This window comes from Rhodoferax sp. SPJ21 (assembly GCF_058216335.1).
The window spans coordinates 115344-227492 of the sequence record NZ_JBYZMO010000001.1 but is presented as its reverse complement, the minus strand read 5'-3'; the positions used below and the strand labels follow the sequence as shown (position 1 = coordinate 227492).

General features: G+C 62.9%; 102 protein-coding genes, 1 tRNA gene, 1 pseudogene and 1 riboswitch (1 of these 105 cut by a window edge). Of the genes and pseudogenes, 48 read left to right on the top strand and 56 right to left on the bottom strand.

What is annotated here, in order from left to right:
• Nucleotides 1–92: 92 nt before the first annotated feature.
• The 15 genes from AC4BBN_RS00955 to AC4BBN_RS00885 form a co-directional block, all read right to left on the bottom strand.
• Complete coding sequence (locus AC4BBN_RS00955; protein WP_490590080.1) at nucleotides 93–1211, bottom strand: S-(hydroxymethyl)glutathione dehydrogenase/class III alcohol dehydrogenase; 1119 nt, start codon at nucleotides 1209–1211, stop codon at nucleotides 93–95.
• Nucleotides 1212–1413: 202 nt separating this feature from the next.
• Entirely contained in the window at nucleotides 1414–2550 is a 1137-nt protein-coding gene (dnaJ, locus tag AC4BBN_RS00950) for a molecular chaperone DnaJ (protein ID WP_490590079.1), read from the bottom strand.
• On the bottom strand, nucleotides 2547–3122 hold the full coding sequence (locus tag AC4BBN_RS00945) for a TMEM175 family protein (protein ID WP_490590078.1): 576 nt from the start codon (nucleotides 3120–3122) through the stop codon (nucleotides 2547–2549). Before AC4BBN_RS00945 ends, dnaJ begins: the two co-directional genes overlap by 4 nt.
• A 122-nt stretch (nucleotides 3123–3244) precedes the next feature.
• Nucleotides 3245–5197, bottom strand: coding sequence for a molecular chaperone DnaK (dnaK, locus tag AC4BBN_RS00940; RefSeq protein ID WP_490590077.1), 1953 nt, complete (start codon nucleotides 5195–5197; stop codon nucleotides 3245–3247).
• A gap of 110 nt (nucleotides 5198–5307) precedes the next feature.
• Entirely contained in the window at nucleotides 5308–5811 is a 504-nt protein-coding gene (gene grpE / locus AC4BBN_RS00935; RefSeq protein WP_490591363.1) for a nucleotide exchange factor GrpE, read from the bottom strand.
• A 135-nt stretch (nucleotides 5812–5946) separates the two neighbouring features.
• A complete protein-coding gene (locus AC4BBN_RS00930) occupies nucleotides 5947–6306 on the bottom strand; it encodes an FKBP-type peptidyl-prolyl cis-trans isomerase (protein ID WP_490590076.1) in 360 nt (119 codons plus the stop codon).
• 120 nt (nucleotides 6307–6426) lie between these two features.
• The gene (locus AC4BBN_RS00925) at nucleotides 6427–7602 is read right to left on the bottom strand and encodes a fumarylacetoacetate hydrolase family protein (RefSeq protein WP_490590075.1); all 1176 of its coding nucleotides are present in this window, start codon (nucleotides 7600–7602) and stop codon (nucleotides 6427–6429) included.
• Nucleotides 7603–7848: 246 nt separating this feature from the next.
• Complete coding sequence (locus AC4BBN_RS00920; protein ID WP_490590074.1) at nucleotides 7849–8160, bottom strand: winged helix-turn-helix transcriptional regulator; 312 nt, start codon at nucleotides 8158–8160, stop codon at nucleotides 7849–7851.
• Nucleotides 8161–8324: 164 nt separating this feature from the next.
• Nucleotides 8325–8792: a MarR family winged helix-turn-helix transcriptional regulator gene (locus AC4BBN_RS00915; RefSeq protein ID WP_490590073.1), complete on the bottom strand. Its 468-nt coding sequence runs from the start codon at nucleotides 8790–8792 to the stop codon at nucleotides 8325–8327.
• 49 nt (nucleotides 8793–8841) lie between these two features.
• Nucleotides 8842–10539, bottom strand: coding sequence for a tannase/feruloyl esterase family alpha/beta hydrolase (locus tag AC4BBN_RS00910; RefSeq protein ID WP_490590072.1), 1698 nt, complete (start codon nucleotides 10537–10539; stop codon nucleotides 8842–8844).
• 198 nt (nucleotides 10540–10737) lie between these two features.
• A complete protein-coding gene (locus AC4BBN_RS00905) occupies nucleotides 10738–11853 on the bottom strand; it encodes a porin (protein ID WP_490590071.1) in 1116 nt (371 codons plus the stop codon).
• 106 nt (nucleotides 11854–11959) lie between these two features.
• Entirely contained in the window at nucleotides 11960–12697 is a 738-nt protein-coding gene (locus AC4BBN_RS00900; protein ID WP_490590070.1) for an ABC transporter ATP-binding protein, read from the bottom strand.
• Nucleotides 12694–14511, bottom strand: coding sequence for a branched-chain amino acid ABC transporter ATP-binding protein/permease (locus tag AC4BBN_RS00895; protein WP_490590069.1), 1818 nt, complete (start codon nucleotides 14509–14511; stop codon nucleotides 12694–12696). The genes AC4BBN_RS00900 and AC4BBN_RS00895 overlap by 4 nt, the downstream gene beginning before the upstream one ends.
• Nucleotides 14512–14528: 17 nt before the next feature.
• The gene (locus AC4BBN_RS00890) at nucleotides 14529–15569 is read right to left on the bottom strand and encodes a branched-chain amino acid ABC transporter permease (RefSeq protein WP_490590068.1); all 1041 of its coding nucleotides are present in this window, start codon (nucleotides 15567–15569) and stop codon (nucleotides 14529–14531) included.
• Nucleotides 15570–15608: 39 nt separating this feature from the next.
• Nucleotides 15609–16700: an ABC transporter substrate-binding protein gene (locus tag AC4BBN_RS00885; protein WP_490591362.1), complete on the bottom strand. Its 1092-nt coding sequence runs from the start codon at nucleotides 16698–16700 to the stop codon at nucleotides 15609–15611.
• Nucleotides 16701–16953: 253 nt separating this feature from the next.
• Here AC4BBN_RS00885 and AC4BBN_RS00880 point away from each other — a divergent pair, with 253 nt between their 5' ends.
• Nucleotides 16954–17277 carry a nucleotide pyrophosphohydrolase gene (locus tag AC4BBN_RS00880; protein WP_490590067.1) on the top strand — a complete coding sequence of 108 codons (324 nt, stop codon included), beginning with the start codon at nucleotides 16954–16956 and terminating at the stop codon, nucleotides 17275–17277.
• 235 nt (nucleotides 17278–17512) lie between these two features.
• Here the strand turns inward: AC4BBN_RS00880 and AC4BBN_RS00875 are convergent.
• Nucleotides 17513–17673 (bottom strand): annotated as a pseudogene (locus AC4BBN_RS00875) (IS3 family transposase); the annotation flags it as partial.
• Nucleotides 17674–18352: 679 nt separating this feature from the next.
• On the opposite strand from AC4BBN_RS00875, the gene AC4BBN_RS00870 reads away from it, so the two are divergent.
• Together AC4BBN_RS00870 and AC4BBN_RS00865 are read left to right on the top strand one after the other, a co-directional pair.
• Nucleotides 18353–21001, top strand: coding sequence for an AbfB domain-containing protein (locus AC4BBN_RS00870; protein ID WP_490590066.1), 2649 nt, complete (start codon nucleotides 18353–18355; stop codon nucleotides 20999–21001).
• 200 nt (nucleotides 21002–21201) lie between these two features.
• Nucleotides 21202–21708 carry a PEP-CTERM sorting domain-containing protein gene (locus tag AC4BBN_RS00865; protein WP_490590065.1) on the top strand — a complete coding sequence of 169 codons (507 nt, stop codon included), beginning with the start codon at nucleotides 21202–21204 and terminating at the stop codon, nucleotides 21706–21708.
• 16 nt (nucleotides 21709–21724) lie between these two features.
• Here the strand turns inward: AC4BBN_RS00865 and AC4BBN_RS00860 are convergent, their stop codons facing one another.
• The 3 genes from AC4BBN_RS00860 to AC4BBN_RS00850 are packed head-to-tail and all read right to left on the bottom strand — an operon-like array spanning nucleotide 21725 to nucleotide 24949.
• On the bottom strand, nucleotides 21725–23047 hold the full coding sequence (locus tag AC4BBN_RS00860; RefSeq protein ID WP_490590064.1) for a TldD/PmbA family protein: 1323 nt from the start codon (nucleotides 23045–23047) through the stop codon (nucleotides 21725–21727).
• Entirely contained in the window at nucleotides 23047–24513 is a 1467-nt protein-coding gene (locus AC4BBN_RS00855) for a TldD/PmbA family protein (protein WP_490590063.1), read from the bottom strand. The genes AC4BBN_RS00860 and AC4BBN_RS00855 overlap by 1 nt, the downstream gene beginning before the upstream one ends.
• A 55-nt stretch (nucleotides 24514–24568) precedes the next feature.
• The gene (locus tag AC4BBN_RS00850; protein WP_490590062.1) at nucleotides 24569–24949 is read right to left on the bottom strand and encodes a hypothetical protein; all 381 of its coding nucleotides are present in this window, start codon (nucleotides 24947–24949) and stop codon (nucleotides 24569–24571) included.
• Nucleotides 24950–25741: 792 nt separating this feature from the next.
• Here AC4BBN_RS00850 and AC4BBN_RS00845 point away from each other — a divergent pair.
• The gene (locus AC4BBN_RS00845) at nucleotides 25742–27331 is read left to right on the top strand and encodes a methyl-accepting chemotaxis protein (protein WP_490590061.1); all 1590 of its coding nucleotides are present in this window, start codon (nucleotides 25742–25744) and stop codon (nucleotides 27329–27331) included.
• A 10-nt stretch (nucleotides 27332–27341) separates the two neighbouring features.
• Here the strand turns inward: AC4BBN_RS00845 and AC4BBN_RS00840 are convergent, their stop codons facing one another.
• Entirely contained in the window at nucleotides 27342–27728 is a 387-nt protein-coding gene (locus AC4BBN_RS00840) for a hypothetical protein (protein WP_490590060.1), read from the bottom strand.
• Between the two features lie 117 nt (nucleotides 27729–27845).
• Between AC4BBN_RS00840 and AC4BBN_RS00835 the strand changes: the two genes are divergently transcribed.
• Together AC4BBN_RS00835 and AC4BBN_RS00830 are read left to right on the top strand one after the other, a co-directional pair.
• A complete protein-coding gene (locus tag AC4BBN_RS00835) occupies nucleotides 27846–28274 on the top strand; it encodes a glycoside hydrolase family protein (protein WP_490590059.1) in 429 nt (142 codons plus the stop codon).
• 155 nt (nucleotides 28275–28429) lie between these two features.
• Nucleotides 28430–28714 carry a PEP-CTERM sorting domain-containing protein gene (locus AC4BBN_RS00830; protein WP_490590058.1) on the top strand — a complete coding sequence of 95 codons (285 nt, stop codon included), beginning with the start codon at nucleotides 28430–28432 and terminating at the stop codon, nucleotides 28712–28714.
• Between the two features lie 61 nt (nucleotides 28715–28775).
• On the opposite strand, the gene AC4BBN_RS00825 is transcribed toward AC4BBN_RS00830, so the two are convergent.
• Nucleotides 28776–30950, bottom strand: a complete 2175-nt coding sequence (locus tag AC4BBN_RS00825) for a methyl-accepting chemotaxis protein (RefSeq protein ID WP_490590057.1) — start codon at nucleotides 30948–30950, stop codon at nucleotides 28776–28778.
• Between the two features lie 174 nt (nucleotides 30951–31124).
• Here AC4BBN_RS00825 and AC4BBN_RS00820 point away from each other — a divergent pair, with 174 nt between their 5' ends.
• A complete protein-coding gene (locus AC4BBN_RS00820) occupies nucleotides 31125–31838 on the top strand; it encodes a hypothetical protein (protein WP_490590056.1) in 714 nt (237 codons plus the stop codon).
• Here AC4BBN_RS00820 and AC4BBN_RS00815 read toward each other — a convergent pair.
• Nucleotides 31827–32558, bottom strand: coding sequence for a tetratricopeptide repeat protein (locus AC4BBN_RS00815; RefSeq protein ID WP_490590055.1), 732 nt, complete (start codon nucleotides 32556–32558; stop codon nucleotides 31827–31829). The two genes, AC4BBN_RS00820 and AC4BBN_RS00815, sit on opposite strands and share 12 nt — an antisense overlap.
• A gap of 248 nt (nucleotides 32559–32806) precedes the next feature.
• Nucleotides 32807–34003, bottom strand: coding sequence for an amino acid aminotransferase (locus AC4BBN_RS00810; RefSeq protein ID WP_490590054.1), 1197 nt, complete (start codon nucleotides 34001–34003; stop codon nucleotides 32807–32809).
• Between the two features lie 230 nt (nucleotides 34004–34233).
• Here AC4BBN_RS00810 and AC4BBN_RS00805 point away from each other — a divergent pair, with 230 nt between their 5' ends.
• From AC4BBN_RS00805 to AC4BBN_RS00755, 11 genes are all read left to right on the top strand, one after another.
• On the top strand, nucleotides 34234–34899 hold the full coding sequence (locus AC4BBN_RS00805; protein WP_490590053.1) for an ion channel: 666 nt from the start codon (nucleotides 34234–34236) through the stop codon (nucleotides 34897–34899).
• A gap of 61 nt (nucleotides 34900–34960) precedes the next feature.
• The gene (gene uvrB, locus AC4BBN_RS00800; protein ID WP_490590052.1) at nucleotides 34961–37063 is read left to right on the top strand and encodes an excinuclease ABC subunit UvrB; all 2103 of its coding nucleotides are present in this window, start codon (nucleotides 34961–34963) and stop codon (nucleotides 37061–37063) included.
• Nucleotides 37064–37292: 229 nt separating this feature from the next.
• A complete protein-coding gene (gene iscR / locus AC4BBN_RS00795; RefSeq protein WP_490590051.1) occupies nucleotides 37293–37829 on the top strand; it encodes a Fe-S cluster assembly transcriptional regulator IscR in 537 nt (178 codons plus the stop codon).
• Nucleotides 37830–37877: 48 nt separating this feature from the next.
• Nucleotides 37878–39095: an IscS subfamily cysteine desulfurase gene (locus AC4BBN_RS00790; protein ID WP_490590050.1), complete on the top strand. Its 1218-nt coding sequence runs from the start codon at nucleotides 37878–37880 to the stop codon at nucleotides 39093–39095.
• A 23-nt stretch (nucleotides 39096–39118) separates the two neighbouring features.
• Nucleotides 39119–39517 carry a Fe-S cluster assembly scaffold IscU gene (gene iscU, locus AC4BBN_RS00785; protein ID WP_490590049.1) on the top strand — a complete coding sequence of 133 codons (399 nt, stop codon included), beginning with the start codon at nucleotides 39119–39121 and terminating at the stop codon, nucleotides 39515–39517.
• Nucleotide 39518: 1 nt separating this feature from the next.
• Nucleotides 39519–39842, top strand: a complete 324-nt coding sequence (gene iscA, locus AC4BBN_RS00780) for an iron-sulfur cluster assembly protein IscA (RefSeq protein WP_490590048.1) — start codon at nucleotides 39519–39521, stop codon at nucleotides 39840–39842.
• A 62-nt stretch (nucleotides 39843–39904) separates the two neighbouring features.
• Nucleotides 39905–40438 carry a Fe-S protein assembly co-chaperone HscB gene (hscB, locus tag AC4BBN_RS00775; protein WP_490590047.1) on the top strand — a complete coding sequence of 178 codons (534 nt, stop codon included), beginning with the start codon at nucleotides 39905–39907 and terminating at the stop codon, nucleotides 40436–40438.
• Nucleotides 40439–40475: 37 nt separating this feature from the next.
• Nucleotides 40476–42332 (top strand): Fe-S protein assembly chaperone HscA, encoded by a 1857-nt coding sequence (hscA, locus tag AC4BBN_RS00770; RefSeq protein WP_490590046.1) that lies wholly within the window; start codon nucleotides 40476–40478, stop codon nucleotides 42330–42332.
• 1 nt (nucleotide 42333) lies between these two features.
• Nucleotides 42334–42672 (top strand): ISC system 2Fe-2S type ferredoxin, encoded by a 339-nt coding sequence (gene fdx, locus AC4BBN_RS00765; RefSeq protein WP_490590045.1) that lies wholly within the window; start codon nucleotides 42334–42336, stop codon nucleotides 42670–42672.
• Between the two features lie 66 nt (nucleotides 42673–42738).
• Nucleotides 42739–43458, top strand: a complete 720-nt coding sequence (gene dnaQ, locus AC4BBN_RS00760) for a DNA polymerase III subunit epsilon (protein ID WP_490590044.1) — start codon at nucleotides 42739–42741, stop codon at nucleotides 43456–43458.
• A 49-nt stretch (nucleotides 43459–43507) separates the two neighbouring features.
• Nucleotides 43508–43582: transfer RNA gene (locus tag AC4BBN_RS00755), tRNA-Val, on the top strand.
• A 446-nt stretch (nucleotides 43583–44028) separates the two neighbouring features.
• Here the strand turns inward: AC4BBN_RS00755 and AC4BBN_RS00750 are convergent.
• A complete protein-coding gene (locus tag AC4BBN_RS00750) occupies nucleotides 44029–45159 on the bottom strand; it encodes an enoyl-CoA hydratase/isomerase family protein (protein WP_490590043.1) in 1131 nt (376 codons plus the stop codon).
• Nucleotides 45160–45326: 167 nt separating this feature from the next.
• Between AC4BBN_RS00750 and AC4BBN_RS00745 the strand changes: the two genes are divergently transcribed.
• Nucleotides 45327–46268: an ABC transporter permease gene (locus AC4BBN_RS00745; protein ID WP_490590042.1), complete on the top strand. Its 942-nt coding sequence runs from the start codon at nucleotides 45327–45329 to the stop codon at nucleotides 46266–46268.
• A gap of 1 nt (nucleotide 46269) precedes the next feature.
• Nucleotides 46270–47142: an ABC transporter permease subunit gene (locus tag AC4BBN_RS00740; protein ID WP_490590041.1), complete on the top strand. Its 873-nt coding sequence runs from the start codon at nucleotides 46270–46272 to the stop codon at nucleotides 47140–47142.
• Here AC4BBN_RS00740 and AC4BBN_RS00735 read toward each other — a convergent pair.
• Entirely contained in the window at nucleotides 47139–48047 is a 909-nt protein-coding gene (locus tag AC4BBN_RS00735; RefSeq protein ID WP_490590040.1) for a LysR family transcriptional regulator, read from the bottom strand. The genes AC4BBN_RS00740 and AC4BBN_RS00735 overlap by 4 nt on opposite strands.
• A 126-nt stretch (nucleotides 48048–48173) precedes the next feature.
• Between AC4BBN_RS00735 and AC4BBN_RS00730 the strand changes: the two genes are divergently transcribed.
• Nucleotides 48174–49682 (top strand): MFS transporter, encoded by a 1509-nt coding sequence (locus AC4BBN_RS00730; RefSeq protein ID WP_490590039.1) that lies wholly within the window; start codon nucleotides 48174–48176, stop codon nucleotides 49680–49682.
• 168 nt (nucleotides 49683–49850) lie between these two features.
• Nucleotides 49851–50252: an RNA-binding protein gene (locus AC4BBN_RS00725; RefSeq protein WP_490590038.1), complete on the top strand. Its 402-nt coding sequence runs from the start codon at nucleotides 49851–49853 to the stop codon at nucleotides 50250–50252.
• A 61-nt stretch (nucleotides 50253–50313) separates the two neighbouring features.
• On the opposite strand, the gene AC4BBN_RS00720 is transcribed toward AC4BBN_RS00725, so the two are convergent.
• The 4 genes from AC4BBN_RS00720 to AC4BBN_RS00705 are packed head-to-tail and all read right to left on the bottom strand — an operon-like array spanning nucleotide 50314 to nucleotide 55368.
• Nucleotides 50314–51381: a lipocalin-like domain-containing protein gene (locus AC4BBN_RS00720; protein WP_490590037.1), complete on the bottom strand. Its 1068-nt coding sequence runs from the start codon at nucleotides 51379–51381 to the stop codon at nucleotides 50314–50316.
• Nucleotides 51381–53951 carry an FtsX-like permease family protein gene (locus AC4BBN_RS00715; RefSeq protein ID WP_490590036.1) on the bottom strand — a complete coding sequence of 857 codons (2571 nt, stop codon included), beginning with the start codon at nucleotides 53949–53951 and terminating at the stop codon, nucleotides 51381–51383. Before AC4BBN_RS00715 ends, AC4BBN_RS00720 begins: the two co-directional genes overlap by 1 nt.
• A gap of 26 nt (nucleotides 53952–53977) precedes the next feature.
• Nucleotides 53978–54703: an Hpt domain-containing protein gene (locus AC4BBN_RS00710; RefSeq protein WP_490590035.1), complete on the bottom strand. Its 726-nt coding sequence runs from the start codon at nucleotides 54701–54703 to the stop codon at nucleotides 53978–53980.
• 8 nt (nucleotides 54704–54711) lie between these two features.
• Nucleotides 54712–55368 (bottom strand): response regulator, encoded by a 657-nt coding sequence (locus tag AC4BBN_RS00705; protein WP_490590034.1) that lies wholly within the window; start codon nucleotides 55366–55368, stop codon nucleotides 54712–54714.
• Between the two features lie 119 nt (nucleotides 55369–55487).
• Between AC4BBN_RS00705 and AC4BBN_RS00700 the strand changes: the two genes are divergently transcribed.
• From AC4BBN_RS00700 to AC4BBN_RS00685, 4 genes are read left to right on the top strand one after another with little or no spacing between them, the layout of a single operon-like run.
• Nucleotides 55488–55850: a response regulator transcription factor gene (locus AC4BBN_RS00700; protein ID WP_490590033.1), complete on the top strand. Its 363-nt coding sequence runs from the start codon at nucleotides 55488–55490 to the stop codon at nucleotides 55848–55850.
• A 29-nt stretch (nucleotides 55851–55879) separates the two neighbouring features.
• Entirely contained in the window at nucleotides 55880–56623 is a 744-nt protein-coding gene (locus AC4BBN_RS00695; RefSeq protein ID WP_490590032.1) for an HD-GYP domain-containing protein, read from the top strand.
• Between the two features lie 17 nt (nucleotides 56624–56640).
• Nucleotides 56641–57450: an ABC transporter substrate-binding protein gene (locus AC4BBN_RS00690; protein ID WP_490590031.1), complete on the top strand. Its 810-nt coding sequence runs from the start codon at nucleotides 56641–56643 to the stop codon at nucleotides 57448–57450.
• On the top strand, nucleotides 57450–59978 hold the full coding sequence (locus AC4BBN_RS00685; RefSeq protein ID WP_490590030.1) for an ATP-binding protein: 2529 nt from the start codon (nucleotides 57450–57452) through the stop codon (nucleotides 59976–59978). Before AC4BBN_RS00690 ends, AC4BBN_RS00685 begins: the two co-directional genes overlap by 1 nt.
• 192 nt (nucleotides 59979–60170) lie before the next feature.
• Here the strand turns inward: AC4BBN_RS00685 and AC4BBN_RS00680 are convergent, their stop codons facing one another.
• From AC4BBN_RS00680 to AC4BBN_RS00650, 7 genes are all read right to left on the bottom strand, one after another.
• The gene (locus AC4BBN_RS00680; protein WP_490590029.1) at nucleotides 60171–60818 is read right to left on the bottom strand and encodes an ABC transporter ATP-binding protein; all 648 of its coding nucleotides are present in this window, start codon (nucleotides 60816–60818) and stop codon (nucleotides 60171–60173) included.
• The gene (miaA, locus tag AC4BBN_RS00675; RefSeq protein ID WP_490590028.1) at nucleotides 60815–61756 is read right to left on the bottom strand and encodes a tRNA (adenosine(37)-N6)-dimethylallyltransferase MiaA; all 942 of its coding nucleotides are present in this window, start codon (nucleotides 61754–61756) and stop codon (nucleotides 60815–60817) included. Before miaA ends, AC4BBN_RS00680 begins: the two co-directional genes overlap by 4 nt.
• 99 nt (nucleotides 61757–61855) lie before the next feature.
• Nucleotides 61856–63025 (bottom strand): GNAT family N-acetyltransferase, encoded by a 1170-nt coding sequence (locus tag AC4BBN_RS00670; protein ID WP_490590027.1) that lies wholly within the window; start codon nucleotides 63023–63025, stop codon nucleotides 61856–61858.
• Between the two features lie 224 nt (nucleotides 63026–63249).
• A complete protein-coding gene (locus AC4BBN_RS00665) occupies nucleotides 63250–64212 on the bottom strand; it encodes a CapA family protein (protein ID WP_490590026.1) in 963 nt (320 codons plus the stop codon).
• On the bottom strand, nucleotides 64212–64586 hold the full coding sequence (locus AC4BBN_RS00660) for a hypothetical protein (protein ID WP_490590025.1): 375 nt from the start codon (nucleotides 64584–64586) through the stop codon (nucleotides 64212–64214). The genes AC4BBN_RS00665 and AC4BBN_RS00660 overlap by 1 nt, the downstream gene beginning before the upstream one ends.
• A gap of 10 nt (nucleotides 64587–64596) precedes the next feature.
• Complete coding sequence (gene mutL / locus AC4BBN_RS00655; RefSeq protein ID WP_490590024.1) at nucleotides 64597–66546, bottom strand: DNA mismatch repair endonuclease MutL; 1950 nt, start codon at nucleotides 66544–66546, stop codon at nucleotides 64597–64599.
• A gap of 56 nt (nucleotides 66547–66602) precedes the next feature.
• Nucleotides 66603–67421, bottom strand: a complete 819-nt coding sequence (locus AC4BBN_RS00650; protein ID WP_490590023.1) for a cysteine hydrolase family protein — start codon at nucleotides 67419–67421, stop codon at nucleotides 66603–66605.
• 45 nt (nucleotides 67422–67466) lie between these two features.
• On the opposite strand from AC4BBN_RS00650, the gene AC4BBN_RS00645 reads away from it, so the two are divergent.
• The 4 genes from AC4BBN_RS00645 to AC4BBN_RS00630 all read left to right on the top strand — a co-directional run bounded on the left by AC4BBN_RS00645 (nucleotide 67467) and on the right by AC4BBN_RS00630 (nucleotide 71906).
• The gene (locus tag AC4BBN_RS00645; protein WP_490590022.1) at nucleotides 67467–68111 is read left to right on the top strand and encodes a VTT domain-containing protein; all 645 of its coding nucleotides are present in this window, start codon (nucleotides 67467–67469) and stop codon (nucleotides 68109–68111) included.
• A gap of 379 nt (nucleotides 68112–68490) precedes the next feature.
• A riboswitch (TPP riboswitch) is annotated at nucleotides 68491–68588 on the top strand.
• 38 nt (nucleotides 68589–68626) lie between these two features.
• On the top strand, nucleotides 68627–69673 hold the full coding sequence (locus AC4BBN_RS00640) for a thiamine ABC transporter substrate-binding protein (RefSeq protein WP_490590021.1): 1047 nt from the start codon (nucleotides 68627–68629) through the stop codon (nucleotides 69671–69673).
• A 12-nt stretch (nucleotides 69674–69685) separates the two neighbouring features.
• Nucleotides 69686–71269, top strand: a complete 1584-nt coding sequence (locus AC4BBN_RS00635) for an ABC transporter permease (protein WP_490590020.1) — start codon at nucleotides 69686–69688, stop codon at nucleotides 71267–71269.
• On the top strand, nucleotides 71262–71906 hold the full coding sequence (locus tag AC4BBN_RS00630; RefSeq protein WP_490590019.1) for an ABC transporter ATP-binding protein: 645 nt from the start codon (nucleotides 71262–71264) through the stop codon (nucleotides 71904–71906). Before AC4BBN_RS00635 ends, AC4BBN_RS00630 begins: the two co-directional genes overlap by 8 nt.
• A 42-nt stretch (nucleotides 71907–71948) precedes the next feature.
• Here the strand turns inward: AC4BBN_RS00630 and AC4BBN_RS00625 are convergent, their stop codons facing one another.
• Nucleotides 71949–73109 (bottom strand): GGDEF domain-containing protein, encoded by a 1161-nt coding sequence (locus tag AC4BBN_RS00625; RefSeq protein ID WP_490590018.1) that lies wholly within the window; start codon nucleotides 73107–73109, stop codon nucleotides 71949–71951.
• Nucleotides 73110–73384: 275 nt separating this feature from the next.
• Between AC4BBN_RS00625 and AC4BBN_RS00620 the strand changes: the two genes are divergently transcribed.
• Nucleotides 73385–73549: a hypothetical protein gene (locus AC4BBN_RS00620; RefSeq protein WP_490590017.1), complete on the top strand. Its 165-nt coding sequence runs from the start codon at nucleotides 73385–73387 to the stop codon at nucleotides 73547–73549.
• 60 nt (nucleotides 73550–73609) lie between these two features.
• The gene (locus AC4BBN_RS00615) at nucleotides 73610–73816 is read left to right on the top strand and encodes a hypothetical protein (RefSeq protein WP_490590016.1); all 207 of its coding nucleotides are present in this window, start codon (nucleotides 73610–73612) and stop codon (nucleotides 73814–73816) included.
• Between the two features lie 100 nt (nucleotides 73817–73916).
• Here the strand turns inward: AC4BBN_RS00615 and AC4BBN_RS00610 are convergent, their stop codons facing one another.
• The 4 genes from AC4BBN_RS00610 to AC4BBN_RS00595 all read right to left on the bottom strand — a co-directional run bounded on the left by AC4BBN_RS00610 (nucleotide 73917) and on the right by AC4BBN_RS00595 (nucleotide 81512).
• Nucleotides 73917–75635 (bottom strand): cation:proton antiporter domain-containing protein, encoded by a 1719-nt coding sequence (locus AC4BBN_RS00610; RefSeq protein ID WP_490590015.1) that lies wholly within the window; start codon nucleotides 75633–75635, stop codon nucleotides 73917–73919.
• Nucleotides 75625–76953 carry a leucine-rich repeat-containing protein kinase family protein gene (locus AC4BBN_RS00605; RefSeq protein WP_490590014.1) on the bottom strand — a complete coding sequence of 443 codons (1329 nt, stop codon included), beginning with the start codon at nucleotides 76951–76953 and terminating at the stop codon, nucleotides 75625–75627. Before AC4BBN_RS00605 ends, AC4BBN_RS00610 begins: the two co-directional genes overlap by 11 nt.
• A 93-nt stretch (nucleotides 76954–77046) precedes the next feature.
• On the bottom strand, nucleotides 77047–79821 hold the full coding sequence (locus AC4BBN_RS00600) for an EAL domain-containing protein (protein ID WP_490590013.1): 2775 nt from the start codon (nucleotides 79819–79821) through the stop codon (nucleotides 77047–77049).
• Nucleotides 79822–79871: 50 nt separating this feature from the next.
• Nucleotides 79872–81512: a FecR family protein gene (locus AC4BBN_RS00595; RefSeq protein ID WP_490590012.1), complete on the bottom strand. Its 1641-nt coding sequence runs from the start codon at nucleotides 81510–81512 to the stop codon at nucleotides 79872–79874.
• Between the two features lie 296 nt (nucleotides 81513–81808).
• Here AC4BBN_RS00595 and AC4BBN_RS00590 point away from each other — a divergent pair, with 296 nt between their 5' ends.
• On the top strand, nucleotides 81809–82861 hold the full coding sequence (locus AC4BBN_RS00590; RefSeq protein WP_490590011.1) for a GGDEF domain-containing protein: 1053 nt from the start codon (nucleotides 81809–81811) through the stop codon (nucleotides 82859–82861).
• A gap of 128 nt (nucleotides 82862–82989) precedes the next feature.
• On the opposite strand, the gene AC4BBN_RS00585 is transcribed toward AC4BBN_RS00590, so the two are convergent.
• Entirely contained in the window at nucleotides 82990–84396 is a 1407-nt protein-coding gene (locus AC4BBN_RS00585) for an N-acetylmuramoyl-L-alanine amidase (protein ID WP_490590010.1), read from the bottom strand.
• Nucleotides 84393–84893, bottom strand: coding sequence for a tRNA (adenosine(37)-N6)-threonylcarbamoyltransferase complex ATPase subunit type 1 TsaE (gene tsaE, locus AC4BBN_RS00580; RefSeq protein ID WP_490591361.1), 501 nt, complete (start codon nucleotides 84891–84893; stop codon nucleotides 84393–84395). Before tsaE ends, AC4BBN_RS00585 begins: the two co-directional genes overlap by 4 nt.
• Between tsaE and queG the strand changes: the two genes are divergently transcribed.
• The 3 genes from queG to AC4BBN_RS00565 all read left to right on the top strand — a co-directional run bounded on the left by queG (nucleotide 84873) and on the right by AC4BBN_RS00565 (nucleotide 88424).
• Entirely contained in the window at nucleotides 84873–85955 is a 1083-nt protein-coding gene (gene queG / locus AC4BBN_RS00575; RefSeq protein WP_490590009.1) for a tRNA epoxyqueuosine(34) reductase QueG, read from the top strand. The two genes, tsaE and queG, sit on opposite strands and share 21 nt — an antisense overlap.
• 540 nt (nucleotides 85956–86495) lie before the next feature.
• Nucleotides 86496–86663, top strand: a complete 168-nt coding sequence (locus AC4BBN_RS00570; RefSeq protein WP_490590008.1) for a hypothetical protein — start codon at nucleotides 86496–86498, stop codon at nucleotides 86661–86663.
• Between the two features lie 156 nt (nucleotides 86664–86819).
• On the top strand, nucleotides 86820–88424 hold the full coding sequence (locus AC4BBN_RS00565) for a methyl-accepting chemotaxis protein (protein ID WP_490590007.1): 1605 nt from the start codon (nucleotides 86820–86822) through the stop codon (nucleotides 88422–88424).
• 58 nt (nucleotides 88425–88482) lie between these two features.
• On the opposite strand, the gene AC4BBN_RS00560 is transcribed toward AC4BBN_RS00565, so the two are convergent.
• Nucleotides 88483–89385 carry an AEC family transporter gene (locus tag AC4BBN_RS00560; RefSeq protein ID WP_490591360.1) on the bottom strand — a complete coding sequence of 301 codons (903 nt, stop codon included), beginning with the start codon at nucleotides 89383–89385 and terminating at the stop codon, nucleotides 88483–88485.
• Nucleotides 89386–89468: 83 nt separating this feature from the next.
• On the opposite strand from AC4BBN_RS00560, the gene xerD reads away from it, so the two are divergent.
• Entirely contained in the window at nucleotides 89469–90365 is an 897-nt protein-coding gene (gene xerD / locus AC4BBN_RS00555; protein WP_490590006.1) for a site-specific tyrosine recombinase XerD, read from the top strand.
• Between the two features lie 763 nt (nucleotides 90366–91128).
• Here the strand turns inward: xerD and AC4BBN_RS00550 are convergent.
• Genes AC4BBN_RS00550 through AC4BBN_RS00510 form a run of 9 tightly spaced genes read right to left on the bottom strand, consistent with a single transcriptional unit; the run spans nucleotide 91129 to nucleotide 98947 of the window.
• A complete protein-coding gene (locus AC4BBN_RS00550; RefSeq protein ID WP_490590005.1) occupies nucleotides 91129–92007 on the bottom strand; it encodes a Pnap_2097 family protein in 879 nt (292 codons plus the stop codon).
• Nucleotides 92004–93278, bottom strand: a complete 1275-nt coding sequence (locus AC4BBN_RS00545; protein ID WP_490590004.1) for an MSMEG_0569 family flavin-dependent oxidoreductase — start codon at nucleotides 93276–93278, stop codon at nucleotides 92004–92006. Before AC4BBN_RS00545 ends, AC4BBN_RS00550 begins: the two co-directional genes overlap by 4 nt.
• 23 nt (nucleotides 93279–93301) lie before the next feature.
• Nucleotides 93302–93589 (bottom strand): MSMEG_0570 family nitrogen starvation response protein, encoded by a 288-nt coding sequence (locus tag AC4BBN_RS00540; protein WP_490590003.1) that lies wholly within the window; start codon nucleotides 93587–93589, stop codon nucleotides 93302–93304.
• Between the two features lie 24 nt (nucleotides 93590–93613).
• Entirely contained in the window at nucleotides 93614–94816 is a 1203-nt protein-coding gene (locus tag AC4BBN_RS00535; protein WP_490590002.1) for an MSMEG_0565 family glycosyltransferase, read from the bottom strand.
• Nucleotides 94809–95783 carry a sll0787 family AIR synthase-like protein gene (locus AC4BBN_RS00530; protein ID WP_490590001.1) on the bottom strand — a complete coding sequence of 325 codons (975 nt, stop codon included), beginning with the start codon at nucleotides 95781–95783 and terminating at the stop codon, nucleotides 94809–94811. The genes AC4BBN_RS00535 and AC4BBN_RS00530 overlap by 8 nt, the downstream gene beginning before the upstream one ends.
• Nucleotides 95780–96337 carry an MSMEG_0567/Sll0786 family nitrogen starvation N-acetyltransferase gene (locus tag AC4BBN_RS00525; RefSeq protein WP_490590000.1) on the bottom strand — a complete coding sequence of 186 codons (558 nt, stop codon included), beginning with the start codon at nucleotides 96335–96337 and terminating at the stop codon, nucleotides 95780–95782. Before AC4BBN_RS00525 ends, AC4BBN_RS00530 begins: the two co-directional genes overlap by 4 nt.
• A gap of 11 nt (nucleotides 96338–96348) precedes the next feature.
• On the bottom strand, nucleotides 96349–97431 hold the full coding sequence (locus AC4BBN_RS00520; protein WP_490591359.1) for an MSMEG_0568 family radical SAM protein: 1083 nt from the start codon (nucleotides 97429–97431) through the stop codon (nucleotides 96349–96351).
• A complete protein-coding gene (locus AC4BBN_RS00515; RefSeq protein WP_490589999.1) occupies nucleotides 97394–98452 on the bottom strand; it encodes a Nit6803 family nitrilase in 1059 nt (352 codons plus the stop codon). Before AC4BBN_RS00515 ends, AC4BBN_RS00520 begins: the two co-directional genes overlap by 38 nt.
• A gap of 12 nt (nucleotides 98453–98464) precedes the next feature.
• Entirely contained in the window at nucleotides 98465–98947 is a 483-nt protein-coding gene (locus AC4BBN_RS00510) for an MSMEG_0572/Sll0783 family nitrogen starvation response protein (protein WP_490589998.1), read from the bottom strand.
• A gap of 344 nt (nucleotides 98948–99291) precedes the next feature.
• Here AC4BBN_RS00510 and AC4BBN_RS00505 point away from each other — a divergent pair, with 344 nt between their 5' ends.
• The 5 genes from AC4BBN_RS00505 (at nucleotide 99292) to AC4BBN_RS00485 (ending at nucleotide 103297) form a co-directional block, all read left to right on the top strand.
• Nucleotides 99292–100683: an aminotransferase-like domain-containing protein gene (locus AC4BBN_RS00505; protein ID WP_490589997.1), complete on the top strand. Its 1392-nt coding sequence runs from the start codon at nucleotides 99292–99294 to the stop codon at nucleotides 100681–100683.
• Between the two features lie 160 nt (nucleotides 100684–100843).
• The gene (locus AC4BBN_RS00500) at nucleotides 100844–101113 is read left to right on the top strand and encodes a MoaD/ThiS family protein (protein ID WP_490589996.1); all 270 of its coding nucleotides are present in this window, start codon (nucleotides 100844–100846) and stop codon (nucleotides 101111–101113) included.
• A gap of 24 nt (nucleotides 101114–101137) precedes the next feature.
• Nucleotides 101138–102232, top strand: coding sequence for a WD40/YVTN/BNR-like repeat-containing protein (locus AC4BBN_RS00495; protein ID WP_490589995.1), 1095 nt, complete (start codon nucleotides 101138–101140; stop codon nucleotides 102230–102232).
• A gap of 131 nt (nucleotides 102233–102363) precedes the next feature.
• Nucleotides 102364–102807, top strand: coding sequence for a cyanase (gene cynS, locus AC4BBN_RS00490; protein ID WP_490589994.1), 444 nt, complete (start codon nucleotides 102364–102366; stop codon nucleotides 102805–102807).
• Nucleotides 102808–102859: 52 nt separating this feature from the next.
• On the top strand, nucleotides 102860–103297 hold the full coding sequence (locus tag AC4BBN_RS00485; RefSeq protein ID WP_490589993.1) for a ribonuclease HI family protein: 438 nt from the start codon (nucleotides 102860–102862) through the stop codon (nucleotides 103295–103297).
• A gap of 21 nt (nucleotides 103298–103318) precedes the next feature.
• Here the strand turns inward: AC4BBN_RS00485 and AC4BBN_RS00480 are convergent, their stop codons facing one another.
• From AC4BBN_RS00480 to AC4BBN_RS00470, 3 genes are all read right to left on the bottom strand, one after another.
• Complete coding sequence (locus tag AC4BBN_RS00480; RefSeq protein ID WP_490589992.1) at nucleotides 103319–104254, bottom strand: AraC family transcriptional regulator; 936 nt, start codon at nucleotides 104252–104254, stop codon at nucleotides 103319–103321.
• Between the two features lie 45 nt (nucleotides 104255–104299).
• On the bottom strand, nucleotides 104300–105328 hold the full coding sequence (locus tag AC4BBN_RS00475) for an aldo/keto reductase (RefSeq protein ID WP_490589991.1): 1029 nt from the start codon (nucleotides 105326–105328) through the stop codon (nucleotides 104300–104302).
• A gap of 296 nt (nucleotides 105329–105624) precedes the next feature.
• Nucleotides 105625–105840: a hypothetical protein gene (locus AC4BBN_RS00470; RefSeq protein ID WP_490589990.1), complete on the bottom strand. Its 216-nt coding sequence runs from the start codon at nucleotides 105838–105840 to the stop codon at nucleotides 105625–105627.
• 360 nt (nucleotides 105841–106200) lie between these two features.
• Here AC4BBN_RS00470 and AC4BBN_RS00465 point away from each other — a divergent pair, with 360 nt between their 5' ends.
• The 6 genes from AC4BBN_RS00465 to AC4BBN_RS00440 all read left to right on the top strand — a co-directional run.
• Nucleotides 106201–107004, top strand: a complete 804-nt coding sequence (locus AC4BBN_RS00465; protein WP_490589989.1) for a class II glutamine amidotransferase — start codon at nucleotides 106201–106203, stop codon at nucleotides 107002–107004.
• Between the two features lie 87 nt (nucleotides 107005–107091).
• On the top strand, nucleotides 107092–107328 hold the full coding sequence (locus AC4BBN_RS00460) for a DUF2789 domain-containing protein (protein WP_490589988.1): 237 nt from the start codon (nucleotides 107092–107094) through the stop codon (nucleotides 107326–107328).
• A 49-nt stretch (nucleotides 107329–107377) separates the two neighbouring features.
• Nucleotides 107378–108967, top strand: coding sequence for a methyl-accepting chemotaxis protein (locus AC4BBN_RS00455; RefSeq protein WP_490589987.1), 1590 nt, complete (start codon nucleotides 107378–107380; stop codon nucleotides 108965–108967).
• 96 nt (nucleotides 108968–109063) lie between these two features.
• Nucleotides 109064–109474, top strand: a complete 411-nt coding sequence (locus tag AC4BBN_RS00450) for a YchJ family protein (protein WP_490589986.1) — start codon at nucleotides 109064–109066, stop codon at nucleotides 109472–109474.
• A gap of 229 nt (nucleotides 109475–109703) precedes the next feature.
• Nucleotides 109704–110753, top strand: a complete 1050-nt coding sequence (locus tag AC4BBN_RS00445) for an extracellular solute-binding protein (RefSeq protein WP_490589985.1) — start codon at nucleotides 109704–109706, stop codon at nucleotides 110751–110753.
• Nucleotides 110750–112149, top strand: partial view of a diguanylate cyclase domain-containing protein gene (locus AC4BBN_RS00440; protein ID WP_490589984.1) — the 5' portion only. 316 nt of this gene lie beyond the right edge of the window; the window shows 1400 of its 1716 coding nt (coding positions 1–1400); its start codon is at nucleotides 110750–110752; the stop codon falls past the right edge of the window. Before AC4BBN_RS00445 ends, AC4BBN_RS00440 begins: the two co-directional genes overlap by 4 nt.

Here is a 112149-nt window from a genome sequence, read left to right as displayed (position 1 = left end):
CCCAGAGATACCGCGGATCTGGCTCTGCCAGTCCGCTGGTATCGCCCCCTGCAAGGGGGTTGGCGGAGCGCGAAGCACGTAGCCTGGGGGTGTTAGAAAAGAACAACACCTCTTATGGACTCCCCGCGCTTCATCAAGTCAAAGCCCTTGTTGATGTCCTCCAGCGGCATGGTGTGGGTGATCAGCGGGTCGATGCTGATCTTGCCTTCCATGTACCAGTCCACGATCTTGGGCACATCGGTGCGGCCGCGGGCACCGCCGAAGGCCGAGCCCTCCCATTTGCGGCCAGTGACCAGCTGGAACGGGCGGGTGCTGATTTCGGCACCGGCCTCGGCCACGCCGATGATGATGCTGCGGCCCCAGCCCTTGTGGGTGCACTCCAGCGCCTGGCGCATGACCTGGGTGTTGCCTATGCACTCAAAGCTGTAGTCGGCACCGCCGTCGGTCAGCTGGACGATGGCGTCCACGATGTTGCCGCCTGCGGCTTCAATGTCCTTGGGGTTCAGGAAGTGGGTCATGCCGAAGCTGCGGGCCATGGCTTCACGTTCGGGGTTGATGTCCACGCCGATGATCTTGTCGGCACCGACCATCTTGGCGCCCTGGATCACGTTCAGGCCGATCCCGCCCAGGCCGAAGACGACCACGTTGGCACCAGCTTCCACCTTGGCGGTGAACAGCACGGCTCCGATGCCGGTGGTGACGCCACAGCCGATGTAGCAGACCTTGTCAAACGGCGCGTCCTTGCGGATCTTGGCCAGACTGATTTCAGGCGCTACGGTGTAGTTGCTGAAGGTGCTGGTGCCCATGTAGTGGAAGATGGGCTTGCCGTCCAGGCTGAAGCGGCTGGTGGCGTCGGGCATCAGGCCTTTGCCCTGGGTGCCACGGATTAGCTGGCAGAGGTTGGTCTTGCGGCTCAGGCAGAACTTGCACTGGCGGCATTCCGGGGTGTAGAGGGGGATGACGTGGTCGCCCTTTTGCAGCGTGGTGACACCGGGGCCGACATCGACCACGATGCCGGCGCCTTCATGGCCCAGGATGGCGGGGAAGATGCCTTCGGGGTCGGCGCCACTGAGGGTGTAGTAGTCGGTGTGGCAGATGCCGGTGGCCTTGATCTCGACCAGCACTTCGCCGAACTTGGGACCTTGCAGGTCCACGGTTTCTATGGTCAGGGGGGCGCCTGCTTTCCAGGCGACTGCGGCTTTGGTTTTCATGGGCGAAGTCCTGTAGAACGAAAGGCTAGAACTATAAGCGGCGACCCAGGCGGCGGCCATTTCTGCGCACCCGCTATTCTTATAGATAAAAATGACCGCTAGCGCAGATAAATACTGCGCTAGGTGCTATCTAGTTAATAGCAGGTAAAGAACTGTAGTCAGATATAAAAAAAGCCCTCGAAGTTCAGTCGAGGGCTTTGTTTTATGCGCTGAAGAATTTCTTCAAGCGGTCGGTCCAGCTGTCGCCGGTGGGCGAGTGCTTGCCGCCGCCTTTTTTCAGCGAGTCTTCTAGTTCCCGCAACAGCTTGCGCTGGTGTTCGGTGAGCTTGACGGGTGTTTCCACCGTGATGTGGCAGTACAGGTCGCCGGGCGCGCTGTCACGCACACCCTTGATGCCCTTGCCGCGCAGGCGGAACTGCTTGCCAGCTTGCGTGCCTTCGGGGATGTCGATGGCTGCCTTGCCGGCCAGCGTGGGCACTTCGATCTCGCCGCCCAGGGCTGCGGTGATGAAACTCACTGGTACCGAGCAGTGCAAGTCGCCTCCGTCGCGCTCGAAGATGTCGTGCTTCTTCAGGCGGATTTCGATGTACAGGTCGCCCGGTGGGCCACCGTTGGAGCCTGGCTCGCCATTGCCTACGCTGCGGATGCGCATGCCGTCGTCGATGCCTGCTGGAATCTTCACTTCCAGCGTCTTTTGCTTTTTCAGCTTGCCCTGGCCTTGGCACGCGGTGCAAGGTTCGGGAATCACCTTGCCGCTACCACGGCAGGTGGGGCAGGTTTGCTGTACGCTGAAGAAGCCTTGGCGCATCTGCACCGTGCCCTGGCCTGCGCAGGTGCCGCAGGTCTTGGCTTGCGTGCCGGGCTTGGCACCGCTGCCGTGGCAGGTGTCGCAGGCTTCCCAGGTGGGGATGCGGATCTGCGCTTCCTTGCCACGGGCGGCTTCTTCCAGTGTGACTTCCATGGCGTAGCTGAGGTCGCTGCCACGGAATACCTGGCGGCCACCGCCACGGCCGCCACGGCTTTGGCCGAACATGTCGCCGAAGATGTCGCCAAAGGCTTCTGCGAAACCGCCAAAGCCTTCTGCGCCCGCACCACCGCGCATATTCGGGTCCACGCCGGCGAAGCCATGCTGGTCGTAGGCGGCGCGCTTTTGCGCGTCGCTCAGCATCTCGTAGGCTTCTTTGACTTCCTTGAACTTCTCTTCGGCCACCTTGCCAGCATCACCCTGGTTGCGGTCGGGGTGGTACTTCATCGCCAGCTTGCGATAAGCCTTTTTGATTTCTTCCTCGGATGCGTTCTTGGGAACGCCGAGGGATTCGTAATAATCTTTTTTGCTCATTCTGCAATCACTTTCTCAATACGGCGATCGGGGATGAGCCACATCAGCGCCACTGCCACAATAATTCCAGCCGCCAGCGCGGTGCTCACAAAGCACACCGGGATGGCAAGCGCATAAGCCACCGTGGCCAATTTGCCCTTGACGTCATTCCCCACCGCACGGGCCAACACCGAATCCGTGCCATGCAGGCAGACGATGCTGCGTTTCAGCGTGGCGTAGGCAATGCTGCACATCAGCAACACGCCCCCGAACAAGGCCATGGGCAGGGCCGCGAAATGGTTTTCCCCCATCCAGGCCGTGGTAAACGGCATCAGCGACAACCAGAACAGCAGGTGCAGATTGGCCCACAGGGTGCGGCCATCGACCTTCTTCACGGTGTGCAGCATGTGGTGGTGGTTGTTCCAGTAGATGCCTACATTCACAAAGCTCAACACATAGCTCAAAAACACCGGCAACAAGGGCAACAGGTCTGCGACTTCGCTGCCGTGTGGCACCTTCAGCTCCAGCACCATGATGGTGATGATGATGGCAATCACGCCATCACTGAAGGCTTCCAGTCGCGTCTTGTTCATGGTGGGGTGTGGTCAAGCAGGGGCTGCATGGGAGGCAAAAAGCCGCGTCGAAAGACCATGAACCTTAAAGTTCTGGTCATTCGACGCGGCGGCGAATCCACGCGATCAATCAGACGTGTGGATTAGCCCTTTTTGACTTCTTTCACTTCTGCATCGACCACGTTGTCGTCCGCAGCCTTGGCACCAGCGGCTTGTTCGCCAGCAGGTGCCGCGCCTGCGCCGGCAGCGGCTTCTTCAGCGGCTTGCTTGGCTTGCATGTCGGCGTACATCTTTTCGCCCAGCTTTTGGCTGACGGTCATCAACGCGGTGTTCTTCTCGTCGATGGCGGCCTTGTCTTCACCCTTGAGGGCTTCTTCCAGGGCCTTGATGGCGGCTTCGATGCTTTCCTTTTCGGCCGCTTCGATCTTGTCGCCGTACTCGGTCAGGCTCTTCTTCACGCTGTGCACGCTGGCTTCGCCTTGGTTACGGGCTTGCACCAGTTCCAGCTTCTTCTTGTCGTCGGCGGCGTTCAGCTCGGCGTCTTTCACCATTTGCTGGATTTCGGCTTCCGACAGGCCGGAGTTGGCCTTGATGGTGACCTTGTTTTCCTTGCCGGTGCCCTTGTCCTTGGCGCCCACGTGCAAGATGCCGTTGGCGTCGATGTCGAAGGACACTTCAATTTGCGGCGTGCCACGCGCTGCTGGTGGGATGCCTTCCAGGTTGAACTCACCCAGCAGCTTGTTGACGCTGGCGATTTCGCGTTCGCCTTGGAACACCTTGATGGTCACGGCGGGCTGGTTGTCGTCCGCAGTGGAGAAGGTTTGCGCAAACTTGGTGGGGATGGTCGTGTTCTTGGCGATCATCTTGGTCATCACGCCGCCCAGGGTTTCGATACCCAGAGACAGAGGCGTCACGTCCAGCAGCAGCACGTCCTTGCGGTCGCCGGACAGCACTTGGCCTTGGATCGCAGCGCCAACCGCCACGGCTTCGTCGGGGTTCACGTCCTTGCGGGGCTCGCGGCCGAAGAATTCCTTGACCTTTTCTTGCACCTTGGGCATGCGGGTCATACCGCCGACCAGGATCACGTCATGGATGTCACCCACGCTCACGCCGGCATCCTTGATGGCAGTGCGGCAAGGGGCGATGGTGCGCTCGATCAGCTCTTCCACCAGGGCTTCCAGCTTGGAACGGCTGAGCTTGATGTTCAAGTGCTTGGGGCCGGATGCATCAGCCGTCACGTAGGGCAGGTTGATGTCGGTCGATGCGCTGTTGGACAGCTCGATCTTGGCCTTTTCAGCGGCTTCCTTCAGGCGTTGCAGAGCCAGCACGTCCTTGGACAGGTCAACGCCGGACTCCTTCTTGAATTCGGTGATGATGAAGTCGATGATGCGCTGGTCGAAGTCTTCGCCGCCCAGGAAGGTGTCACCGTTGGTGGACAGCACTTCGAATTGCTTTTCGCCATCGACATCGGCGATTTCGATGATGGACACGTCAAACGTGCCGCCGCCCAGGTCATACACGGCGATCTTGCGGTCACCCTTTTCCTGCTTGTCCAGGCCGAAGGCCAGAGCAGCAGCGGTAGGTTCGTTGATGATGCGCTTCACGTCCAAACCGGCGATACGGCCAGCGTCTTTGGTGGCTTGGCGCTGTGCGTCGTTGAAGTACGCAGGCACGGTAATCACAGCTTCGGTGACGGCTTCGCCCAGGTAGTCTTCGGCAGTCTTCTTCATCTTGCGCAGAATGTCAGCGCTGACCTGTTGGGCCGACAGCTTGTTGCCGCGCACTTGAACCCACGCGTCACCGTTGTCGGCAGCCACGATGGAGTAGGGCATCAGGTCGATGTCTTTTTGGACTTCTTTTTCGGTGAACTTGCGGCCGATCAGGCGCTTCACTGCGTACAAGGTGTTCTTGGGGTTGGTGACCGCCTGGCGCTTGGCAGACGCGCCGACCAGCACTTCACCGTCTTCTTGGTAGGCGACGATGGAAGGGGTGGTACGGGCACCTTCGGCGTTTTCGATCACGCGTGGGGTGTTGCCTTCCATGACGGACACGCAGCTGTTGGTGGTGCCCAAGTCAATACCGATAATTCTTCCCATGTTTTTCTCCTGCAATCTAAATAAAGGGTGGGAGCTGGGTTCAGCGCCCTGATGGATCTAATGTGTGGATAACTTTTCCCACTTCAAGTGTGGGGTTACCAAATGTGTAGTTATTTAGGGGCGGTAACGGTTACCAGGGCCGGGCGCAGCACGCGGTCGGCGATCAGATAGCCCTTTTGCAACACGGTGACGACAGTGTTGGCTTCCTGCTCGGCAGGCACCACGCTGATGGCCTGGTGCTGGTGCGGGTCGAACTTGGTGCCGGCGGCGGGGGCAATTTCAACGACCTTGTTGCGTTCCAGCGCGCTTTTGAGCTGGCGCAGGGTGGCTTCGGCGCCTTCGCGGATCTGCGCGACGGTGGCGTCTTTGATGGCCAGGCCGGCTTCCAGGCTGTCGGTCACGGGCAGCAGGCTTTCGGCGAAGCTTTCCACGGCGAACTTGCGGGCCTTGCTGATGTCTTCTTCGGCACGGCGGCGGGCGTTTTCGGCATCGGCCTTGGCGCGCAGAAACTGGTCTGCCAGGTCGGCGCTTTTGGCTTTCAGTGCAGCCAACTCAGCCTGGGCGATAGCCAGGGCTTCCACGTCGCTGGTGGCCAGCTCTTCAGCGGGGGCCATGCCGTCCAGAGGTTGGTGGTCGGGGTTGGAGGTGTTTTCAGACATGTTCTGTGGGGGAGTCGAGTGAACCAGCGTTCAAGCTTGGGGGCCACCCCCTGGATTTCAAGGGGCAGCAGGCAAAAAATCGGGCGGAGATCAGCCCTTGATAGCCAGTAGTTCGACGTCGAACTTCAGCGTGGCGTTCGGGGGGATCACGCCGCCAGCGCCACGGGCTCCGTAGCCCAGCTCTGCGGGGATGATCAGCGTGCGTTGGCCGCCGACCTGCATGCCGGCAACGCCTTCGTCCCAGCCCTTGATGACCATGCCGGCGCCCAGGGAGAACACGAACGGGTCCTTGCGGTCCTTGCTGGAGTCGAACTTGGTACCTTGCACGCCGTCGTTGTACAGCCAGCCGGTGTAGTGCACGGTGACGCTTTTGCCTTTGGTGGCCACGTCGCCGGCACCCAGAACGGTGTCTTCATACTGCAGGCCGGAAGCGGTGGTGGTGATTGCCATGGAGTTTCCTTGAGGAGTTTGCTATTTAAAATATAGCTGCTACCGCAAGAAGAATCTGCGCAGCAGCCCTAAAAGACGCTGGATTATGCCAGCCTCTTCCTGGTCGTTTACCTGGCTGGTTTACAAAAGCCGACGCCCTGCCAGGTCGCGCATCAGGGCGCTGATGCCATAGGTCCAGGGCTCCACCTGGTCGCAGGTGTTGACGCGGTTCACCAGCTGGCCCAGCTGGGCGGTGCGCACAGTCACCGTGTCGCCCACCACATGGGTAAAACCCTGGCCGGGGCCATGGCGGTCTTGCGTGGGGGCAAACATGGTGCCCAGGAACAGCATGAAGCCGTCTGGGTACTGGTGGTTGGGGCCTATGGCCTGCTCCACAAGGTCCACCGGGTCGCGGCTGATCTTGCTCAGGCTGCTGGCGCCCTGCATGACAAAGCCGTCGTCATGGCCGGTAACTTCCATCGCCAGGTCGCAGCGGCGCACGTCGTCTATACGGAAGTGTGCGTCGAACAGGCGGATGAACGGGCCAATCGCGCAGGATGCGTTGTTGTCCTTGGCCTTGCCCAGCAGCAGGGCGCTGCGGCCTTCGAAGTCGCGCAGGTTCACGTCATTGCCCAGGGCCGCGCCGACCACGGCACCGCGGCTGTTGACGGCCAGCACCACCTCGGGTTCGGGGTTGTTCCAGGCGCTGCCGGGGTGGATGCCGACCTCGGCGCCCAGGCCCACGGCGCTCATTACCTGGGATTTGGTGAATAGCTCGGCGTCTGGCCCTATGCCCACCTCAAGGTACTGCGACCACATGCCCTGGGCCAGCAGCACTTTTTTGAGTTCGGCTGCAGCGGCCGAACCGGGCTGGATATTGCTCAGGTTGTCGCCAATCACTGCCACCACGGCCGCGCGCACGGCAGCGGCCTTGCTGGCATCGCCGCGCGCCTGTTCTTCGATCACCCGCTCCAGCATGCTCGCTACAAAGGTGACGCCAGCAGCTTTCAGCGCTTGCAGATCGCAGGGCGCCAGCAGCCAGGGCTGGGACGGGTTACGCGCGTTGTGCGCCGAGTTGGCCAGCACGGTGGCGGTATCGGCCAGGCGCTGACCGGGTTGGGCGCGCACCATGGCCGCCGGGTCGGCCAGCTCCAGCAGCTGGCTGCAGGTGAGGGCCAGATGTTCCAGGCTGTAGATGCCATCGGCCCGCACCTGAACCAGCACCGGGCCTCGGCCTTCCATCCAGATGCGGCCCACCAGCAGAGCCTGGGCATGGTCGGCAGGGAGTACGGCAGAGAGGCTGAGGTGCTGTTGCATGGATGTCTCGGTTTGTAGGTGTTGCGTGCCGCGCCGGCCCAGCGCCGGGTCGCCCGTGGATTATCGGCAAGAACCTATTTGCGATGGTGGCGGGGCCTAGCGGCCACCTATCTGGAGTGGGCTGTCAGTACCGCGCCTAAATGTCGCAAATTCCTCAGAAATTTCTGCGTAATACATGGCGTTGAACGCCATTAAACGAAAAAAGGCCGGGAAATCTTCCCGGCCTTTCTTTTTGCAGCAGACTGCTTATTTGACTTTTTTCGCCTGGGCGACCGACCATTTTCCGGCGAAGGCTTGCAGGTCGCTGAGGCGTTTGAGCAGGTCGGCCCCAGTGGGGGTGACGCTGTAGCCGTCGGAGCCGTGGGTCAGCAGGTCGGCTTCGCGCAGCTCTTTCAGGCGGGTGTTCAGGGTGTTGGGGGTAACACCGCCGACGCTGTCCTGCAGCAGGCGGAATGTTTGGGCGTGGCCGTCGCGCAGAGCCCACAGCACGCGGATGGCGTAGCGGGACTCCAGCAGGGCCAGCAGTTGGTGGACGGCGACGTTTTCTTTGGAACTCATGCGGTGTTCTCCTCGGGACAATGTGCGGTGGGAAGTCTGGTGGGCCTGGGGGCGCACGCCCAGGCGGCGCCACGACTATAACGCAAAAAACCTATTTTGCTACTAGTTTAATAGCATTGTAAGCAGGAAGTGTCTGCACTGTTCCCCAAAATGGGGCGAGGGAATCAGCGGCGGTAGATTTTCTGCAACAGGCGTATCAGCGTTTTGCGCTCGGTCGCCGTCAGGTGGGCGGTGGCTTCGATTTCCAGCTGGCCGACCTCGGATTCGGTCTGCGCGGCCAGTTCTGAACCGCTGTCGGTGGCGTGCAGGCCCATGGCGCGCCCGTCCACGGGATGGGGCTTGCGCTCGATCAAACCGCGCTTTTCTATCATGTTGAGCATGCCCACCAGGTTGGGCGGCAGGATGTCCAGCACGCTGGAGAGTTGGCGCGAGGTAATGCCGGGGTTGTGCGCCACCAGCAGCAGGATGGACAGGTCCACGATGCGCAGATCGTAGCTGGCGATGTGCTCGCGGATGATGTCCACCACAAACATGGAAGCCCGGCGGGCGTTGTAACCCACCAGGCTCTCCAAAGAGCTGGTATCTATTTGTTGGAGGGCCTGTGGGGGCGTGCGCGGGCTGCTTGCGGTCATGGGACTATTTTGCCACCCGCTCCGGGGCTGCTCGGAGCGGGCGTAGTCCTTATTTGCAGCTGAAGCTGGAGGCGCTTTCCTTGTCGCCGCTGCCGTTGTAGGTGGCAACCTTGGGGTAGGCGCACAGTGGCCGGCTGCGGCTGGCAGACCAGCTGCTGGGCACGTCGGTATTGACTGCGACGGCATTGCCGGCACCGCGTGCATTGGCGACCACGCTGTCAGGTGCCTGGCCTTTTTCCACCCAGTTGACCAGCGGGGTCAGCATGTCGAACTGGTCGGTGGACGGGCCGCCCGAGCAGTGGTTCATGCCGGGCACGCGGTAGAAGCGCGCGAAGCTGCTTGCATTCCCGCTGTTAGCCGCTCGCAGCGATTCATACCAGGTGGTGGTGTCGTCGCTGGAGAAGATGGGGTCGCTGGTGCCGTGGTAGACCATCATCTTGGCGCCACGGTCGCGCAGCTTGGCCAGGTTGCTGGGGTTGACTGGCTGCATAAACGAGAGTGCGCTCTCGGTATAGGTGGCATTGGTTGCGCCGACTCTGGACAGCATCGTGTCCACATTGCCGGTGAGCGCGAACACGGGGCCATTGAAGGTGGCAGCGTCTTCCGGCGGCGTGGGCCAGATCAGGCCCGCGCCTCCAGAGTCCAGCACCAGGGGCGAGGTGAACTTCCAGAAGGCAAAGTTGCTGGTGGCCAGGCCTGCATCGAAGGGCCAGGTGGAGTAGATGCGTGCGCCGCTGCTGGTGGTAGCGCCCGAAAACAGCTTGGACACCACGGTCTTTTGTGCGGCCGACAGGCAGGTGCCGTCACGGCTGCCGCTGCAGGTTGGGACGTCGGTGTTCAGATTGAAGGCTGCCTGGCAGGCTGTGGTGTTCTGGACCAGACCATCAGTCACACCATCCAGGGCATCGCATTTCGCCAGCACGGCGTTGGAGACCACGGCCCGCTCGGCGGTGGTGAAGGCGGTAGACAGGTCAGTGCTGCTGGTCGCCACTGTGGCATAGGCCTGTGCACCAGCGATATTGGCGATGGCCGCCAGCGGCAGGCGGAAGCCCGGGTCGCCGACCAGGTAGCCGTCGTATTCCTCTGGTTGGCGGGTGGCGGCCACCATGGTGTGGCGCCCGCCGTTGGAGCAGCCGCCGAAGTAGGAGCGGTCCGGCCCCTTGCCGTAGGCGGTTTTGATAGCGCTCTTGGCCATGGGTGTCAGCTTGGCCGCGGCCTGGTAGCCGTAGTCCAGCCGGGCTTGCGGGTCGATGCCGAAGTTGGCTCCGAGTGCGGCGGCATGGCCGGCGTCGGAGCTGATTACCGCGAAGCCCATGGCCAGCGCGTTGGTTAAACCTGCGCCGCCGTTGACGCCACCGGTGGCCGTCAGCACATTGCCATCGATGCCGCCGTTGGCCTGGTAGAAAAAGCGGCCGTTCCAGGCGTTGGGCAGGCGCATTTCAAAGCCGATGGCGTAGCTGTTGCCGTCCACCGCGCTGACGCGCTGGTTCATCTTGCCGGTGATCTGGCAGTGTGCGGGCACGGCTGTGCCGGCTACCGTCAGCGTGCCAGCGGCGATGGCGTTGGCGGCGGTGATGGTGGTGTTGGCCAAGCTGATCTTGCTGGCCAGGTCGGTACACGACAGCAGCGAGGCCGGCGTGGCCGCCGAGAGCTGTGGCAAGCCGCCGTCCGAGCCGCCGCAGCCTGCTAGCAGTGCGGCCGGCAGGGCCGACATCGCCAGCAAACGGATGTGCATTCTTGTTCTCATGGCTTCGTCTCCAGGGTTGAGGTAGACAGGCGCCCGCAGCATGCCCTCAACCATGGTGTTGCGTGCTGCGGGTTGGGGTGGAATTTGCTATCTAAGTGATAGCTGCTGGCGCAGGTTTTATATGCGCTGGATGCTTTTTTGTTCTAAATCGCTGTGGCAGACGCTGGCACATGGTGTCCAGCGCTGCAGCATGGGGGTTTAGAAAGCGTGCCGAATGCCGAAGCTGACACCGTTTTGCGAGCCACCTGCGACAGGGTTGCTGCCTGCCGCACCACCGCTGACCGACACCGCCGCCAGCTTGTCGTTGCTGATATGCCCCACCTGGGTATAGACCGCCGTGCGCTTGGACATGGCGTACACCAGTCGTGCAGACAGCAGGGTGGAGTTGCTGTCGTCAAAGTTCTTGTAGCGCAGGCTGGCCCATTGGCCGTCCAGCGTCAGAGCGGGGGTCAGTGGGTAAGACGCGCCGATGTACCACAGGTCGCTCTTGGGCTTGGTGGTGCTGCCTTCGTTGTTGCGGCGAATCACTCCGCCGCCGATCTTGGCACCCATGACCTTGACGTAAGCGGCTGCCAGTGTGCGGCTGTCGCTGGTGCTGCTGCTGTTCAGGCCACCAAACACCACGTCGGTGGCGCTGGCCGGGGTACGGCCGTTCAGTGTGTCGTAGGTCAGCGTGGCGCCCCAGTCGGCGGTGTCGTACTTGGCAGTGGCGGACCACTGCCGGCAGGCCTGGGCGTCGGTGCCACTTTCGCCGGCGCAGTTGGTGCCGGCCGGGTTGGGACCTGCGTTCACGGTGTCCCGGCCCAGGCTGTATTCAGCGCCCAGGGTCAGGCCGCTGAAGGTGCCTCGGTAGGCGATGGAGTTGTCGGCGCGGGAGTTGGGGATATAGCTGTCCAGCGAACCCAGTGCGTACAGCGCAGGTCCGATCACGTCGGAGTCCTGGATGGACCAGAACAGGGTGGAGTACTGGCGGCCCAAGGTCACGCTACCCCAAGGCCCGGCCAGCCCCACGTGGGCTTGGCGGCCAAACAGGCGTCCGCCCTGGCCGGACACGCCGGTGTCGGGGGCAAAGCCCATTTCCAGTGTGAACTGGGCCTTCAGACCATCGCCCAGGTCTTCGGTGCCGCGAAAGCCCACGCGCGACGGCAGCGTGCTGGTGTTGCTGGGCATGCGGGTGAGGCTGCCCACGCCGTTGACGTTGCTGACATGTTCCACGCCCACATCGATCAGGCCGTAAAGGTTGACGCTTTGCGCGTGGACGGAGCCGGCGGCTGCCAGCGCGGCGAGGGTGATGATGTGCGATGTTTTTTTCATGGCTTGTCTCCTGTTGTAAAAAGTGATGGGGCTGGAGCCCGGGGCTTGCAGTTGCTACGGAATCAATAGCTTCTTGCGCAGGTAGTACCTGCGCTGGAAGCCTTTTTTATGATGAAGGTTTGCGGGCGGCACCCAGGTAGGTGTCGATCACCCTTGGGTCCCGGGCCAGGTCGGCGGCGCGGCCTTGCAGGCTGACGTCGCCCATCTCCAGCACATAGCCGTGGTCGGCTGCCTCCAGGGCGGCGCGGGCGTTTTGCTCGACCAGCAGAATCGTCACGCCGGTTTGGCGCAGGGTGTGGATGATCTTGAAGATCTCGCGCACCACCAGCGGCGCCAGGCCCAGGCTGGGCTCGTCCAGCATCAGCAGGGTGGGCCGCGACATCATGGCGCGCCCCACGGCCAGCATCTGGCGTTCGCCGCCCGAGAGCGTGCCGGCCAGCTGCAGGCGCCGGTCTTTCAGGCGCGGAAACAGGGCGTAGACCACGTCCAGCTGGTCGCGCCAGGCTTTGTTGAGCAGGCGCAGCTGGCGGAAGGCGCCCAGCACCAGGTTGTCTTCCACCGGCATGCTGCCGAACAGTTCGCGCTTTTCCGGCACCAGGGCCATGCCCAGCATGACGCGGTCTTCCAGCGACAGCTTGTGCAGTGGCTGGCCCTGGAATTCCATTGCGCCCTGGGACGGCAGGATGCCCATCACCGCGTTTAGCAGTGTGGATTTGCCAGCGCCGTTGGGGCCAATGACGGTGATGACACTGCCGGCATCGGCTTGCAGCGATACGCCGTGCAGTACCTCGGCTTTGCCGTAGCCGGCGCGCAGGCCGGAGATGGAGAGCAGGGGTTGGCTCATGCGGAGACCTCCTCGGGTTGCGGTGCGGATGCGGCGGCGTCTTCGTCGGTGCCCAGGTAGGCGGCGCGTACGGCGGGGCTGGCTTGCACCTGGGCGGGCGTGCCTTCCATCAGGTGGGTGCCGAACTCCATCACCACGATGTGGTCGCAGACGTCCATCACCAGGTCCATGTCGTGTTCCACCAGCAAGATGGCCATGCCCTCGGCACGCAGTTGGCGCAGCACCGCGCCCAGGGCTAGCTTTTCCTTGTGGCGCAGGCCGGCGGCGGGCTCGTCTAGCAGCAGCAGGGCTGGGTCGCTGCACAGTGCTCGGGCAATTTCCAGCAGGCGCTGCGGGCCCATGGCCAGGTTGCCGGCCAGTTCGTGCAGCTGGGCGCCCATGCCCACGCGCTGCAGCTGGTGCGCAGCCTCACGCAACAGGCGTTGTTCTTCTTGGCGGTCCAGCCGCAGCATGGACGACAGCGCGCCCTTGCCGCCGCGCAGATGGGCACCCAGGGCCACGTTTTCCAGCACCGTCATTTCCGGAATCATCTTCACGTGCTGGAAGGTGCGGGAGATGCCGCGCTGGGCGATCTGGCGCGAGGGCAGGCCGCTGACCACCTCGCCACGGAAGCGCACCTCGCCGGATGTGAGGCCCAGCACGCCGGTGATCAGGTTGAAGGTGGTGGACTTGCCCGCGCCGTTGGGCCCGATCAGACCGCTGATCTGCCCGGCCCGGATGCTGAAGCTGATGTCGTTCACCGCCGTCAGGCCGCCGAACTGTTTGCGGATGGCGCGTACGTCCAGCACCATGCTGCCGGCTTCGGGCTTGCTGCGCTCGGGCAGTGCGGTGGCCTGGGTCCAGTCTTCGGCCCGGGGTGGGTTGGGCAGCCAGCGCGCCACCAGCGACCACAGTCCGTCGGGCAGGTACTTCAGCACCAGCACCAGCACGATGCCAAACACAATGGTTTCAAAGTTGCCGCTGGCGCCTATCAGCTTGGGCAGCAGCACCTGCAGCTGGTCTTCCAGCAGCTTGGTCAGCAGGGCCCCGGTGATGGCACCCCAGATTTGCCCAACACCCCCCAGCACGGCCATGAACAGGTATTCAATGCCCATCTTCAGGCCGAAGGGCGAGGGGTTCACAGTGCGCTGGAAGTGCGCAAACAGCCAGCCCGATACGCTGGCAAACAGCGCGGCAATGGTGAAGATGCCGATCTTGAAGCGCAAGGTGTTGATGCCCATGGCCTCGGCCAACAGCGCGCCGGTGCGCAGCGAACGTATGGCCCGGCCGGTGCGCGAGTCCAGCAGGTTGATGAGTGCAAACGCGCCCAGCAAGACCAGCACCCAGGTCAGCACAAAGAAGGGTTTGCCGCCGCCCAGGTCCCAGCCGAACAGGGTGAGGCCGGGCACGCCCAGCAGGCCGTCGTACTTGCCCAGTGCGTCCAGATTGCCCATCAGGTAGTACAGCGACAGACCCCAGGCAATGGTGGCCAGCGGCAGGTAGTGGCCGGACATGCGCAGCGTCAGCACACCCAGTAGCATGGCGCTGCTACCGGTGATGGCCAGGCCGATAAAGACGGTGAGCCAGGGCGACAGGCCGTACTGGGTGCACAGGTAGGCGCTGGTGTAGGCGCCTACGCCGACAAAAGCCGCCTGGCCGAAGGAGGTCAGGCCGCCGATGCCGGTCAGCAGCACCAGGCCCAGCACCACCAGGCTGTAGAGCCCGATGTAGTTGAGTTGGGTGACCCAGAAGTCGGGCAGGGGCAGGCAGGCGAGCAGGCCCACGGCGGCCAGTAGCACCAGGCGCAGCACGGTGTTATTTAAAGGGTTCTTCATCGTATGCAGCCTGCGTATCAGTGGTCGTGGTCGGCGTGGCCGTTCGCGAGCGAGCGCCACAGCAGCACCGGCAGGATGAGGGTGAACACGATCACTTCCTTGAAGGCGCTGGCCCAGAACGAGGAGAAGGCCTCGACGATGCCGACAAACAGCGCGCCAACGGCCGCTGCCGGGTAGCTGGCCAGCCCGCCGATCACCGCTGCCACAAAGCCCTTGAGGCCGATCAGAAAGCCCGAGTCGTAAAAGATGGTGGTGGTCGGGCCAATCAGCAGGCCCGACAAGGCGCCAATCAGCGCTGCCATGGCCAGGGTCAGGCTGCCAGCGGTGTGTGTGGAAATGCCCACCAGGCGTGCGCCCAGCCGGTTGATGGCGGTGGCACGCAGGGCCTTGCCATACAGCGTGCGCTCAAAGAACAGCCACAGCAGCACGATCAGCGCCAGGGATGCCGCGCAGATGATGATGGCCTGGCCGTTCAGGTTGACGGCACCCAGCTGGAAGCGTTGGTCCCAGAACGTAGGATTGCGAAAGCCCTCGGCGCCAAAGAACAGCAGGCCCAGGCCGGTCATGGCAAAGTGCACGCCTACTGAGACGATCAGTAGCACCAGGGTGCTGGCATCGGCCAGCGACTGGTAGACCACGCGGTACATCAGCGGGCCAAAGGCGGTCACGATGCAGACGCTGAGTGCGGCCTGCACCAGCAGCGGAAACTGCCGGGGCGCGGCCCAGGCGGTGACGGCGGCAATTGCCACCGGAATGGCCAGGGTGCGCAGCAAGGCGATGGCAGCTGCGCCGGGCTGGCGCAGGCGCTGCCATGCGCCCCAGGCGTTCATCAGCGCGGCCACGCTGGCCAGAATCACCAGCAGCCAGACGGTGCCGGGGATGGCGCCGGTCTGCAATATGGCCAGGGTGAGCGCGCCATAGGCGACGAATTCACCCTGCGGGATGAAGATGACGCGGGTGACGGCGAACACCAGCACGATGGCCAGGCCGAGCAGGGCGTAGATCGCACCGTTGGTGATGCCGTCCAGCAGCAGGACGCTGGCAATCGAAAAATCCATGGAAAGTCCTAGAAAAAATGAGTGCGGCAGGACCCAGCTTTATTCGACCTTCCAGTCGCCGTTGACGACCTTCACGATCACACCGGTTTCATTGGTGTAGCCCCAGTGGTCGTCCTTGGTCCAGTTCATTACGCCTTGCGATAACGGCGTGCGGCCCATGGTCTCCAGTGCGTCGCGCAGTGCGGAGCGGAATTCCTTGGTGCCGGGCTTGGCCTTCTTCAGCGCCATGGGAATGATCTTTTCCAGGATGATTTCGGCGTCATAGGAGTGCGCAGCGAATTGGTTGCGGCTGCCAGGGCCGTAGCTCTTTTCGTACTTCTGCACGTAGTCGAGCGCCAGCTTTTTCGAGGGGTTGCTGTCGGGCAGTTGTTCTGGTGCGATGACCGGGCCAGAGACTACGTAGGCGCCGTCAATGTCCTTGCCGCCCACGCGCATCAGGTCGCGGGTAGCGGCCGCGTGGGTTTGGTAGATTTTGCCCTTGTAGCCGCGTTCGACCACGGCCTTTTGTGGCATGGCCGCACCGCTGCCGGATGCGGCGATCAGGATGGCATCGGGCTGGGTGGAGACCAGCTTCAAGGCCTGTGCGGTGGCACCGGTGTCGGTGCGCGCAAAGCGCTCGGAGGCAATCACCTTGATGCCGGCTTTCTCGGCCACTGCGGTGAATTCCTTGAGCCAGCTCTCGCCATAGGAGTCGGTGTAGCCCAGGAAGCCGACGGTTTTCACGCCCTGCTTTTTCATGTGCTCGACCACGGCATAGGACATTACGGCTGTGGACTGCGGCAGGCGGAAGCTCCAGAAGTCTTTGCCGGGCTGCAGCGGGGTGGGGGAGGCCACCAGCTGCGGCGTTTCCGCCTCAAATGCCACGCCCGCCACGGCGATGCCCACCGGGGTGGCGGCCGAGCCGATCAGTAGGTCCACCTTGTCGTCCGACACCAGGCGGCGGGCGTTCTTCACGCCGTTGGTGGGGTCGGTGGCGTCGTCCAGCACGATGACGTTCAGCTTCTCGCCGGCAATGGTTTGCGGCCACAGCTTCATTTCGTTGGCCATAGGAATGCCCAGGCCGGACGCCGGGCCCGTGAGCGGCAACACGACGCCAATCGTGACGTCGGCCAGCGCCAGGCCCGAGGCCATGGATGTCGCCAATGCAATGGCTGTGAGGGTGGATTTTGGGTTGCGCAGCAAAGCTTGTCTCCTGGTGTGTGGTGTGGAAATTCCAGCCACCGATCAGGCTGGACACATCGTTATGTGGTCTTACTATAGTTATAAAAAATAACCATAACAAGGACGAAAAATGGCTTTGTGTTAGGTGCTTTCCCTGATGCCTGTGATGGGCGTGGCGTGGTTTCGTGGCGGTTCTGGGGTTGGACTCAGGCCACAATCTGGCATGGCCCAAAACATATCGTCCCTGACCCAGGCTTTGCGCGACTTTGCTGCCGCGCGAAACTGGGAGCCTTTTCATTCGCCCAAAAACTTGGCCGCCGCGCTGAGCGTGGAGGCCGCTGAGTTGCTTGAGCACTTCCAGTGGTTGACGGAAGAGCAAAGTCGCAATTTGGCCGAAGCAGCCAAGGCCGAAGTCGCCGCCGAGGCTGCCGATGTGCTGCTATACCTGCTGCAGCTGTGCGATAAGCTGGATATCGACTTGCTGGACGCAGCCCGACGCAAGATGGCGGTCAACGCCGTGAAGTACCCGGCGCCACCAGTAGGCTGAGGATTGCTATGAAAAATGGAGCTGTCACCGCAATCTGTAGATGAGCGGCTTCAACTCCAAGTGCAACAAACTCAATGAATGGAATGTGGTTGCAGGTCCAGGCGAGTCAGTGCTCGGTATCGATCGCAATGGGTTTGCGCCAGCCCAACGCCATTTGGGGGGCGGCCATTGGGTGAATCGCCCTGGCTATCGTAGAGGCCCGTTGGTTTAAGTCAGGCCGTCACCGTAGTGGCCTGATCAACTCTGCCTTGTCCAGGTTAAATGTCGTGTCGGCCAGGGCGTTGTCATAGCTGTCGCCCTTGCTGCCCACCGAGGGCGCGATACCGGCCTCGGCCAGTCTCTTGCTGTGGCGGATGCCCACGTATTGCGCCCCCTGTCCGAGTGATGGATCAATGCAGGTTGTCCTATTTGACGCAGCTTATGCGTCAGGGCTGTCCGTCGGGCGATCGGCTGCGCAACGCAATGCCACTCCAACGGGTTCAACACAGCCTTGGGGTTGGGCGCGTTGTTTTGCTCAGGACGGAGATGTGCCTGATCTTCCCTTGATCCTGCAGTGCGGTGCCCGTGCAGCCTAGCCGAAGTTTTTTTATTTCAGCTCTTTACAATGACTAATTATTAGTAATAATAAGACTTAGTCATAAATAAAACCGATCTTTATCGGAGGCCTACACATTCATATTTTTATGAAGAGCGCCCCCGCAGCGCGGCGGTGTGCAGGGCTTGCTGATCGAACTTGCGGTTTGGGGATGGGCCGCAAGCACATGCTGCCTGGGCTCTGAAGTCGTTCGTTTTCCTGTAGCCATTCCGTTATTCATGCAACCTTCTGGAGGCAGCCTATGCGTTGATTTACCACCTACACGAGCATGTCGAGGTGCAGGCAGATTGCCCGTACATCGTGTCCCTTAACGACAACTAAAAAACAAAAAATATGAGACAAAACAAGCTTCTGCTTGCCACTGTGCTGGTCCCGCTGATCCTGGCGGGTTGTGGCGGCGGATCGGATGCTCCAGCCGAGCTTTCTGCAAAAGACCAGACTATCGTTGCAACGGCCAGGGCCGCCGCCGTTGCGCCGCGAATGACGACACCGTGGACCGCCGCCGCCTTGCAGGCGGCGATTCCACTCCCCGAATATCCACGCCCGCAACTCACGCGCGCGGACTGGATCAACCTGAACGGCAAGTGGAGCTATGCCGGCGGCAGCGCCGCGCCCAGTGCCGAAAATCCACCGTCTACGGCTCCCGCCTTTCCGGCCAATGCAGAGCAGGTGCTGGTGCCATACCCGGTAGAGTCCTACCTGTCCGGCATACAGCGTATGAACGAGCGCAATCTTTGGTACAAGCGCAGCTTTGAGATTCCCGCCAACTGGGCCGGCAAGCGCGTGAAGCTCAACTTCGGCGCTGTAGACCGCAAGGCCACCGTGTATGTGAACGGCCAGCAGATCGGCCAGCACTCGGGTGGCTACGACGCTTTTGCTTTTGACATCACGCCCTACTTGCACGCTGGCAGCAATGAGCTGGTGGTGGCGGCATTCGACCCAACCGACGGGGACGATATGCTGGGTAAACAGACCAGTAGCCCAGGCGGTATTTTCTACACGCCCAGCTCCGGTATCTGGCAGACAGTGTGGCTGGAGCCTGTGGCTGCACCCCATATCACGCGCCTGGATATGACGCCTGATCTGGCCAATGGCCGCCTGCGCGTGGTTGTGCGTGGCGACGGTGTGACCAACCAGACGGTGGAGGCGATCGCCTCGTCGAATGGCGCCACCGTGGCAGTCGCCGCAGGTCGGACCAATACCGAGTTCACTATTCCGATTCCCAACGCCCACTTGTGGTCGCCCGACGATCCGTTTCTATACGACCTGAAAGTGCGGCTGCGCAACGGCAGCACGGTGGTCGACGAAGTCGGCAGCTATTTCGGCATGCGTTCGATTTCCGTCGGCACGGTGGGTGGCATTCCGCGTCCGCTGCTGAACGGCAAGTTCGTCTTCCAGTATGGGCCGCTGGACCAGGGTTTCTGGCCCGATGGCCTGTACACCGCACCGACAGACGATGCGCTGAAGTCCGACCTGCAAGCCAGCAAGGACCTGGGCTTCAACATGGTTCGCAAGCACATCAAGGTGGAACCACAACGTTGGTTTTACTGGGCCGACAAGCTGGGCCTGATGGTCTGGCAGGACATGCCCAATGCCTGGAATGTGGATAACGATGCCGCCGTACGCGCACGTGTCGAGGCGGAAGACCGTGAAATCGTTGACGAGCACCGTTCTTCCCCTGCGGTGGTGACCTGGGTGATCTTCAACGAAAGTTGGGGCGACTTCGATATGGTGCGCATGGCCAATACCTTCAAGGCCTGGGACCCTAGCCGCCTGATCAACACGCACTCGGGTATCAACTGGGCGCCTGGCGACTCGGGGGCTGGCGATCTGATCGACACGCACGACTATCCCGGCCCCATTGCACCGGCGTACCAGCCCAACCGGCCCTCCGTGTTGGGTGAGTTCGGTGGCAACGGTTTGCGGGTGGAAGGCCATGTGTGGAATCCGGCTTCGACTTGCTGCTACATCAACTACCCCGATGCGGCGGCACTGACTCAGGTTTACACCGGTCAGGTCAACACGCTGCGCGAGTTGCAGGCCACGCAGGCCCTGAGTGCTGCGGTCTACACCGAAATCACCGATGTGGAAGACGAAATGAATGGCTTCCTCACCTACGACCGCCAGGTCAAGAAGGTGGACTTCGCTGCCGTGAAGGCCGCCAACCAGGCTTTGATCAAGGGTGACCCCTACCTGCGGCAAGGCGCGTCGTACTCTTTCCGCACCGTCACGCCGACGGTCACCGACCGCTACCTGCGCACCGACAACGCCCTGGGCGTGACCACGGTGGTCAACACAGGTAGCACGGATCTGCTGAAGCAGCAGTCGTCGTGGAAGGTGGTGCAGGGTCTTGCGGACGCAAGTTGCCTGTCTTTTGAGGCGATTAGCGCCCCGGGTAAGTTCCTGCGTCACTTCAATTCGCGTCTGCGAATCGATGCGAACGACAACAGCAGCCTGTTCGGGCAAGACGCGACGTTCTGCGCCAAGAAGGGTTTGGACGGCGGAAGTACCCTCTCGCTCGAGTCCAAAAACTTGCCAGGCCGTTTTGTGCGCCACAGCAACTCGGAAGTCTGGCTCGACACGTTCCAGGACACGAGTGGATTCCGCGCCGATGCATCCTGGGCCACTGAGGCTGGCTTCTGGCGCAGCACCGTGGTGTTGCCGCTGAATGAACTCAAATCCATCCGCGTGTTGACGCCAGGTTTTGACAACAAGTTCATTCGACACTTTGCCGGTGTTGCCAATACGGCGGTGGTAGACAACAACAGCCCGCAGGTGCTGAAGCTCGACGCCACCTGGAAGATGGTTGCCGGTCTGAGCGATGCCAGCTGCTACTCGTTCGAATCGAAGAACTTCCCGGGTGAATACCTGCGCCATGCGAACTCTCGCGTGCGCCGGGACCCACCAGATGGTTCGAGTCTGTTCCGCGACGACGCCACTTTCTGCGCACAAAGTAGTGCCAGTGGCGGCGTGCGCTTCTCGGCGCTCAAGTTCCCGGACCGCTTCCTGCGGCACTACGACTCTGAAGTGTGGATTGCAGACGGGCATGGAGCCAGCGCAACCTGGAACACCGCCACCAGCTACGAAGCTGACAGCCGTTGGTCCGTGGATGCCCCCTGGGCGCCCTGAGCCCTGGCCAACCAGCGAGAGCCCTGAAGCTGTTGAAACGGCCTCGCCCATCACAGGGCGGGGTCATTTCGTGGCGCAGGCATGCAGCTGCCCCTGCAGGGAGGGGACCCCGGCTTGCATGCTTTTCATGTAAATAATAATGTTTAACGAAACATTATTTATGACTAATATTTTTATAAATCGATAACGAAGGAGACAATATGCAGAAAATGTGGATTGCGGCCGCCGTATTGTGGGGCGCCGCTTTGGGCGCCGAGGCTATGCCGGTGACCTATGACTTCAGCGCCAACGTGACAGCGGGTGCGCTCAGTGGCACGGCTATCAACGGCTTTTTTACCTTTGATTCCAGCAGCGTGCAGCCAGCGCAAACAGTCGATTCGGCAGGCCTGTTCACGGACTTTGGCTTCAACTGGGGCGGTGTGACTTACACAGCGGCCACGGTGGGCACTGGCTACCTCAGCTTCAATGCTTCCGGCGTGTTGGAAGACTTCTTGTTTGGCAATTCCTGCGGGGCCGGTAGTTGCTCGGTGGCCACTGGCCAGGACTGGATGCTGGCCTCCTATGGGTTCACTTTTGCCGAGGGCGGCGATGTGCTGTTCTCCGATGCGCCCAGTTTTGCGGTACACAACGTGCCAGAGCCCAGCAGCGTGGTGCTCTTTGGCCTGGCGCTCGCGCTTTTGCCGCTTGCACGCAAGAAGACGCCCTAAGCCAACGCCTCGCCGGCTACAAGGTCAGCGCAAAGCCATCGACGATTGCTCCCGGCGCCGTCAGGCTTTGCAGCTGCCGGGCGCCGTAGGTGCCATCGGCCGGCACCAACTCGGCGTGGTCGGTCAGTGCGACCAGGCCGGTGCCGAACATGCGCAGCAAGGAATCGTCGAAGCGCATCACCGGAATGGGCGCGACGATTTGGCCGTTTTCTACCCAAAAGCAGGCGAAGCGGGTCATGCCGGTCATGCGGCAGGCCTGGCGGTCGCTGTAGTTCAGGTAGTGCAGGTTGCTGATGTAGACGCCGGTGCCGAGCGCCCGCAGCACCTCGGCTTCGGGCAGGTGGCCAGGGGCCATGGCCAGCGACTCGGGGCTTTCGCCGTCGCCGCTGCCGTTGGTGGTTTGGCCGTATTCTTTGGCGCTGCGCGGACTGGTGAGCGATGCGCCCACTTGGCCGGCGCGTACCAGTTCTACGGCGTCCGGCTTGGTAAAGCCATCGGCCTGAAAGCGCGGTGCAATACCGTCGGCCGTAGCCTCGGTCAGCGTGAGCTGCGGGCTGAGCCAGGCCTGGCCTTTGTGTGCCAGTTGCAAGGTGGAGGTGCCGGTTTGCAGGTCTCGCAGGCCAAAACCACCCCATGACAAAGTGCCCAGCAGCTCGGCCACAGCCACCGGGCTGAAGTACACGCGGTAGGCGCCGGGCGCCAGCGTTTTCGGTGGCAGTGCCAGCAGGGCCAGGCGGCTACGGCCCTGGGCCACGCGCTGGGCAAAGTCAGCCTCGTTCCAGGCGGTGCCGGCGTAGCTGGATTTCACGGCCTGGTCGCGTTCGCGGTACAGGCACCAGTCGAAGTGGAAACTTTCCACGCTGTGCCAGTTGCGCTGGCCACGGCTGTCGGCAAAGGCGCGCACCACGCTGCCACCGGCGTAGAAGCCGACCAGGTCAGAGCCAGTGGCGTGCTCGGCCACGGCTTTGATCAATTGCTGTGGCGTGGGCAGGCTACCGGTGGCACTGCGCTCGGTGTTCACTACCGCATCGGGCAGCAGCAGGTAGGCGTCGTCGGGCACCAGCGGCAACTGCTCCAGCAGGGCGCTGCGTTCGGCCAGCAAGGCTGCGGTGTCGGCCGCCAGGTCGCCGCCCAGGCTGATGCTGCTGGAGGCGCGCTTCTGGCCGCTGACGACGCTGACCGTGCCGTAGCGCTGCTCCACATGCGTGGCCTGGCGCACCTGGGCGTGGTTGAAGCGGATGAAGTCGGAGGCCTCGGCGCTGAAGTACAGCGTGACGCGGTCCGCGCCAGTTGCGGGGGCGCAGACGGCTGCGGCGAGTTGTTGAAAGTAGCTGTGCATCATGCGGCTCCGCCAAATACCGACACATTTTTGAACAGGCAGGCGGGGGCCGCGTGGCCCACGCGTATCACCTGGTTGGGTTCGCCCTTGCCGCAGTAGGGCGTGCCCATTACCTGGAAGGTGCTGGCGTCACCCACCATGGCCAGAGAGCGCCAGAAGCTAGCCGAAATGCCCCGGTAGTTGGGCCGCTTGACCACCTCGGCCAATTTTCCATGGCGCACCATCTGCCCCCATTCGCAGCCGAACTGGAACTTGTTGCGCGAGTCGTCGATGCTCCACGACGCGTTGGTGCGCATGAGGATGCCGTAATCGATGCTGGCAATCATTTGCTCTAGCGTGCTGTCGCCGGGCTCGATGTTCAGGTTGCTCATGCGGTCTATGGGTGCGCGGTTCCAGTTGCAGGACCGGGTGGTGGCCACACCACCCAAGCTCTCCAGGCCCGGCAGCAGCCCCTGGACCCGCGCCTGCGACAGGCTGCCACCCAGCGGCCTCTGCAGGATGCCGTGGCGGACGATCCATTCGCGCTGCGCCGGCGTGCCGTCGTCGTCAAACGCAAAGCCAGCAAATTCATGTTGCTGGTCGGGCGCGAAGCTGACGTTCAGCAGCGGGCTGCCATAGGCGTAGTGGCCGAACATGTCCAGCGTCACAAAGCTGGTGCCGGCGAAGTTGCGCTCGTCGCCCAGGATGCGGTCCAGTTCCAGCGGGTGGCCTATGCTTTCGTGGATCTGCAGCATCATCTGGTCGGGCATCAGCAGCACGTCCATCACGCCGCTGGGGCAGTTGGGGGCTTGCGCCAATTCCAGCGCCTCACGCGCCACGCGCGGGCCGTCTTGCGCGAAGCCGGCGCGCTCCAGTACCTCCAGCCCGCCTTGCTGGCAAAAGCCGTTGTACTGGCCGGCGGCGGTGCGTGTCTGCGTGTCGCCATGGGCGCTGGCTACGGCCACGATGTTGGGCACCACAAAGTCCCAGCTCTGCGCCATGTGGCCGCCGTCGCTGGTGACCAGCAGTTGCTCGGTATGCGTAGTCCACAGCGAGGCCGTGCGGTCCTTGATGGCCTCGCCGATGTTCGCGCTGGCGCAGACATCTTTCAGCAGATCAAAGCGTTCGCCCAGCGAGGTTTGCGCGACCGGCTGCGTGGTGGTTGAGCGGTAATCGCCCCGGCCGCTGGGCCGTGGCGCGTCGCGGAAGTCGAACACGCTGTGTGCGGCGCTGGCAGCGGCCAGGTTTTGCGCCTGGGCAAACGCCTGGCGTAGGCCGCGCTCTGACACATCGCTGGTTGCTGCATAGCCCAGCCCGCCACCGTGCTGCACCGTCACCATCACCCCGGCATCGCGCTCGCGCGTCGGCGCCTCGGCCACGTCGTTACGCACCGTCAGGCGCTCGGCGCTTTCCACCACATGGCGGACGGACCAGAAGTCGATGCCGGCAGGCGCGGCGGATTGGGCGAGCTGTTCTATGGTGGGCATGGTGCTATTGAATTAGTAGCTGCTAGCGCAGATTTAATGTGCGGTGTGAGGCGATTCAGTGTGCGAAAAAGAATCGTACCAAGGCGAATGCCAGTGCAAATAGATAGCCGTATGCAAAGCTGTCGATGCGCAGCGCGTCTTGCCCACGTCGTGCGCGCCAGGAGCCGACTATGGCCATGGCCAGGCCGGCGGCTACCGGGGCCAGCAGCAGGTTGGCCAGTTGGCCCAGGTGGTTCAACACCAGGTGGGACGGAAACACCAGCAGGCTTAAGCCGCCGAAGACCGCGCCAAAAACCGCGTAGCCCGTTGCAGCCAGCCAGGGGCTGCGCTTGCGTCGGAAAGGCTCTGCCAGCGTGTGCAGGCCCAGCTCAAAAAGCGCCTCCACGATGATCTGCAGCAGGAACTCGCCAAAGATGGAAAAGAGGAGCTCGAACATGCGCAGTGAAATGGATGGCGTGGCGGGCAACGGGGCGTTGGTAGGCCACTATAGCCCAGCATTAGCCGGCCCACGCCGCTGCGCTGCGTACAGCGAAGATTCCTATTTTGATAGCGCCTTGCGTAGGTGCTGCCAGCGCTGGCGGCCTATTTCTTTTAATTTTGGTAAGCAGCTAGATCGGCTGCAGCGCGCCGCTCCAAATGGCGGCTTCACATGTGGCCAGCAGCAATAGGTTGCCGGTGCCGGGCGCGGCCACCACCGGTTGCCCGCAAGGCGCCCAGAAGCTGCTTTTTCCCGCACTGGCACAGCCGCCGGTGGGGCGCCTCGGTTTGCAGCGGCGCGAGCCGGCTGTCGCTGGGCTCCAGCAGGCAGTGGCGTACCAGCGTGGGTTCGTAGCCGCTGAGCGACAGCTCTGGGAACAGCAGCAGCCCGGCCCCGGCCTGGCGGGCTGCTGCGATGAAGCTTGATGCAGCTGCAGATTGGCGGCAATGTCGCCGGGTAGGGCGCAGGTGTGGGCGGCGGCGATGCGCAGGGTGCGGTGCGTGCCCATGGAATACCGAGGATTGTTTTGCTATCTAAAGTGTAGCTGGTGGCGCATATGGGGTATGCGCCGGCGGCCTGTGCGGCCTTGCAGATATAGCTGCCGCATTGCCCCGCCGCAGGAGCGGTGTTTCATCTATTGTGATGAAGGTGCGGGCTGGTGGTAGCCCAGGTTTTGGGCCGGTCTGATAAGTTGCAGCAGCCCGGCGCGGGCAGTATTTCTAGGTAGTTTTGACTCTACAGGAGCGAAAAATGGCTTTTTCAAATCTGAAAATTGGTGTCAAGCTGGCAGTCGCCTTCGTGGCGATTCTGCTGCTGACGGTGATCACCGGCGTCTACGCCGTGACCCAGCTGGAGCGTGTCAACGGCAGCACCAAGGAAATCGCCACCGACTGGCTACCCAGCACGCGCAGCTTGGGTGAGATCGACGCCGCACTGAACGAGTACCGCCGTGCCGAGATTCAGCTGGTGCTGGCCGTGGACCCCGCTGGCGTGGAGGACAACGACAAGCGCCTGCAGACGGCGCGCAAACGTATTGATGACGCCTTGGTGGCCTATGAGCCGCTGGTCAGTTCTGCCGACGAGCGGGCGCTGCTTGATGATCTCAAGCGCATGGCCAGTGCGCACTACGCCAACGACGCCAAACTGATGCCCTTGTCCAAGGGCGGTGACGCCCAGCACGACCAGGCCAAAGCGTTTTTGAATGGCGAGTCGCGCACTACCTTCCGGGTGATGGCCGGCACGATTGCCAAGCTGGTGAAGCTCAATGGCGACGGCGCCGACGCGGCCTACCAGATGTCGCAGCAGGTGTTCAGCTCGGCCCTGCGCTGGGTGATTGGCTTGCTGGTGGTCGCCATCGCCATTGCCAGCTTTTTGGCGGTGTGGATCACGCGGCTGATCACCGGACCCATTGGCCAGGCAGGCGCCGCTGCCAGCCAAATTGCAGGTGGCGAGCTGTCGCAGCAGCTGCATGTGACCGGCTCGGATGAAACCGCCCAGCTGCTGCGCTCGCTGGAGGCCATGCGCAGCAGCCTGTCGAGCGTGGTCACGCGCGTGCGCCATGGGTCGGATGCGGTGTCCATTGCCAGCGCGGAAATCGCCCAGGGCAACCATGATTTGTCTGCCCGCACCGAGAGCCAGGCCAGCGCGCTGGAGCAGACGGCGGCGTCGATGGAGCAGCTCAGCGCCACGGTACGGCAGAACGCCGACAGCGCGCGTGAAGCCAACCAGCTGGCGCAGCGGGCCAGCACGGTGGCGGTGGATGCCGGGGACGTTGTGGGCCAGGTGGTGGATACGATGAAAGGTATCCATGAAGCATCGCAAAAGATATCCGACATCATTGGCGTGATTGACGGCATCGCCTTCCAGACCAATATCTTGGCGCTGAACGCCGCCGTGGAAGCGGCCCGCGCCGGCGAGCAGGGACGTGGCTTTGCGGTGGTGGCCAGCGAGGTGCGCAGCCTGGCCGGTCGCGCCGCCAGCGCGGCCAAGGACATCAAGCAATTGATCGCCACCAGCGTGGAGCGCACCGAGCGCGGCACGGCGCTGGTGGGCAAAGCCGGCACCACGATGGCCGAGGTGGTGACGGCCATTCGCCGCGTCAGCCTGATCGTGGGCGAGATCAGCACCGCCAACAACGAGCAAAGCGCGGGTGTCACGCAGGTGGGCGAAGCGGTCACGCAGATCGACCTAGTGACGCAGCAAAACGCTGCTTTGGTTGAGGAAATGGCCGCTTCGGCCAGTAGCCTGAAAGCCCAGGCGCTAGAGCTGGTGCAGGCCGTGGCGGTGTTCAAGCTGCCGCCAGGCTCGGGCGGTGGCTTGCTACTGGGGCGCGCGGCCTAGCGCGAACGGCTCAGCAGGCAAACGACTCGGCAAACTGTGCGCGGCGGCCCGGCTGGCAGACCAGCGACTGCGCATGGACTTCGAGTTGCGCGCCGTTGGAGAAGCGCAGCTCCAGCCGCACCGGGCCTGTCGATGCATAAGGCAGGGGCAGGGTGGCTGGCCGCAGCGCACCGTCCCACAGCCGGCCCTCCGATAAGCGGCCCACGCATTCTGCGAGGGGCCCGGTCCAGACAGCATCGCGGAGCTCCATGCACAGGGGCTGCAGATAGCCGATGCGCCCGTCTGCCAGTTGCACGGCAGCGGCGGAGAACACGATGGCCAGCGTGGTGGCCTGGGGCGTGCAGCTGCGCACCTCGGAGTCATGAAGGCTGAATTGCATAGGGGCGGCTGTACTCATGGTGTTGCTGCTGTGGGTTTTCGCCAATTCGAGTTTTGCAATTGACTATCGATAAATCGCTATTGGATGCGTATCGTTTGTGTCCCTAGTATGCAAGAACCGCTACCGGAGCGCGCTGTGCTTCGGACCCATAAGGCGGATTTATTAGGAGACGGCAAGTTTGTCTATATCGCCACCGACTGGACGCTGGCGGTCAACGACTCCAACTACTGGAACCGGCCCAGCTCGCGCATCTTCGTGGCCGATAGTGACGACCCCATCACCTTCAAAAACCCGTGCTTTCTGAACATGGCGACCAGCCTGGGCAGCAACACCACGCCGCACGCCTGGGCGCCCGAGGCCTACTACGACCCGGACCGCCGCAAGTACGCCATCGTCTGGCCCGGCAATGCCGACTGTGGCCGCACTTATGTGAGCTACACCAAGGACTTTGTCAGCCTGACCAACCCCACACCCGACGTGCTGGTCGACCCCGGCTATGACGAGATCGACGCCACGTTCGTGCCCCATAACGGCCACAACTACCTGTTCTACAAGGACGAATGAAAACCAATCTGTCCAGATGGTTTGCTGGTCTGGGTTTGCTGGTCTGGGTTTGCTGGGCGCCGTCGCTCTGGTGCCCCAGGCGGCGCAGGCCGTTCCTGTGACCTCGCTGGCCACCTCGGCTTCCATCACCATGCCCGTATTGCAGGTGGGCATATTTGGCCCTGGGCACGGGCTTGGCAAGCATCGCCGCCTACGACGTGAACAATGTGCTGATCGAGTCGCTGGACCTAGCGTTTCTGACCGACGGCAACCTGAACTCCGGCGCCTTCTTCGGCTTCCAGGAGTCGGGCCCCAGCATCAAATCCTTTGTGATGACCGGCGCCTACATCGGGGCGGCAGACTTCCGGGTGCAGACCGTGCCCGAGCCCGGCTCGATGGCCCTGGTGGCGCTGGCCCTGGGCATGCTGGCTTACACGGCGCACAAGCGCCGATCCGTGTAGAGTCTTTTGCTATCTAAAATATAGCTGCCAGCGCAGCTCACATCTGCGCTGGCGGCACTCTTCAAAAGCTTTCCCAGTCGTCATTTACAGGTGTTTGGGCTGATGGCTTTGTGGCCGCCCGGGTGGCTGGCTTGGCTGCTGGGGCCGGCTTGGACAGGCCCAATGCCGTGCGCGGAGCAGTTGGCTTGGTCAGTGCGCGCGCAGCCACTGGGGCTGGCATCGGACGCTGTTGGGGTGCCGCCTGCGCAGCCTTCGGCAGGTCCAGGGCGAAGCCATCGTCCGCACCCAGCTTGAACACTGCCACGGTTGCCACCAGCTCATGGGCCTGCGACTTCAGGCCGCTGGCGGCCGCCGCCATCTGCTCTACCAGGGCTGCGTTCTGCTGCGTGGCCTGGTCCATGTGCTTCACTGCCTCACTGACTTGGGACACGCCCGAGGCCTGGTCGCTGCTGGCGGCGCTGATCTCGGCCATGATGGAGGTCACGCGGCGTATGCTGCTGGCCACCTCGGTCATGGTGACGCCGGCCTTGTCCACCAGGGCCGTGCCTTGTTCGACCCGCTGCACACTGGTGTTGATGAGGTTTTTGATCTCCTTGGCCGCATCGGCCGACCTGCCGGCCAGGCTGCGCACCTCGCTGGCGACCACGGCAAAGCCACGGCCTTGTTCGCCAGCACGGGCGGCTTCCACGGCGGCGTTCAGCGCCAGGATGTTGGTCTGGAAGGCGATGCCGTCGATCACGCTGATGATGTCGGCGATCTTGTTCGAGCTGTCGTTGATGCCCTTCATGGTGTCTACCACCTGGCCCACCACCTCGCCGCCCTGGGCGGCCACGCTGGCAGCGTCCATGGCCAGCTGGTTGGCTTGGCGGGCGCTGTCGGCGTTCTGGCGCACGGTGGCGCTGAGTTCTTCCATCGACGCAGCGGTTTGCTCCAGCGCGCTGGCTTGCTGCTCGGTGCGGTTCGACAGATCCTGGTTGCCGTGGGCGATCTCGGCGCTGGCGTTGGAGACGCTGTCGGCGCTGCTGCGCACCCGCTTCAGCACGGTGTGGATCTTGGCCACGAACTGGTTGAAGCTGGAGCCTATGTTGGCCAGCTCGTCATGGCCTTGCACCTGCAGTTTGATGCTCAGGTCGGCATCTGCGCTGGCCAGGCCGGACATGAGCTGGCTTAGCTTGCGCAGCGGCAGCGTTAGCCGTCCCACCACGGACACCAGCACGATGGCCGTCACCAGGGCGCAGAGCAGGGACACGATCACGGTGTACTTCAGTAACTCGCGTGCCGATGCCTTGGCCACACTGCGCGGAAAGCTCATCTGTACGCTCCAGGGCGCGGTGTCGGGGTGCACCACCAGGGGTTGCAGCAGGTGCACCACGTCCTGTGCGTCCACATATTCGTACGGCTCGCCCTTGCGGATGTGCTCCAGGCCTTCGGGCGGAATGTCGTCGGCCTTTTTGTTGATGCGCTCAGCCACCGGGTTGCTGGCATACAGCCCGCCGTTGGACAGCAGGGTCAGTTGGCTGCCTTCGATGGGTTTTTGCTCCGCCAGGAGCTTGCCCAACTGGGTCAGCGTGAAGTCGGCGCTGGCGGTGCCCTGGAAATTGCCGCCGATCATGATGGGCGCGACCAGCGACGCCATCAGGACATCCTTGCCTTCGACCGGGTAGATGTAGGGTTCGGTGAAGAACACGCGGCCGGTCTTTTTGGGTACGTCATACCAGTCGTTGGCACCGGGTGCGGGGTCGAACACGATGGGGTCTACGTGCAGGCTGCCGTTGGCCGACTTGGTCCAGTAGGGCATGTGGCGGCCGGTGGCGTCGTATTCGGGCTTTTTGTCGGCAAAGTCGGCATCGGCGCCGTCCAGCGCGTTGGGCTCCCAGGTCACGGCGGCGCCGATGAAGTCGGGCGAGCTCAGCAGCGTGCCCTGCACCAGCGCGTCGATCTGCGGCCGTTGCAGGGGGATGTTGGCCTCTTTGCTGGTGCGTTGGGAGGCAGCCAGGGCCTGTACCGAGGCCAGGTTGCTGCTGATGCGTGTCTGCAGCTGGGCCACCGCCTCGCGGGCCGAGGTGTGGGCCAGGGCCATGGTGGCGTCTTCGGCGCTGTTGCCGCTTTTGACCCCGATGAAAGCGGCCGTTACGCCCAGCGACAGCACGGCCAGCAGCGTGGCCGCCGTGCAGATTTTTTGGGTCAGGGAGAGGTGAAAGCCGCTACGGGCTGTTGCATCGGGTTTCAGTGTCATGGGGTGGGTCTCGGGTTGACGCAGAACATGGGTCTGCCGATGTCGTACAAGGCTGGCAAATCAATGCTACGCCGATGGTGAAAATTTGTAAGCTGATATTTCAAGCAAGCCGTGGGCCAGGCTGGCAGATTGGCTATGCTGCAGGCTGTTGCCCTTCTTGCGCCCTGACTCTCCATGCACATCACCTTCCGTTGCGACCCCGCGTTGCTAGACATCCTGCCGCGCCCGATTCCGGCCAAGCAGGCCTTGCCGGACTGGCTGCGCGCCATGCCGCCCAAGGCCTTTTCCGAACTGCATGGCCGTGACATCCGCACCGTGAAGCAATGCCCGCCATTCATCGATGCCATGTCGCACGGCTTCATGGTGCTACTGCCCTGCGATGTGCGGGTGGACCAGGGCCAGTTCAGTTGGGACTGGGATTTGCCCCCGCTGACGGTGCAGGCGCACCCGCGCGCGCCGCTGAGCTTCCATGTGCCGGCGCAAATTGCCGGTGCGCCGTTTTTTGACGGCCATAACTCGGCGTTGAAGTTCAACAGCTTCTGGACCATAGCGCTGGAGCCCGGCTGGTCGCTGTTTGCCACCCATCCGGTGAACCGCGACGACCTGCCGTTTCGCCTGCTGACCGGACTGGTGGATGCGGACCGTTTCACCGATGCCGGCATCAATTTCCCGGCGGTGTGGACCGCGCCCGACTTCAGCGGCGTGCTGGCCAAGGGCACGCCGGTGGCCCAGTGCTTTGCCGTGCCGCGTGCCGCGCCCGAGCTGGTGTTTGAGGGCTTTTCGGCCGAACGCACGGCCCGCTACGACGCCCTGGTGGGTGAGGTGCTGGCCGCCCCTGGCGTCTACCGCAAGCGCTTTCGCGCCAAGCGCGGTGGGTCAACCGGGTAGGGCGGCCAGGGTGGCTTTCAAAGCAGCCAGGTCCAGCCACAGCGCGCCGTGCGGGCTGGAGGTCAGCGCCTGGGCAATGCGGCCAAAGGTGTCGGCGCGCAGTCGGTAGGCCTGGCCATAGGCGGCCATGGCGGCGGGCAGGGCGCCGGTTTCCTGCTGCGCGATGCCCAGGTTGACGGCGGCTTCCACATAACTGGGTTGCAGCTGCAGCGTAGTCTGGAATGCCGCCACGGCAGCCGCCATTTCGCCCAGGTCTTGCCGCGCCACACCCAGCTGGAACCAGGCTGCAGCATGCTGCGGATGCTGCAGCACCAGGCTTTGCAGCACCGTGACGGCGGCCGCGTTCTGCCCCCGTTCGCACAGGGTTAGGCCCAGCAAGTAGGCGGATTCGGGGTGCGCCGGGTTGAGCGCGCAGGCCTGTGCCAGGTAGTCTGTAGCGGCAGCCAGGTCGTTCTGGGCGCGGGCAATCTTGCCGGCCAGCAGCAGCGTGGGCGCATGCTGCGCACGGGCTTGCAGGCTGCTGTGGACGTGCTTGCGGGCCAGGTCCAGCGCACCGGCCTGCAGCTGCATCAGGGCCAGCAACTGGTGGGCTGCGGGCTCGGCCGCTTGCAGCCGCAGTATGTCCTGACAGATGCGCATGGCGGCGTCTGCCTGCCCGGCGTTATAGGCTGCGATGGCCGCGCCCATGGCCTGCTCAAGTGTCGGCGGTGTTGCGGCCATAGACTATGGATTCCAGATGTAAAAATAGCCACTGGCGCAGACAGAACCTGCGCGAGTAGCTATTTATTTAGGAGCGAACTGGCTGGAGGCAACGCTGAACAAGTCACCGCGGTCAGCGCATCCCTGGCCTCGGGCGGTATGCGGCGTTGTAAATCCTCGCCATAGCTGTAGCTATGTCTGCGGTTTACGCCTTGCATCCCATCCCGATCCAGGGCGCGCAGCCTCGCGTAGACTCATTCAACGTCGCCTTAGACGACTTTGGCGATCGACGCGCAGACGTAGTCAATGTTCTTGCTGTTCAACGCGGCCACGCACATGCGGCCGGTGTCGGTGCCATACACGCCGAACTCGGTGCGCAGGCGCACCATCTGGTCCTTGCTCAGGCCGGAGTAGCTGAACATGCCGATCTGGCTGGTGATGAAAGACATGTCTTGCTGCACGCCGGCAGCCTTCAGGCCGTCCACCAGCTTCTGGCGCATGGCCTTGATGCGCACGCGCATTTCGCCGAGCTCGCTTTCCCACTGGGCGCGCAGCTCAGGGGTGTTCAGCACCGTGGCCACGACGGTGGCGCCGTGGATTTGCGGGTTGCTGTAGTTGGTGCGGATGCAGATCTTCAGCTGGCTCAGCACGCGGCTGGCTTCTTCCTTGGACTCGCACAGCACGCTCAGGGCGCCCACGCGTTCGCCGTACAGGCTGAAGCTCTTGCTGAACGAGGTGGACACCAAAAAGCTCAGGCCGGCGGCGACGAACTTGCCGATCACGGCGCCGTCTTCCTGGATGCCGTAGCCGAAGCCTTGGTAGGCCATGTCGAGGAAGGGGGTCAGGTTGCGGGCCTTGACCACGGCAACCACTTGGTCCCATTCGGCGGCGGTGATGTCATAGCCGGTCGGGTTATGGCAGCAGGCGTGCAGCACCACGATCGTGCCGGCGGCGGCGGCGTTCAGCGAGGCCAGCATGCCTTCGAAGTTGACGCCACGCTTGGCCGCGTCGTAGTAGGCGTAGCTGTCGACTTCAAAGCCGGCGTTCTGGAACAGTGCGCGGTGGTTTTCCCAGCTGGGGTCGCTGATCAGCACCTTGGCTGCGGGGTTCAGCTTCTTCAGGAAGTCGGCGCCGATTTTCAGGCCGCCGGTGCCGCCAATGCCTTGCACCGTGACCGCGCGGCCGGAGGTGACGGGTTCGGAGTCGGCGCCGAAGACCAGGCCTTTGACGGCGCTGTCATAGGCGGCCACGCCGTCGATAGGCAGGTAGCCGCGTGCCTTGGGCGCGTCGGTCATTTGCTTTTCAACGGTCTGCACGCAGGCCAGCAGCGGCAGCTTGCCGTTGTCGTCGAAGTACACGCCCACGCCCAGGTTCACTTTGTTGGGGTTGGTGTCGGCAGCGAATTGCTCGTTGAGTCCCAGGATAGGGTCGCGCGGTGCCATTTCGACGGCGGTGAACAAAGACATGGAAAAAGTCCTATGGAGTTGGTCGGGAAAAGAGGTGCCCCGCCGCGCGAGTCTGCGTGGAGGGCAGCCTGGAATTTTAGCCGCCAGCGTAGGGGCCACCCTTGCCTATCCGGCATGGCCACATGTGACGCGGTATGTGGATACTATGCATTTGATAGCTATCTGCGCAGGTTCTATGTACGCTAGCGGCCTATTTCATACGCAATTTGCGCTTGTTGGACAATCCTGCCATGCGTTATCTACGGCTTTATGCGACCACCCGGCGCCACCCCTCTGCCATCCTGCTGCTGGTGCAATTGCTGGGCATGGTGCTGTACCCCTTTATCGAGAACACAGCCGCCGGCCACATCGCCTTTGGTGTGTTTGGCATCGTGGTGCTGGCCATTACCACCCGCATGGTGCGGCGCACACCGGGGCTGGCCTGGGTCAGCGCCTGTATTGCCGCACCGGCGGTGGTGCTGCTGGCGCTGCAAGCCATGTTTGCCATGCCCCATCTGCTGCCCTGGTCGGCCGGCCTGGAGGCGGTGTTTTATCTGTATGCAGCGGGCAGCCTGATCGCCTACATGATGGCCGACCAGCACGCCAGCACCGACGAGCTGTTTGCCGCAGGTGCCACTTTCACCTTGCTGGCCTGGGCCTTTACCTATCTGTTCGTGATGGTCCAGGCGCTGCAGCCAGGCTGCTTCTCGGCCATGGTCAACCCCAGCGAGCCGCGCAGCTGGACGGAGCTGATGTTTTTGAGCTTTGCGCTGCTGTCCAGCACGGGCATTGGCGACGTGATCCCCATCACGCCGCATGCGCGTGCGCTGGCCAGTGTGGAGATGTTCACCGGGGTGATGTACCTGGCGGCCGTGGTGTCGCGTTTGATTGGCTTGTCGCTGGTGTCGCGCAAGTAAGCCTGTATTCCTATACAGTATCGGGTTTTGCCGCTTTTGTTGCGATGGGAGTCTGCGCGCCATGACCGAAACCGTTTCCCTGTATCCGTCCACCTCCCCCGGGCCGCCGGCGGGCGAGTTTGTCAGCTTCCCTGATTCGCCGTTCGAGCTGTTCATGCCATACCCACCGGCCGGCGACCAACCCGAGGCCATCCGCCTGCTGGTAGAAGGGGTGAACGACGGTGAGGTGTTCCAGACCCTGCTGGGCGTGACGGGGTCGGGCAAGACCTACACCATGGCGAATGTGATCGCCCGCCTGGGCCGGCCGGCCATCATCTTTGCGCCCAACAAGACCCTGGCGGCACAGTTGTACAGCGAGTTCCGCGAGTTCTTCCCCAAGAATGCGGTGGAGTATTTCGTCAGCTATTACGACTACTACCAGCCCGAGGCTTATGTGCCGCAGCGCGACCTGTTCATCGAGAAGGACAGCGCCATCAACGAGCACATCGAGCAGATGCGCCTGAGCTGCACCAAGAGCATCATCGAGCGGCGCGACGTGATCATTGTCGCCACGGTATCGGCCATCTACGGTATTGGCGAGCCCGAGAGCTACCACCGCATGGTGATGACGCTGCGCACCGGCGACAAGGTGGGCCAGCGCGACGTGATCGCCCAGCTGATCCGCATGCAGTACCAGCGCAACGATATGGACTTCAGCCGGGGCAAGTTCCGCGTGCGCGGTGACACGATCGACGTGTTCCCGTCTGAGCATTCCGAGCTGGCCATTCGCATCGAGCTGTTTGACGACGAGATCGAAACCCTGCAGCTGTTCGACCCGCTGACCGGTCGCATCCGCCAGAAGATTCCGCGCTTTACGGTGTATCCCAGCAGCCACTACGTGACGCCGCGCGACAAGGTGCTGGCTGCCGTGGAAACCATCAAGATGGAGCTGTCCGACCGGCTGAAAGAGCTGGTCGGCATGGGCAAATTGGTGGAGGCGCAGCGGCTGGAGCAGCGCACCCGGTTTGACCTGGAAATGCTGACCGAGATCGGCCACTGCAAGGGCATCGAGAACTACACCCGCCACCTGAGCGGTGCGGCACCGGGACAGGCGCCGTCCACCCTGACCGACTATCTACCCAAGGACGCGCTGATGTTCCTGGACGAAAGCCACATCCTGATCGGCCAGTTTGGCGGCATGTACAACGGCGACAGGGCGCGCAAGACCACGCTGGTGGAATACGGTTTCCGTTTGCCTAGCGCACTGGACAACCGGCCGCTGAAGTTTGAAGAGTTCGAGACCAAGATGCGCCAGGCGGTGTTTGTCTCCGCTACGCCGGCCCAGTGGGAGAAGGATCACACCGGCCAGGTGGTCGAGCAGCTGGTGCGGCCCACCGGCCTGGTGGACCCCCAGGTGGAGGTGCGTCCCGCCACCCACCAGGTGGATGACGTGCTGCAGGAAATCCGTATTCGGGTTGAGAAGAGCGAGCGCGTCTTCATCACCACGTTGACCAAGCGCATGGCCGAGCAGCTGACCGACTACCTGACAGAAAACGGCGTCAAGGTGCGCTACTTGCACAGCGATGTGGACACGGTGGAGCGGGTCGAAATCTTGCGCGACTTGCGCCTGGGCACCTTCGATGTGCTGGTCGGCATCAATCTGCTGCGCGAAGGATTGGACATCCCTGAGGTGTCGCTGGTGGCAATTCTGGATGCGGACAAGGAGGGCTTTCTGCGCTCCGAGCGCTCGCTGATTCAGACCATTGGCCGCGCCGCGCGGAACTTAAACGGCCGCGCAATCCTCTATGCCGACAAGGTGACAGATTCGATGCGCAAAGCCATCGACGAGACCGAGCGCCGCCGCACCAAGCAGATCGCGCACAACCTAGCCCAAGGCATCACACCGCGCAGCATCGTCAAGCAGGTGAAAGACCTGATCGACGGCGTGTACAGCGAGAAATCCGGCCGCGAGGCCGAGAAGCTGGAGCAGGACGCCATCCAGCGCGCCAAGGTCGAAGAGATGGGCGAGAAAGACATCGCCCGCGAAATCAAACGCCTGGAAAAGCTCATGCTGGAGCATGCGCGGAACCTGGAGTTCGAAAAAGCAGCCCGGGTACGCGACCAGCTGTCGGTACTCAAGACCCAGGCTTTCGGTGCCTCTGGGCACGACAGCGTAGCGTTGTAGCTGCGTGAAATTACCCGTCGTTCTAAAATAAGACTGACTGGTCTGCTTACCCGACGGAATCGATGGGGTTCTCTGCTACAATGGTGGCTGTCAATAAAGAAAAACCAGCAGTTGAGGGCTCGCAGTCGCCATGTAAGGCGATTGATAGCTGGAGGAAGAGGGGGTCAGGTTTGCGTTGTGCATGCCGGCCCAATGTCAACACCAGTAAAGCCAACAGAAGGAGCTTGCGATGCGACTCACCACCAAAGGCCGTTTTGCGGTCACCGCGATGATTGATCTGGCCCTGCGCCAGAATAACGGCCCTGTCACCCTGGCTGCCATCAGCCAGCGCCAGCAGATTTCCTTGTCTTACCTGGAGCAGTTGTTCGGCAAGCTGCGTCGCCACGAGCTGGTTGAATCCACCCGCGGCCCTGGCGGCGGCTACACCCTAGCCCGCAAGGCCGCAGACATCACTGTTGCCGACATCATTGTGTCGGTGGACGAGCCTATCGACGCCACCCAATGCGGCGGCAAGGAAAACTGCCTGGGCGATGCCGGCCGTTGCATGACCCACGATTTGTGGGCTTCGCTGAATACCCGTATGGTCGAGTTCCTGGATTCCGTCAACCTGCAAAAGCTGGTGGACGACCAACTGGCCAAGGGTGTGCAGATCGAGACCAAGCCCATGGTCAAGCGGGCTATTTCCAGCCTGCCCGTCGTCAAGCCCATGCGCATTACCGGCCCCAATTCGGTATTCGCTCTGGGCAATGTGTTTGCTAAGTCTTAATTTTTAAATTGTGCTTTTTTAAAGCCAGCCGCCACTGAGAGCTAGCCAATGGACACCCCACATTTCCCGATATACATGGACTACAGTGCCACCAACCCCTGCGATGAGCGGGTGGTGGATGCCATGATTCCCTGGTTGCGTGAGCATTTCGGTAACCCCGCCTCGCGTAGCCACGCCTGGGGTTGGGAGGCTGAAGCCGCCGTAGAAAAGGCGCGTGAACAGGTTGCCGCGCTGATTGGCGCCGACCCACGTGAAATCGTCTGGACCTCGGGTGCCACCGAGTCCAACAACCTGGCGCTGAAGGGCGCCGCGCAGTTCTACAAGACCAAGGGCAAACACATCATCACGGTCAAGACCGAGCATAAAGCCGTGCTGGACACTTGCCGTGAGCTGGAACGCCAGGGTTTTGAAGTGACCTATCTGGACGTACAAGCAGACGGCTTGGTCGACCTGGAAGTCTTCAAGGCAGCGATCCGCCCCGACACGATTCTGGCCAGCGTGATGTTCGTGAATAACGAAATCGGCGTGATCCAGGACATCGCAGCCATCGGCGCCATCTGCCGCGAAAAAGGCGTGATCTTCCATTCTGACGCAGCGCAAGCCACCGGCCGTGTTGAGTTCGATCTGTCGAAAATGCCGGTCGATCTGATGAGCCTGACCTCGCACAAAACCTATGGTCCCAAGGGGATCGGCGCTTTGTTTGTGCGTCGTAAACCGCGCATCCGCCTGGAAGCGCAAATGCACGGTGGCGGTCACGAGCGCGGCATGCGTTCCGGCACCTTGCCTACGCACCAGATCGTCGGCATGGGCGAAGCCTACCGCATCGCCAAGGAAGAGATGGCGGTTGAAAACGTCCGCATTAAAGCCTTGCACGACCGCATGTTGGCGGGCCTGAAAGATGTGGAGCAAGTGTTCATCAACGGCCACGAAACACAACGCGTGCCACACAACCTGAACATGAGCTTCAACTACGTCGAAGGCGAATCGTTGATCATGGGCATCAAGGGCCTGGCCGTGTCCAGCGGCTCGGCGTGCACGTCCGCCAGCCTGGAACCCAGCTACGTGCTGCGTGCCCTGGGCCGCAGCGACGAACTGGCCCACAGCAGCTTGCGCATGACCATCGGCCGTTGGACGACCGAGGCCGACATCGACTACGCCGTCGATACCATCAAAGTCAATGTGGCCAAGCTGCGTGACCTGAGCCCTTTGTGGGAAATGTACCAAGATGGTGTGGACATCAGCACCATCCAATGGGCGGCCCATTGATTTGAATTGAAGAGGTAAACACCATGGCTTATTCTGAAAAAGTGGTAGACCACTATGAGAACCCCCGCAATGTGGGTTCGTTCGAAAAAGGTGATGACAGCGTAGGTACCGGCATGGTCGGCGCCCCTGCTTGCGGTGACGTGATGAAACTGCAGATCAAGGTCAACCCCGTGACTGGCGTGATCGAAGACGCACGCTTCAAGACCTACGGCTGCGGTTCCGCGATTGCCTCCAGCTCGCTGGTGACCGAATGGGTCAAGGGCAAAACACTGGACCAGGCTGCGGCTTTGAAGAACAGTGAAATCGCCGAAGAGCTGGCTTTGCCGCCGGTGAAGATCCACTGCTCCATCCTGGCTGAAGACGCCATCAAGGCAGCGGTCAACGATTACAAGCAGAAACACGGAGCCGCCCAGGCCCACTGATATGGCTGTGACTTTGACAGAGGCCGCTGCCCGGCACGTGACCCGCTACCTGGCCAAACGTGGCAAGGGTGTGGGCGTGCGTCTGGGGGTCAAAACCACCGGCTGCTCGGGTCTGGCCTACAAGCTCGAATACGTCGACGAATTGGCGCCCGAAGATGTGGTTTTTGAAGGCCACGGCGTGAAGGTATTGGTCGATCCCAAGAGCTTGGCCTATATCGACGGTACTCAGTTGGACTTTGTGCGTGAAGGCCTGAATGAAGGCTTCAAGTTCGAGAATCCGAACGAGCGCGACAAATGTGGCTGCGGAGAAAGCTTCCGGATTTAACGGCTGCGCTCCGAACACCAACCGCCCGTGCCCTGTGTGCTGGCGGTTTTTTCTTGGCACCTATGAACCTCCAATCCAACGACTTCGAGCTGTTTGAAATCCCCGTGCAGTTCGCGCAGGACCATGTGGCCATGCAAGCGCGCTGGCAGGCCTTGCAGCGCGAAGCGCACCCGGATCGCTTTGCGGCCCAGGCCGGTGCTGCGCAGCGTGTGGCCATGCAGTGGTCGGTGCGCATCAACGAAGCCTGGGCCCGGTTGAAGGACCCTCTGAAGCGCGCCGCCTATCTGTGCGAACTGCACGGCGCGCCCATTCAGGCCGAAAACAACACGGCCATGCCTCCTACCTTTCTGATGCAGCAGATGGAATGGCGCGAGGCCTTGGACGATGCCGACAGCGCTGCCGCCTTGGAGGTTTTGAATACCGAGGTACTGCAGGCCCGGCGCGACATCCTTGCCCAATGTGCGCAGTTGCTGGATGTTGCGCATGACTATGCGGCGGCCGCCCAGCAGGTGCGGGCGCTGATGTTCATCGAGCGCTTTGCCGGCGACGTGGACGACCGCCTCGACGCAATGGTTACAGCTCCCAAGGGACAATAAGCGTCTCAGATCCCCGCGAACAGATTACAAAAATTCCATGGCGCTTCTTCAAATTTCCGAACCCGGCCAGTCGCCCGATCCGCACCAGCGCCGCCATGCCATTGGTATCGACCTCGGCACCACGCATTCCCTGGTGGCCACGGTGCGCAGTGGCGAGGCCGTGTGCCTGCCCGATGACCAGGGCCGCATCATCTTGCCCAGCGTGGTGCGCTACCTGGCGGGCGACAAACGCCAGATCGGCCATGACGCCTTGGCCGCGCAGGCCACCGACCCGGAAAACACCATCGCTTCCGTCAAGCGCTTCATGGGCCGGGGCTTGGCCGACATAGCCCAGCGCGAGAAGCTGCCTTACGTATTTATCGACAAGCCCGGCATGGTGGGCCTGCAGACCGTGCACGGCGAGAAGTCGCCGGTCGAGGTCAGCGCCGAGATTTTGGCCACGCTGCGCTTCCGTGCCGAAGACAGCTTTAACGACGATGTGTACGGCGCCGTGATCACCGTGCCCGCCTATTTCGACGATGCCCAGCGCCAGGCCACCAAGGACGCGGCCCAACTGGCCGGCCTGAACGTGCTGCGTCTGATCAACGAGCCCACGGCGGCAGCGATTGCCTATGGTTTGGACAATGCCAGCGAAGGCATTTACGCGGTCTACGATCTGGGCGGGGGGACCTTCGACATTTCCATCCTGCGCCTGAGCCAGGGCGTGTTTGAAGTCATCGCCACTGGTGGCGACGCGGCTTTGGGTGGCGACGACTATGACCGCGCCTTGGTCGACTGGGTGTTGGCTCAAACCGGCCAGCAGGCAATCACTGCGTCCGACAAGGTGGCGATGCAAGTCGCAGCCCGGGCCTGCAAGGAAGCCCTGTCTGCTACAGATTTGGTAGCTTTCAGCGCAGATATTTCCTGCGCCAGCGTACGATTGGATGTAAAGAAATCAGACTTCGAAGCAGCTACTGCGCAGCTGACCGCACGCACCATGGTCGCCGTGCGCAAGGCTTTACGTGATGCCAAGCTGACCGTGGATGAAGTGCAGGGCACGGTGATGGTCGGCGGATCCACCCGCATGCCGCAGGTGCAGCAGGCGGTGGCTGCGTTCTTTGGCCGCGCACCCTTGACCAATCTGAACCCGGATGAAGTGGTGGCCCTGGGCGCTGCCATCCAGGCCAACCAGCTGGCGGGCAATAGCGGAGCCGATGACTTGTTGCTGCTGGACGTGATTCCGCTGTCTCTCGGTATCGAGACCATGGGCGGCCTGGTGGAGCGCATCGTGCCGCGCAACCAGACCATTCCCACCGCCATGGCGCAAGACTTCACCACCTACCAGGATGGTCAAACTGCCTTGGCGCTGCACGTGGTGCAGGGCGAGCGCGACCTGGTGGCCGACTGCCGCAGCCTGGCGCGTTTCGAGCTACGCGGCATTCCGCCGATGGCGGCCGGTGCCGCGCGCATCCGCGTCACCTTCACTGTGGATGCCGATGGCCTGTTGAGCGTGGCTGCGAAAGAGCAGGGCAGTGGCGTGGAAGCGCAGATCACCGTCAAGCCTTCTTACGGCCTGAGCGATGAACAGATCGCCCAGATGCTGCAAGACAGCTTCAGCACCGCCGCGCAAGATATGCAGGCCCGCGCCCTGGTCGAAGCCCGCGTGGACGCCGACCGCATGCTGCTGGCCACGCACAGTGCGCTGGCTGCCGATGGTGATTTGCTGTCGGCCCAAGAGCGCGCAGAAGTCGATACGCTGCTGGCCGAGCTGGTGCAGGCCAAGGCCCTGACCGATGCCAAAGCGGTCGAAGCCGCTACCAAGCGTGTGGCCGAAGGTACCGAAGCTTTCGCTGCGGCCCGCATGAACCGGGGCATACAGCATGCCCTGTCCGGAAAAAACATCGAAACGATCTGATATGCCCGTCATCAAAATACTGCCCCACCCCGAATACTGTCCGCAAGGTGCCGAGATCAGCGCTCCTGCGGGCACGTCCATCTGCGAAGCCATGTTGGACAACCACATCAACATCGAGCATGCCTGCGACATGAGCTGTGCCTGCACCACCTGCCACGTGATCGTGCGCGAGGGCTTTAAGTCGCTGGGTGAGCTGGACGAGAACGAAGAAGACCTGCTGGACCGCGCCTGGGGCCTGGAGCCGAATTCGCGCCTGGGCTGCCAGGCTTTCTTGGCGCAGCAAAATGTGACGGTGGAAATCCCCAGGTACACCATCAACCACGCCAAAGAGAATCATTGATGAAATAGGCTTCTGGCGCAGGTTTTATCTGCGCCAGAAGCTATCAATAACGTAGCACCTACCGCCATGCGCCAGATCATTCTCGATACCGAAACCACCGGCCTGTCTGCCGCAGGCGGCGACCGCATACTGGAAATCGGTTGCGTTGAGTTGCAACACCGCAAGCTCACGGGCAACCACTTCCACCAGTACATTAACCCCGAGCGCGACAGCCATGAGGACGCGCTGCGGGTGCACGGCATCACCACTGAGTTCCTGCGCGACAAGCCCAAGTTCGCCCAGATCGTGGATGCGTTTCTGGAGTACTGCAGCGGCGCCGAAATCATCATCCACAACGCGTCGTTCGACGTGGGCTTTCTGAACAAGGAGCTAGAGCGCCTGGGCAAGCCGCCGCTGAGCCATTTCGTCAGCGGCATTGTCGATACCCTGGCCATGGCCAAGGAGTTGTTCCCCGGCAAGCGCAACTCACTCGACGCCTTGTGCGACCGCCTGGAGGTAGACAACTCGGGCCGTACCTTGCACGGCGCCTTGCTGGACGCCGAGTTGCTGGCCGACGTCTACATCAACATGACGCGCGGCCAGAACGCGCTAATGATCGATGTAGGCAGTGAAGAGAGCGATGTGGGTGTTGCTGCCATACCGCGCATGGACCTGAGTGGCTTCGTGCTGCCGGTACTGAACATCAGTGAAGAAGAGGCCACCGCCCACCTCGATGTGCTCAAACAAATCGATAAATCTAGCGGCGGAAAAACAATTTGGCGAAACCTCGAAAAAGATGTTGTATAATTTGAGGCTTACCTGATAAGAATAAAACGTAAGGTTTTAAACGGTTTCAGGGCGATTAGCTCAGGGGTAGAGCACTGCATTCACACTGCAGGGGTCGCAAGTTCGAAACTTGCATCGCCCACCAGATCAAGCCTCCCAAGTCATTGACTTGGGAGGCTTTTTTTATTTCCGAATTGCGTCGTGTTGGGCGTGTTCTTTCGGATGCGAGGCGGCAAGCGCCTTCAATCAAGGTCCCCGGTTACTTATTCCTGGATGGTGTTGGCAGGGACTGGCATGTCCAAGGCGAGATAGCCGCTGGGTGTGCGCAATTGAAGTAGGTGTAAAGCTTCCCGTTGTGTAGCCTTCAAGACTGTATCACCGTGGTGAAATAGTGCGTCGCTGTGCTCGGTATAGAACGACATGCTGTGGGGCTCGTATGCGCACAATGTCGCTTTGTGGGGCGTTCGGATGCCCAGATCGGAGAGTAAGTTGCGCAAGGTTTTCATGGTGGTGCGCATGCGCTTTCAAAAGCCGTCATGCGCTGACGTGACGCAAGCTCAATGCCATGCATGGTGGGCAGTGTACAAATATTCAGCGCAGTGCCTCTAGCGGATGCGGGCCTATAAAACGCGGTTGAAAGTGCGCTTCTATCCATTCTGGCGTGATTTCTTCCAGCATGGCAGGCGTCCAGAGCGGGCGCCTGTCCTTGTCGATCAGCAAGGCGCGTATGCCTTCCGCTAAATCCGGGTGGGCGCAGCAACCCAGGGATACGCTGTACTCCAGTCTGAACACCTCAGCCAGTGACATATGTCGTACGCGCTGCCACAGCGCGAAAGACAAGGCTGCGGACGTGGGTGAGCCGTGGTTGAAGCTGCTTGCCGCCTGGTCTAGCCAGGCATCGCCACTGTGAAGCTCACGCAGTCGGGCGGCAATGTCCAGCAGATCGTCACCCGCCATGAGAGCCTGGATGCTGTCCCAATGCGTACGTACCTGGGACACGGGCAGGCTGTGGTTAGCGTTATCGCCCATGCGGGCGAGCAGGCGCGATAACTGGCTACGGTTTTGCGCAGCGTCGTCGCTCCAATGGCTGGCGGCGATGGTGGTTTTCAGTTCGTCGCGCGTATGCGTTCCCACATGGAAGTCGGCCAGACCACAAAACAGTGCATCGGCCGCATTCAGGTGCGCACCGGTCACAGCCAGGAACAGGCCTACACGTCCGGGCATGCGGCGCAGTATCCAGCTGCCACCCACGTCGGGGTAGAGGCCAATGCTGATCTCCGGCATGGCGAGCTTGCTGCTGGTGGTGACCACGCGGTGCGAGGCGCCGGCCATCAGCCCGATGCCACCCCCCATGACGATGCCCTGGCCCCAGCAGAGCAGGGGTTTGGGGTAGGTGTGGATGGCGTAGTCCAACGCGTATTCCTGGGCGAAGAAGGTCTCTGCATGCGGATTGGTAGCGCTGCCGCAGTCGCGCAGAGTCTGGTAGAGCCCGCGCAGGTCGCCACCTGCACAAAAAGCTTTTTCACCACTGCCCTGCAAGATGACGCCCACCACCTGCGGGTTACTGGCCCAGCGCTGCAGGGCAGGGGCCAGGCGCTGCACCATGGCCAGGGACAAAGCATTCAAGGCAGCAGGTGCGTTCAGTGTCGCCACGCCAAAGCAACGGCCATCGGCGGTGGGTAATGTATCGAGCAGAACGACTTCGGCGGAGCTTGGTGTCATGGTTGTGTTCTGGGAATAAGGGGTGGGTTGCCAGCGGCTGCGGGCAGGGCGCGCTGAGGTATGGATTTTGCTCATTTCGCCATACTGATGGGGGCGGCGTATCCGGATGCCCCAAATTCAACGCCAGCTTTGGTGGATACGGCGATTTCTAGAATAAAGTTCGGCATATGAATCTACCCAAATGGACCCGATTGCTGCCCGGTGCCCGCTTTGTTATCGGCGTGCCGTATTTTTGGCTGGCCCTGTTTTTTGTGGTGCCGTTTTTGATACTGGTACGTATCAGCATGACCGATATGGGCAATGGCATTGACCCATTTGCACCGCTGCTTAGCGCGGCAGATGGCGTCTGGCACATCGTCTTGAAGTACCAGAACTACCTTTCCATCTTCGGTGAACCTGCTGAAGACGGGCATATGGTCTGGGGCCAGACCATCTACATCGAGGCCTACGCCACATCCCTTAAATACGCGTTCTGGACCACGGTGCTGTGCCTGTTCATCGGCTACCCGTTCGCTTATTTCATTGCCCGGGCCAAGCCCGGCGCGCAAGTGCCTTTGCTGATGATGGTGATGCTGCCGTTCTGGACATCGTTCCTGCTGCGTGTCTATGCCTGGAAGGGCATCCTGGCAGACCAGGGCGTGTTGAACAATCTGCTGATATGGCTGGGCATCACCCACGAGCCTATCCAGATGCTGTACACCGATGTGTCCATGCTGGTAGGCATGACCTATGTCTACATCCCGTTCATGATCCTGCCGCTCTATGCCACGCTGTCCAAGATGGACACGCGGCTGCTGGAGGCCGCTTACGACCTGGGTGCCACGCCCTGGAGCGCGTTCTGGCTGGTGACCGTGCCGCTGAGCAAGGCGGGCATCATTGCAGGCTCGATGCTGGTGTTCATTCCAGCGGTGGGCGAATTTGTCATCCCATCCCTGCTGGGCGGTGCCGAAAACCTGATGATTGGCCGTGTGGTGTGGGACGAAATGTTCAGCAGCAACAACTGGCCGCGCGCTTGCGCGCTGGCGATCGTGATGATCTTGTTCATTCTGGTGCCCATGGCGGTGTACAACCGCTACAGCGATACCCACAACCACAACGAAAAGGCCTGACATGCAAGCGATGACCCGGCCCTTTCAGCGCCCCTTTCAGCGCCTTATGCAACGCTACTTCGGCCGCTTCTGGCTGGCGGCGGTGTATTTATTCCTGTACCTGCCACTGGTGTTTTTGATCGTCTTCTCGTTCAACAGCACGCGCCAGGACGGCGTTTTCACCGGATTCTCCTTGCGCTGGTACACCGCCTTGGCCGGTGATTCACGGCTGGTGGACGGCTTCTTTCTATCGCTCAAGGTGGCTGTGATCACCGGCACGCTGTCTACCGTGCTCGGGGCTTTCGCGGCCTTTGTGATGGTGCGCTTTCTGCGCTTCAGGGGGCGTACGCTGTTTGCGGGCTTGGTCAGCGCGCCCCTGGTGATGCCGGAGGTGATCATCGGCCTGTCACTGTTGCTGCTGTCGGTGGCGGTGCAGCGCAGCCTGGGCTGGCCCGACCGTGGGGCCGTCACTATTGTGCTGGGTCACACCTTGCTGGGCATGGCGTATGCCACGGTGGTCATCAGCGCGCGCCTGCGTGAAATGGACCGCTCGATCGAAGAGGCGGCCATGGACCTGGGTTGCCGTCCTTCCCAGGTGTTCTTTCTTGTGACGCTGCCCAATATTGCGCCTTCGCTGATGGCGGCCTGGATGTTGACCTTTACCCTGTCGTTTGACGATGTGGTGGTTTCGGAATTCCTGTCTGGCCCCGGCGTGACCACCTTGCCCCAAGTGATTTTTGGCTATGCCCGGCGCGGTGTGAACCCGTCCATCTACGCGGCGGCTGCGATTCTGATCACCGTGGTGTCGATTGGCATCATCTTCTACAGCGCGTATGTGGTGCGCAAGGAAGCCCGGCGTCTGCGCGATATCCAGGCGGCTTCCGCTGCCGGTTAAGCCTTGTCCTGCGGGGCAAACAACCTGGGGGCCATGAAGTCCACAAACGCCCGCAGCTTGGGCGATAGCTGCCGGCTGGATGGCCACAACATCCAGAATTCGCCGCCGTATTGCGTGTGTTCCGGCAGCACGGCCTGCAATGCGCCTTGCTGCAAGGCATCACGCGAGACAAAGTCAGGCATATAAGCGATGCCCATGCCGGCGATGCAGGACTCCAGCATGGCTTCCATGTTGTTGCACACCAGCGTGGCTGGTGCGGTGACTGCCTGGTCCTTGTTGAGCTGCCATTCCTGGAGCTTGCCGCTGGTGGGGAATCGGTAACGCAGGCAGGTATGGCGGGCTAAGTCGTCCGGCTGCTGTGGTGTGCCAGCCCGTTGCAAGTAGCTGTCTGCTGCCAATAGCAAGTTGCGAAACGGCCCTAGCTTGCGCGCCACCAGGGCCGAGTCCGGCAGCGCGCCACTGCGTATCACTACATCCAGCCCGTCTTCAATCACATCCACCATACGGTCGTTGAAATCGAGCTCCAGTTCAATCGCCGGATAGCGTCGGCTGAACTCGGGCAAGTGCGGCACCAGAAAGCGGTAGCCGATCACCGGCAGGCTGACGCGCAGCCGGCCCTGGGGGGCCTGGGCCGACTGCAGCATCATGGCGCGCGCGTCGTTCAGGTCGTCCAGGATGCGCCGGGCCCGCTCGTTGAACACCTCGCCCTCGGCCGTCAGCCGGATGTGGCGGGTACTGCGGTGGAACAGGCGCACACCCAGTTGCGTCTCCAGCTTGGCCACGTTTTTGCCCACCGCAGACGCGGAGATGCCCAGCAGACGCCCGGCGGCCACAAAGCTGCGGGTATCGGCCGCCCGCACAAACGAGGTCAGCCCTGTGAGGTTGTCAAAACTGTTATTGCTCAATTCACAACTTTCACTCCGTAAATAACGGATTTTCAAATGGTTTATCTCTGATTGGAACGTAAATACGATGGAGTTCACTTTCCACTTACGAACACCATGGCATCTTCCGTACTTTCCCCTCTCCCTATGCGCCAGCGTTTGGCCATCTTGCTCAGCGCCTGCCTGGCTGCGCTGAGCATGCCTTTATGCTTTACCGGTCCGGCCTTGGCACTGCGTGCTATCCACCAGGACCTGGGCGGTGGCCCGGCGGCGCTGAACTGGGTCACCAATGCATTCATGCTGGCCTTTGGCGCTTGCCTGATGGCTATGGGCGCGCTGGCTGATGCACATGGGCGGCGACGCGTGTTCTTGTGCGGTTTGGTAGTGTTCGTGCTGGCCTCGCTGGCCTGGACCGTAGCGCCTGGTATCGCCAGCTTTAACGTCCTACGCGGCTTGCAAGGACTGGGGGCGGCGGCAGCCTTGGCCGGTGGCGGCGCCGCGCTGGCACAGGCATTTGATGGCCCGGCCCGTACCCGGGCGTTCAGTTTGCTTGGCACCACTTTTGGAGTGGGCCTGGCGTTTGGTCCCTTTCTGGCGGGCCAATTGATGGAGCAGGCGGGGTGGCGCAGCTTTGGGTTGTTGCTGGCGCTGGTGGGCGGGTTGGCTGCCGGTCTGGCCTGCTGGTGCATGCCCGAGTCGCGCGACCCACAGGCTGCGGGGTTGGATCTGCGGGGCGCCGCGACGTTTACCGGAGCCTTGGGCTTATTCACCCTGGCCGTGCTGCAGGCTCCCGCCTGGGGTTGGGCCGGTGGCGCGACCTTGGCTTGCTTTGCTGTATCGGCACTGCTGCTGTACGGCTTTGTACGCACGCAGCAGCAGGCGGCGCGGCCCATGCTGGACCTGTCGCTGTTTCGCTACCCGCGTTTTGTGGGGGTGCAGTGCCTGGCTGCTGCGCCGGCCTATGCCTATGTGGTGCTGTTGGTCTTGCTGCCTCTGCGCCTTGTCGGCATTGAGGGCGTTAGTGCGGCAGATGCAGGCCGTGCGTTGATGGCCTTGTCCGCTCCCATGTTGCTGTTACCTCTGCTGGCCGCCTATCTGACGCGCTGGTTTTCGGCCGGAGGATTGTGCGGCAGTGGGTTGCTGGTGTGCGCCGTCGGCTTGCTGTGGTTGGGCTACTGCCCACCTGGCACCACAGGCCTGGCGCTGGCCCTACCTTTGCTGCTGATCGGCAGCGGTATCAGTCTGCCGTGGGGTTTGATGGATGGTTTGGCCGTCAGCGTGGTGCCGCGAGAGCGTGCTGGCATGGCCACTGGCATTTTCGGTACTGTGCGGGTGACGGGCGAGGGGCTGGCATTGGCTCTGGTGGGTGCGGTCTTGACGATCCTCATCGCCCACGGCTTGGCGCTTGCGGCGCCCGGCGTAGCCGAGGATTCCGTGTCGCAGGCCGCGCAGAGCTTGGCCACTGGTGGCCTGGAGCAGGCTCTGGCTTTGCTGCCCGGCCTGCGCGCCGAGACGCTGCTGCAGGTCTATGGCACAGCCTTCCAGCATTTGCTTTTCGGTCTCGCGGCAGTCACCCTGCTGACGGCGGCAGTGGTGTTTACCTTTCTGCGCGAAACCCCGACACCATGCGTGCCAGCTGCGCCAGCCAAGACCTGAGCGTACCCGTAGCGCAACTGCTTGGCGGCTGCCATGCGCGTGGTGCAAAAGATATGCTGAGGTTCGTCGTGCTGCCGTCCTACACAGGCCCCATGCCCCGTCCGACAGACTATGTGTGGATGTGGCAGGTTAATGGGTAGACAGACGCAACAACAGCAAGGGGCCACTATGCAGAACTTTGAACTCACCAGCAGCATGCTCACGATGGGTGGCGCCTTCTACCCCACCGGCTATGTTTTTGCCATGTTTCCACGCCTGGAAGATGCGCAACAGGTGGTGTCGCAACTGCCCCAGGACAATCCAGAAAAACCGACCTCGCTGTTGTCGGATAAAAATGTGCTTGATAGCCTGCCGCACACCACAGTAGCTGCGGATATTCCCTTGCCATCGGTCGGGGCCGAAGGCGCCAGCGTCAGACAGTTTGTGGAATTGGCCAGCCAGGGCCATTGCGCGCTGATGGTGTACGCGTCCAAGGCGGCTGAATCCGAAGCGGTTATGGCTGTCATCCGCCACTTGCCTTTTTCCGGTGCCAAAAAGTACCGCTCACTGGTGATTGAAGACCTCAGTTAACGCGGCAGACCTCGTCCTTCCCGTTGGATGCAGCAGCAGGCTTTATGGAGCCTGCCGGCCGCTACATCCGCAACACTCCTGCGTACCCCGTCATCTCCAGATACCCATGTCCGACCAGCCGCCCCTGCGCGTCCAGCAGCCGGCTTAAGCCTTCCCAGTACACGGCACCCGTGGACTGGCGGCTGTCTAGCTCCTGGTTGTCGATAGCGGCCTGCACCTGAAGGCGGCCCATGGGCGTGTCCAGCGTCCATTCGACTGGGTAGTGCGCCTGATTCGCTGGGTTGGTCCAGACGCGACCTGGGGTGAAGCGCAACTGGCCGGGTTGGAAGACCGTCAGCGCCCCTTGCGGGCTGCGGAACGAGCCGCCGTCCCACAGCGTACTGCCATCTTTGCGGCGGATGCGGAAGGCGGTGAGGGCGCTGCCGTCCGCCAGGTTCATGCCCAGCCAGTCCCAGCCGGCAGCTTCGGGGGCCAGGTAGGCTTGGCTCCACTCGTGGTCCAGCCAGGCGCGGCTGGTGTCTGTGTCGATCTCGAAGCGTTGGCCTTGCAGTTGCAGATGGCCGCTGACCGCCAACTGCGGCTGGCTCACGTAGTAGCTGGCCTGGTCGGGCTGCGGGCCTTTGCGCGACAGGCCTTGTTGGCCCTGCAACAGCAGCGGCTGCGTGGGCGCCAACTGCAGATGCAGGCCGAAGTCCTGGGCTGGCAGTTCGGCGTGGTATTGCTCACCGGTGCGGACCAGCGACCAGTCGCGCAGGCGCACGGCGGTGTCGGCCTCGCTTGCTTCGGCAATGCCGAAACCGGCGCGGGCAATGCGCTGGTCGTGCCAGAGCTTTTGACCCTGCACGTCGGTGATGGCGGCGTGGGCAAACAGCAGCTGCTTGGCGGCGAAGCGCGAGGTCATGGCCTGCGTAGCGGCCACGCGGCTGCGGAAGAAGGTCAGCTGAAAGCCGAATTCGCGTGTGCTGCTGCCATGGATGCTGACAGCCCGCCCGGTGATGTACCACCACTCGGTACCGAAGTCCGGGTGGCTACCCAGGTCACGCGGGAACTGCATGTGCGCCGGCGGCAAGGCCCAGGCTGGATGGGCCAGGCCCGCCAAAGCCAATGCGAGAAGATGGCGGCGCTGCATCACCAGTCCTCCTTCACGGCCAGTACCGCATCCTGCCCGGCGGCAGCGCGCCCAGCCAGCCAGGCGGTGACCGTACCGGCCAGCACCACGGCGGCGCACAGGGCCAGCAGGCGCAGCCAGGGCACCCACAGGTCCATGGTCCAGTGGAAGCTTTGCGGGTTGACCACGAACACCAGCACCATCGATACAGCCAGGCCCAGCGCCAGGCCGGCGATGGAGCCTATCAAGGTCCAGGCCGCGCCCTCACCGGCAACCACGGCCAGGATTTGCGTGCGCGTCAGCCCCAGGTGGGCCAGCAGGCCAAACTCCTTGCGCCGGGCCAGCACTTGGGCGCTGAAGCTGGCCGCCACGCCGAACAGGCCTATTCCAATGGCCACCGCCTGCAGCCAGTAGGTCACTGCAAAGCTGCGGTCGAAGATCTTCAGCGAGATGGCGCGGATCTGGCGTGCGGACGAGAACTCCAGCGCATCGGCCACGCCGGCCGGCGCCAGTGCGCGTATGGCCTGCTGCACCGCATCGGGCTGCACGCCGTCTTGCAGCCACAGCGCCATGTCGTTCACCTGGCTGTCGCCGCCGAGGCGTATGTAGTCGGCCTGGTCCAGGGTAATGGCACCAAATTGCCGTGCATAGTCGCGCCATACGCCTGCTACAAAAAAAGTAGCTGCTTGCGCAGGTGATTCCTGCGCTAGGGCCTCAAAAGACTTGGAAAGTGGGGCGAACACCGTGCCCGGCCGTGCCCCGTACAAATCCACCATGGGTTCGCTCACATAGATGCCGATCTGCCCCGCAGGCACGGGCAGGGCCGGGCCTACCAGCGGCAGGCTGCGTGCCGGGTCGCCGATGCTGCGGGCCAGCAGCGCCACTGTGGGTTGGCCCGGCGCCAGCAGCAGGGAGCGTATGCGCAGGCTGCTGGCGCGCTGTACGCCGGGCACCTGGGCCACGGCCTGCACAAAGCTGGGCGGCAGGGCCAGCGTGTCATTGCCCGCACCACCGCTGCCGCTGCGCAGGTACAGGTCGGCCGGCAGCACCACGTCCAGCCACTGCACCATGGAGTCGCGGAAGCTGGCGACCATCACCGTCAGCGCCACCGCCAGGCTTAGCGATGCCACCACGCCGCTGACCGCCACGGCCGCGCTCTGGCGCACCCGGCGCGCACGTTCTATGGCCAGCATGGGCAGCAGCCGATGCGCCAGCAAGGGCGCCAGCCGGTCATACAGCGCGGCAATCAGCCAGGGCAGGGCGGTGATGCCTCCCACCAACAACAGGGCCACAGAGACGTAGGCGCCCAGCGGTATGGCGAATATCGGTGGCAGGCAGGCCAGTAGCAGGCCCAGGCCCAGTAGGGCCAGGCTGGCCCAGTGGGTGCCGCTGCGGCCCAGGTCGGCACCCAGGCCCTTGAGGGTTTGCGCCGGCGGCAGGCGTTGGGCCGCGCGGGCCGGCCACCAGCCACCCACCAAAGCGGCGGCAACGCCCAGACTGCCGTAGGCGACTGCCGCCCAGGTGCTCCATTGCAGTGGCGGGGCCTCGCCAGAAAAGTAGCCGCCGCCCAAGTCGCCACCCAGCCAGCGCAGCGCCAGTGCGGCCAGGCCGGTGCCCAGCGCCAGGCCGGCCAGGCTGCCGATGATGCCCAGCACCAGCGACTCTGTGAGTACCAGCTGCAGCCGCTCGCGCCCGGTCAGGCCCAGCACGCCCAGCAGCGCAAACTGTTGCGCGCGTTTGGCCACGCTCAGAGACAGCACCGAAAACACCAGAAACGCCCCGGTGAACAGCGCCACCAGGGCCAGCACCGTCAGGTTGACGCGGTAGGCGCGCGACAGGTTGTCCACCCGCTGGGCTGCATCGCCCGGCTCGGCGGCGGTGATGCCTGGGGGCAGGGCCAGTGCACGCAGCAGGGCCGCCCGGTCGGTGCCGGGGCGCAGGCGCAGGTCGATGCGTGACAGCTGGCCCAGGCGCTGGAAGGTTTGCTGGGCCGCGCCAATATCCATCACCACCAGCGCCGGGCCGGTGGCATTCACTGTGCCGGCCACAGTCAAAGGCGTGGCAGCGCCCGCCAGCTGCAGCGTGCTGCGCGCCCCCAGGGCCTGGCGGGCTGCGGGGTTCAGGAAGATGGAGTCAGGCGCGAACAGGGCCAGGCGCTCCGCCTGGGCTGAGGGCACGGGCATCAAGCCCGGCGCGACCGTGCTGACCACCAGGGCATCTACGCCCAGCAGTTTGATGGAGATGCGCTGGCCGCTGATGTCGGTTGCGAAGCTGGACAGCTCCAGCACCGGGCTGGCCACGCCCACGTCCGGGTGCTGGGCCACGCGGGCAAAAATGGACTCGTCAAAATGGCTCTGGCTGGCACGCAGCTCCAGGTCGGGTTGGCCGCCCACTGAGCGCACGGCGCTGGAGAATTCGCTCAATGCCGAGGCATTGATCAGCTGCACCGAGAACGCCAGCGCCACGCCCAGCATGACGGCGACCACGGCGGCGGCATTGCGCCAGGGGTGGTGCTTCAGCTCCTGCCAGGAAAAGCTTTTCAGCAGTGCGCGTAGCGGCGAGGGCAGAGATGGCGGGGGGCGAACAGGCATGCCTGCCATGATAGTGCCCGGGCTCGTCAAGCCGGGCTGACCAAAGCCTGCAGCTGCGCGCGCAGTCCGCTCCAGCCCAGCAGCGCCGGGGCTGCCTGGCCGGTGTGGCAGAGGTTTTCCAGCGCCCAGGCCTGGGCTGACAGATCGGCATAGCCCAGGGTTTGCAGCACACTTTTCAGGCTGTGGGCGATGCGGCGCAGAGCGGGCAGGTCGAGTGGTGTGCAGGCCGCATTGCCGGCTTGGATATCGTGCGGAAACTGCAGCAGGCAGGCGGCGCGGTAGCTGTGGAACAGCTCCAGGTCACCCGCGAAATAGGTGTCGGCGGCGTGCCGGTCGTCTGGCGCTAGCGGGGCTGTTGCTTCACTTGCACTGGGCTGCTCATCGTTCAGGGCCTCCATCACGCTGTCTTCTAGCAGCTGCAAAGATACGGGCTTGGACAACATGCGCCACACGTTCAAAGGGGCCAGCTTGGCACGGACTTCCGGCGTCAGGCCGGCGCTGAGAACCATGGTCTTGGCCTGGGCCTGCAGGGCTGGTTTGGATTGCAGGTTTTGCAGCAGGTCTATGCCGGAGGCGCCCGACAGCATCAAGTCGGTGATGATGAGCTGGACTTGCGTACCGGCCAATAGCTCCAGCGCGGCAGGTACGCCATCGCATTCCAGCAGCTGGAGCGGCAACTGCTCCAGGGCCATGCGCACAAAGCGCCGTAGCAACGGGTCGTCTTCTACCAGCAGTACGCGCGGCGTGCCCATGCCGGTGGTCAGAGCACCAACAGCTGCAGGTTTTGCAGGCTCTGCGCGAGCAGCGGTGGCAGTTCGGCGACCAGGCGGGGTTTGTGCACCACGGGCACGCCGTCCAGCGCAAAAGCGTAGGGCGTGAGTTCGCTGGGGTCCAGCGAAGTGATGACGATGACCTGCAAATTTCGGAACAGTGGGTTGGCGCGCAGGCCGGTCAGCAGGGTGGCACCGTCGATGCCGGGTAGCAGCAGGTCAACCATCAGCACATCGGGCTGGAACTGCCCGGCCATGATCAGCCCGGCAATACCGTCGGATGCGGTACGCAGCTCCAGCGCCGGAAACTGCCGCTGCAGCAGCAGCGTGACCAGGTTCTGGAAGTGCATGGAGTCTTCAATCAGCAGTACCTTGGTGGGCGCGCTGCCGCCATGGCGCGGCATGTCCTGCGCCGGGTTAGCCGAGCCGTCACCTGGGCGGACGGTTTGACCGCCAGCACGCCAGCGCTCTACGGATTGGCGGGAGATACGGCGGTGGCCGCCGGGCGTCTTCCAGGCTTGTAGCTCGCCCCGGTCCACCATGAGTTGCACAGAGCGAACCGCCAAACCCAGCATGCGCGCTACGTCCAAGGTTGTGAGGTTGTCGCCGGGGGGGAGGGTGGTAGCCGTCTGAATGTCAGTGTCCATTTGCGGATTCTAACGAATGCATCAACTTTTGTTAATTAATTCACTTGAAAATGATAATTTCGGAATATATGATAGCGACATCGCGTTTTTAATCTTTCTATCGTTTCAAGGGTCCCAAAATGAAAAAAATACTGATCGTGGATGACCATGCCGATATCCGTCGGCTGATCCGTATGACCTTGGAATTCGAGGCCTACCAGGTGTTCGAGGCCGAAGACGGTGAAGGCGCACTGGCCGTTGCCATGCAAGAGCAACCTGACCTGGTGTTACTGGACGTGATGATGCCCGGCTCGGTGAATGGCTTGGAAGTGTGCGGTACGCTGAAGTCGCTGCCCCAGCCGCCACGCATTCTGCTGCTGACAGCCCGTGGCCGCAGCGAAGATCTGGAGGCGGGCCTGCAGGCCGGCGCCGACGCTTATATGGTCAAACCCTTCAGTCCGCTGAAATTGATGGAAACGATAGACCAGCAGTGGGAAACGTAAGCCCGCTGGCCGCGGCGAAGGAGCACAACATGAACACCTTGGATAAAAACAGTTTTTCTGATTCCGCAAGTCTGCAGATGCAAAAACTGATCGAAGATTTTGGTCGCATGTACCGGGAACGAAATGAGGCTTTGGAAGAGGTGGCACGAGCCCACCACGAGGCCTTGTTTCGGCTGTCACTGGCTGCCGATCTGAAGGACGACGACACCGGGGTGCACATCATCCGCATCGGCTATCTTTCAGAGGCACTGGCCTTGGTGCTGGGCCAGAGTCCGGCCATGGCCCGCATGTTGCGCAAAGCAGCGCCCATGCACGACATCGGCAAGATCGGCATACCGGACGCTGTGCTGAAGAAGCCCGGGGCATTTTCGTCGCTGGAGCGTGTCACCATGAACCAGCATTCGGAAATGGGGGCAGAGATTCTGGGGCGTTCGCGTATTCCGCTGTTCCAGCTTGCCGCCGAATTGGCCTTGGCCCACCATGAGCGGTGGGACGGCACGGGCTACCCTGCGGGGCTGCAAGGTGAAGCCATTCCATTGACGGGGCGCATCGTGGCGGTGGTGGATTTTTTTGACGCGCTGACCATGGACCGCTGCTACCGTCTGGCCTTTGCCGACGACGTGGCGTTGCAGATGCTGGCGGAGCAGCGCGGCCTTGCTTTCGATCCGCACATCGTGGATATATTTCTGGCCAATGCGCAGACTTTTATCAGCTTGCGTGACGATATCAACCGCACCCGCCCCACTTTCAACCAGCTGGTCGACAACGGCTGAATTCTGGAGATCCCACTATGCGCCCTATGTGTTATCAGCGGATTCTTCGATTGGCTCTGGCTGCTGGTCTGAGCCTGGGTTGGATGGCCAGCCCCTGGGCCGGCTCGGTGGCCGAACGGGTCAAGTCCAGCGGCAAGGTGCGGGTCTGCATCTGGCCCGAATACTATGGCGTGAGCCACCGCAACCCGAACACCCAGCAGCTGCAGGGTATCGATATTGACCTGTCCGCCGAGCTGGGGCGCGACCTGAAGCTACGCGTCGAGTATGTGGACTCTTCCTTTCCCACTCTGGTGGACGACCTGCTCAAAGACCGCTGCGATGTGGCCATGTTTGCAGTGGGCATGTTGCCCCAGCGCCTGCAGCAGCTGAGGTTCACCCAGCCCTATTTGCAAAGCGATATTTACGCTGTCAGCACCCAGAGCAACCGTACCGTGCGCCAATGGGCCGACATCGACAAGCCAGGTGTACTGGTCGGCGTGCAGGCGGGTACTTTCATGGAGCCGGTAATGATTGAAAGTCTGAAAGCTGCGCAGGTGGTGTCCATCGCCCCGCCGACGACGCGCGAGCGCGAGCTGGAGGCCGGCCGGGTGGACGTGTTTATGGCCGACTACGCCTACAGCCGGCGCTTGCTGGACAACGCCGACTGGGCTCGCCTGATTGCTCCGCCCAAACCCTTTCACGTGCTGCCCTATGGCTATGCGGTCAAGCCGGGCGACCCCGCCTGGCTGGCGCAGCTGAATGCCTTCGTCGCCAGCATCAAACGCGATGGCCGGCTGGGCGCAGCGGCGGCACGCCATGGCCTGTCGCCCATCGTGGTGCCAGGCTGATGGCTTTTTTCTCAGCGTCTGCCGTCGCGCCAGCCCCACCGCCACGCAGCGCTGGCGGCGGCCTGTCCAGCAATGTGGTGCTGGCCGCAGGGGTGTCGCTGACTCTGATGACCTGGCTGCTGCTGTGCTTGCTGGGCTGGTACGAATACCAGGAGGTGTTGGGAGGCTTTCAGGACCGTGGCGAGCTGCAGGCCCGCGTGCTGGAAGACCAGGCCACGCGCTCGGTAGAGACGGTGTCCGTGGCTCTGGGCTACTTGGCGGCGGAGGCGGCGAATACCGACGCCATGGGCAGCACTGACAGAAGCAATGCCCTTTTGTCCCAAGCTCTGGCCGGCCTGCCGCTGGTGCGTTCACTGGCTGTGGTGGATGCAAACGGCGTGATACAGGCCAGTAGCGTGCGCGGGGACGTGGGCCTGCATATCGCGCTGGGTCGGCTGGGCACACTGCCCACGCCGGGCAAGGAAAAACTGGGTAACTTTATCGCTGGTCGTAGCCTGGCTGCTCTGGCCGAGGCGGACGCGGGGCCTACGGCTGGCGTAGGCTTCATTCCCCTGGTGCGCGCGCAGCAGCACAACCGCTCACACCAAGCCCTGTACTTGGTGGCGCTGATGAACGCAGATGCGTTCTCCAACTTTCAGTTGTTGACGCTGGATAACCCGCAAAACGCGGCCTATCTGCTGAGCTACCAGGGCAGCGTATTGGCCAGCAGTGGCGCGCTGGCGCCGGCCACCTCGCTGGCCCAGCATCCGATTTTTCTCCACTATCTGCCCGCGATCGAGCATGCCAACTACGTGGGCCAGGGCGCCGTGCCACAGCGGCAAGTGGTGTCGTTTCGCCTGTCCAAAAGCCGGCCGCTAGTGGTGTTGGTCGAGCAGCCCTATGCCAGCGTCTTGGCCGAATGGGTCAAGGCCATGCGCTGGTTTGCTGTGGTTGCGGCGTTTACCAGTCTGTTTCTGGTCTACATGACCTGGGCGGCGCGGCGCAGTCTGCGCGCCCGCGAGAAAGCCTATGCCCAACTGGGCCTTGCGCGCCGCGAGGCAGTGCACCGCGAGCGCGAGCTGCAGGTGGTGGTGAAGAGCGTGCAGGAGCTGATCTTCCGCACCGATACCCGCGGCATCATCACTTACACCAATGAGCGCTGGCTGGCCCTGCGTGGCGACGTGGTGCAAACCACGCTGTCAAAGACCCTGGCCGAGGTGGTTGAGCCTGGCGACCGGGTGGCTGTGCGGGCCTTGTTCGCGCTGCAGGGCGATAGCGGCGTGCGCACCGCCACCGCCAGCATCCGCACACTGGACGGCGTGGCCCGGCGGCTGGACTTTGCTGTGGTGCCGCTGCGCAACAACTCTGAAGTTGTCGGCTTTGCTGGCAGCGCCGTGGACGTATCGGAGCGCTATTTTGCCGAGCAGGCGCTGAAGCATCAGTTGGAGTTCGTGGGTACTCTGCTAGAGATCAGCCCCACACCGGTCGCCACCTTCAACCAGCGGGGCCAGTACACCAGCGTTAACCGCGCCTGGGAGGAGTTCACCGGCCATGGGCGGCACAAGGTGGTGGGGCAGTACCCAGATGCTTTTATGTCCCCCAGTGAGGCAGCTCTGGTGCGCGAACGCGATACCCAGCTTTGGCGCGATGGCGGCAGCGTGCGCTATGAGGTGAAGCTGCTGCACCAGGATGGCAGCCGCCGCGATGTGGTGGTGAATAAAGTGCTGGTTCTCGGCTCGGGTGATGGCGGAGCCAGCCTGCTCAGCAGCATGATGGACGTGAGCGAATTCCGCCAGGCCGAGCGCGCTACCCGCGAGGCGCGCGAGGCGGCGGAAGAAACTTCGCGCGCCAAGTCGGAGTTCATCGCCAACATCAGCCACGAGCTGCGCACGCCGCTGCAGTCCATCCTGGGCTTTTCAGAGTTGGGGGTGATGCGCGGGCGCGAGAGCCCCAAGCTGCAGGGCATGTTCAGCGACATCCACGCCTCGGGCGTACGCATGCTGGCGCTGGTGAATGATTTGCTGGACGTGTCCAAGATCGAAAGCTCGGTAGGCGGCATCAATTTGGAGCGGGCCGATCTGCGCGGCCTGGTGCACGGAGTACTGCACGAGCTCAGCCCCTTGCTGGAGGCCAAGCATGTGTTGACCGTGGTGAACCTGGGCGAGCGCCCGTTGATTGCCAAGGTGGACCCAGTGCGCTTCCAGCAGGTGGTGCGCAACATCGTGGCCAATGCCATCAAGTTCTCGCCCGCCTGGAACGAAATCGTGCTGCATGGCCACATCACCGAAGACCGCCGCATTTGCATCAGCGTGCGCGACCACGGTGCGGGCGTGCCGCCGGCCGAGCTGGAAAAGATTTTCGACGCCTTTGTGCAGTCCAGCAGCAGCAAGGATGGCTCGGGTGGCACCGGCCTTGGTCTGACCATCTGCAAGAAGATCATCGAAGCCCACGAGGGCAGTGTTGTGGCCGACAACATGCCCGATGGCGGCGCCGTCTTCTCCATCTACCTGCCCGCGCGCCAAAGCCTGAACGCCGAAACGACGTTCTAAGCTCACCCCCAGGCTACAGTGCTTCGCACTTTTCGCCACCCCCCTTGCAGGGGGCAACACCAGCAGCCTGGCAAAGCCAGTTCTGCGGTGTTTCTGGACGGCCTGCGCTCTGTCTATAGACTTGGTTTAGAGCTATTTTGCTATTGAATATATAGCTGCTTGCGCACGTAACGTCTGCGCTAGCACCTATTTTTATTCGGATATGCCGTCGGCCCGCAGATGCAGCACGCGGTCGGCCCGGGCCGCCGCGGAGGTCGAATGGGTGACCAACACCAGCGAGGCACCCTGGGCCCGGGTCTGCGCCAGCAGCGCATCCATCACCTTGGCGGCGGTAGTCGGGTCCAGGTTGCCGGTGGGTTCGTCGGCGAGCAGCAGGGCCGGGCGGTGCACCAGGGCGCGTGCTATCGCCACGCGCTGCAACTGGCCGCCGCTGAGCTGCTGCGGCAGGCGTGCGCCCAGGCCACCCAGGCCCACGGCTTCCAGCAGAGCCTCGACCCGCGCTGCATCGTTTTGGCCCAGCAGCATCAGCGGCAAGGCTACGTTTTGCGCCACGTCCAGGTGCGGCAGCACGTGGAAGGCCTGGAACACAAAGCCCACCTGCCGGCGCCGCAACAGGGCGCGCTCGTCGTTGCCCAGCGTGCCCAGGTCGGTGCCGGCGATATGCACCGAGCCGCTGTCCCAGCTGTCCAGCCCGGCCATGCAGTTCAGCAGCGTGGACTTGCCCACGCCCGATTCACCGACGATGGCGACAAACTCGCCCGGCGCCACGCGCAGCGAGACATTGGCGAAGACCGAGCTGTCGCCATAGCGCTTGGCCAGGCCATCAATGACCAGGCTCATACAGCTTGCTCCACGATGTTAAGTACCTGCTGCAAAGCGTCTGGCGCCTCGCAGGCCACGATGCGGCGTTGGGGCATGGAGCGCAGCCAGGTGATCTGCCGTTTGGCCAACTGGCGCGTGGCGAACACGCCTTTGTCGCGCAGCTCGGCCATGGGCCAGAGTCCGTCCAAGGCCTCCCAGGCCTGGCGGTAGCCCACGCAGCGCATGCTGGGCAGGTCCAGGTGCAGGTCACCGCGCCCACGCAGGGCTTGCACCTCGTCCATGAAGCCGCCAGCCAGCATCTGCTCAAAGCGCAGCGCGATGCGCGCATGCAGCCAGGCGCGGTCCAGAGGTTCTAAAGAAATAAGGGTTGTAGCGCAGGTTCTATCTGCGCTGGCAGCTGCGTTTTTTGTAGCGTGGAAGCTGGACAAAGGCTGGCCGGAGATGCGGTACACCTCCAGCGCGCGCTGTATGCGCTGGCCGTCCAGCGGCTGCAGCCGGGCGGCGGTGGTCGGGTCCACCATGGCCAGCTGGGCGTGCAGTGCTGGCCAGCCCTGGGCGGCGGCTTCGGCCTCCAGTTCGGCGCGGATGGCGGGGTTGGCGGTGGGCATGGGGTCTATGCCATCAAACAGCGCTTTGAAGTACAGCATGGTGCCCCCCACCAGCAGCGGCAGCTTGCCGCGCGCAGTGATGTCGGCCAGCAGGCGCTCAGCATCCGCCACAAACTCGGCCGCGCTATAGGCCTGCAGCGGGTCGCGGATATTGATCAAATGGTGCGGCACCTGCGCCAGCTCGGCGGCTGTGGGCTTGGCCGTGCCGATGTCCATGCCCTGGTAGACCAGCGCGGAATCCACGCTGATGATCTCTACCGGCATGCGTTGCGCAATCGCCAGCGCGGCGGCGGTCTTGCCCGAGGCCGTGGGGCCTGCCAGGGCGATGCAAGGTGGCAAACGGCTCATTCGGTCGCGGTCAAAACGGAGAGGGGGAAGGGCGCAAACATGCGGGCGAGGCTACCAGAAAGCCGCCGCGCGTCCGTGTTCTCTGGGAGTTGGCGGTTCTTATTGGGATTTGTGGGCAGCGCGCTGCAGTTCACCGAGCGCTTTGGCGTTGCCGCGCTCCTTCAGCATCTTCCCGAAGCTGATGAGGGCATGAAAAGCCGCGTGCACGGCAAATAGCAAACGGTTTTTTAAGGTTTTCTTATATAGGAAAACATGGCCGCGCAGGCGGGGGATATTGCTGGACTGCTGTGTATGTTCAGGGCTGCCGTAGCCATAATCGATCAGCGATAAACGCAACGTATCGATCAAGTCCTTGGTAATCAGGTGCAATATCGAGGTGCCTGGTGAAAACTGCGACAGTTTTAAATCGTAAATGATATTGTGGATATGGAAGGTGGTTCTAGACCGGATTCCCATCACAATCGCGCACACCTTGCCGCCACAGCTTAAGGTGTAGCACAGCAATATGCCTTTGCGGGCCAATTCAGTGTAATGCCGCTCGCTCATCATATTGTCGATGAACTCAATCTTCGCTATTTGCCTAAGGCCCGACATTAGTTCGGGCACTTTTTTGGGTGAATCTATCCGCTCAATGTGGACGGCGCCCGAATGGGCTTCTAGTAACTTAATTTGGCGGTTCAGGTTGTAGCGCTTCTTGGCCTTGAACTGGTTTAAATACGCTTCGTGGCTGGAAGGCAATGGTGTGGTATGGCAGTTACGCCAGCCATCCTTGATATAGATGCCGTATTTGCTTTGGATGCCTTGCGACAAGGTGAGGTGCCGGTAGAAATCGCTTTCTATCGGCAAAGATTGCATGGCAATTGTGTCTTTGTTGGGGAAGCTTTCAAACAGAAAGTCGACCAATGCATTCCAGATCGCCGGGTTGGATGCAGCCAATGGAATACTGCCCAGCAGGGCAATGGTTTTCATGCGAAGGCGGCCAAAGATTTTATTGCCTACTTGCAACTCAAATGTGCGGCGACCGGTGCGCAGCGGCACAATGCCGATTATCTTTTGCTGCACCAGGCTTTTTATGACCACCAGCTCCTGGGTGTTGTACTTGTTGGGCAGCAGAGAAATGAATTCGAAATATTCAGGCGTCTGGAATATCGCTTCCGGGCTTTGGCTGCCACTCAGTAAATCGTTCCATGTATTTAAAAAATCTGGGTCCGACGGGTGCTTGTTTGCCCGTTCAATGGTGAATTCTGCAGAGGAGCCGGAGGTATCCAAAATGTGCATTTTTAGGGTGCAATGGCAAAAATGCGAATATTGGGTGAAGAACGTTTCAAATGACTCATTGCGGGGTAGTTCGGTTGCGCAAAGCGCAGGTCAAATACGTGCTTTTTGCAAGCATAAAACAAACATACGCTCTTTACATTTCTTGACCAAATTTAATACGTAAAAATTTGCAGCATTCTGTGGGGATTGGCGGTGCAGCCGCCCAGGCGCTGTGCTCAAGGCGGGCAATTCGCGACCGCACTGCTGCCTCGCAGGCCGCAGGGGCTGGCGGTATGCAGGTCGGGCGTGGGCGTGCCGTCGGCGTCCATGCGCACGGCGACGGTGCTCCAGTTGCGGATGCCGTGCTTGTCCGCCGTCAGGCGCAGCAACCAGCCCAGCCGCGCCTCAGGCGAAGTAAAGCCATCAAACACCAGATTGCCCAGGCTCCAGATCACGGGCTTGCCCAGCACCACGTCGGCGCCCTGCGTCACATGCGGGTGGCTGCCCACGACGGCATCGGCACCGGCTTGGACCATCAGCTTGGCCAGTGCACGTTGGCGCTGGTTGGGTCCGGGTTCGTGCTCCCAGCCCCAGTGCATAAATGGGATGACCACGTCGGCTCCTGCGGCCTTGGCAGCGCGGATGTCGGCGACGACCATGCTGTCTTCGCTCCAGGCGATGCCAGGCCAGGTGGCGCCGGCTTCGAAAGAGCGGGGCTTGAACTCGTCGTAGCCCAGCAAGGCGATGCGCAGGCCATTTTTTTCGATCCAGTACGGTGCGTGCGCTTCACGCAGATTGGCGCCACCTCCAAAGGTGGCAATACCCGCATCGTGCAGGTGGCCCAGCGTTTCCATGAAGGCGTCGCGGCCAAAGTCGCCGCTGTGGTTGTTGGCGACGGACATGGCATGGAAGCGGCCTTTGAGCACCTCCACCGTGTTCGGCTTGGCGCGGAAGGTGAAGATCTTGTTGTCCAGCGCCGTACCGCCGCTGGCGATGGATGTTTCCAGGTTGCCTATGGCCACGTCGGCCGCCTGCAAGATGGACGCAATCGGCGCCAGCGGGTCGCCACCTGCGGCAATCAGGCGGCCAGGGCCATCGTCCAGCATGACATCGCCGCCAAACAGCAACTCCACCGTGGATTGGGCGTGGCTGAGCAGGCTGGCGCACAGCAGCATGGTGGTGAGCAGCCGTTTCTTCATTATTTCTTCCAGGCACACCAGTATTGGAGCTCGCCGTCGCGCAACGGCTCGTAGACGCGTTGTAGGCCGGTGAAGCCATATGGGCAGTGCGACGGTAGCGGTGGATACAAGTATTCGGCCTGGTGCACTAGGGCGACGCCCTGGGGAGGGTCGCGGTCTACATAGGTGTAGACCTTGATCGCGCCCAAGCCCGGTGGCGTGCGCTGGAAGACCATGCGGAACAAGAAAAGTGAGCCGATCGCAGTGGGGGCGACCTCATACGGTGCTGCGGTGGGCGTGGCGCGGATGAGCTGTGTTTCGCCACCATAGTTGACGTAGCAGTCAACAGCTTCGGCATATGCCAAGCCAGAGCTGAGGGCGAGCACAGCCAACACAGGTTTCAATCTAGCGGCCGCGCATGAATAAGGCATCGAGTTCTTTCACCGTGATCTGCCGCCAGGTGGGGCGGCCATGGTTGCACTGGTCGGAGCGCTCGGTGGTTTCCATCTGGCGCAGCAGGGCGTTCATTTCGTCAATGGTCAGGCGGCGGTTGGCACGCACGGCGCCGTGGCAGGCCATGGTGCCCAGCAGTTCGTTGTGCGCGCGTTGGATCACGGTGCTGGCTTCATGTTGTGCCAGCTCGGCAAGCACGCCACGTGCCAGTTCGGTCGCGTCGCCCTGCACCAGGCTGGTCGGCACGGCGCGCACGGCCAGGGTCTTGGGCGAGAAGGGGGTGATCTCCAGGCCCAGCGTGGCCAGCGTATCCACATGGGCTTCGGCGGTGGCGACTTCCTGCGGCGTGGCGGCGAAGGTGACCGGGATCAGCAGTGGCTGGCTGCTGATGCGTGCGTGCTCCGTGTTCGCCAACTGGGCTTTGAGCCGCTCGTAGACGATGCGTTCGTGCGCCGCGTGCATGTCCACCACTATCAGGCCCTGGCTGTTTTCGGCCAGGATGTAGATGCCTTGCAGCTGGGCGATGGCGCGGCCAAGGGGCCAGGCCTCGCTGGGCTGGTCAGGCTGGGCGGATGGGGGGCTGGCTACAGCGAACGGGACTGCGGACGTCGTAGTGGCCGGTGCATAGGCGGCAGGGCTGGGCGCGGGCACCGCAACCGTGGCGCTTACCGGCCACAGGGCTTCGAAGTCCGACACCTTGTGGGGTGTGGGTGCTGCGAAATAGATAGCTGCTTGCGCAGGTAATACCTGCGCTGGAGCCTTGTTTTGTATAAATTCTTCCGGCGGGCTGGTGGCGGGGGCTGTGGCGTTCGCTGCGGCGGCTACTGCGGCAGCGGCTGCGCGGGGTGCTGCCAGGGCCGCGTCCACAGCGCGGCGCACGGCCTGGTGGACTTCGCGGCTGTCGCGAAAGCGCACCTCGATCTTGGTGGGGTGCACGTTCACGTCCACCCGGGTCGGGTCGATCTCCACATACAGCGCATATACCGGCTGGCGCTGGCCGTGCAGCACGTCTTCATAGGCGCTGCGGGCGGCATGGGTGATGACCTTGTCGCGCACAAAGCGGCCGTTGACGTAAGCAAACTGCTGGTCGGGCCGGGCCCGCGCCGCATCAGGAATGCCGACCCGGCCCCAGACGCGTACCGCCTGGCTGCCGTCGTCGCGCATGGAGCTCTGGTGGTCTACCGCCACAGAGCGTTCGGTGAAGTCGTCGCCCAGCACGTCGCGCAGGCGTTCGGTCAGCGCGGCTATGTTCTGGGGGGAAGGGCAGGCGCGCCACTGCTCGACCAGTTTGCCTTCGTGCCAGATGGCAAAGCCTACGTCAGGCCGGGCCAGCGCATGGCGGCGCACGGCTTCTACGCAGTGGGCCAGCTCGGTGGCGTCGGTCTTCAAAAACTTGCGGCGGGCCGGGGTGCTGAAGAACAGCTCTTTGACCTCCACCGTGGTGCCGGTGCTGCGCGCCACGGGCTTGAGTTCGCCGCTGCGGCCGTCCAATAAAAATGCATTCGGTTGGCCGCTGGCGCGCGAGGATATTGCCATGTCAGCTATGGAGTTGATAGCGGCCAGGGCTTCGCCACGGAAACCCATGGTGCCCACGGATTCCAGCTCGTGTAGGTCGCGGATCTTGCTGGTGGCGTGGCGCTTCAGGGCGATGGGCAGCTCTTCCATGGGGATGCCGCCGCCATCGTCTTCCACCGCAATCAGCCGCACGCCGCCGGCCAGCAGGCGCAGCGTGATCTGGGTGGCCCCGGCGTCCAGCGCGTTATCGACCAGCTCGCGCACCACCGAGGCGGGGCGCTCCACCACTTCGCCGGCGGCGATCTGGCTGATGAGTTCATCGGGCAGCTCGCGGATCACGCGGCGGGGACTGGGGGACAGCAGGGGGGAGGAGATGGATGCGTTCACCGGATGATTTTAGAGGGCGCGGTTGGCCCGTAGCCGCTGTGCGGATTTGCGTGCAACTACAGCCATAAGTCCTGGCTGCTGGCCAGTTCCAGTCCGCGCCTTTGCATGTCCTGCAAAAACATTTCGTGCTGCAGCTGGAAGCCGCCCACCGGGCTCATGCAGTCGGTCAGCAGCACGATGCGCTGGGGTTTGTGGCGTGCCAGGTGGTCCACGATGTGCTCGGTGGTGGCGCGCACGCAGTGGCTGCTGGCCTCGCCGGCAATCAGCAGGGTATCGGCCTGGTCCATGGCGGCCATCAGCGTGTGGTTCAGGCCGGTGGCTTCGTCCTGCGCGTCGGGCACCTCGGCCATGACTGCGCTGTAGTGCTCGGTCCAGGGGTTGCTGCCCTTGCTTAGCTTGGTGACGCTACGGCCCTGCTGGTCTTCCCAGTCGTTGTAGGCGGCGTGCACATCGGCGTGTACGTTGTGGCCCCAGGTGCCGATCTCGCAGTGCACTGGCCAGACCATCAGGGTGTAGCGCCCGCGCGCTTCGAGCGCGTCCAGATAGGCCAGGCTGCGGCCCAGGTGCGCCGGGTCACGTGGCCGGTACAGGCCGGCGTTCACGTCCGCGGCCGTGATGGTGGTAAACGGCGCGACGGCATTGCCGTCGCCCTGCAGCCAGAACGTAGGGTGGGCAATGTCCAGCCTGTGGTGCGAGTCCAGTGTGACGGTGATGTCCGACAGCCGGGCCGCATATTCGCGGATGAAGGCTGCCAGCCGCTGCATGTCGGCATGGGCGCCGGTGACCGGCAGGGCAGGGGTGCCGCAAGCGTCTGGGGGGAGATCGCAAAAATCGTTTTGGGGGTCGATGATGAGCAGATGGGTGTGGCGTGTCATGGCTGTCTTCCGTTTGTCTTGCGATGCTGGTGATAATCAGCGCCCATGGACATTCTGATGCAACTTCTCGACTTCATTCTGCACGTGGACAAGCACCTGCAGGCTTTTGTAAGCAATTACGGCATGTGGGTTTACGCCCTGCTGTTTCTGATCATTTTTGTGGAGACCGGCGTTGTCGTGATGCCGTTCCTGCCGGGTGACTCGCTGCTGTTTGTGGTGGGCGCCATGTGCGGTGTGGGGCTGATGTCCTACCCGCTGTCGGTCGGCCTGCTGCTGGCCGCGGCCATTTTGGGCAACCAGAGCAATTACGCCATTGGTCGCTATCTGGGCCCCAAAGTGTTTCAGTGGGAAGACTCGCGCTTTTTCAACAAAAAGGCCTTCAACCAGGCCCATGGGTTCTACGAGCGCTATGGCGGCCTGACCCTGGTGGCTGCGCGCTTCATGCCGTTTCTGCGCACCTTCGCACCGTTTGTGGCGGGCGTGGCGGTGATGAACCGGGCCAAGTTTGTATTTTTTGACGTGCTGGGCGGCGTGCTGTGGGTGGTGGGCATCGTCACCATCGGCTACTTCTTTGGCAATTTCCCCTGGGTCAAGCAGCACCTGGACAAGATCATCTGGGCCATGATTCTGGTGCCCACTGCCATCGTGGCGATCGGCGCCCTGAAGGGCCGTATGGCCGCCAAGGCCTGATACCCCATCTGCCTAAATTTTGGGCACTGCAAGCTTTGTCTTTATAAATCAAAGACTTAGCTTGCATATACAAACGCTTGCCGAACTTATCCACATGTTTGTCCAGTGCCAGCAGGGAGAACTTTTTGCCTCAGCGCTTTTTTGCAATGCGACGGTAAAAAACTTGTCGGGCTACAGCGTGGCGGAGCTGTTTTAGGTTAGGTATTTTGTTCTCAGACGGGCCCAGGCAGGCCATACAAAGCGTTTCTGAGGATCTGCCTAAAAATTAGGCATCGTAAGCTTTGTCTTTATGAATCAAAGACTTAGCCTGCATATACAAACGCTTTCCCGGCTTATCCACAAGTTTGTCCAGCGCCAGCAGGGAGAACTCTACAATCCCACGCTTCACCGGGGGTGCCTGCTGCAATGCGGGCTGAGAAATACCCCACACACCTGATCTGGGTCATGCCAGCGTAGGGAGCGTGATGGGGCTGCGGCCTTCCATGCGCCCCTTGCTGGCGCATTGAAAGGCATGCATGTTCCACCGCCGCGCTTCTGCTTCTAGTACACGCCGTACGTTCATCGGGGCCGCCACCGCGCTGGCCGCTCTCTGCAGCTTCCCCGCTCTGGCGGCCAACAATGAACTGCGCGTGTTGGTGCACAGTTCTTTCGATCTGCCCAAGCCCTTGCTGGCCCAGTTCGAGGCCGATGCCGGTGTCAAGCTCAGCCTGATCAAGGCCGGTGACGCCGGTGAAATGTTGAACAAGCTGATACTGACCCGCGCACAACCGATTGCGGATGTGGTGTTTGGCCTGGACAACGCGCTGGTCGCCAAGGCCCAGGCCGCCAAGGTGCTGGAGCCCGTAACCTTTACCAAGGGCTCGCCGGTGGCCCAGGTGGGCGCGAATGTGGTGGCGGTGGACTATGGCTTTGTCACGCTGAATTTTGACAAGGCCGCCTTCGCCAAGAGCGGCCTGGCCTTGCCCAAGACGCTGGAGGATCTGGCCCAGCCAGCCTACCGCAACCTACTGGTGGTGCCTAACCCTGCCACCTCCAGCCCCGGCTACGCTTTTTTGCTGGCCACGGTGGCCGGTATGGGGGAAGAAAAAGCCTTTGACTGGTGGGGCCGCATGCGCGCCAACGGCGTGAAGGTGGTGAAGGGCTGGACCGAGGCCTACTACACCGAATTCAGCCGCAACGGCGGCAGCCGCCCCCTGGTGGTGAGCTATGCCACCAGCCCGGCGGCTGAGGTGTTCTACAGCAAGGAAAAGATCAGCGAATCGCCCACCGCCAACCTGTTCCTCAAAGGCGGCGTGTTCCGCCAAGTTGAGGGTGTGGCCCTGGTCGCGGGTGGCGGGCAGCGCGAAGCCGCCGCCAAATTCATACGCTTCATGCGCGCTGGCACGGTGCAGCAAGCCCTGCAAACCAGTATGTGGATGTACCCGGTGGAGGCCCACACGCCCCTGGCCGATGTGATGCGCCATGCGGTCGAGCCCACCGCGTTTGACAGCCTGCCCGCCGACACCATTGCCGACAAGGGAACGGCCTGGGTCGCCCGCTGGACGCAGGTGGTTCTGAAATAGTGGCCTGAACTAGTGACTATTACCCGCCGCCAGAGCTTGCTGGCAGCGCTGCCGCTGCTGTGCCTGGCGGTGCTGCTGGTGGCGCCGGTGCTGCGCCTGGGCTTCGAAGGCTTCTGGGGAGATCTGGCCACCGGGCCCGCGCCGTCGCTGTGGGCGGTTTGGACTGACCCGTATCTGCGCTGGCGCGTGCTGTGGTCGCTGCTGCAGGCGGGTGCCACCTGCGCGGCGGCGTTGCTGCTGGGCCTGCCCGTGGCCTGGGTGCTGGCGCGCTGGGAGTTTGCTGGGCGCCGCCTGGTTTTGCGGCTGCTGATGTTGCCCTTCGTGGTGCCCACCTTGGTGGCCGCCGTGGGCGTGCTGGCGCTGTGGGGGCCGCATGGCCTGCTGAGCAATGCCTTGGGGCTGGCGCTACAGGACACACCCTGGCTGCTGCTGTATGGCAATTTGTTTTTCAACCTGTGCGTGGTGGTGCGCGCAGGGGTGGATGCGCTGGAGCAGGTCAATGCCCAGCGCGTGGCCGCCGCCCGCAGCCTGGGTGCCAGCCCGTGGCGGGCCTTCTGGCGCGTGGAGTGGCCGGCAATCGCACCCTGGCTGGCGTCCAGCCTGTGCCTGGTGTTCTTGTACTGCTTTGCCGGTTTTGGCCTGGCCCTGGTATTGGGTGGCCAGCGCTATGCGACGGTGGAGGTGGAGATTTACAGCCTGGTCGCGCATGAGCTGCAGCTGGCCCCGGCCAGCCTGTTGGCGCTGTGGATGCTGCTGCTGACCGGCGCTGTGGCCTGGGGTTATGCCGCCCTTGAAAAACGCCTGGCCACGCCCGGTCGTGTGCAGCCCATGGCGCGCCGCCGCCCCAGCCGGCCCGTGCATTGGCTGGGCCTGTGCGGTGCGTGTGCGGTGCTGGTGTTTTTCTGCGCCGCTCCCATTGCAGCCATTTTGTGGCGCGCGGTGCACGCGGGCTGGCAGACCTGGGCGGTGCTGCTGGAGGCCGATACCCTGGCTGCGCTGTGGAACACCTTGCGCTTTTCGGCCGTCGCGCTGCTGCTGGCTACCGTGCTGGGGCTTTTGCATGCCTTGGCGGCGCAGCAGTCGCTGGCGATGCGCGCGGCGGCTTTCTTGCCGTTTGTGGTGTCGCCTATCACCGTGGCCTTTGGCCTGCTGCTGTTGTACCCGCAGTGGACCGCCAGCCTGGCGCTGCTACTCTGTGCCTACGCGGTACTGGCTTACCCCTTTATCGCCAAGTCCCTCGCGGCCGCTTTGGACAGCCTGCCCGCGCATGTCTCCCAGGCGGCGCGCAGCCTGGGTGCCAGCCCCTGGCGGTTGTTCTGGCGTGTCACGCTGCCGCTGGTGGCGCCTGCGCTGCGCCGGGGCATGGCGTTTGCGGCCGCCACGGCGCTCGGCGAATTTGCCGTCACCCTGTTTCTATCTCGCCCCGAATGGGCCACGCTGACCACCTTGATTTACCAGCGCCTGGGCCGGCCCGGTGCGGCCAACGGCGACGCGGCGCTGGTGCTGGCCTGCCTGCTGATGGCGCTGGCCTTGGCGGCGTTTGCGTTGATCGAAGGCCCGCGACGGGCCGAACCCACCCATCCTCCCCATGCTTGAACTGCAATCCATCACCAAACACTATGGCGCGCGCTTGCTGGCCGACCAGCTCAGCCTGCAGGTGGCCGAGGGCGAAATCGTGGCCCTGCTGGGCCCGTCGGGCAGCGGCAAAAGCACGCTTTTGAAAATGGCGGCCGGGCTGGAAGAGGCCGAGTCCGGCAGTGTCTGGTTCGACGCGCAGGACATCACCCGGCTGCCACCCGAGCGGCGCGGCTTTGCCCTGATGTTCCAGGACTTTGCGCTGTTCCCGCACCTGGATGTGCGCGACAACGTGGCTTTCGGCCTGGTGGAGCAGCGGGTGAAAAAGGCCGAGGCCCGCCAGCGCGCCGAGGCCATGCTGGCGCGCTTCGGCCTGGCCAGCCACGCCCGCCACCGCGTATGGACCTTGTCCGGCGGCGAGCAGCAGCGTGTGGCCCTGGCCCGTGCCCTCATCACCGCGCCGCGCGCCTTGCTGCTGGACGAGCCGTTTTCTGCGCTGGATGCGGCTTTGCGCCAGGGCTTACAGGCCGAGTTTCGCCAGCGCATCTTCGAAGCTGGTATGGCCGCCGTGCTGGTGACGCACGACGAGGCCGAAGCCCGTGCCATGGCCACGCGCGGCCTGCGCCTGGTGGATGGGCGTTTGCAGAGTTTGTGGTAATTGCTATTGATTCAATAGCTGCTTGCGCATGATTTACCTGCGCTAGAGGCTGATTTCACCTACAACCCGGTTGCGGCCGGCATGCTTTGCCTGGTACAGGGCATGGTCTGCGCGTTTGACCGCATCTTCGAAGCTTTCCTGCTCGCGCATCAGTGCAATGCCCAGTGAGGCCGTGATGTTCAGGCTATGGGTCTGGCAGCTCACGGGGTGGTCCGCGATGGCGCGGCGTATACGCTCCGCACGAGCCTGCAGACCATCCATCTGCACACCGGGCAGTACGCATAAAAACTCTTCTCCACCCCAGCGGGCCAGGCTGTCCGACGCCCGCAGCTGGGAGGTCATCCTGCCCACTATGGCCACCAGCACCTGGTCGCCCGCGTCGTGCCCGTGCTGGTCGTTGACCTTCTTGAAATGGTCGGCATCGACCATGATCACGCCCAGCGGGCGGCTGCTGTTGCTGTTGGCCGGGCCACGCGCACCGGCACTACTGTAGCGTTCAGACAGGGCGCGCCGGTTCAGACAGTGGGTTAAGGGGTCGTGGGATGCCAGGTGTTCTACCTCCTCGACCAGGCGTGTCAGCTCTTTGTTCTTTTGCGTCACCTCCTCGGCGAGTTTTTGCATTTCGAAGTGGTTGAGGATCTGTTTTTTCTGCAACTGCCGGGAAGAGAAGCCGTAAACCTGGACCATTCCAAAGCCAATTGCGCTCGCAGCTATTGCGATAGCCGAGAATCCGTCTGCCTGGCCCACGGCAAGAACGAATGTGCTGCCTATCAGACCTGCGCTAAATGCCGCGAGTAGCTCCCAGCGCAGACACATATTGTGGATGGCGAAAATACCCACCAGCACCAGTATGGAGAAGTTGCTGACGAAGGCCAGGGGCTGCTGCCACAAGTCCGGTAGCCAGGACGACAAGCCCCAGCAACTACCCGATAACAGCACGCCGCACATCTGCCGGCGCAGGTAGCGGTTTCGGGTGCGCGCGTTGTGCAGCTGCGTGCGTGCTCGTACGGCCAGCACATGGTTGATGATTTCGCAGCACACTAAGGCGCACACCCACAGCGCCAGAAGGGTATGCGGGACATAGTCCTTGAGGACGAAGGCCTGCAGGCCATAGCCAAAAACAGAGGTCAGGGTCGTCATCCGCATGCGGTTGGCGATGATCGACGCAATCTCCATTTCGACTTGCTGGCCGATTGAATCCATGGTGCGCTTTCTGTAGGGCGGGCGTCTTGGCGCCTGCTCTTCGGCAGTTCGCAAAGTGTTTTCAGTGCAGGCCGGAGGCAGGCAGGGTCCATGTTACGAGGCTTGCCTGTGCCGTACCAGCGTTTCTGCCCAGCCACTAGGTCATGCACCTAAAGTGTGACTTATCGCAAACAAACTCGGCTTAAGCGCACGTATTCGTGCACGCGCGCACCCACTTTGTGCGATACTAGGGTTAACCCTAGAAAGGGTAAACCTCTAAATTTGGAGTTCTAGCTATGAACATCGCTCTATTCATTTTGTTGTCCGCTCGGCGTGCTGCCCAGGCAATTAGCCGTAGTTTTGAACAGCACGAATCCCGCGATGTTGAGAGCTATCTCAGCAAATCCCAGTCGCTTGCCGACCTGGAATCCCGCCAGCGGGGCTGGCTGCAGTCTCACTAAACCACCACGGCCGCTGTGCCGGCAGGCCCGCCAGGGCCTGAAACATTCAGGATATTTACCATGCAAGTTCTCTTCTTTTTGAAATCGTTGTTCACTGTCGCTGCTGCCACGTTTGCTCCCGGCGAACGGGTTAATTTGGTGCGTCGCGGCAGCATCTTGCGTACCGACGGCTATGTGATCGCCCAGACCGACAAGGGCGTGCTGGTGGAATGGCCACGTGCTGGTACCGGCTTCGTCCATTCTTCGGAACTGACCGCCATCGTCTAAATCCAGCCGCCGTCCGCGTGACGGCGCTATGGAATAAATAGCTGCTAGTGCATACAGAACGTGCGCTAGCAGCTATTTTTTTGTTCTTTTTACCGGTGTCTTATGCGTGGCTAGGCTCTGCAGCCTTGCCAAAGCGCTCCAGCACATGCCGGCCCATGCTGTGGGCTAGCTCGTCTTCACCCAGGAAGACACGGCCGATCCCTTCCTGCTGCAGCAGCTCGGCCTCGGTTTCGTTGTGGGTACGCACCACGGTTTCTATGGCCGGGTTGAGCATGCGGGCGTTCTCCACCATCTGACGCACATTGAAGGCGTCAGGCGTGGCCACCACCAGCATGCTGGCGTGGGCAATATGCGCCTGTATCAGCACGGCAGCGTCGGCAGCGTCGCCAGATACGGCGGTCAGGCCATGGGCGCGCAATTGCTCCACGCGCTCCCGGTTTTGCTCTACCACCACAAACGGAATGCCTTGCACACCCAGCTCCAAGGCCAGGCGCTTGCCAACCCGGCCATAGCCCACCAGCACGACCTGGCGCGACAGGTATTTTTCATGCGTGTCCATGGGCAGCTCGGCCAGGTGGTCGGTGCTGCGTGCGAAGCGGTGCCTGAGTGACGGGTGGGCTTCCACCCACTGTTCCAGCCAGTCTGCGCCCTTGAACACCAGCGGATTCACGGCGATGGACAACAGGGCGCCGGCCAGAATCAGGCTTTGCCCCTCGGGCCGCAGCAGGCCCAGGCTGGCGCCCAGACCGGCCAAGATGAAAGAAAACTCGCCAATCTGCCCCAGGCTGGCGGACACGTTCAGCGCGGTGTTCAGCGGGTAGCGGAACACCAGCACCAAAGCAGCAGCGGCGATCGATTTGCCGACAATGATGATGGCCAGCACCGCCAGGACCTGCAGCGGCTGGTGCACCAGCACCATGGGGTCGAACAGCATGCCCACCGATACAAAGAACAGCACCGCAAACGCTTCGCGCAGCGGCAGCGAATCTTCGGCGGCACGGTGGCTGAACTCGGACTCGCGCATCACCATGCCTGCAAAGAAGGCGCCCAGCGCAAACGACACGCCAAACAGCATGGCCGCCCCATAGGCGATGCTGACAGCCGCCGCGATCACGCACAGCGTGAACAGCTCGCGCGAACCGGTGCGTGCCACCAGCCACAGCAGCTTGGGGAATACACGCCGGCCGACCACCAGCATCAGGCCCACAAAAGCCGACACCTTCAGCAGCGTCAGCCCCAGGCTGAGCCACAGATTGCCGCCACCGCCGTGGCTGTCGTCGGGCACGTTGCCGCCCAGTGCGCCCGCCAGCGGCGGCAGCAGCACCAGCACCAGCACCATGGCCAGGTCTTCCACCACCAGCCAGCCTACGGCGATCTTGCCGTTCATCGAGTCCAGCGCGCCGCGCGATTCCAGTGCGCGCAGCAGCACCACGGTGCTGGCCACCGACAGCGCCAGGCCAAACACCAGGGCCTCGCCGATGGGCCAGCCCCAGAAATGCGCCACGCCCGCGCCCATGGCCGTGGCCACCGCGATCTGCAGCACCGCGCCGGGCAGGGCGATCTTGCGCACCGACATCAGGTCGTCCAGCGAGAAATGCATGCCCACGCCAAACATCAGCAGCATCACCCCGATCTCGGCCAGCTCGGCGGCGATCTGGCCGTCGGCCACGAAGCCTGGTGTGAATGGGCCGATCAGCACCCCGGCCAGCAGATAACCTACTAGCGCTGGCAACTTCACCCGCACAGCCAGAAAGCCGAACACGAGGGCAAGTCCGAGCGCCGTGGCAATGGTGGTGATCAAGGGGGTGCTATGCAGCATCTACGGGTTCCTTCAGGGTGTTGAGTGACAGCAGGCACTGCACGATGGGGGTGAAAAGAGGGCGTAGCGCCGGCTGGGGCTGCAGGCAGCTGTCACGCAGCGTGGTCAATGCAGCTTTTACCGGACTGTCGGCATGGGCCAGAAGTTCCTCCAGCAGGCAACCAAAGGCGCGTACCTCCAGGCGTTGCAGGGCCTGAGACAGGTTTGTGTCGGCGGGCAAGAAGGCAGCGGCACCCATATCGCCCAGTAGGCAATTGCCGTCGGCATCGCACTGCAGGTTATGGGCGTACAGGTCGCCATGCAGCAGGCCCTGGCTGTGCAGATGTTCGGCGGCGCGGGCCACGCCGAGCGCGATGCGCAAGATTTTCTCCTGCGTGAATTGCGTGCCGGCCGGGTACACATCGCGGGTGCAGCTTCGCAGGCTGGGTGGTCCGGCCAAGGTGCTGAAGTGCGGCGGTATGTATTCCAGCACCAGGCCGGCCTTGCCATCTGGGTGCCCGGCCAGCGGGCCGGCCACCGGGATGATGTGTGGGTGTGCGCCCGTGGCCAGGCAGGCCGCCATCTCGCTGTGTGGCCAACCGTCGCTGGTGACGGCACCCTTGAACAGCTTCACGGCCACGGTGCGGGCTGCATCGGCTTCCTGCAATTCGGCCTGGTGAATCACGCCGGAGGCGCCTTCGCCAAGAACGTGCTGCAGGCGCAGCTGCTGCCAAGGGATTGTCGGTGCCGGGGAGGGGGCCCGCTCGGTATCCAGCGGATTGCCGGCATAAGCCAGCCAGGCCAGGCGGGGCAGCTCCAGCAGCCATTCGGGCAGGGCGCTGAGCTGGTTGGCGGAAATGCGCAGCAGTTCCAGTTGCTCGCAGCCCGCCAGCTCGTGCGGCAGTTGGCGTAGCCGGTTGCCGGCCAGCATGAGCTTTTGCAGTTGGCTGCACTGGCCTATGGTTGCGGGCAGGCTGTCGATCTGGTTGTCGGTCAGGATTAGCCAGCGCAGGCCGGGCGGCAAGGCAGAGGCCGGCACATGGCGGATCTGGTTGGATTTGAAGCCCACCATCTGCAGGCTGCTGCACTGGCCCAGCACGGCGGGCAGTTCGGTGAACGGGTTGTTCGAACAAAACAGCACGCGCAGCCGGTGTAGCCGGGGCAGATCGTCGGGCAGCTGGGTCAGCGCGTTGCCTGATAGGTTGAGTACCTGCAGGCTGTCGGCCAGGTCAAATATCTCGCGTGGAAACTCGGTCAAACCGCAGGACAGGTCCAGCCGTTCTATGCCGTGCAGTTGGCCTGCGCGCAGTTGGGAATAGGTGTCCGTGGGGCTATGCATCGCGCTATTGTCGGTGCAGTGCCGCAGGGGGGCGGCATCTGGGGGCTTATCTGCAAAAAATGGCTCTGACGCTTATATATCGTGCGCAAGCAGCTACTTATTCGATAGCAGATCGGTGGTCACCTGCAGTGGTTGCGGATAGCCGAACCAGTAGCCCTGGGCGATGTCACATTGCTTGGAAGCTAGCAGCTGGCTTTGCTCTTCGGTCTCTACGCCCTCGGCCACGACTTTCAGGCCCAAGCCATGGGCCAGGGCGATGGTGGCGTGCACGATGGCGGCGTCACCCTTGTCGGTTGCGATGTCCATCACAAAGCTGCGGTCGATCTTCAGCTCGTCTATCGGGAAGTGTTTCAGGTAGGTCAGCGAGGAGTAGCCGGTGCCGAAGTCGTCCACGGCCAGGCCCACGCCCAGTGCGCGGATTTCATGCAGCAGGCTGATGACCTGGTCGGCATCGGCCATGGCCGTGGTTTCGGTGATTTCCAGGCGCAGCATGTGCGGCGGGATGCCGGTCTCCAGCAGGGCCAGGCGGACTACCTGGACGATGTCGCGGTTCATGTACTGGCGTGCCGATACGTTCACCGCCAGCGGGACCGCCGACAGGCCGGCGCGCATCCATAGCGCTACCTGGCGCGCTGCCTGCAGCACGGCCCAGGCACCCATGTCCACGATCAAATCGGACTCTTCGGCCACGCCGATGAAGGCACCGGGCATGACCAACTGTTCGGGTGTGCGCTGCCAGCGCATCAGCGCCTCCATGCCGACCAGCTGGCGGTTGTTCAGCGCAAACTGGGGCTGGTAGTGCAGCACGAACAGGCCGTCGCGCAGGCTGCGGCGCAGGTCGATCTCCAGCGCCAGACGGTTGTGCATGCGGCTGTTCATGTCGTTGGACCAGAACTGGAAGCAGGCCCGGGGCTGCTCCTTGGCGCGGTACATGGCCATGTCGGCTTTGGACAGCAGGTCGTCGAGGTCCGTTCCGTCTTGCGGGGCCAGCACCACGCCCACGCTGCCCGAGCTGGGCAGGCGCGCGTGGTTGAAGTCGGCACCCAGCTCGATGTCACGCGTCAGCGCGTCCACCGCCTTGGCGGCGGCGCTGGCTGCGCCTTCGTGGCCCTCAACATCTTCCAGCAGTATGACGAATTCATCGCCACCCCAGCGGGCCACGGTATCGGTATCGCGGCACATGGCCAGCAGGCGCTGGGCCAGGATCTTTAGCACCTGGTCGCCGGTGCGATGCCCCAGGCTGTCGTTGATGTGCTTGAAGCGGTCCAGATCCAGAAACAGAATGGCCGTGCTCCCGCCGCGCCGCTGTGCGCGCGACAGCGCAAGCGCCAGGCGTTCGTGCAGAGTCGTGCGGTTGGGTAGGCCGGTCAGCTCGTCATGGCTGGCAGCGTAGTCGAGTTTACGGGCGGCGGCCACGGCGTCCGTGACGTCAGAAAACACCAGCACTGCGCCGTCTAGTTGGCCCTCCGGGCTGGACAGCGGGCTGGCTGTAGCCCGCAGTGTCCGCATGCCGCTGGATGCGTGCAGGCTTAACAGCTGGGGCACATGGATGCGCTGGCGGGTTTCCAGGCAGGCTTGCACAGCCTGGCGCAGATGGGCCAGGCTGTCCTGGGTGAGCGGGTAGGTGCTGACCAAGGCTTGGCCATGCAAATCCTGTTCGCCTGCTTGCAGCAGGGCGGCGGAGTTGGCAAAGCGCACGCAGCCGTCGTGGGCATTGATGGTGACCACGGCCTCGTCCAGGGCCTGCAGGGTGGCCTCTGCATGTTGCCGGGCGCGCTGCAGGCGCCGGTTGGCAGCCTGTAACTGGGCTGCCACCCAGAACAACAGTGCCGCCGCTAGCGCTAGCTGGGCCATGGCTGGCGGCAACCAGACCTGGGCCATGCGCAGCATGACAGCACTGGTCAGCATGGGCAGCAACAACAGGCTGCCGGCCAGCAGCGCGCGCCGGCCATGGTGCCGGGGCCAGGCGGCCAGGCTGCCGAGCATTAGCAGAGAGAACAGCACGGTGGCCAGCAAGGAGGCGCGTTGTATCAGTCCATGGCTTTCCAGCGCGGCGTAGGCCTTGGCGTGGAATACCACCGACGGCAGGGTGCTTTGGTGGCCCGCCAAGGGGCTGACCAGTTCGCCGCCAAGGCCGCTGGCGGTCAGGCCTATGAAGGCTACGCGGTCACGCACCCCTGACAACAATTGCGGATTGCGTAGCGCGGCTGCAAAAGACACGGTGGGCAGGTCGGGTACGCGCGGCAGCAGGGCCTCATGGGCGCGTACCCAGGTGGTTTGCTCCCTGAATACCGGAGCAGGGGCGCTGGCTGCAGCGGCCTGTTGCACCGCCAGCGCCAGGGCGGGCCAAACCGCATCGCCGTTGCCGGCGTGCAGAAACAGGCTGCGCGAAGCCCCGTCGGCGTCGATTTCCACGTCCACATGGCCCAGGCTGGAGGTGGGCAGTGCCCCCCCCAGCGCGGGCAGTAGGGGCTGTGGCCCAATGCTGCCATCGGCCTGCTGGCTGGGTGCCACCGCCAACACCACATGGCCGTTGCGCTGGATGGCCTCGGCTAGCGCGGCATCGCTGTCAGGGTGTTCGGTGTCTGGCTCAGAGAACAGAATGTCCACGGCCACAGCGCTGGCACCTGCGTCGCGCAGGCGGTTGAGCATATCGGCATGGACCGAGCGCGGCCAGGGCCAGCGGCCCAGCTCGGCCAGGCTGGCATCGTCAATCTCCACCACCACGGGCGGCTGGGCCGGCAGGGCTTGCACGGGCAGCAGCAGGTCGTAGCTCAGCAGGTCCAGGCGGCTGACGCTGCTGGGCTGCAGCCATGCCAGCAGCAGAATCGCCAACATGCCCGCACCCCACCAGCTGTGGCGCAGCATGCCACGTCTCCAGCGTTGCCGGAGTGGGCTGACAAGAGGCAAAAAGGTGCTCAGAAAAAGCCCAGCAGCGGTATCAACAGAAGCAGTGCGCGCCAGGGACTGGGTGCCGGCTCTGGCACGGTGAAGGATTGTGTGCCGCCCCAGGGGCCGGTGTAGCCGTCTTCGCCTATGGCCTGTACCCGCACGTAATGCACGCCGGGCGCCAGGTCTTGCAGCGCATATTGGGTGGTATCGGTTTGCGCATCGGTCTGCGGGCTGGCAAAGGTCGTGTCAATGTCTACCTGTAGCCGGTACTTGGCGGTTTGCGGCTGGGCGGTCCAGCGCAGGTTCAGGCTGCCGTCTTTGGGTGGCGGTATGTCCACGCCCGGGCCGGGCAGCACGCGCCTGAAGCTCTGTGCATCACCCCAGGGCCCCTGGCCTTTTTGCGGATGGATGGCCGCCACACGCCATTGGTACTGGCCGGGCGGCAGGTTTTGCTGGGCCGTGGCGCTGGCGGTGTTGGTCAGCTCCTGGTCCTCCAGTGGAGCAGGCTGGCCCTTGGCACTGATTTGCAGGTGGTAGCGCCAGTTGGGAGCGGCCTGGGTCCAGCGAAAGCTGGGCCGGGGAGCGGTGGTGGCGCCATCGGCTGCGGGCTCTATCAGCAGCGGCGGCTCAGGTCTGGCGTGCACCACCAGGCTGCGCTCGGCGCTCAGGCCTTCCAGTCCTTGGGCGTCGATGGCGCGCACGCGCAAGACGTAGTTGCCGTCTTCCACGTCGCGGGCACGTATGCGCGCGGCCGGAGAGGTTTCGTCCGACTCTGCCACCACGAACTGCGTGCCCGGTGCCAGCTGGGTGCGGTAGCTGCTGGCACCGGCAACCGGGGGTAGCGGCCAGTCGATGGGAAGGCGTTCTATGCGTTCGGGCAAACTTTCCAGTGCGGGCGCGGGCAGCAGCCCCACGGGCTGGCTGGGTGATTGGCCGGCTTCGGCTACGCTGCCCTGGGCAGCCGAGGCTGTGACCTGGCCTGACGCGTTGGCCACCTTGACGGCACCCTCTATCACTTCGGTGCGCAGGCTGTCTTTCTGCGCGTAGACCCGGAACTGGGTGCCGCGGACCGCCGCCACGGCCGCCGGGGTGCGTATTTCAAAACGGCCGCCAGAGGTTCCCATGGGCGTGACCTGGTTCTCCAGGCTGCCTTGCAGCAATTCCAGCTCCACCATACTGACCTTGCCCAGCACACGCCGCTGCGTGCTGCGCAACTGTACTGCGGTATCGCGGCGCACCAACACACGGGAGCCGTCGGAAAACTCCAGACTGGCACTGCCGGTGGGGCCGGTCTGCAGCCCGGCGGGGGCCTGCAGCAGTTCACCCACTTCCGGGCTGCGGGCGGCAGCTTGGCCGGATACCAGGTGGGTATCACCCACCACGGCGGCCACGCGGACCTGGGCTGATTCCAGCTTGAGCCAGTCCGTAGGGATGCGCAGCCGCGTACCCGGCGGGATGTGTCGCTCGTCCGGAATATGGTTGTATTGCCGCAAGGCCAGGGCCAGAACCGGGTTTTTCAGGTAGCGCTGGGCTAGGTTCCAGGGATGGTCTCCAGGCTGTACCGTATAAACAAAGTCAGCTGCCGAGGCGCAGCCAAAGGCGCCTGAGAGCAAAAGCAGTACCAAGCCGTGGCCGAGCGGCGAAGCGCGGTGGATCTGTAGTTTCATCGTCTCTTACATTCCGGTAGGCTTGCGTTGTGGTGTACAACAGCAGGTCGTGATAATAGCGTTCCAAGCAGCATTGGACAGTATTTGCGCTGGTCTGAATGGGCGGTTGGTCGTCGCCGGTAACTCATTTTGTTGATTTACATCTAGTAGCTTGCGTGTGACGCGGCATTCAACCCCACTCCGTGGGAACTATCATTGGTTGCATCGGGGCGCCGGGCGCCAGAAAGAAGTAAATGGATAGACCGAGGACCTGGCTTCAGCACAGCCTCGACAGCTTGTTGGGGACGCAAAAGGCCATGCGTATCCGCACCAGCCAGTTTGTGCTTGCGGCGGTGCTCATGTTTGCCTGCATTGGTGAGCTTTACTGGTTGGCGGAATTCGGTATTGCCGATATTGAGGATGTGACCCATTGGTCCATCGTCTCCGGTGTAGGCCTGGTGTTGGTGTTTGTGCTGATTCGCAGTGGGTTTTCTTTGCGCTGGAGCGATCCGTCCCTGGCCCTGCCGCAGATGCTGTATGCGATTGCCTGCAACGCGGTGGCTTTTGTGATTGCGGGCGATGGCCGGGGTGTGACTTTGCCGCTGCTATCGGTGATCTTGACTTTCGGCATGTTCGGCATGTCCATCCGGCAGGTGGCGTTTGTAGGGGCCTACGCCTTGGTGCTGTTTGCCTGGGCGATTACGTATGTGCGTGAGACGATGGGCAGCCTGGTGCCGGTCGAGGTGCATATCGCCTATTTCTTCATGTTGGCGATTGTGGTTGTGAGCTGCTCTTTTTTGACCTGGCGCTTGACCACTATGCGCCAGCACATTCGCGACCAGAAGGACCAGTTGCAACATGCGCTGGAAAAAATCCAGCGTATTGCCACCCGCGACGAACTCACGGGTACGGCCAATCGCCGTTTAATGCAGGAGCAGATGCGACAGGAGTTCCAACGCTCCAGTCGCAGCGGAGCTCCGGTGATGGTGGCTATGCTGGATATTGACTATTTCAAGCGCGTCAACGACACCTATGGCCACCAGGCGGGCGACCGCAGCCTGCAAATGTTTGCCCAGGTGGTGCAGAACAGCCTGCGTTCCACTGACCTGCTGGCGCGTTGGGGTGGCGAGGAGTTCCTGGTCTTGCTGCCCGACACCGATTTCAGCTATGGCATGGCCTGCCTGGAGCGGGTGCGCACCCAGGTGGCCGAGACCACGGTGGCCTTTGGCAGCGTGGAGATCCGGTTCACCGTGTCCATCGGCGTGACCCAGTACCTGGAGGGCGACTCGATAGAAAGCACGGTGGACCGTGCCGACTTTGCGCTATACGCCGCCAAGGCCCAGGGCCGCAACCAAGTGGTCAGCGCCTGAGATTGGAACACCCCCAGGCTCCACACTTCGTATTTTCGCCAACCCCTTTGCAGGGGGCGAACCCAGCGGCCCGGCAAAGCCGGTTCCGCGGGTTCCCTGCCTGAAATCCGGGCTGCTTTTCAGTTCGTTTAGACCGAGCGGTTGCGCGCCAGCGGCGGGTTCTTCGCAAAGTAGCTGCGGATGCCGCGCAGGATAGCGTCGGCCAGTTGCTCGCGGTAGTCACTGCTCTTGAGCTTGGACTCCTCTTCGGGGTTGCTGATGAAAGCAGTTTCCACCAGCACGCTCGGAATGTCCGGCGCTTTCAGCACCGCAAAGCCGGCTTGTTCCACACTGCCTTTGTGCAGGCGGCCGACCCGGCCTACCTCGCCCAGCACTGCGCTGCCCAGCTTCAGGCTGTCGTTGATTTGCGCGGTGGTGCTCATGTCCAGCATGGCGCTTTGCACCTGCGAATCCTTGGCCAGCACATTGATGCCCCCCACCATGTCGGCGGCGTTTTCCTTGTTGGCCATCCAGCGCGCGGCGCTGCTGGAGGCCGCGCCGTGGCTGAGCGCGAACACGCTGGCCCCGCGCGCGGCAGGGGTCAGGAAGGCATCGGCATGGATGCTGACGAACAGGTCGGCCTGCACACGGCGGGCCTTTTGCACCCGCACCTGCAGCGGCACGAAGAAGTCGGCGTCGCGCGTCATGAAGGCGCGCATGGGGTTGCCGTTGACGGTGGTGGCGTTGATGCGCTCACGCAGCAAATGCGCCACCTGCAGCACCACATCTTTTTCGCGCGTGCCGCCGGGGCCGATGGCGCCCGGGTCTTCGCCGCCGTGGCCGGGGTCCAGGGCGATGATGATCAGCCGGTCGGTGCGCTGCGCGGCAGCGGCCGGGTTATTTACATCATTTGGGCCGCTGGCGCTGGGTGGGTGTGCGGGAGGTGCTATTGAATTGCTAGCGACATCCTTGTTGGGCGCCCCACCGGGTACTGGCGCGCGCGCTATGCCGGTGATGGCCGGTTTGGTTTGCTGCTTGGCGATCAGCGCCTCCAGTGCGTCGGCTTCGGCGGCCTCGCTGGGCAGCGGTGCGGGTGTGCGGTCCGCCAGGCGTTCGGTGATCAGTGCCTCCAGCGGGTCTTCTTCCTGGGCTGGATACAGGTCAAACACCAGCCGGTGCTGGTAGGCCGCCACCGGCGCCAGGGTGAACACCTGCGGCTTGGCCGCGCGCTTCAGGTCTATCACCATGCGCACGATGCCGGGCGCGTTCTGGCCCACGCGGATGCCAGCGATGTTCGGGTCGTCGGCCTGCACGCGACCTACCAGTTCGCGCAGGGCGGGGTTCAGGTCTATGCCTTCGATGTCCACCGCCAGCCGCGGCGGGTTGGCCACAAAGGTTTGCTTCACCGCCAGGGCGGTGTCGGATTCGATGGTGACGCGCGAATATTCTGGCGCCGGCCAGACCCGCACCGCCACGATGCTGGCGCCGCGTGCAATTTGCTGCGCACCCAGCAGCAGGGCCAGGGTGCTACCTTGTACAAAGTCGCGCCGCTTCATGCGCCTGCCCCTTGCAGCAGGCGCTGGCCTGTGGCGGTGGCGGCAGTGATGTGCACCTGGCGCGATTCGTCGGCCTGGGTTTCCAATGTGATGGCCAGGTCGGGCACGGGGAGCAGGCCGCCGGCGTTTTCTGGCCACTCGGCCAGCTTCAGGCCAGGGCTGGCGAAGATGTCGCGAAAGCCCGCGTCTTCCCACTCGCGCGGGTCGCTGAAGCGGTAGAAGTCAAAGTGCCAGATATTCAAGCCGGGGACCTCGTGCGGCTCCACCACCGCATAAGTGGGGCTTTTGATGCGGCCGGGCACGCCCAGGGCGCGCAGCAGGTGGCGTACCAGCGTGGTTTTGCCCGCGCCCAGGTCGCCGTGCAGGGTGATGAAGGCGTGGGTGATGTCGGGCTGGGCGGCCAGGGCCTGGGCAAAGGCGGCGGTCGCGTCCTCATGGGTCCAGAGCAAGGTGCTGTGGGTTTCTACAATCGGCGAATGGTGTTGAACGGTGCTCAGAACAATGGTCTCCAATGGGTGTCGCAGATACAGGCATGGGCGCGCGAACTCGGATTTTCCCAAATTGGCGTGGCCCCGGTGGATTTGTCTTCTGCCGAAGAGGGTCTGATGGCCTGGCTGGCCCAAGGGTTCCATGGTGACATGGCCTATATGGCCAGCCACGGACTGAAACGAGCCCGCCCGGCGGAACTGGTGCCGGGCACCGTCAGCGTCATCACCGCCCGCATGGATTATCTGCCGCGCAGCACGCCCGATGGCTGGCAGGCACGTGAATTCGACCGTTTGAATTGGCCGGGCGAGGGCATTGTGTCGGTCTACGCCCGGGGGCGGGACTACCACAAGGTGCTGCGCGGGCGTCTGCAAAAGCTCAGCGACCGTATTGCCCAAGACCTGGGCCCGCTGGGCTACCGCGTGTTCACCGACTCGGCGCCGGTGCTGGAGGCCGAGCTGGCTGCGCGCAGCGGCCAGGGCTGGCGCGGCAAGCACACCCTGGTGCTGAACCGCGAGGCTGGGTCGATGTTCTTCCTGGGCGAAATCTATGTGGATATTGCTTTGCCGCCGACCGCACCCACCAGCGGCCATTGCGGCAGCTGCACTGCCTGCATCGATATCTGCCCCACGCAGGCCATCGTGGCCCCACACCGGCTGGATGCGCGCCGTTGCATCTCTTACCTGACCATCGAACATGCGGGGCCGATTCCGTTGGAACTACGCCCGCTGATGGCCAACCGCATCTACGGCTGCGACGACTGCCAGCTGGCCTGCCCCTGGAACAAGTTCGCTCAGCGCAGTGCCTTGCCCGACTTTGATGAACGCCGTGGCCTGAGCGGCCAGCAGCTGGCCACGCTGTTCGCCTGGACCGAGGACGAATTCCTGCGCTATACCGAAGGCGGCCCGATACGCCGGATAGGCCATGAACGCTGGCTGCGTAATGTGGCCGTGGCCATGGGCAATGCGCTACGGGTGTCGGACGACGTAATGATCCGCAACGCGTTACAAAAGCGAGCCCTGGACCCAAGCCCGCTAGTGCGCGAGCATGTGGCTTGGGCCCTGGCAAGTTAGTGCGTTGCTAGATTTAGAACAAGAAGCTCGGGTATTTGCCGTATTTTTTGATGAAGAAATCTTGTAGTAAAACTCGTTGTCTCCGAGTTTTAATTAATTAATTCACGCAATCAGATGTAGGATTGGCTACAAAATGTATCCAATGTTTCGAAGGGATGGGCGTGAACAATCAGTTCGGGACAAAGCAGACAGCACTGGTGATCGGCGGTAGTGCACCGAATTCACCACTGATTGCCTGCGCCTTGGCCACCTTTCTGGACCCAGGCATTGAATTCGACGTGATTTTTGCCTCTGGCGCGGGCGTACGCATGGGCTTGCTACACCAGGCATCCAAGGACTACACGCCTGCGCAGGCTTGGGTCCGCTGGGCCCAGATGGCGGTTGCGGACACGATCTACAAGCTGTTCCCGGTTAACTGCAAGGTATTCCTGAAGCCCGGCACGGAGACCATGCAGTACCGAAGTGCCATGCTAGAGGGTGATGCGCTGGATGCGCTGAATTTTCAACTCTTCGAGTCCACCGCTGACGGGCAGTCTCTGCATGACGACGCGGATACGCTGGTCGGAAACCCGGCTGTTCAAGCTCGCACACAACACCGACCCGGCCACCGGCCAGCCCCAGCGGCGCATGCTCACGGTGGATCTGATGCAAGGCATTGCGGACCGGCTCTGGCCAGAAGTGCTGGAATGGTCTGCATCCAATATGTAACTGCAATTCGAAGTCGGCTACCGCGCAGGGCGGGCTTTCTGCTTGGAGCACGCAGCCCTTTGCCACGCCACATATTCCGAAGACGACCAGGCGTGTCCACTTGTTGAGCAAGACAGCTGCACGATGACCACCAAACGACATTAACCAGGAACATCTATGACCATCACCAAACGCTTGCTATTGACCTTGTCCACAGCGCTGATCGCTTTGATATTTGTAGGTGTGGACGGTCTCTGGCAACTGCAACGTTCCCAGGATCGCTTGGATACGGTGCAGAACCGCATCATTCCCAGCATCCATGGTCTGAATGCGGCCAAAGGCTTTTTGGCGGACACCCGGTTGGCGGGTTACCGCTTATCGGTGTTCTCCAATCTCAGCGATAAAACGGCCCTGGAAAAGGCCGTGGCCGACGCCAACAAGAACTTTGATGACGTGATTGCAACCTACGAGAAGGAGCGTATTTACGACGAAACCGATCGCAAGATGCTGGCGGCCGACCGCGCCAACATGGAGGCTTATCGCCAGGCCTTGGTGCCGTTTTTCAACGCTGCACGCGCGGGCGACATGGACGGCGTGCGCGCAACGCTGGTCGCTGGCTCACCTCTGGCGCTTTCGGCTGCTGGTGTGAAAAAGGGCATAGACGAGCATATTGTCTACAACAACTCCTTGGTGGAAGCGGTGCGCCAGGAAAGCGCCGACGCCTATACGTTTGCCCAGAGCAGCATGCTGGCCGTGATCGTGGTGGCGTTGTTGTTGACCGGCACGCTGGCCTTGCACCTGTACCGCACCATTACCGGCAGCTTGGCGAATCTGCAAAAGGACTTTGAACGCGTCAGTGTGTCGCTGGATTTGTCTACGCCGGTGAAGATCGAGCGCGCGGATGAAATTGGCCAAGTAGTCACAGCGTTCAACACCTTGTTGGCGCGCATTGCCAACGTGGTCGCCACGGTGCATGTTTCAGCCGATGCGGTGAGTGTTGCTTCGCAGCAGATCGCCGCCAGCAACGCTGACTTATCGTCTCGCACGGAACAACAGGCATCTTCGCTGGAGCAAAGCGCGGCCAGCCTGGAGCAATTGACCGCCGCCGTACAGCAGAACACCAGCAGTGCGCGCGAGGCGAGCCAACTGGCGGTGACAGCATCGCAGATCGCATCGCAAGGGGGCAGCGTGGTGAGCCAGGTGGTGAGCACCATGAATTCGATCAATGACTCGTCCAGCAAGATCGTGGACATCATCAGCGTGATTGACGGCATTGCATTTCAAACCAATATCCTGGCCTTGAATGCTGCTGTCGAGGCTGCACGCGCCGGCGAACAAGGGCGCGGCTTTGCGGTTGTGGCCAGTGAGGTGCGTAGCCTGGCGCAGCGCTCGGCGGCTGCGGCCAAGGAGATCAAGGCACTCATTGGCGACTCGGTCGACAAGGTAGGTTCGGGTAGCAAGCTGGTGCAGCAGGCTGGTGAAACCATGCAAGACATCGTGACCAGCGTACGCAAGGTGACGGATATTGTGGGCGAGATCGCGCTGGCCAGCCAACAGCAAAGTGACGGGATTGGCCAGGTGAACGTCGCAATTTCTCACATGGACCAGATGACCCAGCAGAACGCCGCATTGGTGGAGGAAGCTGCGGCTGCGTCCCAAGCCTTGCATGAGCAGGCACAAACGCTGGAGCAAGTGGTGGGGGCCTTCCAGGTCGCCCCTGGCCAATCCGAGGCAAGGGCTGGTATGCGGTCGAATGTGGCGCTGCCGTATTCTCATACTTAAAAAGTGGCTCTGGCGCAGGTTTAATGTGCGCTGGATGCTATATAGTTTGTAGCACCAATCAAGCAAGTCCAAGTGCAAACGGCAAGCTGAGCATGGCCAGCAAGGTAGACAGGCTGACCAGGCTGGCGGTCAGCGCGCCGTCGTAGCCCATTCGGGACGCCAGCACATAGCAACTGGACGCAGTGGGCAGGGCCGAGAAAGCCAGCAGCACGGTTGTGTGCAGGGGCGACAAGCCCATGGCACGGGACATGCCCAGCGCCAGCAGCGGCAGCACGCCATGCCGTATGCCCAAGATACAGACGGCCAGCACCTTGGCCCGGGCCAGCGGCCCGAAGCGCATGCCCGCGCCCGCCGCCATCAGGCCCAGCGCGATGGACGCCGCGCCAATACGGTTTACCGTGGGCTCCAGCCAGACCGGAATGGCAAAGCCCAGCAGGTTCGCCGCCAGGCCCGAGGCCGTGGCCAATATCAGCGGGTTGCGTACCAGCTCCCGCACAAAGCCGCGCTGGGCATGGCGCGCCATGGGCCATACCGCCGCCACGTTGTAGATCGGCACGCAGATGCCGATCAGCACCGCCACCAACTGCGGGCCTTGCGGGCCGGCCAGGCGTTCAGCCAGTGCCAGGGCCACAAAAGAGTTGAAGCGAAATGCCACCTGGGCGGTAGCTGCATGCTCGCGCCGGTCTATGCGCTTGCCAATAAAAGGCAGCCAGGGCAGGGCGTACGACAGGGCGATGGCCAACAGCCCGGTGGACAGCCCCGCGACTATCAGGCTGGAGGTGGCCTGCAGGTCCAGTGGCGTGCGCACAATGGACTGGAACAGCAGCACCGGGAACAGAAAGTAGTAGGTCAGACTTTCCACCTGTTCCCATACCGTGCGGTTGAGGGCGGTGTAGCGGCACACCAGGTAGCCGCACAAAATCAATGAGAAGTCGGGAAACAGCAGTTGCGCGTAGTACATCGCGCCGAGAATAGCAGTCACCTTTTGTTTGTATTGAAATCCACCATGATCCGTTCCACTGCCGCCGTCCGGGGCCTGCCTACGTGAGCACCGAGCGTATCGACACTTTCATCGACGCCATTTGGCTTGAAGAAGGCTTGTCCAAAAACACGCTGGAGGCCTACCGGCGCGACCTGACGCTATACCTTGCCTGGCTGGCTCCGCAGCAGCGTGGGCTGGACGACACGCGCGAGCAAGACCTGCAAGCCTACTTTGCGGCCAAGCATGCCAGCACCAAAGCCACCTCAGCGAACCGGCGGCTGACGGTGCTAAAGCGTTATTTCCGCTGGGCCTTGCGCGAGCACGCTATTCACGTCGACCCCACCTTGAAGCTGCAGCCAGCGCGCCAGGCCCTGCGTGTACCCAAGACTCTGACCGAGGCCCAGGTGGAAGCTCTGCTGGCCGCGCCAGACACCGACACTCCGCTGGGCCTGCGCGACCGCGCTATGCTGGAGCTGATGTACGCCAGCGGCCTGCGCGTCAGCGAACTGGTGCTGCTGAAGACCTTCCAGCTCAGTCTGGGCGACGGTGTTTTGCGCACCATGGGCAAGGGCAGCAAGGAGCGCCTGGTGCCGTTTGGCCAGGTGGCCGCTGAATGGCTGGAGCGCTATCTGGCCGAGGCCCGGCCCGAGATACTGGACGGCAAGCAGACCGACGACCTGTTCGTCTCCTCGCGCGGCAACAAGGCTGGTCGCGCCATGTCGCGCGTCATGTTCTGGATGCTGGTGCGCAAATACGCGCTGGCGGCCGACATCCATGTGGCCTTGTCGCCGCACACCCTGCGCCACGCCTTTGCCACGCATTTGCTGAACCACGGCGCCGACCTGCGCGCGGTGCAGATGCTGCTGGGGCATGCGGATATTTCTACCACCACCATCTACACCCATGTGGCGCGGGAGCGGCTGCACAGCTTGCACGCCAAGCACCATCCCAGGGGGTGACGGCGGCTGGAGGTCTGCTGTTTGAGGGCATCTTTTTTTAGAGGAGGTGGGCACCTCATATGTTTACAGCTTAAGTTACTCAAGCTTGCTTAAGCCTATCCTCTTGGCCGATATATGCGGGCAGCTGTCAAGGATTCCTTGACAGCTCAGGATGGCCATTACTGAAGAATGGGATGCCATGTCAAGCGTTAGCCTGAGAGCTTGCCCCGCGAGTGCAAACTGGTGGTTAATTCAATCTCAACTTTGGAGATGGATATGACTTTAGAACCAATGCGCACAGAACTCGTTGCGGAGCTTGACCGGTCTGGAGCGACTGAATCAGTTAAGGAGGCTTGGGAGGAGCGGTGGAGGGTGGCGGCGCCAACTATGCATCAGCCGCTGCCATGCCCGGCCTGCTTCCTCAAGGATGGAACCATCGCTAGGTTGAAGTCGTTAGAGCCAGTGGGTGGCCACGAGGGTGCGCGCTGCGAAGTATGTCGCAAGGAGTTTAGATTCGCGGCAGATTACAAGTGACCCGTTGGCCGGGAGGACGGGATTTTGCAAATCGCCTTAGCGTGCCATTTCTCTTGCCCGCTGTGTGCAGAAAGGGCTTGTTGCCACAAACCCCTAAATTTATGAAGTACTTCTAAATTGATAGCTGCAAGTGCAGGTGACGTCTAGGTTGGAAGCAGATTCTCTTTGTAATTCTTGGGCTGTACTGACACACCCGTGTATGCGGTTGCCCTACGTGTTTTGCATGCCTCCGACGCGATAGCGTGAGAGTTCACCTACATGCCGGGCCTTGCACTTCATGGGCATACACAGGAGCCAGCTTGCGCGTAACAACCCGTGCAATACAAACCCCATCCGACTGCCGCTGCAACACGCTGTGGTGGCACAACATGCCCTGGTCCGCCGCCTGTGGCTGCAGCTGGATGCGTACGCTATCGCCCAGGTCCATGTTGCCGAAGAACACCAGTTCACGTTCGCGCAATGCGGCCGGCCGGCCTGGCGGCTGGGCGCGCAACATCCAGGCCCACTCGGCACGGTCCACCATGGCCTGGAAGGAGCTGAAATACAGAAGGTCGGCGCCGTTGAAATCGTTGTTGGGGCAGGGTGTGAAGTCCAGGCTGTAGTTGGCGTCTGCTGAGAGCTGGGGTTGCATGGCCCGCAGCGCACGGCCCCGGCGCACGAATGCTTCAGCGGCGGCCCATAGCTCGGGGTTTGGCGCGTGCGTGGCGGCATCGGCCATGGCGGCGCGCACCACGCTGCGGTTGCTGCCTGGCTGGGCGCGGCGCACGAAGGCCGACAACATTTCCACCTGCGCTGCAGATTGACCATGCGCGTGCAATGCATGGCGGCTGTAGTGCTGGGCCCGGCCCACGGACTGGCATTGGCTGGTGATGGCGAATGTGTCGTTCTCGCTAATCTGCTCCAGCCGCCCCGCGCTGATGCGCACCATGGTGAAGGCGGCGTAGACCTTGTGGCCCTGCGCGTCGCGGAACTCAGGCCGCGCCAGGTCCTGGGCTTGGGCGATGCCCTGCCAATGGCGGTCGCCGCATTCTTTCAGCAGCCAATTTTCTGACAGACCGTTGGCGTTCAGCTGCGGCATGCCGGCGGTGTAACGCCCGACCTGCGGGGCTGTGGATGCGTGTACGGTCATGAGAGCAATTCGGCCATTTCGGGTGCGTGGTGCGGCTCGGCGGTGCGCGCTTCGATCTGCTCCGCCAGGTACAGCGCATCGCGCGCCACGCCGGAGAAGCGGCCCGAGCCCCAGGTGTGTAGCCACGGCAGGCCCAGAAAATAAAGGCCTGCCTGGTTGGTGACGCCACGCACATGGCTGGGCTGGCCTCGGCCATTGAATACCGGCAGGTCCAGCCAGCCAAAGTCCGGCTGAAAGCCTATGCACCAGATGACCGAGGCTATGCCCGCCTCGCGCAGGTTCAGCGCCGGGCGTTCTTCGCTGGGGTGCCATGGGGCGGTGTAGACCTCGCCGGGTGGAGCGTCGATGTCGTTTTTGGCGATGAACTTGTCAATGCTGGCGTTGATGCTGTTGTAGATGCGGTCAGCGTGGTCCAGGTTCTCGGCCAGGTTGGACTCGAACTGCAGGGTCTCGCCGTCCAGGCCGGTCAGCAGGCCATACAGCTCCATGCCTTCAGAGGCGAACTTGCGTAGGTCGATGTCGCGCCCGCCGTCGCGGCCGGTGACGTAGTGGTTGGTGTTGTCGCGCACGCCCTCGCGCAGCGGGTGCTCGTGTACCGGCATGTCGTAGTAGCCCATGTCGGCCAGCCAGTCCACCACGTCCTTGCCGCGGTAGAAGCGCGCACAGCGCGGTGCGTTGCCGGTGGCCAGCACCACCTTGCGCCCGGCCAGGTGCAGGTCTTCGGCGATCTGCGCGCCCGACTGGCCGCAGCCCACCACCAGCACCGTGCCTTCGGGCAGGGCCTGCGGGTTGCGGTACTGCTCGGAATGCAGCTGCAGGATGTTGGCAGGCAGGCGTTCGGCCATACGCGGGATGATGGGCTGGTGGTAGCCGCCGGAGGCCACCACCACCTGGTCGGCGGTGTAGCTGCCGCCGGAGGTTTGCACCTCAAAACCTTGCGAGCCATGCCGGCTGACACGCTGCACCGCCACACCATCGCGCAGTGGGGCGTTGACGTGTTTTTTGAAGCCTTCCAGGTAGGCCAGGATCTCCTGCTTTTTCATGAAGCCGTGCGGGTCCGGGCCGGCATAGGGCCAGCCGGGCAGGGCGCATTGCCAGTTGGGCGTGACCAGGCTGAAGGCGTCCCAGCGCTGGTTGCGCCAGGCATGCATGGGCGTTTGCTTCTCGATCACCAGGTGGTCGATGCTGCGCTGCTGCAGGTAGTAGCTGAGCGACAGGCCGGCCTGGCCACCGCCGACGATGACGACGCTGTGGTGTGGTGTGGTGGACATGGGGTTTCCTTTAGGTCTGTGGCTTATTCGTGGAAGGCCAGCACTTCGATTTCTGCGTGGGGCAGGCGTTCAAAGCGAGCTGCGGTTTGCTCCAGTTGAGCCAACTGGTCCATGGCGGACGAGCAGGTAAAGCCAAACTTGGCGCGTACGCGCTCAGAGGCGATGTTCAAAGCCTCGCGTACCTGGGCCATGAACTGCGGCAGCGGATAGCGCGTGCCGGGCTGGAAGTAATCCTTGATGACTAACGAGGGTGAATAGCAGTGGCTTTGCGTGGCGTCGGGCCAGCGGATATCGAAGTGCATGGCAGGCATGTGCGGGGTTCTCCAAAGTAAAAATCAGGCGGCAAGGCCGTGGCGGCTCAGCGCCAAGTGGGCGCGGTACAGGTCGGCGTGGCGGGATGCGCTGGCGGCCCAGCTGAAGCGGTGGCAAACCGCCGGGGTGCGCGCCAGAGACGGCTTCCAATGCGGCGCCAGCGCTGCCTGCATGGCCTGGGCAATCGACGCGGCGGACATGGGGTCGGCCCAGCAACAATCGGCGTCTGCCAGGTATTCGGTGAACGGCGCCTGGCGCGACACCACCACCGGCGTACCGCTGGCCAGTGCCTCCAGCACCACCAGGCCAAAGCCTTCGCGCAGCGACGGCATCACCAGCGCATCGGCACTGCGAAATAGTGCGGGCATGTCGGCGTCCGCCAGCCCACCGGTCAGCACCAGCTCGTGGCCCGGCCCGGCCTGCAGGCCATGGTGTGCAGCCAGGGCCTGGAACTCGCGTGCATAGCCGCTGTGGTCCAGCAGGCTGGAGCCGCCCGCCAGCACCAGTTGTGCTTGTGGATGCTGGGCGCGTAGCAGCACAAAGGCCTGCAGTATGCGCAGCGTGTTCTTGCGTTCTTCTACGCCGCCTACGGCCAGGAGTACTGGTGCAGCCGGACCGCCGCGCAGGCCCCAGCGGGCGGCTAGCGCAGCGTCGGTGGCGTTTGTTTGGGGCGTGTAGCGGCTGCAGTCCACGCCGTTGTGCACCAGGGCGGCGTCCACGCCATGCTCGCGGCGCAGCACATCGCACCACAGCTGGCTGACGCACAGCACCTGCTGCGCGGCCAGAAAGCCGCGCTGCTGCCAGGCCGCCAGCCGGGCATCGTCAAATTGGTCCAGGTGGTGCACGGTACGTACAAATCCGTCCACTAGGTCCTGTGCCTGCAGGTCGGCCAGCGCATTCGCGCCCAGCGGGTCCTGGGCGTGGAAGATGTCGAACTGCTCTGCTTGCAGCAGCGGCGCCAGATGGGCTTTGAAGGCTGCGATGCGTGACGCCACCATTCCCGCCATGCCACCGGGAGCGGGCTCCACTGGCACCAGCTGCAGCCGGCACGGCAGCGGGCGGAACATGGTTTGGCCGGGCAGGGCGGGCGCGAACACCGTCACCGCATGGCCTGCCCTGTGCAGCGCCTGGGCCAGTTCCAGGGTGTGCACCACGCCGCCGCGCGGCAGCACGGAATGCGTTAGCAGCGCAATCTTCAGCGGCGGTGGCGAGCCGATTTCACGCATGGGCCAGCTCCTGCGGCGGCAGGATGAAGCTCTGCTGCGCTACGTTCCACAGCAGGCTGCGCTCTTCGCCCTGGTGCAGCCAGACCTCGGGCGTAGCTTGCACGGCACCCACGTCAGCGCAGGCAATGCCCCGGGCGTGGAAGCGCGCGCATACCGCGTCGGCCTGTTCGTGTGCCACGCTCAGCACAAAGCCGTAGCTAGGGAAGGATTGCAGCCAGCGCAGCAGCGGCACGCCTTCGGGGCGGGGAATAGCGGCTACATCGATTTGCGCGCCCACGCCCGAGCATTCCAGCAGCATCAGCGCCGTGCCTATGGCGCCGGCCATGCTGACGTCTTTCGCGGCGGCGCACAGGCCGTCTTCGGCCAGCAGGGGCAGCAGCTCCAGGTCGGCGCGCAGGCGCTCGGCGGGGGCGCTGGTGGATGCATTCCAGTACGGGTGCGGCTCCTGGTAGGCGCCGCGCAGGTCCACCGCCATCAGCAGGCGCTGGCCGGGCTGTGCGTCAAAGCTGGTCAACAGCTTGCGCGCCCGGCCCAGTATGGCCACGGCCAGCTGGCCTTTGTCGCTGCGGTGGTTGGTGTGGCCGCCGACGATGGGCACGCCGTAGCGGCGTGAGGCCTCGGCCATGCCGGTGAGCACCAGCGCGCTGTTCTCCTGGCCCTGGCTCCAGATGGCATCGACCACCGCGATGGGCCGCCCGCCCATAGCGTAGATGTCGCTCACATTCACCATCACGCCGCAGTAGCCTGCAAACCAGGGCATGGCCTGCACAAAGTCTTCCACAAAGCCTTCGATGGCGAACAGCAAATAACCATCGCCATCTGGAATGGCCGCGCAATCGTCGCCCAGGGCCACGGCGGTGGGGGCCGGCAGGCCCTGGCGCAGCAAGGCCATGGCGTCGCCGATGTCGCGCTTGTGGGCAAAGCCGCGCCCACCGCGCAGTGCAGCAGTCAGTTCGTGCAGCGTCATGCCGCGCTCCGGCCGGGTACGGCATAGCCCCACAGCGGGTCGTAGCAGGGCGGGTAGTGGGCCAGGTCGGCCTGCATCAGGTCGTGCGGCCGGCCGTGCAGTATTTCTTGCTGCAGCACCTGCCAGTGCAGGCGTTTGAACAGCGGGGTGTTCTGGCTTTGTACGTGCGCCAGAAAGATGCGGCAGCCGCGTGCATGTGCGCTGCTGACGGCCAGGCGTATCAGCGTTGCGCCCAGGCTCCCATGGCGGCGAAAAGCCGCGTCCACCGCCAGCCGCGAGCCCCACCACAGGCCGGGCTCGCTGCTGTGGATGCGTACGGTGCCCACCACCTGGTCGGGCATGCCGCCCAGCTGCGACACCGCCACCAGGGTTTGCGCCTGGGTGTCGATGGCATCGGTGTCGTCGTCCACAAACACGGCTTGCTCGGTACAGAACACATCGCGCCGCACACGCCGGGCCTGGGCGATCTCCCAGGCGCTGTCGGCCCACTTCACGCGGAAGGCGCGGGGGCGGTAGTCTTGCGGCAGATCGCACAGGCGCTCGGTGGTCAGCATGGCGGGGCCTTTCAGGCAGTTTCAAACACGGACAGGGACGAGCAGGCGCCGCATTTGCCGCAGCCGGCCTTGATGTCGGTCGAGCGCAGCCCCGCCTGGGACACCATGGCGCCCAGCGGCTTGAGCAGGCCTTGCATGAACTCGGCCGATGGCGCGGGGTGGTCTTCCAGCGGCGTGCCGCTGATGGGCACGAAGGGCACGACGAAGGGGTACACACCCAGTGCCAGCAGCTGCGCCGAGATGTCGAGAATGGCCTCCTGGCTATCGCCCAGACCGGCCAATATGTAGGTGCTGACCTGGCCCCGGCCGAACACGCGCACCGCCGCCTCAAAGGCCTGCATATAGCGGCTGATAGGCACCTGGGCCTTGCCGGGCATGATCTTTTCGCGCAGCGCGGGCGTGACCACCTCCAGGTGCATGCCCAGCGTGTCGATGCCCGCATCCTGCATGCGCTGGAACCAGCGGTCGTCGTCCGGCGGCTCGCACTGGGCCTGCAGCGGCAAGCTGACGGCGGCCCTGATGGCCACGGCGCTGTCGCACAGCACCTGGGCGCCACGGTCGGTGGCGTTGGGTGTGCCGGTGGTCATCACCATGTGCTTCACGCCGTCCAGCCGCACGGCGGCAGCGGCCACTTCGGCCAGCTGGGCCGGGGTTTTGTGGGCAATGGTGCGGCCTGCCGCAAGCGACTGGCCTATGGCGCAGAACTGGCAGGTCTTTTTGCGGCTGGCGTAGCGTATGCATTCCTGCAGCACGGTGGTGGCCAGCACGTCCGAACCGTGCAGCGTGGCGATGTGGGAATAGGGCACGCCCTCGGCGGTTTTCAGCCCGTAAAAGCGCGGCGCGGGTGGGAAGGCGATCTGCGCGATGGGAATGCTGCCGCGCGTCAGCGCACTGCGGCCTTGTGCATCGGGTGCCTGGGCCACAAAGGGCGAGTTCCATGCGCTGGAGGTATGTACCGGCACCATGATGGTGTGGCCATCCACCAACACGGCCTTGTGGTCAGAGGGGCCGGCGCCGCCCTTGCGGCTTGCCACGCCCGCATGTTCTGCGCTGGGGTCAGCCAGCCGCAACCCGAAGGACTGCAGCTCGGTCATCAGCTGCTTGCTGGCGGGCGATGGGCTCAGGTTGGGCGTGTGCATGGTCAGGACTCCGTGGGGCAAAAGAGGACGTTGAAGTGGGGTGCATGGCGTGCGTGGGCTGGGCCGGTGCATCGTGGATGGCCAGGCTCAGCAGCTCGGGGCGGGCGTAATGGCCTACCGAATCCATCATGCGTTTGCGCTTGGTGATCAGGGCCATGTCCAGGTCGGCGATCACCATGCCTTCGCCCTCGGTCAGCGGCGCTGCCAGGTGCTTGCCTTCGGGCGAGATGATGGCCGTGTGGCAGCCACCGCGCAGCGCCTTCTGCAGGCCTGCGTCGGGGGTGATGGACTGGATTTGCGCGTCGGTCAGCCAGCCCGTGGCGTTGATGACAAAGCAGCCGGACTCCAGCGCGTGGTGGCGGATGGTGACCTCCATCTGCTCGGCAAATATGGGCCCTACCAGTGAACCGGGGAACTGTGCGCAGTGGATTTCCTCGTGCTGCGCCATCAGGCTGTAGCGGGCCAGCGGGTTGTAGTGCTCCCAGCAGGCCAGGGCGCCGACGCGGCCCACCGCCGTGTCCACCACCTTCAGCCCGGCGCCATCGCCCATTCCCCACACCATGCGCTCGTGGTAGGTGGGCGTGATCTTGCGGCGCTTGAGCGCCAGGCTGCCATCGGCGTCGAATACCAGTTGGGTGTTGTACAGGCTGCCATGGTCGCGCTCGTTCACGCCCACCACCACCACGATGCCGTGGGCCCGGGCCTGCTCGGCCACGGCGGCCGTCACCGGGCCGGGCACCACCACCGCTTGCTCGTACAGCTTGAGATGGGGCGCGCCCTGCAATAATGGCGGCAGCACGAACGAGAAATAGGGGTAGTAGGGCATGAAGGTCTCTGGGAAGACCATGATCTGCACGCCCTTGGCTGCGGCCTCGGCTATGGCCCCGCACACACGCTCCAGCGTGCCCTCGGGGCGCTCCAGGTCCGGCGCGATCTGCACCGCTGCGGCACGGACGGTACGTGGTGTGGAAGCCATCGTCGTGTGTCCTTACAGCGTCCAGGTGTCCAGAATGACCGCGTTGGCCTTTTTGTGCAGCAGCACAATGTCCAGCACATCTAGCGGGTTGATCGGGCGTATGCCTTCGATCAGCGCGCCTTCGCCGTGGCCGTACAGCGCCTGCAGCGCGAAGCGGCAGGCGTAGACCTTGCCGCCCTCGGCCATGAACTTGGTGATCTGGTTGTTGAAGTTCTGGTGGCCAGGGAAGGCCTCGTCGCCCAGCGTGGGGAAGCCGCGCTGCACACCCAACGTGACGCCGGGGCCGTACAGCAGCACCGAGGTTTCAAAGCCCTTGCGCAGCAGGCGGGTGGCCTGCAGCAGGTTGACGAAACCGATAGAGCCTTCAAACGCCACGGTGTGGAAGGTGACCAGGGCTTTCTGGCCGGGGTCGGCCTTCACGTCCTCAAAAACCTTTTCTTCGTAATCGACCAGAAAATCGCCTTTGGCGTTTGCGGGCTTGGTGACTTTGGGCATGGAAATACTCCGTTAAAAGCAGGTGGATGGAAGGGAAGCGCCCCCAGCTTTTTGCATGCTCTGTGCCACCGGAAATGCCGTGCCATGCGATCAAGTCGCCATCAACCAAGCCAGGCGCACGCGGGACGTTCGAAATATTTTTTCAAGCCCGTAGAAGGGGGATTGGTGGGTAAAAAAGCGCACTGCTTTGATGCGATTCCCGTGCAATCAATGCACCCGATAAAGTGGTTTTGTGCACCGCCAGGATGCGCAATCCACACAGGGGCCGGGTGCAAAACTTGCGTCATTGATTGCACGCACATGCGATCAATGCATGCGATCAAGTTAAACGAGCCGGTAACGCCATGCAAAAAACCCCTGTCCACTGGATCAAGAAGCTGCAAATGAGCGACAAGCCCGCCTATTTGCTGATGGCCGACTTGATCGCAGACGATGTGCGCACCGGCCGCCTGGTGGCGCGCGACCGTTTGCCCACGTTGCGCGAGCTGGCCGAAGACCTGGGCCTGAACTACACCACCGTGGCGCGCGGCTACAGCGAGGCACGCAAGCGCGGGCTGATCGACACGCACGCCGGCATGGGTACCTTCATTCGCGGCAGCAGCCCCAGCCTACCGCTGCGCGGTGGCAGCGCGGCCGAAATGACCATGAACCTGCCGCCCGAGCCCCAAGACCCGGCGCTGCTGGCACATATGCACGGCACCGCCGCCGGCGTGATGGCCAGCGCCGACTTGTACGCCTTGCTGCGCTACCAGGACTTTGGCGGCACCCTGCACGACCGCGCGGTGGCCGCGCACTGGCTGCGCCGCCGCCTGCCGGCCTGCCGGGTAGAGCAGGTGCTGGTCTGCCCCGGCATCCACACGGTGCTGACCGCACTTTTCTCGCAGCTGGCGCGGCCCGGTGAACTGGTGTGTGTGGAGGCGCTGACCTACCCGGGTGTGAAGGCCATCGCCGCCCAGCTGGGCATACAGCTGCACGCGCTGCCGCTGGACGACGATGGCCCGAGTGCCGAGGCCTTCGAGCACGCTTGCAAAACCCTGCACCCCAAGGCGCTGTACTGCAACCCCACGCTGCTGAACCCGACCACGGCCACGGTTAGCCGCTCGCGCCGCGAAGCCCTGGCCGATGTGGCGCTGCGCTACGCCATCCCCATCATCGAAGACGACGCCTACGCCATGCTGCCGCTGGACATGCCGCCCACCATGGCCGCGCTGGCTCCGGGCCTGACCTACTACGTCACCGGCTTTTCCAAGTGCTTTGGCGCCGGCCTGCGCAGCGCCTACGTGTGTGCGCCCGGTGACCGCCAGGCCCAGCGCCTGGCCGGCGCCATGCGCGCCACCACGGTGATGGCGTCGCCCTTCACCAACGCGCTGGCCACCTTCTGGGTGGAAGACGGCACGGCCGAGGCCATGCTGCAGGCCATACGCGCCGAATGCACGGCCCGCCAGGCAATTGCCGAGCGCTACCTGGCGCCCTACGGCATGCTGGGCCACCCGCAGTCCTTCCACCTCTGGCTGCCAGTGAAAGAGGGCTGGAGCCCGGTCGAGTTCGCAGCCCATTTGCGTAGCCAGGGCGTGGGCGTGGTGGCCAGCGCCGCCTTTTCCACCGACGGCGACCCGCCGGATGCCGTGCGCATCTGCCTGGGCGGCCCGACCAGCTTGGACGACTGCGATCGCGGCATGCACCTGGTGGCCGACACCTTGCTGCACCCGGTGCACCACCACGCCACCACCTTGTAGTGCTATGGATTTTGATGAAAATATGAGGCGTCAAATAGCCTTCTGGTGCAGGTAATGTCTGCGCTGGCAGCTATCAAAAAGATACTAATTTCCTCCAGGAATCGTGCTGCGGGTAAGCCCCGCGTTGACCGGCCAGCGCGCGCTTCGCACAATCCGGCCCATGGTTACCGTGGAATTCGCCCCCAGCCTGCGCCGGCATATCGACGTGCCGGCCCAGCAGGTCGCCGCAGGCTCTTTGCGCACCGTGCTGGAGGCCGCGCTGCTGGCCGCGCCGGCACTCGGCCACTACGTGTTTGACGACCAGCGCGCAGTGCGCAAGCATGTGGCGGTGTTCGTCAACCAAACCCTGGTGCATGACCGCGTGCGGCTGGAGCTGCCCGTGAACGCCGGCGACAAGGTGCTGGTGGTGCAGGCCCTGTCCGGCGGTTGAGCGCCATTTTTTGAAAGCCCCGTGATGCATACCTTGCTTGTTGGCACCCGCAAAGGCCTGTTTACCGTGCAGGGCACGGGCCAGGCCTGGCAGATACGCGACCACCACTTTGCGGGCGAGCCCGTCAGCCAGGTGCTGGCCGACCCGCGCGACGGCAGCTGGCTGGCCGCGCTGCGCATGGGGCATTTCGGCGTCAAGCTGCGCAAGAGTACGGACCAGGGGGTGCACTGGACCGAGGTGGCTGCGCCGGCTTTTCCAGCCAAACCCAGCAGCGGTGCTGAGGCGGATGACCCCACACCCTGGAGCGTGGACACCATTTGGTCCCTGGCGGCGGGCGGCGCCAACCAGCCCGGCACGCTCTGGGCCGGCTGTCTGCCGGCAGGCTTGTTCCGCTCGGACGATGGCGGCCAGAGCTGGGCGCTGAACCGCCCGCTGTGGGACGATCCGCTGCGGCGCGGCTGGCTGGGCGGCGGCTACGACGTGGCTGGTATCCATTCCATCCTGGTGGACCCGCGTGATGCGCAACACATCCGCCTGGGCATTTCCTGCGGGGGCGTCTGGCAAAGCCGCGACAGCGGCGCCAGCTGGAGCCTCACGGCCACTGGCATGCGTGCGCCCTATATGCCCGAGGGCAGCCAGGAAGACGGCAACACCCAGGACCCGCACCGCATGGTGCAATGCGCCAGCGCACCCGATGTGCTGTGGGTGCAGCACCATGGCGGCATCTACCGCTCTACCGACGGCGGCCAGCAGTGGCAGTCCATTGCAGCGCCCGCACCTTCGGGCTTTGGCTTTGCCGTGGCCTGCGACCCGGGCAATCCGCAACGCGCCTGGTTTGTGCCCGCGCAGGGCGACTACTGCCGCATACCGGTGGACGGCCGCGTGGTCGTCACCCGTACCGACGACGGCGGCCAGAGCTTCCAGACCTTCGACCGGGGCCTGCCCGGCACGCATGCCTACCATCTGGTGTACCGCCACGGCCTGGACGTCAGCGCCGACGGCCAAACCCTGGCCATGGCGTCGACCACCGGCGGGCTATGGGTGAGCACGGACGCGGGCGAGAGCTGGCAGCGTGTGTCGAACGACCTGCCGCCGGTGGCAGTGGTGAGCTTTGTTTAGGTACCGTTATTGCTTGCGCCATGCTTGCTATGGATTTGCAAGCGAAATCCATAGATAAAAACCGCAGCTAGCGCAGAAGATACCTGCGCTAGCTGCTATCAAAATGGATGCAAATTCTCAAAAAGGACACCATGAACCGCAACGACATTACCGAGAAGATCATCACCGCCAAGGTGGCCAAAGGCATCCAGTGGGCCGCCGTGGCCAAGAAGGTGGGCCAGTCCAAGGAATGGACCACGGCTGCCTGCCTGGGCCAGATGACCTGCACGCCCGAGCAGGCCAAGGTGATAGGTAAGATCTTCGGCCTGACCAGCGAAGAGCAAAAGTGGCTGCAGGTGGTGCCCTACAAGGGCTCGCTACCCACGCCCGTGCCCACCGACCCGCTGATCTACCGCTGGTACGAGATCGTCAGCGTCTATGGCACGACCATCAAGGAGCTGATCCACGAAGAGTTTGGCGACGGCATCATGAGTGCCATCGACTTCAGCATGGACATCACCCGCGAGCCTGACCCGAAGGGTGACCGGGTGAAGGTAGTGCTGTCGGGCAAGTTCCTGCCGTACAAGACTTATTGAGGCCGGGCGCGGTGCTGCATCCTGCAGAATGCGGCACTACTGAAAACGGCTTATGGACCCCTGGATTGTTTACTGTGACGGCAGCGCCGTGCCCAACCCCGGCCGCATCGGCCTGGGCGCTGTACTGGTCGCCCCCAATGGCACGCGCCACACCCTGTCCCAAGCGGCGCACACCCTTGGCTGCAACAACGAAGCCGAGCTGCGCGCGCTGATGGCGGCGCTGCAGGCGCTGCAAGCCCATGGAGCCCGTGCGCTGCGCATCCATTGCGACAACAGCGTGGTGGTGGAGCAAATCTGCAACCCAAAGGCCAAGCCCATCGCGCGCCTGGCGGCCCTGTTTGAAGCGGCGCGGACGTTGCTCCAGTCTTTCGACCAAGCTGAACTGCTGTGGATACCGCAGCACCGCAACGCCGAGGCGGATGCGCTGGCCCGCGCGGCACTGGGGATCACGGCGCCACGCGTGGTCAAGGTAGCCAAAAAGCGGCGCTGACAACGGGCCCGTTAAAGGCGACTAGCTGCTGGTCGGGTTGAATCGGCCGGCCGCTTGTTTGCGGAATTGGGTGGGTGTCATGCCCTTCACTTCCAGGAAGCGGCGGTTGAAGTTGGCTACGTTGTTGAAGCCAACGGCGTAGCACACGCTGGACACATAGCTGTCGCGCTCCATCAGCAACTGGCAGGCCCGGTTAACGCGCAGGCGGTTCACAAAGTTGGTGAAGGTCAGGCCCGTGGCCTTGCTGAAGAATCGTGAGAAGGCGCTTTCGCTCATGCCGACCAGGGCGCTGACTTCACCGACCGAGATCGCCTCGGCGTAATGGTCGTTCACATGCGAAATGACCTTATTGACCGCCGAGAGCGTGTCGTCGGATCCGGTGAACGCCACATGGTCGGATGACAGCAGCCGGTAATCCTGGCAGCGGTTCAGCAGGCACAGCAGGCTGGCGAATTCGGCAAAGCGCTCCAGGCCGTGGCTTTGCTTGATGCGGTAGAAGCGCTCACGCACCGCCTCGCTCAGCCCGAAGAATTCAATGCCGTGGTGGGCCCGCTCCAGCAAGGGCAGGGTTTCCTCCAGCTCGCTGATGGCGCGCATGCCGTCGCGCAGCGGCGCCTCGCGGAACTGGATCACCAGGCTGCGCACCGCCAAGCCATCGGGCGGAAGATCCGCCGAAACCCAGTTGTGCGGCACGCGTGGTCCCGTCAGCACCAGGTGGCCGGGCTCGAAGAATCCCACGTAGTCGCCCACAAAGGCCTGGCCGTGCGCGCCCACGATCAGTTGCAGCTCGTACTCGTCGTGGCAGTGCCAACGTTCCAGCGGGGTAGGGCTGCCGTGTTCGACGCAGCGCACAAACTCCTTGCCAATGTCCGCCTCGTAGCCCAGGCGCGGGTCGCGCAGCAGATCGTGCTCGACCTCGGGCGATAGGTTTCTACGGGTAGACAGGACTTGTTTCATCGCGGATGGACAGGAGCCTGAAGGGCTGTTGCAGAGGTGTGCTCTTTATACGGCATGGGTGGGCGCATCGGCACGCACCAGGCCTGCGGCCTTCAGTTCATCCCATAGCGCAGCCGGGATCGGCAATGCCATCCAGCGTGCATTTTGCTCGGCCTCGGCGCGTGACTTGGCCCCAGGGATCACCGTGGCCACCGACGGGTGTCCCAGCACGAACTGTAGCGCCGCAGCGGCCAGCGGTACCTGGTGGGCGGCGCAGATCTGCTCGATCTTGGCGACCTTGGCCTTGATCTCGGCGTTGGCCGGAAGGTAGTTGTAGCGTGCATCGGGAGTCGCGCCGGTCACCAGAATGCCGGAATTGAACGGCGCACCCAGAATCACAGACACGCCTTCCTTCACGCAGCGCGGCAAAAAGGTATCCAGCGCACCCTGTTCCAGCAGGGTGTAACGCCCTGCCAGCAGAAAGCAGTCGAACGGGCCCAGGTCCATCAGGTCTTCGCAGGCTTCGAACTGGTTCACGCCCGCGCCATAGCCACCGATCACGCCGGCGCTTTTCAGCTCCTGCAAGGCCTTCAGCGCGCCGGTTTCCACGGTCTTCAGCGCACTGCGGTAGTTTTCGCCCTGCGACCATTCGTCGCAATCGTGGATCAGCAACAGGTCGATGCGGTTCATACCCAGGCGCTGCAGCGAATCTTCAAACGAGCGCATCGTGGCGCTGTACGAGAAATCAAACTGCGGCGCGAACGGCAGCTCGTCCACAAAGATGCCGCCCTCGGACGGCTTGAGCTTGGCCGGCGGCACGCGGCCGTGCGGCTTCAGCAGCCGGCCAACCTTGCTGGACAGCACGATGGATTCACGCGGCAGGGCGCGCAGCGCGTCGCCCAGGCGCCGCTCCGACAGGCCGTGGCCGTACAGCGGTGCGGTGTCGAAGTAGTTAACGCCCGACTGCTGGGCTGCCAGCACCGTGTCTTTGGCCACATCGTCGGGCACGGCGGCATACAGATTGCCCAGCACATTGCCGCCGAAGCCGAGGGTGGTGATGTGGACGTCGGTGTTGCCGACTTTGCGTTGTTGCATGGCGTTGGTCATCTTGAAAATCGTGAGAATGAGATAAGCGGATGCGCCAACGATAAATAAAAACAGGACCCCGCCCGGTACGCAACTGCGCGATGCTGGTACGCATCTGTCGTCGGCGGTGCAGGAATACCCCAGCTTGAAACCGTTAAGCCGGCCATGACGAGGTTCAGGAGTGCCGGCGAGGCCTGCAAAGTGCGTTGACGCTGGCCATGGCGTCTACCACTGGTGGCCTGTGGCGGGGTTGGATGCGGGCTAGGGCAGGTGTCTACCCTAGGTAGCCTATTGAAGGCGGGTGCTCAAGCCTTGGTATTGACGTGCTGCCCGATGACCTCGCCCATTGAGTTGGTTGTAGGTGGCGGCGTGGCGGCCTTACTGGTATTGCTGCCGGCGTCGTCAGCGTCACCATCGTTGCGGACTTCTTTGCCTGCTTTGACAGACTCTCCAGATTCCACTGGATTTGTTTTTTGGGGGGCGGCCATGGGCGTTTGTGAGGAAACCGGGCTGATAGACATGGATGGCCTTTGCTAATGTTGTCGCGCGAAATGATGTACACGGATGCAAACCCACAGGCCTGTATTCGCCTACCTACTGAACCGCACGGCCTAAAGGACCATGCAGTCTTGGGGTGTAAGGTAGTGGCCCAAGGTTAAGACGAGCTTAAGGCAACGCTGAACAAGTCCCTCGCGGTCTGCGCATCCCTGGTCTCGGGCGGTCTGCTGCGTTGCCAATCCTCGCCATAGCCCAAGCTATGTCTGCGGTTTGCGCCTTGCATCCCATCCCGAGCCAGGGCGCGCAGCCTCGCGGGGACTTATTCAGCGTCGCCTTAAGCTTGACCTTTGCGATGTCTTGCCATCTTCAACACCAGGCCCACCATGTGTGAACTTCTCGCCCTGTCCACCTCCGAGCCTGCGCAACTGACTTTTTCGCTGAAGACCCTGGCTGCGCGCGGCAGCGCCAAAGGCAGTGTGCGCGACGGCTGGGGCGTAGCTTTCTACCAGGGCGTGGATGTCGCGCTGTTCCGCGAGCCGCTGGCCGCAGGAGATAGCGCGCTGGTGCGCTATCTGGAAACCCAGGGGCCCAGCACCTACCTGGGTATCTCGCATATCCGCCACGCCACCCAAGGCAACGTCGCCTTCGCCAATACCCAACCGTTTGTGCGCGAACTGGGTGGGCGTACCCATACCTTTGTCCATAACGGCACCTTGCGTGAGCTGGGGAACGGCACCGTGCTACTGCTGGGCAGCCACCACCCGGTGGGCCAGACCGATTCGGAATACGCGTTTTGTGCGCTTATGGCGCGCATGCAAGGCCTGTGGGTGGGTGGCAGCGTACCCAGCTTGGCGGCACGTATGGCGCTGCTTGCGGAATTTGCGGCCGATTTGCGTGCACTGGGGACGGCCAACTTCATGTACTCAGACGGCGATGCCTTGTTTGCCCATGCCCACCGGCGCATCCACGATGGCGCTGACGTCGCAGAACCCCCGGGCCTGTGGATGCTGCAGCGCCACCGCATACCGGCCGAGCCGTCCACCACACAGGAGCATGGCGTCGCTATCGACGCATCTGAGCACAGCGCCCTGCTGATTGCCAGCGTGGCGCTGACCGACGAGGCCTGGCGCCCGCTGGAAGAAGGCGAGCTAGTGGCGGTGCGCGCAGGCGCGTTGCTTGCGGTGTAACCATGCGCTTGGGTGTCGCGTGCGGCCTGCGATCGGCTAGCTTGCGCAAACGTGACTGGAATGCCGAAAATGCGTTAAGGTCTGCCCATGGACACTTCTTCACACCCATTTCACGCGCTGTTTGAACAGCTAGGCCTTGCTTCTGACGCGGATGGTATTGCCCGTTTCATTGCCACACACGCCCCGTTGCCTGGCGCTGTAGCCTTGCCTGACGCGCCTTTTTGGTCGCCAGCACAGGCTGGTTTCTTGCGCGAAGCCTTGCAGCAGGACTCGGACTGGGCCGAGCTAACCGACCAGCTTAGCCAGGCGTTACGATTGGCTTAAAAGTGTAAGAGAATGCTTCCGCTGTAAGCCTTTTTTAATGGAGCTCCCTGTGAAACTTGACCTCAAACTCCCGCTGGCATTTATTTCGGCACTGTTGGTCATGTTGGGGGCTGCGCTGTATAGCGTGTACAGCCTGAACCAGTCGCTGGGAGTGTTTGAGAACGTGGTCGGCGCGGCCAACGACAACGAGCGCAAGTTGGCCGAGCTGTCCGGCAACTTCAAGGTGCAGGTCCAGGAATGGAAGAACACTTTGCTGCGCGGCAAGAAACCCGAGGACCTGGACAAACACTGGAGCGCTTTTACAGCCAAGGAGCGCGACGTGGCGGAGGCTGCCCGCAGGCTGCAGGCCCAGTTGCCTGCAGGCGAGAGCCGCACCCTGGTTGAAAAATTCAGTGAGGCCCATGCCAGGATGGGCGATAGCTACCGCAAGGGCCTGGCTGCTTTCAAGGCTGCAGACTTTGACCCCGGCGCGGGCGATGCGGCAGTGAAGGGCATAGACCGCGAACCGGTCAAGCTGCTGGATGAGGCGGGCAAGAAGATCGCCGAAGCCAGCACGGATGTGGCCCTGGAGGCATCGGCCCATGGCAAGCGTGCCACCGCGCTCAGTTTGACGATCATGCTGTTGGTCTGTGCGGTGGGGGCCTTGTGCAGCGTGCTTTTCAGCCGCTCAATCACCCAGCCCATGCTGCGTGCACTGCATGTGGCGAAAGCCGTGTCCGGCGGCGACCTGAGCCAGCCCATCGTGTCCACCGGCAAGGACGAAACAGCCCAGTTGCTGCAGGCCCTGTCGGGCATGCAGACCAGCCTGTCGAACGTGGTGGCGTCCGTGCGCCAGGGTTCTGAGGGCGTGTCCAGCGCCAGCGCGGAGATTGCCCAGGGTAACCACGATCTATCGGCACGTACCGAGCTGCAGGCCAGCGCGCTGGAGGAGGCTGCGGCCTCTATGGAAGAGCTGAACGCTACCGTGCGCCACAACGCCGACAGCGCCCTGCGGGCCAACCAGTTGGCGGTGAACGCGTCCTCGGTGGCCGCCCAGGGCGGCGATGTAGTGGGCCAAGTGGTGCAGACCATGCGAGGCATCAACGAGTCGTCGCACAAGATATCGGACATCATCAGCGTGATCGACGGCATTGCCTTTCAGACCAATATCCTGGCCCTGAATGCGGCCGTGGAGGCAGCCCGCGCCGGCGAGCAGGGCCGGGGCTTTGCCGTGGTGGCGTCCGAGGTGCGCTCCTTGGCCGGCCGCTCGGCCCAGGCAGCCAAGGAGATCAAGGCCTTGATTGCCGCTAGCGTGGAGCGGGTGGAGCAGGGTACACGGCTGGTGGACCAGGCCGGTGTCACCATGACCGAGGTCGTGCGCTCCATTACCCAAGTGACCGATTTAATGGGCCAGATTAGCGCCGCCAGCAGCCAGCAAAGTGCCGGCGTGGCCCAGGTGGGTGAGGCAGTGACCCACCTGGACCAAGCCACCCAGCAGAACGCCGCACTGGTCGAGCAAATGGCCGCAGCCGCCAGCAGCCTCAAGTCCCAGTCCCACACATTGGTGCAAACCGTGGCCGTGTTCAAGATTGCGTCGGACGATAAGGGCTTGCCCAGCGGGGGCGCACCGGGTTTGCGATCTGCTTTGCGGCTCACCTGAACTGGGGGGAGTAGCCTGGGAGGGCCGGCACGGCCTGGTAGTGGGTGAAAATCCAGCGTTTCGGCCTTACCTTGCGCGCGCGACACCTTTTGACCCATGAAGAAAAATCTGCACCCTGCCCACGCCCCATGCCCTTGCGATAGCGGCCAAACCTACGCCGAATGTTGTGCTCCCTGGCATAAAGGCATGGAGACAGCTGTTTACGCACCTACGGCTGAAGCGTTGATGCGCTCGCGCTACAGCGCTTATGTGCTGGGCCTGCTGGAGTACTTGCTGTTTACCTGGCATCCGTCCACCGCACCGGGTGACTTGGAGCTGGCTCCCGTCAAATGGCTGGGGCTGGAAGTGCGCCATGCAATGGAGTCTGGCGACGCTGGCGTGGTGGAGTTCGTGGCCCGTTGCCGCGACAATGGACGGGCACAGCGCATGCATGAAACCAGCCGCTTTGTGCGCGAAGACGGGCGCTGGTACTACATCGACGGGCAGATGCATGGGCCTGCAGAGTAGCACGCACATGCTTTTTTGCATATTTGCTACTGTATTTATAGCGCATGACGTAGGATTTATTTGCGTTGCCCCCATATTTGTTAGAGGCCATCACCGCATGCCGGAGTCGCCAATGTGACAGAAAAGTCGGCTTTACCGGCTTCGTCGCTAAGATGATGGGCAGATGGCGGCAATTTAGCACGGTGGATGCTGGACTGAGGGTCATGCGCTAGGTAACATCTGTTTACATATGAACTGGGCCTCTTTCAAACGCCGTGATTTCTGTCTGACGCTTGCAGTCCTGCTTCCTGCGTTGTCACGTGCAGACGAGACTTTGCGTGTGCTGGCCTGGCCAGGTTATGCGGACCCGGACATCGTCAAGCAATTCGAGCAGCGTGCCCAGGTGCGGGTCGAGGTCACCACCATATATTCGGATGCGGACCTGTGGCAAAAGATTCGTACCAATAACGCGCAAGATTTCGACCTGTTTGCCGTCAACACGGCCGAACTGCAGCGCTACATCAAGCAGGACCTGGTATTGCCCATACCGTTGCAGGACATCCCCAACCTGTCGCGCCAACTGACGCGCTTTCGCAACCAGGACGCGATACCCGGCTTGCGGCACAACGGCAACACCTACGCCATTCCGTATACCTATTCGGATATGGGTCTGATTTATGACCGCCAGCAGATGCCACAGCCTCCGGACTCGCTCGCCGTGCTGTGGGACCCGCGCTGGAAAGGCAAGGTTGTGGCTTACAACGGCGGTGCGCACAACTTTTCACTGGCGGCGCAGATGCTGCGCCTGAAATCGCCATTTCAGATCGAAGATAAAAGCTGGGGGCCTGCGGCAGAGCAACTGGTGGCTCTGCGGCGCAATGCAGCGGGCTTTTACACCCAGCCTGAAGAGGCTATGGCACTGTTCAAGGCGCGCAAAGCCGCCTTGCTGTTCGCCAATTTTGGCCGCCAGCAGTTGCAGCTGATGCAAAAAGCCGGCATGGACGTGGGCTATGTTATTCCCAAGGAGGGCGCCCTGGCCTGGCTGGATTGCTGGGCTATGACCCGTGGGGCCCGCAACCCGGCCCTGGCTGCGGCCTGGATCAACTACATGTTGGAGGCGGAGCCTGGCCAGGCCCTGGCCGGCCGGCAAGGCCTGGCCAATACGACCACGGCCTCAACCGGAGAGCGCGCCGAAGACAGACTGGTATGGCTGGAGCCGGTGGAGAGCGAAGAGCAGCGGGATCTGCTGTGGACGCGCATCATGGCGGGTGATCGCATCAGCAGGGTGTTGGCTCCATGAGATTTGGGATCGCCGCCAAATTGGCCTTGCTTTTGGCGTTGGTGGGTTTCCTGGCGGCAGGCGTGACCGGCTTCTACGCCTACCGGGCCAGCCGCGATCTGCTGGTGGATGCAGCCCAAAACAAGTTGCTGACGTCCACCCAGGTGTTGGCGCGCCGCATCACCCTCACGCGCCAGGAGATTTCCCGCACCCTGGAGGTGTTGGCCCACCACCCGGCGGCGATGTCCACGCTGCAGCACCCGGACGCTGCATTGGATGACCAGCTCGCCACGCTGTTCCAGTTGCAAATGCAGGCCAACCCCTCCTACAGCCAGCTGAGGCTGATTTCTGCCAGTGACTTTGGACTGGAGCGTGTACGGGTAGACCGCAGCAACGGCGCGGTGGCTCGGGTGCAGGGCGACAACCTGCAGGAAAAGGGTCATTACGCCTATGTTGCCGAGACCTTGAAGCTGCCAGCGGGCTCCACCTATCTGTCACCTATCACCATCAACCGTGAAGCCGGTAGCGACGCCGGGCGGGACCTGCCCATGCTGCAGCAGGCTATGCCGGTAGTAGATGCCGAGGGCAATGCCGTGGGGGTGGTGGTCGTGAATGTGGACCTGAACGGTATGTTCGGCCTGCTGTCTGCGGACCTGCCGGCGGCCTACAAGGTGTTTCTGGCGAACAGCGAGGGTGACATCCTGGTCCATCCAGACAACAGCAAGACCTTTGGCTTCGAGCGCGGCCGGCGCATGCTGGTGCAGGACGAGTTCTTGCCAACGCTGGCCGTGGTGCAGCGCGAGCAGGACCACGTGGTTTTCGAAGACCGTGACGGTGACTATGCGGGTACGCCGGTGGTAGCCGCATTTATCGCCCAGTCCACCCGGCTCTCGGCCAATGAGAGCCGACTTATCCTAGGGGTGGCGCAGCCGCTGGAACAGGTACTGGCGCAGTCGCAGCAGCTGGGTGCCACGGTGGTGAAGATCGTGGTGGGTTTGTGCCTAGCCTGCCTGTTGCTGGCCATTGTGCTGGCCCGGGTCTGGACACGGCCCATCAACCAAATGACGGTGGCCGCGCAACGCCTTGCCAACGGCCTGCCGCCGGAAAAGCTGCCCCTGCAAAGCCGCGACGAGATCGGCCTGCTAGCGCGCAGTTTCCACAAGATGCATACCCAGATCACCCAGCAGTTGGCGGATTTGAAGGACAACCAGGAAGAGCTGGAGCACCTGGCCCAGCACGACATGCTGACCGGCTTGCCAAACCGGCGCCTGTTCCAAGAGCGGCTGGAGCAGGCACTGGCCCATGCCCGCCGCTACCAGCAGCAGGTGTGCCTGTTTTTCATTGATCTAGACGCGTTCAAGGCCATCAACGACCGCCATGGCCATGAAGCCGGTGACGTGGTGCTGGTGAACTTGGC

What these genes read in the sequence shown, in the direction of transcription:
- AC4BBN_RS00955 (WP_490590080.1), bottom strand. Translation starts at nt 1,211, where the DNA reads ATGAAAACCAAAGCCGCAGTCGCCTGGAAAGCAGGCGCCCCCCTGACC.
- dnaJ (WP_490590079.1), bottom strand. Translation starts at nt 2,550, where the DNA reads ATGAGCAAAAAAGATTATTACGAATCCCTCGGCGTTCCCAAGAACGCA.
- AC4BBN_RS00945 (WP_490590078.1), bottom strand. Translation starts at nt 3,122, where the DNA reads ATGAACAAGACGCGACTGGAAGCCTTCAGTGATGGCGTGATTGCCATC.
- dnaK (WP_490590077.1), bottom strand. Translation starts at nt 5,197, where the DNA reads ATGGGAAGAATTATCGGTATTGACTTGGGCACCACCAACAGCTGCGTG.
- grpE (WP_490591363.1), bottom strand. Translation starts at nt 5,811, where the DNA reads ATGGCCCCCGCTGAAGAGCTGGCCACCAGCGACGTGGAAGCCCTGGCT.
- AC4BBN_RS00930 (WP_490590076.1), bottom strand. Translation starts at nt 6,306, where the DNA reads ATGGCAATCACCACCACCGCTTCCGGCCTGCAGTATGAAGACACCGTT.
- AC4BBN_RS00925 (WP_490590075.1), bottom strand. Translation starts at nt 7,602, where the DNA reads ATGCAACAGCACCTCAGCCTCTCTGCCGTACTCCCTGCCGACCATGCC.
- AC4BBN_RS00920 (WP_490590074.1), bottom strand. Translation starts at nt 8,160, where the DNA reads ATGAGTTCCAAAGAAAACGTCGCCGTCCACCAACTGCTGGCCCTGCTG.
- AC4BBN_RS00915 (WP_490590073.1), bottom strand. Translation starts at nt 8,792, where the DNA reads ATGACCGCAAGCAGCCCGCGCACGCCCCCACAGGCCCTCCAACAAATA.
- AC4BBN_RS00910 (WP_490590072.1), bottom strand. Translation starts at nt 10,539, where the DNA reads ATGAGAACAAGAATGCACATCCGTTTGCTGGCGATGTCGGCCCTGCCG.
- AC4BBN_RS00905 (WP_490590071.1), bottom strand. Translation starts at nt 11,853, where the DNA reads ATGAAAAAAACATCGCACATCATCACCCTCGCCGCGCTGGCAGCCGCC.
- AC4BBN_RS00900 (WP_490590070.1), bottom strand. Translation starts at nt 12,697, where the DNA reads ATGAGCCAACCCCTGCTCTCCATCTCCGGCCTGCGCGCCGGCTACGGC.
- AC4BBN_RS00895 (WP_490590069.1), bottom strand. Translation starts at nt 14,511, where the DNA reads ATGAAGAACCCTTTAAATAACACCGTGCTGCGCCTGGTGCTACTGGCC.
- AC4BBN_RS00890 (WP_490590068.1), bottom strand. Translation starts at nt 15,569, where the DNA reads ATGGATTTTTCGATTGCCAGCGTCCTGCTGCTGGACGGCATCACCAAC.
- AC4BBN_RS00885 (WP_490591362.1), bottom strand. Translation starts at nt 16,700, where the DNA reads ATGGCCTCGGGCCTGGCGCTGGCCGACGTCACGATTGGCGTCGTGTTG.
- AC4BBN_RS00880 (WP_490590067.1), top strand. Translation starts at nt 16,954, where the DNA reads ATGGCCCAAAACATATCGTCCCTGACCCAGGCTTTGCGCGACTTTGCT.
- AC4BBN_RS00870 (WP_490590066.1), top strand. Translation starts at nt 18,353, where the DNA reads ATGACGACACCGTGGACCGCCGCCGCCTTGCAGGCGGCGATTCCACTC.
- AC4BBN_RS00865 (WP_490590065.1), top strand. Translation starts at nt 21,202, where the DNA reads ATGCAGAAAATGTGGATTGCGGCCGCCGTATTGTGGGGCGCCGCTTTG.
- AC4BBN_RS00860 (WP_490590064.1), bottom strand. Translation starts at nt 23,047, where the DNA reads ATGCACAGCTACTTTCAACAACTCGCCGCAGCCGTCTGCGCCCCCGCA.
- AC4BBN_RS00855 (WP_490590063.1), bottom strand. Translation starts at nt 24,513, where the DNA reads ATGCCCACCATAGAACAGCTCGCCCAATCCGCCGCGCCTGCCGGCATC.
- AC4BBN_RS00850 (WP_490590062.1), bottom strand. Translation starts at nt 24,949, where the DNA reads ATGTTCGAGCTCCTCTTTTCCATCTTTGGCGAGTTCCTGCTGCAGATC.
- AC4BBN_RS00845 (WP_490590061.1), top strand. Translation starts at nt 25,742, where the DNA reads ATGGCTTTTTCAAATCTGAAAATTGGTGTCAAGCTGGCAGTCGCCTTC.
- AC4BBN_RS00840 (WP_490590060.1), bottom strand. Translation starts at nt 27,728, where the DNA reads ATGAGTACAGCCGCCCCTATGCAATTCAGCCTTCATGACTCCGAGGTG.
- AC4BBN_RS00825 (WP_490590057.1), bottom strand. Translation starts at nt 30,950, where the DNA reads ATGACACTGAAACCCGATGCAACAGCCCGTAGCGGCTTTCACCTCTCC.
- AC4BBN_RS00820 (WP_490590056.1), top strand. Translation starts at nt 31,125, where the DNA reads ATGCACATCACCTTCCGTTGCGACCCCGCGTTGCTAGACATCCTGCCG.
- AC4BBN_RS00815 (WP_490590055.1), bottom strand. Translation starts at nt 32,558, where the DNA reads ATGGCCGCAACACCGCCGACACTTGAGCAGGCCATGGGCGCGGCCATC.
- AC4BBN_RS00810 (WP_490590054.1), bottom strand. Translation starts at nt 34,003, where the DNA reads ATGTCTTTGTTCACCGCCGTCGAAATGGCACCGCGCGACCCTATCCTG.
- AC4BBN_RS00805 (WP_490590053.1), top strand. Translation starts at nt 34,234, where the DNA reads ATGCGTTATCTACGGCTTTATGCGACCACCCGGCGCCACCCCTCTGCC.
- uvrB (WP_490590052.1), top strand. Translation starts at nt 34,961, where the DNA reads ATGACCGAAACCGTTTCCCTGTATCCGTCCACCTCCCCCGGGCCGCCG.
- iscR (WP_490590051.1), top strand. Translation starts at nt 37,293, where the DNA reads ATGCGACTCACCACCAAAGGCCGTTTTGCGGTCACCGCGATGATTGAT.
- AC4BBN_RS00790 (WP_490590050.1), top strand. Translation starts at nt 37,878, where the DNA reads ATGGACACCCCACATTTCCCGATATACATGGACTACAGTGCCACCAAC.
- iscU (WP_490590049.1), top strand. Translation starts at nt 39,119, where the DNA reads ATGGCTTATTCTGAAAAAGTGGTAGACCACTATGAGAACCCCCGCAAT.
- iscA (WP_490590048.1), top strand. Translation starts at nt 39,519, where the DNA reads ATGGCTGTGACTTTGACAGAGGCCGCTGCCCGGCACGTGACCCGCTAC.
- hscB (WP_490590047.1), top strand. Translation starts at nt 39,905, where the DNA reads ATGAACCTCCAATCCAACGACTTCGAGCTGTTTGAAATCCCCGTGCAG.
- hscA (WP_490590046.1), top strand. Translation starts at nt 40,476, where the DNA reads ATGGCGCTTCTTCAAATTTCCGAACCCGGCCAGTCGCCCGATCCGCAC.
- fdx (WP_490590045.1), top strand. Translation starts at nt 42,334, where the DNA reads ATGCCCGTCATCAAAATACTGCCCCACCCCGAATACTGTCCGCAAGGT.
- dnaQ (WP_490590044.1), top strand. Translation starts at nt 42,739, where the DNA reads ATGCGCCAGATCATTCTCGATACCGAAACCACCGGCCTGTCTGCCGCA.
- AC4BBN_RS00750 (WP_490590043.1), bottom strand. Translation starts at nt 45,159, where the DNA reads ATGACACCAAGCTCCGCCGAAGTCGTTCTGCTCGATACATTACCCACC.
- AC4BBN_RS00745 (WP_490590042.1), top strand. Translation starts at nt 45,327, where the DNA reads ATGAATCTACCCAAATGGACCCGATTGCTGCCCGGTGCCCGCTTTGTT.
- AC4BBN_RS00740 (WP_490590041.1), top strand. Translation starts at nt 46,270, where the DNA reads ATGCAAGCGATGACCCGGCCCTTTCAGCGCCCCTTTCAGCGCCTTATG.
- AC4BBN_RS00730 (WP_490590039.1), top strand. Translation starts at nt 48,174, where the DNA reads ATGCGCCAGCGTTTGGCCATCTTGCTCAGCGCCTGCCTGGCTGCGCTG.
- AC4BBN_RS00725 (WP_490590038.1), top strand. Translation starts at nt 49,851, where the DNA reads ATGCAGAACTTTGAACTCACCAGCAGCATGCTCACGATGGGTGGCGCC.
- AC4BBN_RS00720 (WP_490590037.1), bottom strand. Translation starts at nt 51,381, where the DNA reads ATGCAGCGCCGCCATCTTCTCGCATTGGCTTTGGCGGGCCTGGCCCAT.
- AC4BBN_RS00715 (WP_490590036.1), bottom strand. Translation starts at nt 53,951, where the DNA reads ATGCCTGTTCGCCCCCCGCCATCTCTGCCCTCGCCGCTACGCGCACTG.
- AC4BBN_RS00710 (WP_490590035.1), bottom strand. Translation starts at nt 54,703, where the DNA reads ATGGGCACGCCGCGCGTACTGCTGGTAGAAGACGACCCGTTGCTACGG.
- AC4BBN_RS00705 (WP_490590034.1), bottom strand. Translation starts at nt 55,368, where the DNA reads ATGGACACTGACATTCAGACGGCTACCACCCTCCCCCCCGGCGACAAC.
- AC4BBN_RS00700 (WP_490590033.1), top strand. Translation starts at nt 55,488, where the DNA reads ATGAAAAAAATACTGATCGTGGATGACCATGCCGATATCCGTCGGCTG.
- AC4BBN_RS00695 (WP_490590032.1), top strand. Translation starts at nt 55,880, where the DNA reads ATGAACACCTTGGATAAAAACAGTTTTTCTGATTCCGCAAGTCTGCAG.
- AC4BBN_RS00690 (WP_490590031.1), top strand. Translation starts at nt 56,641, where the DNA reads ATGCGCCCTATGTGTTATCAGCGGATTCTTCGATTGGCTCTGGCTGCT.
- AC4BBN_RS00685 (WP_490590030.1), top strand. Translation starts at nt 57,450, where the DNA reads ATGGCTTTTTTCTCAGCGTCTGCCGTCGCGCCAGCCCCACCGCCACGC.
- AC4BBN_RS00680 (WP_490590029.1), bottom strand. Translation starts at nt 60,818, where the DNA reads ATGAGCCTGGTCATTGATGGCCTGGCCAAGCGCTATGGCGACAGCTCG.
- miaA (WP_490590028.1), bottom strand. Translation starts at nt 61,756, where the DNA reads ATGAGCCGTTTGCCACCTTGCATCGCCCTGGCAGGCCCCACGGCCTCG.
- AC4BBN_RS00665 (WP_490590026.1), bottom strand. Translation starts at nt 64,212, where the DNA reads ATGAAGAAACGGCTGCTCACCACCATGCTGCTGTGCGCCAGCCTGCTC.
- AC4BBN_RS00650 (WP_490590023.1), bottom strand. Translation starts at nt 67,421, where the DNA reads ATGACACGCCACACCCATCTGCTCATCATCGACCCCCAAAACGATTTT.
- AC4BBN_RS00645 (WP_490590022.1), top strand. Translation starts at nt 67,467, where the DNA reads ATGGACATTCTGATGCAACTTCTCGACTTCATTCTGCACGTGGACAAG.
- AC4BBN_RS00640 (WP_490590021.1), top strand. Translation starts at nt 68,627, where the DNA reads ATGTTCCACCGCCGCGCTTCTGCTTCTAGTACACGCCGTACGTTCATC.
- AC4BBN_RS00630 (WP_490590019.1), top strand. Translation starts at nt 71,262, where the DNA reads ATGCTTGAACTGCAATCCATCACCAAACACTATGGCGCGCGCTTGCTG.
- AC4BBN_RS00625 (WP_490590018.1), bottom strand. Translation starts at nt 73,109, where the DNA reads ATGGATTCAATCGGCCAGCAAGTCGAAATGGAGATTGCGTCGATCATC.
- AC4BBN_RS00620 (WP_490590017.1), top strand. Translation starts at nt 73,385, where the DNA reads ATGAACATCGCTCTATTCATTTTGTTGTCCGCTCGGCGTGCTGCCCAG.
- AC4BBN_RS00615 (WP_490590016.1), top strand. Translation starts at nt 73,610, where the DNA reads ATGCAAGTTCTCTTCTTTTTGAAATCGTTGTTCACTGTCGCTGCTGCC.
- AC4BBN_RS00610 (WP_490590015.1), bottom strand. Translation starts at nt 75,635, where the DNA reads ATGCTGCATAGCACCCCCTTGATCACCACCATTGCCACGGCGCTCGGA.
- AC4BBN_RS00605 (WP_490590014.1), bottom strand. Translation starts at nt 76,953, where the DNA reads ATGCATAGCCCCACGGACACCTATTCCCAACTGCGCGCAGGCCAACTG.
- AC4BBN_RS00600 (WP_490590013.1), bottom strand. Translation starts at nt 79,821, where the DNA reads ATGCTGCGCCACAGCTGGTGGGGTGCGGGCATGTTGGCGATTCTGCTG.
- AC4BBN_RS00595 (WP_490590012.1), bottom strand. Translation starts at nt 81,512, where the DNA reads ATGAAACTACAGATCCACCGCGCTTCGCCGCTCGGCCACGGCTTGGTA.
- AC4BBN_RS00590 (WP_490590011.1), top strand. Translation starts at nt 81,809, where the DNA reads ATGCGTATCCGCACCAGCCAGTTTGTGCTTGCGGCGGTGCTCATGTTT.
- AC4BBN_RS00585 (WP_490590010.1), bottom strand. Translation starts at nt 84,396, where the DNA reads ATGAAGCGGCGCGACTTTGTACAAGGTAGCACCCTGGCCCTGCTGCTG.
- queG (WP_490590009.1), top strand. Translation starts at nt 84,873, where the DNA reads ATGGTGTTGAACGGTGCTCAGAACAATGGTCTCCAATGGGTGTCGCAG.
- AC4BBN_RS00570 (WP_490590008.1), top strand. Translation starts at nt 86,496, where the DNA reads ATGACGACGCGGATACGCTGGTCGGAAACCCGGCTGTTCAAGCTCGCA.
- AC4BBN_RS00565 (WP_490590007.1), top strand. Translation starts at nt 86,820, where the DNA reads ATGACCATCACCAAACGCTTGCTATTGACCTTGTCCACAGCGCTGATC.
- AC4BBN_RS00560 (WP_490591360.1), bottom strand. Translation starts at nt 89,385, where the DNA reads ATGTACTACGCGCAACTGCTGTTTCCCGACTTCTCATTGATTTTGTGC.
- AC4BBN_RS00550 (WP_490590005.1), bottom strand. Translation starts at nt 92,007, where the DNA reads ATGACCGTACACGCATCCACAGCCCCGCAGGTCGGGCGTTACACCGCC.
- AC4BBN_RS00545 (WP_490590004.1), bottom strand. Translation starts at nt 93,278, where the DNA reads ATGTCCACCACACCACACCACAGCGTCGTCATCGTCGGCGGTGGCCAG.
- AC4BBN_RS00540 (WP_490590003.1), bottom strand. Translation starts at nt 93,589, where the DNA reads ATGCCTGCCATGCACTTCGATATCCGCTGGCCCGACGCCACGCAAAGC.
- AC4BBN_RS00535 (WP_490590002.1), bottom strand. Translation starts at nt 94,816, where the DNA reads ATGCGTGAAATCGGCTCGCCACCGCCGCTGAAGATTGCGCTGCTAACG.
- AC4BBN_RS00530 (WP_490590001.1), bottom strand. Translation starts at nt 95,783, where the DNA reads ATGACGCTGCACGAACTGACTGCTGCACTGCGCGGTGGGCGCGGCTTT.
- AC4BBN_RS00525 (WP_490590000.1), bottom strand. Translation starts at nt 96,337, where the DNA reads ATGCTGACCACCGAGCGCCTGTGCGATCTGCCGCAAGACTACCGCCCC.
- AC4BBN_RS00520 (WP_490591359.1), bottom strand. Translation starts at nt 97,431, where the DNA reads ATGACCGAGCTGCAGTCCTTCGGGTTGCGGCTGGCTGACCCCAGCGCA.
- AC4BBN_RS00515 (WP_490589999.1), bottom strand. Translation starts at nt 98,452, where the DNA reads ATGGCTTCCACACCACGTACCGTCCGTGCCGCAGCGGTGCAGATCGCG.
- AC4BBN_RS00510 (WP_490589998.1), bottom strand. Translation starts at nt 98,947, where the DNA reads ATGCCCAAAGTCACCAAGCCCGCAAACGCCAAAGGCGATTTTCTGGTC.
- AC4BBN_RS00505 (WP_490589997.1), top strand. Translation starts at nt 99,292, where the DNA reads ATGCAAAAAACCCCTGTCCACTGGATCAAGAAGCTGCAAATGAGCGAC.
- AC4BBN_RS00500 (WP_490589996.1), top strand. Translation starts at nt 100,844, where the DNA reads ATGGTTACCGTGGAATTCGCCCCCAGCCTGCGCCGGCATATCGACGTG.
- AC4BBN_RS00495 (WP_490589995.1), top strand. Translation starts at nt 101,138, where the DNA reads ATGCATACCTTGCTTGTTGGCACCCGCAAAGGCCTGTTTACCGTGCAG.
- cynS (WP_490589994.1), top strand. Translation starts at nt 102,364, where the DNA reads ATGAACCGCAACGACATTACCGAGAAGATCATCACCGCCAAGGTGGCC.
- AC4BBN_RS00485 (WP_490589993.1), top strand. Translation starts at nt 102,860, where the DNA reads ATGGACCCCTGGATTGTTTACTGTGACGGCAGCGCCGTGCCCAACCCC.
- AC4BBN_RS00480 (WP_490589992.1), bottom strand. Translation starts at nt 104,254, where the DNA reads ATGAAACAAGTCCTGTCTACCCGTAGAAACCTATCGCCCGAGGTCGAG.
- AC4BBN_RS00475 (WP_490589991.1), bottom strand. Translation starts at nt 105,328, where the DNA reads ATGCAACAACGCAAAGTCGGCAACACCGACGTCCACATCACCACCCTC.
- AC4BBN_RS00470 (WP_490589990.1), bottom strand. Translation starts at nt 105,840, where the DNA reads ATGTCTATCAGCCCGGTTTCCTCACAAACGCCCATGGCCGCCCCCCAA.
- AC4BBN_RS00465 (WP_490589989.1), top strand. Translation starts at nt 106,201, where the DNA reads ATGTGTGAACTTCTCGCCCTGTCCACCTCCGAGCCTGCGCAACTGACT.
- AC4BBN_RS00460 (WP_490589988.1), top strand. Translation starts at nt 107,092, where the DNA reads ATGGACACTTCTTCACACCCATTTCACGCGCTGTTTGAACAGCTAGGC.
- AC4BBN_RS00450 (WP_490589986.1), top strand. Translation starts at nt 109,064, where the DNA reads ATGAAGAAAAATCTGCACCCTGCCCACGCCCCATGCCCTTGCGATAGC.
- AC4BBN_RS00445 (WP_490589985.1), top strand. Translation starts at nt 109,704, where the DNA reads ATGAACTGGGCCTCTTTCAAACGCCGTGATTTCTGTCTGACGCTTGCA.